Source organism: Microcoleus sp. LAD1_D3, from assembly GCF_036702135.1.
GTDB lineage: Bacteria > Cyanobacteriota > Cyanobacteriia > Cyanobacteriales > Microcoleaceae > Microcoleus.
This window is the reverse complement of sequence record NZ_JAUBSB010000007.1, coordinates 57,672-173,014: the sequence shown is the minus strand read 5'-3', so window position 1 is coordinate 173,014 and position 115,343 is coordinate 57,672. Positions and strand designations below refer to the sequence as shown.

Genomic DNA, 115,343 nt, shown 5'->3' with positions numbered 1-115,343 from the left:
GCACATCCTTAACCCAAATAAAGATGTTTAACCGTTAACGACAGAGCAAGGGACTAGCTAAGCAGCCGCTTGGCGTCATCACTCAAAAAACGTAGACGTCTAAAGTCTTAGGCTAGTCAAGAGTGGTTTAAGTCTTAGGCTAGAAGCCCAGTGTCTTTAGACCTGGGTCGTTGACGTTATTAAGTAAGAAAGGTTTTCTTTTTGGATGTTAGTTTGGGTTGGATTTGCTGTTTCGGTCTGGCGACCCCAGCTAATAATAGTTTGGGATGCGCTGCTGTTGCAGCAGCCCAGATAGAAACCATCGATAACTGCGATCGCAGCCCCTCTCTACTTCCTGCTTTACTCTACCCCGTCGGCGGGGGAAGAGTCCACAGGCATCAATGTAGGTCAAGCCGACCTTACTTTTGATGAAAACATTACACGAAGTTGGTGTGTCAAACTGTATTGAGCTTTATCTTTTAAGATTTAGCTGAACACGGCATTTAACACACAACAGATTAATGGGACTCTCATGTTAACTTATGTTAACACAAGAACGGCGATCGAGGGGGAATCGATCGCCCAAGAATACCGTCCCCCCCGCGGCCAGTTCCGGTTAGCCTAATGTATAGAGATAGTTTTATAGAGAAGTTTGCCTTATGTACACCGAAAACCAAATGCAATGGGTCAGCGCCTTATCAACCCGTCCGTCTTTGGAATCCGCCCTCAAAGAAGTTATAGAACAAGCCGATCGCGACCTAGAAGGCCCGGCTGATTTAGCGCTGATATTTATATCGTCTGCCTTTGCCAGCGAGTATTCTCGGCTGATGCCTTTACTCCGAGAACTGCTGCCAGTACCCGCGATCCTGGGCTGTGGCGGGGGAGGAGTCATCGGCACGAACCGGGGCGGCCTCACCGAAGAAGTCGAGGGATCTCCCGCAGTCAGCCTCAGTCTGGCGCGCTTACCGGGAGTGAATGTCAGAACTTTTCACGTCGGTGCAGAAGAACTGCCGGACTTAGACAGTCCCCCGGATACTTGGGTGGATCTCTTGGGCGTGCCGGCCCAGGAAGAACCGCAGTTCATCATCTTGGCCGACCCCTTTTCCGCAAAAATTAACGATTTGCTCCAAGGGCTAGATTATGCCTATCCGGGTGCGGCGAAGGTAGGGGGACTCGCCGGGGGGGACGGTGCGGGCAGGGGCGCGGCGCTGTTTTGCGACTATCAGCTTTACCGAGAAGGGACTGTTGGGATAGCTTTGAGTGGCAATATAGTTTTGGAAACGATCGTAGCTCAAGGCTGCAGGCCGATCGGGCACCCTTATCGGGTAACGGAAGGAGAACGCAATATTTTGCTGAAACTCGAAGAACAAACCGATGATAGCGGCAGCGGGGGCATCGAACGATCGCCCTTAGAGGCTTTGCGAGAGTTAGTTCAAACTTTGAGCGAAGCAGACCGAGAATTAGCCCAGCACTCGTTATTTGTAGGCTTAGTCAGCGATGAATTCAAGCTGACATTAGAGCCGGGAGATTTTTTAATCCGCAATCTGTTGGGAGTAGATCCGAAAGTGGGGGCAATTGCGATCGGCGATCGAGTCCGTCCCGGACAGCGCATCCAATTTCACCTGCGGGACGCGCGCACCTCCGCAGAAGACCTAGAAATGCTGCTCGATCGCTATCAGCGGGCTGCCGAGTACAGCGGTACATCTAGCGCTGGCGCCTTAATGTTCTCTTGTCTGGGGCGCGGCGAAGGGCTTTACGGCCAATCGAACTTTGACTCCAGACTGTTTGGCCGATACCTCAAAAACATTCCCCTGAGTGGCTTTTTCTGCAATGGCGAAATCGGCCCCGTCGGCGGTAGCACATTTCTGCACGGCTACACCTCGGTATTCGGAATTTGTCGCCAAAATTCATAATTTGTGAACTGTTGACTGTTAACTGTTGACTGATGAGTGTTAGCTGTTGACAATCTAAAATCTAAAATCTAAAATCTAAAATCGATCGACCGATCACCAATAGCTAAAAGCGGCAGTCGCCTGCCGCTTTTACTTGTGAGTAGATATTTGGAAACCTTAGAAACTAAAGGTAGTACGGAGGAGTCCGACCCAGATATCGTCGTTTCTGTGGTTGTGTTCGGGATTTAGAATCACGTAAACGCCCGGTGTCACCGAAATAAAGTCATTGACTTGGAAGCGATAGAAACCTTCTAAGTGATAAGAGGTGTCGCGGTTTCTGGCGACATCACTCTCAGTAACTTTTGGCGGTACACCGAAGACGAAGCCGAGGAGGTTGCCTTGCCGGCCAAAATCTGCCAGGGCCAAAGTGATAGCACCATTCTGGATCGTCGCGTCATTGCCGCCCCCCCGCAGTTGCTCAGCCTTCGTATAACCGTACCAACCGCCAAGCTGAAAGCGACTGCTGGGTTTGAAGTTAACTTGCACGCCATAGTTATCTGCTTGAGTGGTTGCTTGACCGAAGGGCCGGTTAGCCAAGGCACTGCCCGTACCGCCCATGATGCCAACATCGCCTGCGCGATTGTATTTGTGGGTGTAAGTGAAGGCCAAATCAAACGGTTTGCTAAAAAAGCCGATCTGACCCAGAGCGCTGAAAGAACCGTCGGCAACGCCCCTGCCGTTTGCGGGGTCGGGAGCATCGCCGTCGGAGGCAAGATAGCCCCCAGTAGCTCGGAGGGGGCCCAAGTTGAAAGTCAAACTTGCGCCAGCTCCCTGCGGCCCGCGGAATACGGCCGGGTTGCGAACTCCAAATCTGGAAATTGCACCAGTACCCGTAGAGTTAAAGGGTGTTACCGTCTCTGCAATTTCATCCAGGTCAAGTCCTTTAGGACCGACAAAAACTGTAGCGGGACCGACCGGGAAACGATAGTACAGTTCGTCTAGTGTGAATTGGCTGCCCTCCTGGCCGTCAAAGGCCAAGCGAGCCATGTTAGTACCCGTAGCGGTTGACGCTCCGTAGTTGGCGACGTTGACTGCTTGCAAGCGGGTTCTGAGCAAGTCTCGACCGGTGAAGCTTGTCAATAAGTTCAAGCGCACCCGGTAGCCGAAGTTGGTGACAGTTTCGTCATCCTCAAGGCGGATACCATCTCCGACGAAGGTGTCGCTGACGGCAAAAATGGCTTCTCCAGACAATTTGGTGGTGGTGGAGAACTGGTTGGCTTCGAGTTCTGCGGTGCGAGCTTCTAGGCCGTCTACTCGTCCGCGCAGGGTAGCAAGTTCGGCTGCAAATTCTTCTTGCAGGCGTTGCAGGATGGCTAAGTCGTCTCGGGTGACCAAGTTACCTGTTGACCCAATTAGCTGGGTTATCTGGTCTAAGCAAGCGTTGACGCCGGCTGCAAATTCGTAGCGAGTCAGGGCGCGGTTGCCGCGGTAGGTGCCGTCGGGATAACCTACGATACAACTGTAGCGTTCGACTAGGGATTGCAGGGCTTGGAATGCCCAATCTGTCGGGCGCACGTCGGAGAGCTGAGTGACTGATGTCACCTGGGACATGGTTCCGGACGGTTGGGCCGGCAACGCTTGGGGAGCGACAGGGACGATGGGGCCGCCCATTCCGGCGGGTGCTGTCTGAGCAATTTCTACCTTAGTAGCTGGGGTAGTAACTGGGGTAGTAGCTGGGGTGCTGGCGACTGCTGGCACTTCAATTTTCCCAGGGGTGTCTGTCTGGCTGCTTTGCACTGCCAAGTCGGATGCTTGGGGCGAGGGTTCGGCTGTGCCTGCTGCTAGGGGTTCAGTCGCTGCTGCTGCGCTGGTCGGAGCGCTTGGGGCTGCTAACTCGATGCCGCTCCCTGTTGTTTGCAGTGTTGTTTGCACTGCTGCTTTGCTGGTTTCTGGTTCGATTGAGGCGAGTTTTTCAGCGTCTGCTTCCTTGACCGCCGGGGTTTGGGCCGCTTCGTCGCTGCTGTTTAAAGCCAGCTTTTCTGGGGCAGCAGGGGCTGCTGCAACTGGTTCTGCAACTATTTCTCCAACTATTTCTGCAATTTTTGACTCAGATGACTGAGCTGTAGCTAGCTGGTTGGCTTCAGCGGTTGCGGTCGCTTCTGCGGCGATCGCAGTGGCACTCATGACTGATGATAGCCCCAGAATTGCCGGGGATACTAGCAGTAAATTCCAAAAAGTTCTGTTCATTTTCCTCACACCTTCACACTCTATTCAACTCGACGACCAGCAATTCCCAACTGCTAATTTTTGTGGTTGCTTGCCTGTTGACAATAACTGCCAAAATAGAACCTATCCATAACTGTTGATTCACAGTAGGCGTGTCTACTTCTGCTTGAACTTAAGGGGCTGAGCCCTTATACCGCCCAGGCATCAATTCAGGTCAAGCCCACATTACATTACAGTTGATTATACCATCACGTGCTAATTTCATCTCTCGATCGCCAGACTTGCTTGAGTTGCTCTGCGGGCGATCGACAACTGGTTTTATGGGTTCGACCACAATTTACCTCTAACTGACAACTGCCCAGAGTCCTCGGTTACGCCCGACTTAACAGACTGTTATAGGTAGGATTGTGGCTGCTTGTCGCATCCCTTATACAGCTTTATATCCTATAATGTCAAGCTTTTTAACCTAACTTTAAACCGGGCGACCCGGCAGGGGCGATTTTCCCGCTATGAGTGGGGAACTGAGAGCTAAAGGCTGGTAGATTTACCCGATCCCAACCAAAGTTCAGGCTTGAACAATTTTGGTTTTTTGATGGCCGCTGCCGTCGGGACTTGCCAAGACGATCGCCATTTTTGAGACTAACCGTCGGCGGGTTTAATTTTCCGCTATTTTAACACAACTTTTTTGTTGTTTGAGTATGGCGGCAACTGGTGGTGCTTGACCCGCTGTTGGCGCAAGGAAAGCTCAGTGGCTTGGCAGACGCACTATATCCAAGATTCCTAGAGGTTTTAACGATGTTTTTACCTACGGACGATCGCAGGAGTTTAGTGCTAAGCTGGCGAAAACGCAGAAGTCGAAAATAGAGCTGCTGTCAGAACAAAAAACCCAAACGCTGGGGGTAAGCAAGTTATACCATTTTCGCTTAAAGAATTGGGAGTAACTGATGATATAAAGGTTTGGAGCTTGCCTACAGTCGCATTATTTTGGGTAAATGGTATTAGTAAAAGAGTGAGGGTTTATGGAAGATTTTGGTATTATTATTGCCTGCTGCGACCAGGATTATCTGTTTGCTAAGGGTTGCTGTGCTAGCATCCGCTATTTTCTGGGAGATGTGCCGATTTGTCTGTTGATTGACGGTACGTTTTCTGTGAGTGCTTTGGAAAAGTCCTACGGGGTGCGAGTTATCAATCGCACAACTGTTTCTGAAGAAGTTCTCAGAAAAAGAAGTTTTGGTTGGGGCAAAACTAAAATGATTGCTTTCTGGGAAAGTCCTTGGTCAAATTTTATGGTTTTGGATGCCGATACGATTGTCTGGGGCGATGTTCTCAAATTGGCTAATTTTCAAGACTTTGATTTTATTGTAGACAAGCCTTGTTACGATTACCCGGATGCGGATGTTTCGGAATTTTTCTTTGACATTCCGGGCGTTGAAAAGCATTTCCCGAATTTTCGTTGGTCGGAATCGCGATCGAACTATTTCTGCACGGGTACTTTCTTTGCTAAACGCGGCGTTTTTAGCTTGGAAGAATACGTGAAAATTTTAGATTTTACGGCGGCAAACCCAGGGATATTTAAGTACGGAGAAATGGGATTTTTGAACTTTATGATTTTCCGGGCGGCACAAGAAAATCGATTACGGGTCCAGAATGTGGATATGCAGTTGTTGGTGCCGGATTTTGACCAGGATTTGCTGAGAAAGCAGTTTCCGGTGGAAGAAAGCGGGCCTGCGGGCGATCGTACTCAGGCGACGGTGATTCACTGGTGCGGCCCAAAACCGACTTTATCTAGTGGGAAAGTTTACTCAGAACCGATGAATTTTTGCCGTCGCAAGTGTGAGGAGGATGTTTGGAACCGCACCGGTTTGGCGGCCGAGATGTCGCTGCAAGTTGAGGATTTACAGCGATCGATCTACGTGTATAAGAATAAGTTTAAGAAGAAGTTTCGGCAGTTGACTGGTAAGTAGATTAAGACTGGCGCGCGCGGGCGAGAAATCGGGCCTATGCCTCGATTTCTCGCAGCCAAATCCAGATTTTTATAATAGTCTTTTGTCAAGAGGCTTTTTTTTACCGCTGATGTCAGCGGAGCAACGCGGATGCACGCGGATTTTGGCTTACCCATCCAGGGGTAAAGTTGGCCCGGCTGGGGGTAAAACTTGGCGGTGAACGCTTACTTTGTGACTTTCCCGCTGAGTTTGCATTTCGACGGCGATCGCCTCAAATTCGACTTCCATGCAGCCGTAGGGAATCTCTAACTCGACGCTTGCTCGCACGTTTCCCAACCCGTTAGATTTAAATTCGGTAATCCAGCGTGGCCCGTCGAGAATCAGGTAGGTTTGCCGATCGTACACCCAAACTTTCACATAAATCCGGGGCATTAATTCCGGCAGTTGCACTTGCACTTTTACGGGCCCGCCGGCGAGGATTTCGGCCCGCGGCAATTCCAAAATCGGCATCGGTACTAACTCGTCTTCTGGCAAAACGTAGGGGGTCGGGGGAGTGTCTTCTACTGCGACAGTTGTGGTTTTTTGAGCAACTTGTTTCGGCTGCGGGGGCTCGTCAAAAACGACAAATTCTCTGGCTTCCGGGCTAGTAGATTTGGGATCGGAAATTGTTTCGCTGGTTTCGGGTTGCTGTTGGGTTAAGCTGCTTTCTTCCACAACGGCAATAGCGTCGCTGCTATTTGCGGCGGCTGTTGGAGTTGGTGACAGGGTGGTTGCTTTGAGCCAGTCGGGGGATTCGCCGTTGCTGGCTAAGGAACTCAGTCGCGACCAAAATCGACTTTCGACGTTTAAGGTTTGAAATGCCTGTTTTGTGGGTGCTGGCGGGGTTTCTGGGGCGGTTGTTTCTAATTCGGGGCTGTTTTCTGGTTTTTGGTCGATCGCTCCCATTTCCGCTGTGTTAGGGGAAGTTGGGATGTCTGAGGGTTTGGTTTGTGGGTCGATCGACTCTGCGACCGTTCCAGGCGAATTGGAGATTTCCGACAGCAATTGCGATCTGCTGCTGTCGGGCAGTTTGTTACCGAATGCGGGCAATTCTAGGCCGGCTGCACTTGGGGTGTGACGCGAAGTCAGTAGAGGGGGTAAGGCTTCCTTGCTTGGGGTTTCGGCGGGGGATGGAGGGTCTAAGGATTTTTCTACTAGCTTGAGGAAGGATATATTTTTGGCGCTTCCAGACGGCTTTGAGGCTGTTGGGGAGGGTTCGGCTTGATGCTTTTCTTCGATGAAATTGTCTTTAATTTCCTGGAGAAGGTGCTCTAAACGAGCTGTAATTGTGAATAGTTTGGTGGCTAGGGTGACGCCGCCGCTGCTAAGAATTGCTTCTCCTAAAATTAGGCGGCTTTTGCATTCGGTTGGAATGTAGGTGACGCAGGCAAAGATGCAGGGGGGAACTTGTTCTGGCATCGGCTGCTGGATTTCTGCGAGAATTTTTGAGGTTTGGGGGTCGCGCAGGTAAATTTGCAGTTGTGCTGAACCGATGAGTTGTTTGAGTTCTATTGCTTCGGATTCAGGGATGAGAGTTGCTGTTTTTCTGGTTTTTTGGGGGGGTTGGGGAATGTCGATTTTGCCGGAAATGATTAAGGGGCGACCGAGTTGGGTGACGAAGGTTTCTTGATCGAGGACGAGTTCGAGTTGGACGCCCGGTTTGGGTTCGGGGGTTTGGGGAATGGGGAATTGGTAGATTTTGGTCTGCGGCGGTGCTGAATCGGCTGCTGGGATTTGGGTTGGTGCTGGGCGATCGACCGGTGCTGTGATTTGTGGGGCTGGGCGATCGACCGGTGCTGCGATTTGTGGTGCCGCGGGGGAAGTTGCGGGTTCGGTTTGGTCGATCGGCGGTAGGGGTTCGGAGGTTTCAGATTCTGCGGGCAATACTTCCAACTGAACGCCGTACTGCCAAGGTTTTAGTGGTGTTGCTTTGGGATCTGGCAAGCAGGAGAGTTCCCACAGTCCGGGTTTGAGCCTGGTGTAGGGAATGATCACGACTAATCCTTCGGGGTTGGTGCGGGCCGATCTGCTTTGGACTTTCCGCTGCGCCCCTTGGTCGAAGGAAGTATGGGTAACGCGAATTTCGATGTCGGTGTTGGGGTGCTGAATGCGAGCAACGACACGGTATTTACCTTCTAGAATTTCCACGTCGGAGGTTTCTAGGGGCAACCAGGCGCGATCGCCCTCTTTCTGTAGCAAAAATTCTAATTTTTTCATTGTTGTTTCCCCTGGAAGGCTCCCGCTTGATTTGTCACAGGTTGGTGGTGGCTTGTTGAGCGACAGCTACAGATATTAAATTACTTATGTTTTATAGCCTATCACCAGTGTCGGTCAAGAGGCCCACTTACCAAGGACTGCCGATTATGCTGAAAGCTGCCCAATAATACGGATGGGATAAATCTTTGCTGTCGAGTTTGGGGATGGACGGGGGCAAGGGAATGTCGCCTCGCGCACTTCGCAGTTGACCGCGTTCGATCGTCACTTTGCCTTCGATCTCCGCAATTTGTGCTTGCCTGAGAGCTTCAGCTTTAATGATTGGAGGGTCGTTTGGCTTGCGGATTTTTAACTGCTGGTAAAACTCTGTCATCAGGGCGAGAGTCCCCGCATCGCTGACGTACCACAGGCTGGCGAGGGCTGATTTTGCTCCTGATTGCAGCGCTAAACCTGCAAATCCGAGTTCTGCTTCTTTGTCTCCCAAGGCGGTTCTACAGGCGCTTAATACTAACAGTTCAAGAGGCGGATTGTTCCATTTTAATTCTCTCATTTGATCGAGGCGCAGTTGGGTGTCCCAAAATTGAATGTAGGAGTTATTTGGGGTTCCGGGGCGGAATTCGGCGTGGGTGGCAAGGTGGATGATTCCGTATCTTTGTTGCAGTCGCTGGGATTGCAAGTTTACTATGGTGAAATCTTCGTTGAGAAAGGATTGACCGGGCCACTGTCGGGCGATCGCGCCGAGTTCTAACGGCACTGCTGGCAGCGGTTCTTTGTTTGCCGTTTCTGCGAAATCTGATGCTCCCATTCCTAGGACTTGCACGTTTCTGAGGTCAGCGTAATTGATGTCTATGAGGTTGAAGGCGGGGATGCGGGCGAGGCTGTATTTTTGGATCAAAAATTGCTTTCCGTCGTGCATTGCTGCTAGGGGTACGGTTCGTAAACCTGCGCCGGCGCAGAACAGCAATGTTTCAATTTTTGCTGTTTGCAAATCTGTTTCTAGGGGTGCAACTATCCATTTGTAGAGTTGTTGGGCTGGTTCTAGATAGCTGGTGGTGTTGAGTTTTACGGGATTGGTGATTTCGCTCCCCAATTCTTGGACTACTGAGAGGAGTTTCTCTTGTTTGGCTTCCGGGATGCTGCGAAGAATGGGTGGGCGATCGGGTAATATTAAGATTAATTCTAGTTGGTCGGTGCGCGGGATAGCGTAAATTAAAGCAGGTTTTTTCTTTGTTTGAACTGCTAGGCGGGAGAGAGTTTTGGATATTGCTTCGGCGGTTTTCGCACGGGTGTCAAAGTCTTGTTCAAAGTATGTTTGATAGTCTTCTTCCCAGGTTTCTTCGATTCTGGTTACGGCTTCGGTGAGGTTTCCCCGATCGAGCAAATTTCTCATTTCTTGGCCGTTAAGCCCGCCCTGGCCTGTGTTTTGGGCAATTGTAGGGAGGTTCGCGGTGTTCCAGCAGAAAAATATTGCTATCAAGCAGTAAAAAATAGCTTTTTTAATTTTTTTCTGAGTGGTGTGTTTTTGGCGTTGCTGCTGGGATTGGTAGTGCATGATTTTGGGGCGGTTGAGGGCGCCGTTGGCGGCAGCAGTTGGCAAAAGTTGGGATGTGGGTGGGAATTTTGACTGTGCTGGCGATCGCCGCACGATTATAGCCTTCCAGACCAACCGCAAATATCTACCGTAGGGTGTGGACACCGGCACCAACAGAGTCCCTGCACCAATAAATTCGCGATTTATGTAAAAGTTTGTAAATTATGCAGGGGTTTTGCATAAACAGGGCTTACATAAAAACCCGGTTTCTTCACCTAAGTCGTGTTTTCACTCTAGCAGCCAGGTGCATTTAACAGGCATTACCTCTAGGGGCGTCTTTGACTTTTTGCGGCACCTCTGCACTTCTCAGGTTGAATCGGGTTTGGTCTTGGTATTGAGTGAGGAATAGCCTAAATCGAGCGACCATATATTGAGTAATTTCAGTAGATATATTCTCTGTATTGACTTGTTTTAAAACAGTTAAATCTTTTCGCGCCAACTTACTTAAAGATCTACTGGTTAATTGTTTAGCATCGGATATCTACCCGGTTATTTCGTACAATTCGCTGACACTACCTTTGGGATAAGATTTTACCCGCAAATCTCCTACTTTTTTAGCATCATTGGCGGCGGTTGCCAAGAGTTGAGCAATATAAATAAAAACACTTAATTATTTAGAAGATTTTACGCTATGCGGTCGATCGCTTTTTCCTTGTTTACTCTTGGTTATCTCCTAAATAACTAAAGCCTTGTTCCTTCCGCTATACATTGTGTGCGATCGAACTTGGCACGGTGCGATCGCGATCGGACTGGGGAATGTGTCTTAGTATTTCTTCACATATCCTGCTTTCGGTCTATGATATATGCCTTATGGCGTATTTGTGTTTAAAGCCTGTTACCGCGTACCGCTGATGAGTCAATCAACCAATTCACCGCTATCCCAACCAGTTTCTCGAAGAACCGCCCTCAAATTCCTCGGAGTCGGTGCCGCCGGCGGGCTGCTGGGCTACTCTCGATTTTCCAAGCCAGAACCCACCATTTTTGTGCAAGATTCTCTTGACTTGCCGCGAATGCTGAATAACCGCAAAACCGTTGCAGTTGTGGGGGCAGGCTTGGCCGGGCTTGCCTGTGCTTACGAACTCTCCCAGCGGGGTTTCGCCGTAACATTGCTCGACAAATCGCCCCAACTCGGCGGCAAAATTGCTAGTTGGCCGATACAAGTCGGGAACGAAACTTTTATGATGGAACACGGTTTCCACGGTTTTTTTCCACAATACTACAACCTCAAAAGTGTGGTTGAAGAACTAGAAATTACTGATAACTTTGTATCTTTAGAATCCTACGCCGTTCTGTTTCGAGACGGCAAATACAAACCCGAAGTTTTCCGTCCTAACCATTCAGCTTTTCCCTGGAATATAGTTGATTTGGGGATATCTTCTCCCAATCGGCTCAAGTGGGGAATCAATCTTACCAAACCCGCTCACTGGCAAGTATTTCGGGAAATCGGGGGTTTTCAAACTCAAAAAACTTTCGATCGCCTCGACAATATATCAGTTGCCGACTGGGTAAAAGGTGAATTTCCGCGCGGACTTTATGACTTGTATTTTCTGCCTTTTGCCAAGTCCAGCCTCAACGCGCCCGACGAATTGAGCGCGGGAGAATTAATGCAATTTTTCCACTTTTACTTTTTCGGAAATCCAGAGGGTTTGGCCTTCAACGGTACGCGGCAAGATATGGGCACGAGTTTGGTGCAGCCTATTGCCAGAGCGATTGAAAGCAAAGGCGGCAAAGTATTGACAGATGTTGCCGTCAGTGAGATTCGCTGGGAAAACGGCAAGATTGATTCTCTGAGTTACCAGTCTGGAGACGTGCAAAGTAAAATACCTTTTTGGGTGAAGCGAAACGCGCTGTTAACTGACAGCAACTCTACCGAATATTTCGGCGCTGGGGACAGCGTATTTGCCGCCGCACCGTCGGGAAAAGAAGCAATTTCTCTGAGCTGTACTCACCAAGGCTGCACAGTTAAGAAACAGAACGACGGTCAATTTCACTGTCCTTGTCACGGGGCAGTTTTTGATGCTGAAGGGCGAGTTGTGACTGGGCCTGCTCAGCGAGATTTGGCTCGATTTAAGGTAGTCGATGAAAAAGCAGATGAAATACAGTTAGCAGCAGCGGTTAACCAATCGCAGCCGCAAAAATTGGCTGAAACATTGAAGGCTGATTATTATGTTTTGGCGGCCGATGTTCCGGGGATGCAGCATTTGTTTAGTTTGGCCCGGGGTGAGGTGAATCCGCAGGTGCAGAGCCGGATCGAGAGCTTGAAAGTAGCCGATCCGTTTGCCGTGGGGCGTTTTTGGTTCGATCGCGAATTTCCCTGGGAACACAGCAATTTCAGTTCGCTTTCCGGCTACAAACTGACTGACAGCATTACGCTTTACCACCGAATTCAGGATCAGTTCATCGAGTGGAATCAGGAAACTGGCGGTAGTGTAGTGGAACTGCACGCTTATTGTTACAAGGAGAAGGAATTTCCGAATCAGGAAGTTTTGTTGGCGACTTTTGAGCAAGAATTGTACGAAATTGTACCGGAATTAAAAGAGGCAAGTATGCTGCACCGGGAATTGGTAAATCAAAAGAATTTCTCTGGATATCCGCCCGGTAGTTATGCGGAACGCCCGGAGACTTGCTGCGCTGTACCTAATCTTTTGTTTGCGGGAGATTGGGTAAAAATGCCGTTTCCGTGCGGTTTAATGGAAAGGGCAGTGAGCAGCGGTTTGTTGGCAGCTAATGCTATTTTATACCAGGAGGGTTTGCAGAGGCGATCGCTCTTGACGGTGAATCCCGAAGGCGTGTTAAAACTCTAAACTTGGCAGCGGGGGGCGTTTTATAAATCGTCAATTATCGGCTGGTATTGTCGGTGAAACCCGGCCCCTGTCATACCATTTTAGATTTTAGATTTTAGATTTTAGATTTGAATAAATGGTAATGACTGATTCAACAAGGGTTTTGAGCTTTCCTACAGTTGCATTCTTTTTTTAAGATGAGTTATGGTTTGTGGGTGTGGTTTCCCTGAAGAGAAAAGGCAGAGCTTGCGAACAAAAAAAATATCTGCGTTGAGGGGGGTGGATATACGGTTAAAATATTATTGAATGAGTATAAAGCAATAATAGATGCTGAAGAGTAACTGCAAAATTCGCAATAAATCTGTAATGTTTGATGCTTTTGCAACAGAATACGATTTCGCCGCCACCTTGCAAAGCCAGAACGATTTCTTTACTAAAAATTTATCGGCCAGCAAAGGTGCAGTATTAGATATTGGTTGCGGTTCGGGAATTCTTGCTTTTGAATTAGCCCAGTATTACGATAATGTAGTGGCCGTCGATTTATCAGCAAAAATGCTGGACATCGCCCGTCAAAAACGCTCAGCCCCTAATATCGAATACCTCCAAATGGATGCCAGTCAATTAGCGCTCGATCGCAAATTTGATTTAATAGTTAGTGCTGCTACTTTTCACCACCTGCCTAACCTCCCTGCCGCCCTCGCTGCAATTAAAAAATTGTTAAATCCGCACGGAAAAATCGTCTTTTTAGATAATATATCGGAAGTCGAGACACCTGCTACAATAGGCTACATATTAGGGGCAGCGAGAGATTTTAAGGCCGACTGTTCCACCTACGGATTTCGCAATGCTTTAAGATTATTAAGATTTAGAGTGTCGCCAAGCTGGTTGAAACATTTAGCTAGCGACAGGTATTTGTCAGAAGGGAGATTTAGAAAAATTTACGGTCGTTGCTTTCCGGGCTGTTATTTTGTAAAATTGGGTTGTTTTATGGGCGTAATCTGGGAACATTTGTAATGCAAAACAACGCGATAAAATCGGGTTCTGTAAGGGGCGAAAAAACTCACATCCGCGAGTTGGGCATTAATCTCGGTCGGTGGTATGCAATCGCCCGCAGCACCGAGGTGCAAACTCAGCCCGTCGCTGCGAAAATCTGGAATCGGGCGATCGTACTTTTCCGCAACAGTGCCGGCAAAATCAACGCTTTAGAAGATAGATGTCCCCATCGGCAAGTTAAACTCAGCCACGGCCAAGTTAAAGGCGATTTAATCGAATGTGCTTACCACGGATGGCGGTTAAATGCCAGGGGAGAATGCGCCGAAGTCGATTATTTAGCAGAAAATCAAAAGCTACCTAACTGCAAAATTCGCTCCTACCCAGTCCAGGAAAAAAACGGTTTTATCTGGCTGTTTCCCGGCGACGAAACGCAAGCCGAAAAAATAGATTTATTAGATTTATCCGAGTGGGAACATCTCAATTATATTGCCACTGTTTCAGTCATCGACTGTCAGGCACACTATTCATTTTTAATTGAAAATTTGATGGATATGTACCACGGACACTTGCATGATGATTGGCAAGCTTGGGCAAATCCCGTGTTAGATACTTTAGAAGAAAACGAGCATCAAGTAACTGCTCGCTATCAGGCACAAAGTTATTACAAAATAGATAAAATTTGGTCAATTTCTCAGTTATTTTTTAAATCTCTGCGCCGACTGCACCCGGAACCGCTGGAGGTGAGTTATGTTTACCCACACTGGGTTTCAACTTTGGGGAGCGACTTTAAGATTTACTGCTTGGTTTGTCCGGTGAGCGAGACAGCAACTCGCGCTTATTTAATTCATTTTACCTCATTAAATGCGTTTTGGCGACTGCACAAATTGCCTGTTTGGTTTCGCAGGTTTATCAAAGATCGTTGTTTCGGTGCTGCTCAAAAGTTATTAGATGGTTTGGTGCGGCAGGATGTGGTAATGATTGAAGAAGAACAGCAGGCTTTTTTGCAGAATTCAGAAAGAAAAAGTTATGAATTAAATCGGGCTTTAGCCAGCGTGCAAAAGTTGATGAGAAGTCAGGCGGAAAATGGGTAATTCAGCCGCAGATTGAAGCCTACAGCGGGACGAATGAAACCAGCCTGCACAGGCTAAGATGAGAGTTCGCCTTTCCAAGCTTGAGCATGGTATTCTAGCAACAGGGAAAATTGACTTTCGGGAAGCAATTACCAACCACACCTAACACAGGAACCAAGCATGAACCGTGTCAGCATCAAGGGTGAGGAACACCCCATTAGGAAAATCTTTAGCGATGACTTTATGTTTACCATTCCCCTCTACCAGCGTCCCTATGCTTGGACAAATGAGCAAGCTGGAGAACTGCTGGAAGACCTCCTAACATCATTGGGAGATGGTAACGACACGATTGATCAACTCAACCCGTACTTTCTAGGCAGCATTGTTTTGATCAAATCTGGGCCGCCAGATGCTGAAGTTGTAGATGGTCAGCAACGTCTAACAACTCTCACCATACTACTAGCTGCTCTCCGAGCATCATTGCCAACAGAACACGCCAATGACTTGACCACTTATCTATACCAAAGAGGCAGCTTAATCGCGGGTATAGATAATCGTTACCGTCTGACTTTGCGCGAGCGAGATGCAGAATTTTTCAAGGAATATATTCAAAATGAAGGTGGTATTAACAAGCTCCAAAAATTGAACAATGCTGAGCTGATGGATACTCAGAAGCTTATTAAAGAAAATGCACATTTATTCTTGCAACGTTTGCAGACTATCGCGGAATCCCACCGTATACGTCTTGCCCAGTTCCTGATTACCCAGTGCTTCTTGGTAGTGGTTTCTACGCCTGACTTTGACTCTGCATATCGGATATTTTCTGTGTTGAACAACAGGGGATTGGATCTCTCCCTAACTGATATCTTGAAAGCGGACATTATTGGAAAAATACCAGAAGGGCAAAAAGAAAAATATACTAAAAAGTGGGAAGATACCGAGGAGGAGCTGGGACGCGAGTTATTCAAAGACTTGTTTTCTCATATTCGGATGATTAAGGAAAAGAAAAAACTTAGCAAGAGTATCCTTAAAGAGTTTCAGGAAAACATCAATCCTGCCGCAGGGTCTCAGCAATTCATTGATGAAATTTTAGATCCTTATGCTAAGGCTTTTTCCGAAATTCAAAACTTAACCTATGAAAGCGAGCGGCGTGCCGAGGAAATTAATCAACTATTTAAATATTTAGACAGAATTGATAATTTTGACTGGATACCGCCTGCCATTTTCTACCTATCGCGCAACCGTAATAACCCGGATAATTTGGTGCGTTTTTTTACAGATTTAGACCGCCTAGCGGCAGGTTTAATGATTGTCCGCGCCAATATCAATGAACGGATTGAACGTTACAGCAGATTGCTTACTGCTATTGAACAAGAAGAAGATTTATTCAATTCCAATTCACCGCTCCAGTTTACTCCTGAAGAGTCAAACAATATCCTTAGAGTCCTCGATAGTGACCTTTACCTAATTCAAAAAATTCGTGGTTATGTTTTGGTGCGCCTAGATGCTGCTCTATCAGAAGGTGAAGCATCTTACAACTTCTCCAACATTACTGTCGAGCACGTACTTCCCCAAAATCCAGGGGCTAATAGTGAGTGGATGAAGTCGTTTCCTAGTCAGCAAGAGCGCGATCAATATGTGCATCGTCTTGGCAACTTAGTTTTGCTATCTCGTGCGAAAAACAGTCTGGCACAAAATTATGATTTTGATGTGAAAAAGCAGAAGTATTTCACTACTAAAACGGGCGTTTCACCCTTTGTGCTTACTACCCAAGTGCTGCGGGAACAGGAATGGACGCCAGAAGTAATCGCTCGACGACAGAAAGAGCTGATTAATGTTCTCAAGAATCTTTGGCGCTTATAGGATAATTGAATTTGATATCAAATCGCTATTATCTGTCCATCAGCACAAAACCCTCTGCGTCCATCTGCGGTCAAAAAAATCTAAATTCCGCCAGCACAAACTTTACTTTTTAGCCCGCTGCTGCTGGTAAACGTTGACAACTTTATCGGCATAAGTAGCAGTTGCGCCACTTTTACAAGCTGCGGAGTCCCCAGTCATCCACCAGCAAGCTGCGCGGCGTACAGCGGCTGTTTCATTGTTGCTGCTAGCTTTGTATTCGTCGCGCAGCAAATCGCCCACGATACAGGTAACAATTGATTTGGCTTTTGTCGCGTCGGCCTCAAATTGTTGCGGTGTTAAATCTTGTTTGGTACAGAATTTTGCCCAGCGGGAAATATTGTTCGGTAAAACTTGCCACTGACTGTACATTCCGTCATTTGCTGCTTGTGGCGGGGCGGCTTGTCGCAGCGCTTCTACGAGGGCGGAAACTTGCGCGTCGGTGACTGATTGCGCTGCTGCTGGAAGTGCTTGCAATCCGAGGCTAATTATCAGGCTGCCGAATAGTAGATTGGTTTTTGCGATCGATTTAAAATTCATTCACACTCCCCTGTTTGATTTAAACTTTGTTTCCTCAAACAAGGTTTACTATTTTGTCGATCGAATACCTCTGTCTTAAGTATGATTTATTGGCCCACTTAATGCACTGTCATCGCGCTTACGATAGGAATTGTTAATGAATTAGGATAAAATTATGGAAATACAACCCAGGGAAATTAGACGTTACATCCGACCGGATGGCAGAATTCCTTTCTTAGAGTTGTACTACGCCCTACGAGATGGCAAAGCCCAAGTTAAGGTTGATGCAAGGCTTGAGCGAGTTAGTCTCGGCAATCTGGGGGATTATAAGTCAGTCGGAGATGGTGTCTGCGAACTCAGGATTAACTACGGCCCTGGCTACCGGATTTATTTTAGACAAATAGGAGCGACAATTGTGCTTCTGCTCTGTAGTGGGGATAAAAGTACCCAAGAACAAGATATTCTCAAAGCGAAGGAGTATTCGGCAGACTATGAAAGAAATGAAAATGCCTACCAGCGATAGCTACCGCGAGTCCCTAATTGAATCTCTCAAAGATGCCGAACACGCTGGTGGTTTTATCGGGGCTATCTTGGAAGAAAAAGACCCTGAACCCGCACTTTTGAGAAATGCCATCAGAAAGGTGATTGAGGCTAAAATCAGGATGAATGCTCTTTCGGAGTCAGCAAAACAGCATCACGAAAAACTCGACAAGATGCTGACTGAAAGCGGCGGTTCGGAAATTTATAGTTTGGTAGCACTGCTCGAAGCATTAGGATTTAAACTAGAAATTACTGTCGCAGATACTGAGTTGTCGGCTGACTCGGAATCAACGGATTTTGGGGAATCAGAATTATCGTCCGAACCAGTAGTAATTAATCCCAGTTAATGAGTAAATCGCGCCCTCACCCTTCCATCACAAAATCTAACAATCGGTGAGCCATTTCTAGCTTGCTGCAAGGTGCTATTTCTACTTGCTTTCCGGCGGCATTAATTAATATTGCTTGATTGGTATTGCTGCCGAAACCGGCACCTATTCGATCGATCGGGTTTGCGGCAATTACATCCAGTTTCTTCGCCTGCAATTTCTCCAAAGCAGGCTTGACAATATCCCCAGTTTGTGCTGCAAACCCGATTAATTTTTGGTGCGGCTGTTTCAATTTTCCCAACTCTGCCACAATATCCGCTACCGGTGCCAACGGTAAACAATTCGGGAGCGATCGCTTCGGCAATTTCTCACTACTGTACTCAGCCGGCCTCACATCTGCTACCGCCGCAGCCATCACCGTCAAATCCGCATCGTGAAAACATTGCAGCATCGCCTGCCGCATTTCTTGTGCACTGGTAACTGCGATCGCCCGCATACCTGAGAGCGGCAATTCCCCAGTTATAGTGTGTACAAGCGTCACAGTCGCGCCCCGATGCTGTGCAGCTTGCGCTAAAGCTATGCCCATTTTGCCCGTGGAAGGATTGCCGATAAACCGCACTGGATCGAGGTGTTCCCGCGTTCCTCCCGCACTGATCAACACCCGAAGGCCCGCTAAATCTCGATCGCCCTTCGCATACAACAGCGATTCAATATGAAACAAAATCTCACAAGGTTCTGCCATGCGGCCGACACCCGCGCGATCGCAGGCCAGCATTCCCGCCCCCGGATTCGCAGCATGATAGCGCCGATAAGTCAACACTTCCCGCCAATTCCGCTGCACCGTCGGCTGTTCCCACATATCCGTATTCATCGCCGGTGCCAGCAAAATTGGGCAAGTAGAAGCTAAAACAGTATTAGTCAGCAAATTATCCGCAAAACCCCCCGCCAACTTAGCCAAAGTATTAGCTGTCAAAGGAGCAATCACAAAAACTTCCGCCCATTCTCCCAGTTGAATATGCAGGGGGCGCCCGTGACTTGCTTGCCAAAAATCTTTGTCAGTAAAAGCTGGATGCCGGCAAAGAGTAGCAAAAGTCAAAGGCGTTACAAACTCCCCTGCAGCATCAGTAAGAATAACTTTAACTTCCGCTCCAGCTTTTGCTAAAGTTGAAACTACTTCGCAAACTTTATAAGCCGCAATCCCGCCACTAACGCCGATTAAAATTCGTCTGCCATTCATGTCATTTGTTAATAAAAAAGAATCAAGAAAGAAGTTAAGATGAAAATAGATAAAAATCCATAACTCATCTGTTCAATTCACAACAAAATATGCTGCTAACTTCTTCCTCAATTCCGCCCTTAATTTTTGAGCTAGATTTTTAAGCCTATGCTTCGTCGTAGGCTTCCATATCCAGAAGGTGGAGATAAGGTTCAACCAGCTCCGGCCGCTGAAAGGCAAGCGATCGCAACAAATGCCAATCATTCAATCCCTCAAAAGGATCTGTATAATCGTCAACTTCCAAACGGACAGCCAATTCTGCCACGTCCTGAGAAGTAAGTACAGCAATATCGCGCGATGCTTTGGTTAAAGTTTTCATTTTTTTCCCCTGCCCGAGACTTCCGCCATACTATATCCTAAACCTTTAATCAGATTTCGACACAGTTTCTACAACAAAACTTCGCATTACATCTATAACTTCCGGCAGAATCTCGTGTCCCATCTTAAATTCTTGATACTGCACCGCAGCTCCCCAAGCCGTCAAACTCTCGCGCGATCGCACAGCAGCACTAACAGGCACAATAGTATCTTGAGTACCGTGCACGATTAAAACAGGTGGCAAAGCACTCCCAGCAACTGGCGAAATCGGGTGCAAATAACCGCTCAGACAAATTAAACCCGCTACGGGCAAAGTCAATCCCACATCTAGAGTCATCGCTCCACCTTGAGAAAAACCGCCTAAAATTGTGCGAGACAAAGGCACACCCGTGCTGCCTTCCAAAGACAGCAAAAATTCCCTCAGCAATTGCCGACTTTCTACCAATCCCTGAGCGTCTTTGCTTTGAAGGTTATACCACGCTTTGCCACCCCTTACTTGCGGATGGGGAAATGGGGCATCGGGAAACACAAACTGATAATCCGGCAAATTGAAAGCCGGTGCTAAGGAAGTCAAATCCCGAGCATTAGCACCCCATCCGTGCAAAGCGACAATCAAAGCAACAGGTTTGCGATCGGTTGTTGGCGGAATGCTAATAGATTGTAAAGACATCGTAGTTAATAATTGGTAATCTGGCATCGCTACAATTATAAATTGTCACGACGGGTAAAACCCCAATACGGTTCAGTTAAGGAAAATTGTAGCGAAAATGTTGGGCGGAGTGAAACGGATGGTTCGTTCCACTCCGCCCAACCTACGCACTACGCACAATCTGTTTTTTTAGCACTAACTGAACCGTAGTGGGTAAAACCCAAGATATTTGTTTTCGGCAATATTCGACTGAAATTAGCACGCACTTATAAGTATAACAGTTGACCGTTAACTGTTAACAGTAGAGTGCGAAATCCGCACCTTTCCCAAGTAGAGTGCGGATAGTTCACCTTTTCTAAACAGGAATTATGGAGCCTCTTATATTTGTAAAAACACTTCTTCTGGCTCCTGCTTCCTGGCTCATTTCTTCTGACTCATTCCTCCTGGCTCCTGTCTCCTGGCTCCAAACTCCAATTTCTCGCTTGGCTGCTTTCATTGACATGCTCCCAGTAAGACTCCGCTAGAAGTGAGATGTGTTCCGCTAATTCCAACTGGCACCTACCGCAGGTGAAACCTTAGAAACAGATTGCTTAGACTGTTGCCGCACCGGCACCTCAATCCAGAATTCAGTTCCCTCTCCCGGAGCCGAGAGGCACCTGAGTGAACCTTGATGTTTGTCCACTATTTGATAGCCAATAGACAATCCCAAGCCAGTACCTTTGCCTACAGGCTTGGTAGTAAAAAACGGATCAAACAAACGTTTTTTGACATTCTCCGTCATGCCCGTTCCATTGTCAGCGATTCGCACGCATACACAATTAGAACTTAAAAGTTCAGTGCGAATCCTAATCTTAGGTAAAAAAGCCGAATCATAGGAAGTTTTACCATTAGGTAAAAATTTACTTGTTTCTTCATATAAAACATCAATTGCATTGCTCAAAACATTCATAAATACCTGGTTTAATTGTCCCGCCCAGCACTCCACCAAGGGCAAGTCCCCGTATTCTTTGATGACTTGAATGCCAGGAAAACCAGATTGGGGTTTCAGTCGAATATCTAAAATCATCAAGGTGCTGTCGATGCCTTGGTGAATGTCAACACACTTCATTTCAGCTTCATCCAAACGTGAAAAATTCCGCAGAGAAAGGACGATTTGGCGGATGCGTTCTGCTCCCATATTCATAGATTTTAAGATTTTAGGCAAGTCTTCACTGATAAACTCCCAATCAATCTCTTGTAGTTTCGCTTGCACTTCGGCCGTTGGGTTCGGATATTGCTGCTGGTATATTTCCACAAGTTCCAGCAAGTTTCGCGTATATGCGCCTGTATGGATCAGATTGCCAGAGATGAAGTTGACAGGGTTGTTAATTTCGTGGGCCACTCCAGCCACCAACTGCCCCAAGCTGGACATCTTTTCAGTTTGGATTAGTTTAAATTGAGCTTCCTGCAAATTTTTTAGTGCTGTTTCTAGTTCAGCGGTGCGCTGTTTTAGTTGAATGGTGCGATCGTACACTTGCTGTTCTACTTTTGCGGTACGTTCTAGAGACATCAACAGGTAAATCGTCAAGCTGCCAGTCATCAATAGCCCGATCGCGCAAATTGCCAGCGAACCCTGATGCGTCCTCATACCGTTGTACCCCTTCCCTGGCAAAACTAGCAGCCTCCACTGGCGGTCTGCTACGTTAAATAAGCGAGTGCAATCACTAGAAATTTGACAGATTTGTCCGAGATTAGTTAACTCGGGCTTTTCGTGTTTTGGGTTATCTATCAACTGCTTAGCTTGTGAGTCGTAGCGCACCAGAAAGCGTTCTTTCTCTGTAGCGGAGTTGTCGTATAGGTAAAAATTAATCTTGTCTAAATTTAGCGATTCTAAAGAGAAATCGACCATATTGGTAATCTGAAACAGACCCGCAATAACTCCCATGAAGTTTTGGCGGCCGTTGACCGAGTTATCAGCAGAAGTTGAGCGGCGGGGTACTGGCAGAAATACTTGCAATCCCGGTTGATTGTTGCTGACTAATCTAATCCGCGCCGAAGCAGCTATTTTCCCGGTATTCACCGACTTCTCTAAAGCTGCTTTGCGATCGGGGCTGGAGGCAACATCAAAACCGATCACTTTGTTATCTTCTTCTAGTGCTTCTCTGTAAATAATTGGAAAATATTCCGATCGCACTTTTGCTTTGACCTGCTTTTTGTCAGGAGTTCGCTCGTAAATTTGAAATGCCGGAAAATCTTCGGCTCGAATTGCGGCTTCGTAAGCTGCTTTTTGGGCAGCCGGCACGCGCCGAATCCAGTTAACAGAATGTATAGCCGCATTTCGGGCAAGTGCAGGTTGAACGAATTGCTTAAAATCTTCTCTGGTAACTTCAGTAGATGCCCTGTAGAATCCTTCAAGTGAGTACAGAAATTCTAAATTTTTGTTAATGCTTTGCTGCAATGCCACACTCAGGCGATCGGCTTGCTGATGAAATTGAGCTTGCAGTCGTTGGTTTTCCCCATGCCACACAACGGCTGCGGCTGCCAATGACAAACTCGTACCTGTGCAAAGAGTCAGGGCTGCTGGAATGTAGCGACGGTGCGACAGTAAACTTTCGGTCAGCGAATTAAACCAATTGCCCGCAACATTCATATTCCCCAACCTTCTGCTATCCGAGTGTAATTCGTTTAAAGACTTGTGAAATTCCTTGATAGCACGATCCACAGCGTACAAACCAGATTGTCTAAAAACTTATGATTGCAGGAATAGGACTTACCCCGATCAACCGAATTTCTACGAAAATATTGATTTGGGAACGAGAAACCTGGGAAGAAACGGGGTTTTTCAGAAATAGTGCATCCACGACTGAGGAATTGAAACCAATTGTAACTAAGTGTAACGAAGCGAGTTCCAATCTGGGTGCTCTCCAACTTCCTTCCCCGGAAGAACCCGGAAACGAGAAAAAGCCTTGATCTTGTGGGGCGGGTATTGAGTACCCGCCCCACAAAGCCAACTTAAATTTGGAACAGCTTACAAAACAGTCCCTATTTCTTTCAAATAAACCCGTGTAAACGGTTCATCATCCCCCAGAGTATACTGTTCGATCAACCCCTGGCGACGAATAGAAATACTACTTCCTTCCCTCACCACAACAGTGTCATCATCAGTGCTTTCTCTGGCCAACATCATCTCCGTTTCCCCCGGATTGTCCAGCACCACCATATTGCTGCCCCGATAAAACATTCCCTCAGCTTCCAAAATATTTTCGGGATATTCAGCAATTAACAAATCGAGCTTGGGATTCCGCAGCAAACTTTGCACGTTAAGATGGTAATTCTTATTCAAAACTTTTTCAGAACGGTTAACAAAAAGTCCACCGCGACAAACAGCACCGATCGTCCAATCAGGATGCTGCAACAGAATGTGATCGATTATTTCTTGCAGTTCATGCACCGAAATTCTGTTGAAAGTAATAATCGGAATTCTGGCTGATTTTCCCGAGTCAAAGAAAGTTTCGATAATATGCGAAGGCACATCAACCCCTTCGCCGACAGCCGGGTTTAGGTGCATAAAAATTCCCGGCGCCGCATTGATTTCGAGAATCCCAAAATTGCCTGTTTTCCAAGATTTGGCGAGAGTTTCTGTTACCACATCAACCCCCAAACAAGTTAACCGAAAATGTAGGGCGATATCTTGAGCCAAAACAATGTTATCCGGGTGAATAGTGCGGGTAGCGTCGATGCTGACGCCGCCTGCGGAAAGATTGGCGACTTTACGCAGAGCCACTGTGCGATCGCCCTCTAGCACACTATCCAATGACAGCCCTTGTTCTGCCAGATACATTTCCATAGCTTCGTCGGACTGAATTTTGCTCAGGGCCGAAGTTGGCGTATCCAAACGTTCGGATTTGCGGTTTTCACGGCGGATCAATTCGCGAATTGTTGAGTTGCCATCACCTGTTACCCAAGCGGGTCGGCGTTCAGTTGCCGAAACAAATTTGCCGTCAACACACAGCAGCCTAAAATCCGATCCTTTGATGCTATTTTCTACAATTACTCGCACCGGTTCTGTTTCAGGAATTGCCTTAACTGCTCTTTTAAAAGCCGCCTGCAATTCCTCAGCATCTCGGACATCTGCTGTGACGCCAATTCCTTTATGACCGACTACTGGTTTGATAGCAACTGGGTAGCCAATTTCTTTAGCAACTGCAACAGCTCCGTTTTCTGTAGAGACGATATCGCCTTTGGGAACAGGAAAGCCTAATGTAGCGAGAAAAGCTTTACAATCGTCTTTGCGCGTGGTAAAATCGGAGTCTAAGTGGCTGTCTGAATCAAAAGTAGTTGCAGAGCCGCGAACCAGTTTTTTGCCGTACCCGTATTGCATCAATCCTTCATCCCACAGATAAAATACGGGAATGCCTTTTTGGGATGCCGATCGCATTAACGAATAAACTGTCGGGCCTCCGTAAACTGACTGCCGGAACATACTTTGCAGCGCGCCCATTTGTGCTTCCAAGGGAAAATCTTGATTTTGATTGATGGCTTCAAACCAATCCCAAACAGCGTAAACTACAGCTCTGGCGCTGCGGGCGTGAAGTGCTTCTATGCTGATTCTGTTAAAGTGAGAAAACGGCTTGACGTTCCAGTGTTGGAAGTGCAAACCCATGTCAAGTTTTGCTACTTCTGAGGTGGTACGGCCGAACAGTTGGGCGTGGTTCGAGAAAGTTTCGTGCAGCAGTTGCGGGTACCGATCGCCAATAATTTTCTGGTAATGGGCGATCGGCAAAGGTTCGCTCGCGCCCGTCACCGCTAAATCGAAAACTAAAGCGGCTGTGTCTAAATAAGGGTTGGGCCCGATATAGTGTTTGAAATTGAAAACATCAAAAATATCGGTTTTCCGAGCATTGATGCGTGCTGTTTCTGTGCTTTTTTCTTGCAGCATTTTCTAACCTCCTTTGAGCTAATTTTTTACGTTAACTTTATAGTCGGTGCAGGGGATACTACCTGGGGGCATAGATATTATTGCACTGCTCAGTTGAGACAAATACTCCGACCAATTCTGCCTCAGCATTGCGAGAGTGGGGGGAGTGGGGGAGTGGGGGAGTGGGAAAGTAGGGGAGATGGGAGAGGGGGAGAGTGGGAAAATATTCCTTCTTCCTTCAACATCTGACTAAGCATTCATGACTAAGCATTCATGACTAAGCATTCATAACTAAGCACTTATAACTAATGACGACTTCCTGCCATCCAAAAAAAAGTTCTAACTTTTGAGAGGTACATTGTGCACTTATAATTGTTTATGACAGTGAAAGAAAATTTAAGAGGCAGCAAATTATGAAGATCGCACAAACTGCTCTCAGGGACCAAGTTCATCACTTAGCTGAGGAAGCTTTTCACCGGAAGCTAATTTCTGGCTACGGCGATGGTCAAAACAGCAACGAATATCAGATTGTCTGGAACGGCAAACCCAGACACCTACCTTTAGAACGGGCGAGTACCATATTGAGCAATTTGATCGAGCGATCGCACTAAATGGCGATCGGACTAATCTAGGACTGATGCTCATCAATCCGATTTCTACGAGCAATAAGAGGAGGATTAGCAAAGGATCGGGTCAGAAACCGGATTGATCACCGCGCGCGCGTCAGCCCTGTAATTTAAGCTCATTTCTTAACCCCTCCTATCTCGCTGTTAGGGGGGGCAAGTTTGTTGTGTCGCTCATCGAGGATGAGTTAAATAGATAGTTCTAGACGCAGAAACCGGTTTTTTTTACCCGTCCCGGACACAAAAGCTCTCTCAGAAACCGGGGTTTCTCAGTTAAATTTTTCCGTTCACACGCAGAATTTTCCTTCCTATTACCGGTTTCTTTAATCTAGTGTCTCCAAGACTGTTTAACAAAAACATTGTTACAGCCATGGCAAGAGTAAACATCTACCCGAATGCTTGAGCTGTGTGCGTCCTGGAGTGGTAGAAGTATGAGAGTTTTGTGTATCTATATATACCTTTTGGCAGTTTTCGGACAAAGGAATTTTGTGTTTTAGTGAAATTTAATAAATTAAAAGTGGAGATAATATGGCGAGCCAGGAAACTCAGGGAAAGTTGCTAATTATTGGTGGCGCGGAAGACAAAGAGGGGGACTGCAAAATTCTGCGGGAATTCTTGCGGTGCGCCGGAGGCACTAAAGCGCACATTGTTGTCATGACTGCTGCAACAAGCTTGCCGGGAGAAGTAGGAGATAATTACATCCGAGTGTTTGAGCGACTCGGCGCTCAAGATGTGCAAGTTATTGACACCCAGAGACCGGAAGATGCCAACAATCCAGATTATTTAGAAGCGATCGAACAAGCCACTGGCATATTCTTTACCGGCGGAGATCAAGCGCGGATTATTAGCTGCTTGAAAGACACAAAACTCGACGCAGCTATGCACAAACGCTTTTCTGAAGGGATAATCATTGGCGGCACCAGTGCCGGCGCGGCGATGATGCCAGACATGATGATTATTGAAGGAGACTCCGAGACAAATCCCCGCGTTGATGTGGTAGCAATGGGCCCGGGAATGGGTTTCCTTCCCGATGTTGTCATCGACCAGCATTTCGCCCAACGAGGTCGTCTGGGACGCTTAGTTACGGCACTTTTGCTGCAACCAGCTGTGTTGGGATTTGGTATTGACGAAAATACAGCTATTTTAGTCCACGGTGACGAGTTGGAAGTCATTGGCGAAAGCGCTGTAACTGTCATCGACGAGTCGGAAAAACTCCACGACAATATTGAGGGACGCTTGAAGGATGAGGGTTTGGCGATTTGCGGGGCCAAGTTGCACATCCTCCCCCACGGATATCGGTTTAACTTGAAAACTCGCCAGCCGGTGTTTGATAGCGCAGCAACAACAGCAGAGAGACAAAGGCAGCTCGCCTAATTTACTTGCAACTGGCAAACATCTCAAAAGAAAGTATGTAGGGTGTACAGTGCCCACCTTACCGCTGCAACCAAGTAGGATGGTTAAAAACCCAGTTTCTGTGTCCTGCAGCAATAAAAGAAGAGGTAAAATCCTCTTCTTTTATTGTTGCGGTTTCTGATTTTTTAAGCACTTTTCTGTTCGCCAAAAATCGACTGCTGCCCTTCGGCAGTCGATATTAAATTCCACCCTTGAACTCTCAGCTTCTGATAAGTTGCCCATCCCTTAGAACCGCCCGGTTCCCGGTAGTCGGGTACAGCGAACTGCGGAAAAGCTGTATAAGGCCGCCATCCCTGACGGGCATCGGTGCGTAAGTGCAATATCTTTTCTCCCTTGCCTCCGAGTCTGGGCAACCAACACATTTGTTTTAGCATTTTTAACACTCCAGAGTTTTACAGTAACGGTAATTCGCCAACATCCCACATTAAACTTTTAGAGCTTTAGAGCCACTGCTCGGAATATCTAACGGGTAACAGGGACGAATGAGATTTTCACCAATTACCAATTACTGAGGTAGCAGCAGTCGTTAAAGCTGATTTTGGTTCTACAAAGTTTACCGGTCAACAACTATAAAACAAGTGCTGCCCAGACATAAGCAAAAATAATCATTGCTATTCTCGGCTCAAACTTGGCTTAAAGTCGCAGGAAAACCCAGTTGAATAAAGGATTTATGTTTCTGGTTTCCCTTGCCTTACAATTACAAGCTGATCCTCGCTGTTTCCGCATAAAATGACATCTTTCTACGGTATTATTCCTGTCCGCTAAAAAATGTTTCTTTAGTTACAAATCTTAAATATTCACCACGATTTATCTACTTATCAAAAGTTAAATTACTTTTCATAAAATACTTCGCACAGTTTTTGATAGCCAACGGTAGAATAAGGGTTCAAGGCTCCAAGGCAAGTTCGCTACCAACGGAAAATCCTGGCTTTCAGACTATGAACTAAAAACAGTCCCGACTATTTTTCATAAACAGCGCTGAATAATTTTTAGTTACTTTAACTACATTTTTGATTTAAATCAGGTTTCCGGTTGCTTAGGCGCGCACCTTACTCAATCGGTAGGTTTCGCACTACTAAATCCTCCGGGTGCGCCCCCAAGTACCTGACAACATAAGAGGTAAAGGTTTAACTCTTAAGAACGATGGCGACAGATTTGCAAAATGGTAAAAATGAATACTAATTACAGTTATAGCAATCCTAAATCATTTGTGAATTTCTTACTCCCTCCCCGAACCCGCGGGCAGGGTTGGGGCGGGGTAAAAAATTTACGACTCCTGCAAGGATTGCTATATAAGTTCTGCAAACAAGGTATTCATGACCGCTGCAATTGAATTCAAGAATATCATATCGACGGGATTCGCTACGATGCTGGGCGGCAGTTGGACAATCGAGATTTCCTACACTGGATAACTGGCGAAGCGAAAAAAAACGCCAGCAACAAGCCATTTTATAACATAGCAGAACACTTTCCCGAACTTCCCGAACTCGTCACTGCGGACGGGCCGATGGACTGGTGCTGGCACGAAATTTTTCGCATTTTTGCCATAGAAAATCTGGGGGCGAAGACTTTCGATATCGAAAAGCTTAAGCAAGTTCTGGATGCCAAACAACAAGGCTATTAAACCACAACTAATGTGATCAATTCTTTAGCCAGTCACGACCTTGAGCACTTGCTGGCCGAAGGCAGCTTTCGGGATATCGATCAAGAAGCGGCTTTTAAACGCGCTAAATTGGGAGCGGTTTTGTTCGTCACAGCAGCAGGAATACCGATGCTGTGGATGGGCGAAGAGTTTGGACAATCTACTCGGCAAACTCCGAACCAGCCGATTAAATTGCAATGGTCTTTGTTGGAAAATCAGCCAAATCATGAGTTGTTGGAATACTACAAAAACGTGATTCGGCGGGAACATTTGCCGACAGTTTATACCGAAAATATTGAATTCATCCACGAAAATTCAGAAGCCAAAATGCTGGCTTACTACCGTTGGAGCGATGAGGGAACGCGAGCAGTAGTTGTCGCTAATTTTTCGGATACTTATCTATCTGGTAACAGCCTTCCTAAGTTTCCGGCTGCGGGAACTTGGCCCGAGTGGATGTATAACAAAATAGTAGAAGTTGGGGAAGAAGGGTTTGAGTTTGATTTGCCGGAATGGTCAGCGCAAGTATTTGTTTGAGAGCGGGAGAATTATGTCTCCAGGCAGATGATCGGCGTAGTTGTACAACAGTAAATTGTATTTAGGATGGGCGCACCAAACTCAACAAACCGGGTTTTTATACCTAGGTGGATGGCTGTAACGATACTTTTTTGTAAAAAAACTCGGTTTCTGCATCCAAGAGTGCGATCGTAATTCCTGGTATTGAGAATAACAATTACAGGGCGACTTGCCAACCGTGAATTAACACGTCAATTAACACAAACTTTGTCGGAGGACAAACTCTATGGGCTGGCTAAAAAGATTGTTTGGTTTAGAAAAACTTGAAAATCAAGAAACTGTTGACGCTCCTGCTTACCAAGCACCTGTAGCTCAAGCTCAAGCTCAAGCTCAACCTGCTGCGAGCGCTCAGACAATCCCGCCGGAACGCATGGGCTTGAATGGAGAATACGATCAAAGCGGCTTAGCTAAACGGGTGGCTCAGGCTTTCGATGCAAATCCAGATGTTGCGGATATTGAGACTGTTTATGTGGCTCAACTTGGCACTACGGTGGTTCTCAAAGGTACAGTTCCCAGTCAGGAAATTGTCAACAAGTTGGTGACAATTGCTAAAGGTGTTAAGGGTGCCACTGGGGTGGAAACTAATGAAGTTACTGTCGGCTAACACGACGGTTATTTTAACAGTTAGCAGTGAGCAGTTAATAGTTAACTTAACTGCTCACTGTTAACTGCTAACAGTCTTTTTTATCTATCATGGTTTCAATAAAAAATATGACAGGGGAAATCTTAGAACCTACTCGTGGGAAATTAGAACGGACTCTTTCGCAGGGAATTCAAGCGTTGTACCGCTCTCAACTCGGACACCCAACGAGTCAGGCGCTCTGCAATCTTTTGGATAACAAATTGATAATTGTTATCGAAAACGGGCTTACTCAACCCGAAAAACTGCTGGCTCAGAACGGTCAGCAAGATTTGGCTTTGCAGGTGCGGACACAATTAGAATCAGTTCTGGAACTGTCACTGAAAGATTTAATCAAAGAGGTTTTGGGCGTGGGAGTCACTGATTTGCTCCGCGACGCGACCTTGGAGACTGGCCGCACGGGAACGATCGCCATTTTGGAGTCTGCACCTAAAATTCGCGATTCTCCTTATCAATCTAAAACTAAACTAAAAACGCCTGACACTTGAGGTGCTGGCCGATAATTATTTCTAAATCCTTGATATTAAAAGGTTTGGAAAGGTATTCCACGCAGCCTGCTTGGAGTATCCGATCGCGGTCTTCTGCTTTTGCTAGTGCTGTGATAGCAACAATCGGAATATGTCTGATAGCGGGGTTTTGTTGAATGCGTTTTACTACTTCCATACCGTCTATATCCGGCAGGCAAATGTCGAGTACGATTAGGTCGGGGACTCGATCGACTGCTGCTGAAAGAGCTGCGTACCCGTCAACGGCTCCCATGCACTCGCAGCCGAATAAATCGAGTATTTGTGTCAGCAGCTCTAAGTTGTCCTGATTGTCGTCTACAGCCAACACTAAAGGACGCTTGTCAACCCTGGGTTGACCGCGATTTAAAGACGAGGATTCCAATTTATTGTTCCAATGAGGGTAGTTCATAAATGCCGCTCTAATTGCGATCAAAAAAGTTGTCCCCGAGGCATTCCTCAAGTGGCGTTCCGGCACTTGAAACAGATTGGCTCGTATTTGTAGCTCTCCGAGGGCCAGTTTCTGGTATAAGCCGATTGTACAATATAGCTGCAAGCAGCAGGCAAAACGACCGCCGTTGATTGAGCTCATCACATACTGCTTAATTCTACCTGTCCCAGCGCCAATTACCAACTTAGGCACTCTTGGTGCGTCAGCTTTGGTAAAAACACCCACTAAATACCGAAAATCTTACTAATAAAGCATCTTCGCTTAATAGCATTGAAGAGTGGCGACAGCTTTTAATGATACTAACAACATTAGACGTGGGTTCCCCTACATGGATCTACCTAAAGGAAGATTCTAACTGCAACTTAAATTTAATAACTTCCACCTGCTGAGAGATACTTGTTACTCGCGTTTAGACTTCAATGTTTTTAAGTAGTAATTATCGCAAGTTTAGCAAGTAAGCAAATCAGTTTTTACTTGGGTTTAAGCGGATATTAACCTAGGAGGTTTTAATGACAATTCCAATCAGAGACGACCTGACTTACATTTTGCTCAAAAAGATTGGCAGCGGCAACGGCAGGGGAGAGTCGGAAATTAGGAACGCAGCCGAAGAATATGTCGGTCACCAGGTGGCGGAAGCGGAATTGCTCGGTCATCTGGACTACCTCAATCAAAGAGAATTTATCAAGGCGGAGTTTAGTGGAGAACCTTACGGAGGAGCTGAGTTATTGCCGCCTTTAGTGGCATTTCAACAAGCTGAGTTAACAGAAAAAGGCCGCAAACTGTTACACAAAATGGAGACGAATCCTCCGACCTCGCTCCACCAAGAAGGATCCGCAGTTCCTATCGCTTCAAAGGATATGCCGTTTTTGGAAAAAGTGATGGTAAACGGTCACTTGGAGGATATTTTTGATGCGCGCGACATTACCGAAGTAGTGTACCGGATCATGCGCGATGTGATGACAACAGAAGCAATCGATCACGTGGAATCTGAATTGCACAAAGAAGTTTTGCCTACGGATGACAAAACCCTGCAACAAGAAATAGCAGACCTCTGGAAAGATACCAATCCGCTGGTGAGATTCCTCAGCCGGGTGCGTCAACCTTTGACCGGCGAGCCTGCACCTTTGGGGATCGATGGCAATTTGTTTGCACGAAGGGTGGAACTAGAAGGCGCACTTCCTTCAGGAGTAAAAGCGGAAACTGCGATCGCGGCTGTATTTTCGGCAACAAAGGATGAGCTGTCCGAGGAGCGAATTCAGGAAATAGCTGGCTTTTTGCCGGACAGAATTCGCGGAATTTGGGAGTCGGCTTAACGCCATATTTCCGAGTATAAATACTTACCAACCGGGTTGACGAACCAGTATTTTCCCTCCAGAGGGTACAATAGTGCTTGGTCAACCCGGTTTCTCTGTACCTTTTGTCCTGTAGCTCTGCAATGGTTTTGTAGTGAGGACTTGAGTCCTGATCAAACTCGATCGAACTTTCGTCCTCACTAATTGTCAGAGCGCTCTTTCCTTGCCTTGTAAGTGCGGTGAAAAACCCGGTTTATTACCGAAATTTGTCGAAAAAGCCGAAATATCCCCAGAAACCGAGTTTCTCGCTCCAGAGTTGGGTCAAGACCCTAGACAGAGCGAAAGTGTTGTAATGTATAATACAGGGCGAGTGAAGACTGTGGCTCGTAAAAATGCTGTCAACAGCTCGGGAGATCAAAAGGGATGGCCCGCACAAAAGTTAGACAAATGTCACGATCGACTTTAGAACAAGAGATTTTACTCAATCGAATTACCAATCGCATTCGCAACTCTTTAGAACTTCAAGAGATTTTGACGACAACTGCGCGAGAAATCCGCAGCTTTTTAGAGAGCGATCGAGTAAAAGTTTATCGCTTTGAGACCGACGGTAGCGGTGAGGTCATTGCTGAGTCCATCAACGGCGACAATTTGCCCTCTATGCTGGGCTTGCGCTTTCCAGCAGGCGACATTCCCCATAGTGCTCGGGAAATGTTTCTCAAAGCGCGGCAGCGAGTGATTGTAGATGTGGAATTGAAGCATCAAACAATTAATCGGTTAGATTGTCCCGAAACCGGCAAAACTTTAGCAGTTGAAGATATTACCTATCGTCCTGTAGACCCCTGTCACGCTGAATATCTGAAGGCTATGGGGGCACGTTCTTCTCTGACGGTGCCGATTTTGCATCACAATCACCTTTGGGGGCTGTTGGTGTCTCACCACAGCCAACCGAAAAGGTTTAGCGATCGAGAATTGAAAATGGTGCAGTTGCTTGTCGATCAACTTTCAATTGCGATCGCCCAATCTTTTCTACTCAGTCAAGCTAGACAGCAAGCGCGCGACGAAGCCGTTATCAACCAAATTACCAGTTTGCTGCATTCTCCTCTGGAACTCAACGAAATTCGGAAAGCACTTCTCGAACAAACAGTCAAGCATTTGCATGGTTCGGGAGGGCGACTCTACATTGCAGCCGAGTTTGGCGATATGCCGGCTTTGCTTTATACCTGTGGCCAGCAGCCCACGGACATCGACCTTGAACTCAGCCCGTTTTGGCAGCAGATCATGGGGTTTGACAACCAAGGCGATCGATCACAAACTGCTAATCATCCCAGCCACTTAGGTATTTTTGAAAATCTATATTCCCAGCATTATAGTTCAATTGACAGCAATGTTTCCAGTTTTCTCGTACCGCACTTGTACGCAATTTCCGATATTTCTAAAGAACCTCAACTTAAATCTGTATCTGCCAATTTAGTCGCAGCTTCCATTCGATCATTTTTGGCAGTACCGCTGCAATACCGCCAACAGTGCATCGGCTGTCTCACCGTTTTTCGCAGCCCTATACAAACCGAAATTTTGTGGGCGGGCCGTTGCAGTTCGGACGCCCGGAACGATCGTCCCCGACAATCCTTTGCAGCTTGGAAAGAAATCAAAACAGGCGAAGCTCAAAAGTGGACCAGCGAGGAACAGAAGCTAGCACAATCTTTAGGAACTCACCTGTACATGGCTGCAATGCAGAGGCGCGTCGAGGCGATGATTCGACATCAAGCTTCTCACGACCCATTAACTGGTTTACCTAATAGATTACTGTTTAATGAAAGGCTGTCTTTAGCTTTAGCTAGCGCTCACCAAAAGGGAGAAATGCTGGCGGTAATTTTTCTAGATTTGGACAGATTTAAAAATGTTAACGATACTCTCGGTCACCCAGTGGGCGATTTATTGCTGCAAAGTGTATCTCGGCGTTTGACTAACTGTTTGCGCGTGGGGGATTCGATGGCCCGTTGGGGCGGGGATGAATTTACTGTGCTGCTGTACAATATCAACACCCCTGAGGAAGCAACTAAGATTTGCCAGCTAATCATCCAGAGTTTAAGCACTCCTTTTGATTTTGATGGTCTGGAACTTTATATTAAGGCTAGCTTGGGAATTGCGTTGGCTCCTTATGACGGAGAAGATGCAGAAACTTTACTGAAAAATGCTGATGCTGCGATGTACAAAGCTAAACAGAAAGGTCGCAATAATTATCAGTTTTACACGCAGGCGATCGGCAGTAAAGTCTCCGAGGATCTTAACTTAGAAAATCATCTTTACAAAGCTCTAAAACAATCTGAGTTTGTGCTGTACTATCAACCACAAATAAACTTAAATACTGGCAAAATAGTGGGCATGGAAGCTCTGATTCGCTGGCAGCATCCCGAACGCGGTTTGATTTCTCCCGATCGATTTATTCCCTTAGCTGAGGAAACAGGATTAATCTGCCAAATTGACGAATGGGTGATGCGGACTGCTTGCTTGCAAAATCGAGCGTGGCAGTTACTGGGATTGCCGCCGATGCGGATAGCGGTGAATTTATCAGCCCGCCAGTTTCTGCAACCTCACACGGTACAAACCATCGCTGAAATTTTATCAGAAACCAAGTTAAATCCCGAGTATTTAGAAATAGAAATTACCGAGAGCATTGCCATGACAGATGTGAGCTTTACGGTGTCGGTATTGCAGCAGTTGCAGGATATGGGAATTCACATTTCTCTGGACGATTTTGGCACAGGTTATTCTTCGCTGTGGTCTCTGAAAAACTTTCCCCTCAATAATTTAAAAATAGACAAATCTTTCGTGGCTGATTTGGTGAACGGCAGCAGCGGTGCTACTATTGTGAAACTGGCGATCGCCTTGGGACAAGGTCTGAATTTACAGGTGATTGCTGAGGGAGTGGAAACAGCAGAACAGTTGGCCTTTTTGCAGTCGCATCAGTGTGATATGGGTCAGGGTTACTTCTTTAGCAAACCAATACCGGCGGCGGCTATAACCCAATTGTGCTTAGAAAATCAATCGGGGGAAATAAGGAGTTTAAATTAACAATCGGGAAGTGGAACACAAAAGAGTTTGTGTTTTGAGTTGTGAATGGGATCAGAGCCTGTCAAATAACCATTATAGGTCAATACGGTTCAGTTAAGCTCGATCCCCCTAGCCCCCCTTAAAAAGAGGGGGAAAAGAACTTACTCAAAGTCAACCCCTACTCCCCTTCTTAAGGGGAATGCGAGGGGGATCTCCGAGGAATAAATAGTTTTAACCCAAGCGTATTGCCTTATAAGTTTGTAGTCAGGAAATCCGTTCTCGGACTTTGGGGGAATTAAGAAAAAACTTAAGTCCTTACTACCAACATTTTTTTCTGGTTGGTAGTAAGAACTTCAGCCCTGATATTTTTGAATGGGGAATCAGTGCTTTGGAGGTCTGATAACTTACTGCCAAACAAACACTTTCGCTTCGTATTCCGGCAAGTCAATCATAATATTATGATCGCCAGATTCAATATCATAATTCCCTGTCCATTCGTGCCAAGTTCCGTTTGCTGGGAAGTGGGGCACGCTGTAACCTGCTAGATAATTTTCCGACATATTCGCCACTACTACAACTCTCGAACCTTCATCGTTCCAGCGAGTATAAGCAAAAACTTTTGAGTCGGGGTCTTCGTGGAAAAACTCGATGTTTTCTGTGTACAGTGCTTGGTTATTTTTACGCAGGTGAATTAAGCCTTTGTAGTATTCCCACAAACCTTTATTCAGGTCATTTCCTAGCAGCGTCCAGTCAATTTTAGCTTGCTCAATTGTTTTGCCTTTGTATTCGCCAAATTCTTCGCCCATCCAAATCAGCGGCACGCCAACTGCTGTCATTAACAACACGGTTCCCAACTTCGCCCGCTTGAAGGCGGCTTCATCCAAAATTCCGCGATCGCCCAATTCGGCAAAAACGCGATGGTGGTCGTGATTACTCAAATAATTGACTACATTCGTAGAACCCAAGAAACCTTGCCGCTTGCAGTCGATTACTTCTTTGAGACGTTCTAAATCAAAATTGTCCCCGCAGAGTTGTGGAATTATGGAGTGATAGAAACTGTCGTGCCAGCAGCCGTCCATCGGCCCGTCTAGATTGGTGATGCTGGGATTTTCGGGAATGTATTCGGCAACGGTATAAAACGGTTTGGGGCCGGCGACATTTTTGGCTTCTTGAACTATCCAGTGCATGAAATCGTAGTTAGCAATTTGTCGCGCCGCGTCGAAACGAATGCCGTCGAGATGATATTCTTGAACCCAATAGCGGACTGTATCGCCAGCAAATCTGCGCGCCGGGAAAGTTCCTAAGTTTTCGTCGTAAAATTCGTAGTTAAATTCCGGGCCCCAATTGTTGTCTGGATCGCGGGGTTCGTGGTGATACCAATAATCGTGATCGATTTGAGTCAGGGGGCCCGATGATTCCGAGTGGTTGTAAATCCCGTCGATGATGACGCGAATGCCGCGGCCGTGACACTCGTCTATCAGGTTTTTGAGTTCTTCTGTGGTTCCGTAGCTGGACTCGGCAGCGAAGAAGTAGCGGGGGTTGTAGCCCCAACTGTAGTCGCCTGGGTATTCTTTGAGGGGCATGAGTTCGATCGCGTTGATGCCGAGTTCGACTAGGTAATCGAGTTTTTCGACGACATGCTTGTACTTGCCGCGGGCGAGGGGGTCTGCTTCGCCACCGGAAAAGTCAGCAACGTGCATTTCATAAATCACTAATTCCCGATCGGCCGGTAGCGGTTTGTCATCGTGTTTCCAGACGTAGGTATCGACAATGCGATCGCCGTCTTTGATCCGAACAAGGCCGTTTTGAGTAGGATCGTCGATGTCAGTCGCGTAGGGATCGACCACATCTACCCACTGATCTGCTTCCAGAAACCAGCTTTTCGACTGAACGCGAAATTTGTATTGATAAACGCCATCCTCCAACTCAAATCGGGTGCGGAAATAACCCTCTTCGTCCTTTTCCATCGGAATCTCTTCCCAATTAGAAAAAGAGCCAATCAAAGCAGCTCCTTTATTGTAGGGAGCAAATAACTTAAATTCAATTGGAGCGGCCATAATACCTCTTTCTAAAATATTTTAGTAGCAGTTGATACTTTTAATTTCGCAAATTTAAGCGAACTCAGGCATCATTCTGCGGGTATAATTTCTTTAAGGCTTAACTATTCCTAAAAGTATGATAATCTTGCTTCTACTGCGCTTTTTATGAATTGATCTCGCGTAATATTGGCAGTGCGAGCGAAATTTATCTAACTTGCGATCGCTCAACAATAAGTATTAGTAATATGAAATTTTTTAAGCATCTATCTTAAGGTAGATTTAATTCTAAAATGTTTTTTTTAATATCTGCACTGGGATAGATGTGTAGTGAAACTATGCTATTATTCTAACAATAAACAATTCGTCGGCTGGTGCTGATGGCGCACCCTATTTTTTCGCCAACAATTAGTCAATTGGTGCTGATGGCGCACCTACTTTTTCGGTGGTAAGGTGCGCCATCAGCACCCTACTTTTAACTTGGTTTTGCCAGATGATAAGGCTTCATCCAACCAAGCCAGAACGCAGGGCGAGAACGGCTGCCTGAGTGCGGTCATCAGCGCACAACTTGTTCAAAATATTGCGGACGTGAGTCTTGACTGTACCGACAGTAATGTACAGCTTTTCGGCGATTGCAGCATTGCTGTAACCCTGCACGATCAGTTCCAAAACCTCTAATTCCCGCTCGGTTAAAGGGTAAGTCTCAATGATGTGACTGAACTCAGGTTCGGCAGCCTTAATTGTGACTCTTTTGCCCTCAGCCTTCGGTTCTTCCGGCGCGGACTCCTGAGTGCGAGCTTGTTTCAGGACGATGCGGGCGATCGCCGGATCGATCCAAGAGTTACCTTCGTGAGTTACTTTTACTACATCCAACAACTGATCGAAGCTGATATCTTTCATGCAGTAAGAGTCAGCTCCGGCGGCAAAAGCTGCCAGAACTTCTTCTTCATTGTCCTGAAAAGTCAGAATCAAAATTTTTGTATCGGGATCGGACTCCGCTACCGATTTTTTGAACTTTTGTGTAAGTTCAATGCCATCAAAATCCGGCAAGCCAATGTCTACAATTGCCACGTCAGGTTTTGAAGACTGAAGCAGTTTCAATCCCTCTGTAGCGTTAGCTGCATCGCCGACAACTTCTATAGTGTCACGCTGTTGTAAAGCTGTGCGGATGCCGACTCTTGTCAGGTCATGGTCTTCTATCAAAGCAACGCGAATTTTACTCATCTTTCTTCCAATAGTCCGCTAAACATTTAAAATATCGTCAACTGACCCAGCCAAACTGAGTAAATTTGAGAATGTGTCCCGATTTATGGTTTGACAGGCCGCACATCATTTTCAAGCATACTCATGCAGCCGCCAAGAAAGCAAGTTAATTTTTAAGTTCTTTGGCGGCGATGCCTGCACGACCCTTCATCGGGACAGGTAAGCTCTCAATGTTTCAACAGTTTAACTGAATTATCTCATTGTCCGCCCCTTGATAGAGGTAAAGATACCACTACCCGGATAAGTTTAAAGTATAAAAAATTTTGAGGCACTTGGGCCGTCAAAATAAATAAAGCTAGCAGTACGAGTCTTTAGCCGGTGTTAGGGCTCAAGTTCTATGGTTATTTATAAAACCTGTTATGACTCACTATCACGGCAAGAACTCTTTTCCCTCAGAGTTTTCCGACGGGGAAATATTACACAAAGTATCTGAAATAACATCCCCCCAACAGCAAGTTTGCGACCGCGAAACTCAGGACGATCGCCTGTGGGAGGCAACTCCTCACATAATTTGGAAAGCATATGCCGATGGCTGGGTGACTTATTTAGGTCAGTGCTGGGAGGAATATACGGGGGTACCAGCAGCAGCAGCTTTGGGTTTCGGCTATCTGGCGCAGATCCACCCAGAAGACCGTCCTCGTCTGTTGGCGAAGTCGCGCATTGGTGAGTTCCCGCCGCCAAGTTACGAAATTATATTTCGTCTGCGGACGCGACAGGGCACTTACCGCTGGAATCTGGCCAGAGCAACGCCCGCTAATCCAGAGAGTCAGGAAGTTTTAGAATGGGTGGGAACCTACACAGATATGGACGCGGTGCAACAAACTCAAGTGGATCCCCAAGCAGGATCAGAATTTTTGCCCCCTCAAGCGCGCTCGGAAGCCAACTTCAAAGCAGAAAAGTTGTGCGAAGCCGGGACGCTAAGGGACGGGGGGCGGGATTTGCACGCGATTGATCGGTTTACAAATCTGTTGAGCCAGCGCGCGGGTAACTTGGGTCAGTTGTTGCAAGCCATCGCGGACGCGACTGTAGAGGCGATCGCAGGAGCGGAATTTTGCCTAGTTGCTCTCCTGGAGTCCGATTGCAGCGGCCTCAAACTCAGCGCTGTCGGGGGCACGGAAAACTTTGGTGGGGGCAAAACCCCGCACGTGCAAAACAAGCTGCTGTGGAAAGCATTTGCGACGGGAGAGTCTGTACTGTGCCGGTCGGAGTCTAGCGACGGCTTGCTGCCGGCGGCGGCTTGTGCAGCGGCGATCGATTCGGGGCCAAGCGGGCGTTTGGGTGTGTTAGCCATCGGCAACGGGAAAGACAGCACGGCGATTGACCGGCATACTCAGCAACTGCTGGCGGTGATGGGAAAACAAGCTGCGATCGCAATTAACAACGCGCTGGCGATCGAAAAATTAAAAAAGCAGGAACAGCTTTTAGACTTGCAAAACGAGCTGCTAATTCGCCAGCAGGAAGAACTGGAAAATCAGGGCCGACGCCTTCAACAGCAAAAATTGCAACTGCTAGAAGCAGCCAAGTTAAAATCGCAATTTTTGGGCATCATGTCCCACGAATTGCGAACTCCCATGAATTCGATTATCGGCTTTTCCCAATTGCTGCTGCGCCAGCACAAACAACTGCTGACCGCCCAGCAAAAAGAAATGGTGGGGCGCATTTTACATAACGGCAAAAATCTGCTACTGCTGATTAACGATATCCTCGACCTCTCCAAAATCGAGAGTGGTCACCTAGAATTACAAATTGAAGAATTTGATTTAGCGCATTTAGTAATGGATGTCGCCCTGGAATTCAGAAATCAAGCCACCGAAAAGAATGTGGTAATGTCCGTCAGCGTGTGCTTGCAGGATCAGTTGATAGTTAATGACAAGTTGCGCCTGCGGCAAGTTTTGGTCAATCTCGTTTCCAACGCGGTTAAATTCACGCCTGGGGGCAGCATTGGCATTGAAGTGCGGGAATTAAATAGCGATCGGCTAATTATCAGTGTTCAGGATACAGGAATCGGCATCTATGAAACCGATCTTCCCCACATTTTCGACAAATTCCACCAAGCCGACCAAACCACAACCCGTCACTATTCAGGCACCGGTTTAGGACTAGCTATTTGTGCCTCTTTAGTAAAGATGATCCACGGCACAATTACTGCCGAAAGTCAACCCCAAAAAGGTTCGACATTTCGGATGGAATTCCCGCGAAAAATTTACCCTAAAAAACTCACTTGCTGAGTGAAAACATTATATAGAACCCATTTGACATCTAAGAAGAGGGTGCAAGCCTTTTAAGCATCAGTCGAATAAAACAAAGGTTGAGCTTGGCAGTCGCATTATCCAAAGTTCTCTCAAAGTTCTTGACTAAAATTTTGCATCTTTCCACCCAAGCATTTGACCGTTCTCTTCCCCACCTGGCTCTAACCAGTACAAATCCGGATTTTCTTTGTACTTTTTTGTCTGGTTTTGATGGTTTGTTCGAGAGTTCAAACTTGATTTTCGTCATGATTTGTGGATAAATCTTTTTTAATTCTTCTGTGAGATGTTCAGGGTGATAGCCGTGATCAAGTAAAATCGTAATCTTGGGAATATTTACAGGTTTAGACTTGAAATAATCGATGTTTTTACTCAACATCTCCATCTAACCAGCATCATCTCATACGCTAGCTTTAGTTCCGTGGGTAAAGAAGGGAAACCCAAGCCTATCAACCGCTAAGTGTCTTTTAATACCATTTATAGATTTGTAGAAACACAAACATGAATGATTCAATATTGGCATTACAAGTATTTTTAACTGAAGAGTGAGTTTATCATGATCAAAGTCGTCCATTTGGCTTTTTTTTGACCACGAATTTCTTGATGGTACCCGCCACGTGATTTATCCGTGGAATCAATCCCAAATCGAAAATCGAAAATCCTCAAGCCCCCGCATTTATCCGTGGGGTCAATCTAAAATCTAAAATCTAAAATCTAAAATCGATTGACCTGCTCACGCACTTGCGAATGTAATACTCTCATCAGCTCTTCTATCACTCACGGAGACCGCCACTGCTTGTAATGCCTATATAAGGTTGAGTACGGGGGCAAGTCACGCAGGTAAGTCTTGCCAATTGCAGCCATTCTTTAATTGATAAAAGATTCCATCCAAGATTTCTCTCTTTGTCCAGTTGGATGGTAAGCGTCTGCTTCTTCGTAGGCAATAGCTAATGTAGTATGGGTTCAATTAATTCCCATTCTGACTCCGTTAGGCTGCTACAGTAAGGCATGGCTGATGGTTTGTGCTTTTATGGTGACGTTAGCACAAGACCGTAAAAGATGATGTCAAATAGACTCTATACTCAAACAAAAGCTGATCAAAACCTACTCGATCATAATTCAGATAAGTCAATGCGTATTCTCTGGAATTACCTAAAGCCCTATCAATGGCTTGCCGTTCTATCGTTATTACTAGCCGGTATCAGCCAGGTTCTAGCACTGGTAGACCCGATTATTTTTGGGAAAATCATTGACGATTACGCCACCCAACGGGGAACCAAAACGGATGCAGAGCTAGTCTCTGGGGTGCTGGTGCTATTAGCGATCGCAGTCGCAGTTGCAGTATTATCACGACTCACCAAAGCTATACAAGAATACATGACCAGGCTGGTAGTGCAAAAATTTGGCACGCAGATATTTAACGACGGGTTACGACAAACACTAAGGCTTACTTATCAGGAATTTGAAAACCAGCAAAGCGGTGAAACGCTAGCCCTTTTGTTAAAGGTTCGCAGTGACACAGAACGCTTTATAAATTCGTTTATTAATACCCTATTTTCGTCAATCGTCGGAGTGGGTTTTCTGGTTTGGTATGCTGTGACCAAACATTGGGCACTGGTACCCGTATTTGTAGTTGGCGTGTTGGGTTTAGGGGGATTAACCGGACTTTTGAGCCAAAAAATCAAAGGACAACAACGCTCAATTATGCGCGAAACTTCTAAAAGCTCTGGGTTTATTACCGAGTCGCTGCATAACATTGAGCTGATCAAAAGTTTGGGGCTAACTTTCCCAGAGATTCGGCGTTTACAAGGACAAACCGTCCAAATCTTTGCCCTGGAAATGGAGAAAGTAAAACAAATCCGGCTCTTATCGTTTTTGCAGGGAACGACGCTTAGCTTGCTAAAGCTCTCCATTTTATTCACACTACTGTGGCTCATTTTTCGAGATGTGTTGAGCACAGGCGAGTTAATTGCCATGCAATTTATTTCTGTTTCTATTTTTGCGCCGCTGCAAGAACTGGGCAACATTATTCTGACCTATCGTGAAGCCGAAGCATCGTTGCAGCACTTCGATCAACTGATGCAAAAACCGATTGAACGCCGACCTGAATCACCCATTGAGATTGGACAGGTGAATCGTTTGAGCTTCTCAAACGTTGTCTTTCGACATCAGGGAGCATCTCAAAATTCTCTGGATGGAATTTCTTTTGCGGCAAATCTGGGGGATACAATCGCCTTTGTTGGGCCTTCAGGGTCGGGGAAATCAACATTGGTAAAATTGCTAGTGGGCTTATATCAACCTAGTACCGGAGAAGTATTTTACAACGACATTTCCACCAAAGATATTCGGTACAACCAGGTACGGCGACAAATTGGATTCGTCACCCAGTCCACCCATTTATTTGCAGGCACAATTAAGGAAAACCTGCAATTTGTCCAACCGGATGCTACCGATGCAGAAATTATTGCAGCACTCAAACAAGCATCCTGTGACAATTTACTAGCCCAATCGGAACAAGGTATCAATACAATAATTGGTGAAAGCGGTGTCAAATTATCGGGCGGTGAAAGGCAGCGGATTTCCATTGCCCGCGCCTTGATTCGTCAACCACGGCTGTTGATTTTCGATGAGGCAACATCTGCGTTAGATTCTCTGACCGAAGAGCAGATTACTGAAACAATTAAAGAAATTTCAGCCCTGAAAGAGCAAATTACAATCTTGATTGCCCATCGATTGTCTACGATTATGCACGCCGATCCGATTTTTGTTTTGGAAAAAGGTCGAATCGTGGAGAGTGGAAACCATGATGAACTGGTGACTCAGAAGGGGCTTTACTACGCCATGTGGCGACAGCAAATCGGAGAACGCTAACCGGAATGTCATTAATCAAGTTTGACTTACATTTAACCTCCAGCTTTAACCTCAAGGCAGGTTTCGTAGATACACCCGCTAGATTAAGAATTGTCAGCAAACCAAATTGTCTCACCTTTTCTAACAGCGTTGCCAAGATGGGGGGCATTTCGCCATTCAAGACATCCCCATCCCCTTGCAGCCGCGTTACCTGTCCCAAGTAGAACTCAGCCAGTTTGCACCCGGCTTCTACGCGGCTTACAGGAATGGACGAAACAACATCAACTTCCCCGGTGGCCGTTTCCCAAAGAATATCGAGTAAACCGATTAGTTGCCCTGCTTGACCAGGTATCTTGGCGATCGCGGCCTGTAAACCGGGATGAGTTACGTGGCGCTTGTGCTCATCCTTCTCGTCATGCCAATCATCAAAATAGTTCTGACCTTTTATTTTTTAAGAAAAGATGTCAAATCGGTTCTATAGCAGTAAGGTGCGCCGAAGAGCACCCTACTTATACAGGACTAAGGCAAAAAAAGGTTTGACCTGCAAATTGTCACGGTAAGGTAGGCAATTTAGTCCACAGAGACGAACTTCGTTTGACTCTCAGCAGCGGTTTGAACTGTCGAGTCTTATCTAAAGACTAGAAGTTTTCCCTACTTCGGCCTGAGTAGCAATTGGTTTAACATCGGTGTAGCCCATATTATTAGCTACGTCACGCAGCACCGAAATTTGCTGTTCAAAATCAAGACCTTCAATGTGACCCAACACGCCATTGACAGCCTCAGTTGCCTCATATCCTTCAGGGATATCGACAATTGTTTCCCCCATACCAATAGCCCAAGCATACCAAACCACCAACTGATTGTTAGCAGTTAAAGCTCCGTAAGCGTGAGAATACGGCGTGTCGTCGCGGTTGACAATACCGCGCATTATATTCAGTTGTTGGTCATGGGAAAGCTTGTAAAAATCATCGAGCAGCATGGGAGCTAATTGTGGGTCGGCGGCGGCGGGAGCGGCTGGTGTAACTGAATCTCCCATTTTTTCATAAACAAAGTAGAGCAGCGCCAGTTTTTCATCTGTACCCAACCCGTTGATTGCCTGAACGATGTTTTGAGTGTCGTTGGAGAGAGAGTGAGGATTGGTCGCGGCGGGTGAGTTCATAAATAAAATTCCTTAAAAATGTTTCCAGAATATATAAGTATCAAGATTTGTAAGTGCAAGTCACCATCCCCGAGAGGTAATACGATTTTAGATTTTAAATTTTAGATTTTAGATTAAACAATGGGGAAGGGCTGAGTATGTATGGGTTGGGAGCTTGCCTAAAGCTGCATTCTTTTCGGAAAGTGGTGTAATGTTAAGGCACTACCCTAGAATAAATCATTCTTAAGATAGAAGCCAACGATACATCTCCGGGTAGATGAAAAAGCCTGGGATTCAAGTGATAATTGATACAGTGAATTGTTAAATAAAACTAGCAAGGAGTCGGCTATGTCTGAAATCAATACAGAACCCAATAACACTGAAAACTTTGACGCTGCTCAGATCACTGAAAGCGCGCAAGCTGGAGAACAAAAGTTGCCGACCGTTGATGTATCAGCAGACTACGAAGCTTCAAAAGAATTCAGCGTTAGTGAAATCGATCGCACGGGTGCCGGCGCCGAAGCTGCAGCCGCTGCAACTGCACCTAAATTTGCTATTCCCGCTCCTAAAGATATCCCCCTTCCGGCAGATTCAAGCGGTAATCCCGCTGATTTTCGTTCGATGGCTCAGGACATTACGCCCGCAGGTATCCCGGGCAATGTTACCGACGATTTGATCCAGAAAGCGATCGATCTTGGGACTCCCGGCAGTTAATTTAGAAATTCTCCATCCTCGATGCAAAACCTCTGTATTGTAGGGTGCTTATGGCCCGCCTTACCCCTCTAATTCGCGCGTCAAATCACTTTTTTCATAAGTCCTGAATTGTCAAGTGAGTGCACGATAAGCTGCAATACAGTATGGACACAACATTGTTGTGTCCTTAAAGGCTGCAATAGGGTAGGGACACAACATTGTTGTGTCCTTAAGGGGTTAATTTTAACTGTTCCTAATCACTTAGTTGTAAGTCGATCGCCCGACAAATTTGGCCGACAGTGCGATCACCCAAAACTTCAATTACTAAATCCACCCGATCGCCCTCCAGCATCGACTTAATAAATAACTCGGGATGCAGCGCTTTCCAGAAATATTCGACAAACCGATTAATTTCAGCTTCTGACATTCCCGACTTCCCCGCCGCCATCATTTCCCGTTCCGCCTGATTGCGCCAGACTTGAGAAATGCGATAATCTTGGGGATACAAAACCATCAACCGATCTAATCGGTTCCACAGCGGCAGATAGTCGTGCAGCTTCGCATTCATATCGCGCGCAAACTGACAGTCGCCCTCTGTGGAAATCGGAAACGGTGCACCCGCCAAAAACTCATTTAATTTGGCATCAACCACCGGATTCACACCGACAAACCAACCTTCAAACAGTACAATATCCACAGCGGAAATAATTTCGGGTTGACTTCTATCTCCTGCACCTCCATAGGCAGATTTGTCAAACCTGGGAATTGCTATATTTTTAATTATATCCGGTTTGAGGGCATCAGATTTGGGATTCTCAACTGCTGCTAAATTGTGAGTTAGAGAACCGCGTAAATTGTCTAAAACTGCGATTCCCAAGTCAAGATCGTGAGTGCCGGGGGGGCCGCGCCAAATTAAACGCGGGTCGGCTTTTTGGAGTAGTTGGCGATCGGCATAAGTCTTGTAAAGATCGTCTAAAGAAAGGCTGACTGTAGAATATCCCAATTTTCCCAAAATCAGCCTCAAAACTTGGCATAAAGTAGTTTTTCCCGTTCCTTGCCCTCCTAAAATTCCTTGAATTAAAGGACGGTTTAAACTTTGTTTGGCAGTCGATAATTGCATTGCCAGCGGCAGCCAAAGATGCCACAAAGTTTCGAGAAAAACAGTTGACTTGAGGGGGAAAGTATACAATTCGTCAAGCAGAGAAAAGAACAAATCGGTTTTGCAGCGGACAACATCGGCTGCATTGTCGGGAGTAATGCCAAAAGCGCGCGATCGGAAATTATCCGCAAGTTCCCAAGCGGTTAGCAATTCTAACTCGCGGGCGATCGCCCGATCGCCGATTCTCCATCTTTCTAAAATTTCTAGAGGATTTAAGTTCGATCGATCCATCTTTTTCAATCTCGCGATCGGACGCGGGGGCAGTTCCCTACAAATTTTTAAGTGTACCTCAACCATGTCAGAAAAGCTATACTTACTTGCAACTCGGGGCGTTGCTTAATCAGGGTATGAAAAAAAATCAGTTGAAAATCCCGAAGCGTTATGAATACTGGTTTCTATGATTTGCATATTTAGCCTTTCCTACCGTAAATCAGCAACGCCCAACTCTGAATGGCTAATGCTTTCTATGCTCTCAATACTCATTATATTTATATTGTAATTGAAAATCATCGTCGATCGCGGCTCGCTCGGTTGCCGAATGCCGATCGGATTTATCGTATAATTTTCAAACGCCCATCGATTCGATTACTCTTCACAAAATATGCTGGAAATCGATTCATTGTTCAACGAATCCTATTATATTAGAACCTACCCAGAAGCCAAAGCGCAGGCGATCGGCGGACTGACTCACTTTTTGAGTGTTGGTAACCAGAAAGGTTACAATCCGAGCCCATTGTTTGATACGCAATTTTATCTCTCAGCCTATCCAGGTGTGGCAGAGGCGGTTCAGGCAGGCAAGATAACGGCGATCGATCATTTCATCAGTTACGGTCAGTACGAAGGGCGCGATCCGATTACTGAATTTAACACTACTGAATATCTTCAGAAAAATCCCGATGTGAGGGTGGCGATCACCACCAGCGCCGCACAGCCTGACCCTTTGACAGCATATTCCCATTTCGTCAAATTCGGTCAGTTTGAAGGGCGCGAGATCGGTGCTAAATTCAATGCTACATACTACTTACAAGCGAATCCTGACGTAGCAGTGGCGATCGCGACAAACCCCGGAAAACAACTCAGTCCCCTTCAGCATTATCTGGAATACGGTATGCAGGAAGGTCGCGCCGCAATCCCGCCGCTCCTGCAGCCATTGCCAACCCCCTCGATCGCAGCAAAATCTGTTTTCTCGACAGACGCAGACGGGTTTAGCTTTGCTAACTATAAGTCATCACCGCAGTATGCCACCCTCAGTCCGGTGGAAATGCGCCGGATGTTTGGCGATGTCGTCTTGGCGAGTCCAGTCCGCAGTGACGGTAGTTTTTCCTTGACTCCAACCGCCGAGAAGTGGATGGAGTGGGCGAACAGCACGATGGAAGATGGCTTTTGTGAAGGGCTTTCGGTGCTGAGTTTGTTGATGTACCAAGGAAAGATTCGTCCCCAAGATTTTGGAGCGGAACGGGCGGCGGATTTGACTGTGGAGGGGAACGCGAAGTTGCAGCGCGAGATTGCTTATTGGTATGCCACCGCTTTGGTCGATCGGGACACCACGGTCAAAAGTTCCCCTAATGATGTTTTAGCAGCTCTGCGGAATAGTTTTAACACTCCAGGCTCGGCGGTGGGGACGTTGCGGTTCGCTAATCCCGATGGTTCCGGGGGGCATTCCGTCGCGCCGATTAGCTTAACTGAGTTGCCCAATAATCAGGTATCCATCAAGGTTTACGATGGCAATTATCCCAAAGAACACCGGGAAATTATCATCAATACAGCAGCGAATACGTGGTTTTATTCGCCGGATGCAACGTTAACGGAGGATGACTATCGCGGCGATGCTCAGAGCCAAACCCTGGGTTTTGAGCCGATAGATCCCCGCCTCGGAACGCAACCCTGGGCTTTCTCGGCTGCGACTGCATCGAGCGCACCACCAGATCGATCGGCCGCACAGGCCAACAGCACACCGTTTAACTTGCCACTAACCGAAAACGCAATCCCGATATCAGTGCCCCCCATAGCAACGTTCAACAACCTCAATCTATTGATTGGAGATATAAGAATATTACCTACTAATATTCAAACAAACATCGATAGCTCGTATACATCCTATCAGGGTGCTTTGGGAACACAAGGGAATGAAGCTAGTAGGTTTTTTCCTAACGCGCCCAAGATCGAGATAACATTTCCTAGCAGTCTGCGTTCTTGGGAGAACCCAGCTCAGACTTACTACACTTTCTCCAATGATGGGTTCGTGAGCTTCGATCTCAAAGCCCCCAGCCAACCCACAGACTCTGAGTTTGTCAGCTACCTCGGCTCTGGCTATGTGTTTGAGGTCGATGGTTTGGATTTGGAACCCAATCAAACCGATAAAATTTTCATTGTTCCCACCGACTCGGAAATTTACTACACTACGCAAACTGGGAAAGTTCCAGAGCTATTCCTGGGGTTTGAAACACCCGAGGCGGATTTTAGTTTTTTCCTCAATGATTTTGAGCTAGAACCGAATGATACGGTTGTGCTGGATATTGATGCAGAGTCGCGTTTAGTGCGGATGCGAGTGGTCACGTCATCACCGACAGGGGATACAATTTTCAGCCTCGCGATGGAGCGGATTAGGGATGAAAGCATTGAGATATTCGACTCGGCGGATAATGGCATCACCTTGGCGGATAACGAAACCTTGCTGATTGACTACAGTAGCTGGGATGGCAATGGCAAGCCGCTTCGTTTGGGCTATGACGAGAACCAGAACGGTTTGCTAGAGCCTGAAGAGGAATTTGTGGTCTCGGATGTGGGCGACACGATCGAGGATTAGGTCGGGGAGTATCAATTGAGATCCACCCTCTTTGCCCGCCTAGAATGACGGGCATTTTTGTTAGGAACCCAGTTTGAAAGCCTCCACAAATAAATTGTAAGTCAGGCCAATTTTCAGAGCATTGAGCATCTCCACCCAAAAAGAACGGGCTACAGGCCGCGGGCCGCCGTAAACCAGCCAGCTCGCGAACTCAGTCAATAACACCAACAGCCCGGCTGCGATAATATCCCAATCCGCAGACTGTCCGGCGATCGTCGAAATAGCTGTTCCCAAAAAAGTGCCGAATAGCAGACTAATTAGCAGGAGGGAAATCCGCCGCCAAGGATTGCTCAGCCAGCCTCGGAATCGCTCGCCGAGAACATCAATTAATCTGTTAATTCGGGTATTCTGCATAAAAGTTATACCATTTGAGATGAGATATTAGAGATTTGAGATGGGGAATCACTGATAAATACTGGGGTTTGGAGCAATGGCTTATAGTGGCATTGTTTTTTTCAACTGGTATTAAAAGTTATACCGATGAGTAAACAAATGCCCCTCCCGACCAACTTCAAATCCTTACCGGGGTCAGTATGTCGCAATCTAAAATCTAAAATTTAACATCTAAAATGGTATTGAGCGATCGGCGACTTATAGCCGAGAACGCTCAAGTAATTAAGTGTAACTGTATCTTGTGACACAGCAGACCCTGGTTTTACATTAAAAATAGTTAAGACTAATTTCGGGTGCAGCCTATCCTTTAAGCCTAAAATTTATGAATCTTAAAATTTACCAGATCGTAATTGGAGTGTCGATCGTCCTAGTTACAGGAATGTTTCTAGGCCGTTTTGAAATCACTATCTCCAACGGTTCAAATCCTTCCAGCGATTGGCCCTCACAAGCCACCGCACATCCCCGCACACCCCCGGTTCCGACAGCTTCTGCAGGCACCGCCAGCGAGCCCAAGCCCGACTCAACACCAACCCCCCCAGATCCAGAGGAGGAATTGCTTTCCTCAATCCCTATAAATGTTAAGGCCTCCGGCCGTCTGCGCGTTAGCAATCGCAGCGAACACCCAGTGCGAGTGGCCCTGCTGTCGAAACGGCAAGCCAAGGAATCCTACGGCAAACCCGCGCACTGGGATTTTGCGCCGGGGGAAGGCGGCGGCAAGGGCCTGATGCTATCGCTGCCGGAGGGGAATTTACAAGTCAAACGGGGAGACATTCTGGTGGTTTTTGCTCAGGATGGTTCTCGCCGCTACTGGGGGCCTTTTGTCGCTGGGGAGACACCCTCGCCGGCTTGGAACAGCACAGCCGGAGAATGGCAATTAATTTTGCAGCCGTGAACGCTTAGCAGCAGGTGCCGAGATTTTGGTCGAGAAAGCCGGTTGATACGGTCTTATTGAGAATGGTGCAAGATGTGAGTTAACCTCACATAGCGGCATCATTATATAGAACAGGCAAGATGCCTGTTCCACAAAGAGTGAATTTTCTTGTGGGGAGTAGGGGGTTGGGCAGGAGATCCCGCCCATGAAAGCCTTGTTGAGAATGGTGCAACATCTCTGTTGAACCGCATTCGATCAAATTGGGAGTTTCGAGAATGCGAATCTTTCGATAGACTCTCTAAGCGAGCTAAAATTTAAAATCTAAAATCGCAGGAAGTTTGGGTGAAGGAAGTTATTAAAAATTTGTCAGAGTTGAGGAATCGCCCGTTAGCGAAGCCCGCCCCTACGGGGGCTACGCCAACGAAGAGGATCGCACCTTTGCTGCTATCGATTTTATGGCTGTGCGCGATCGCCTGGGTGGGTTTCTTGTGGAATCTCGGCAACATCGGTTTAGTTGACGAAACGGAACCCTTGTTTGCCGAAGCCGCCCGTCAAATGACGGTGACAGGGGATTTCATTACTCCTTATTTCAACGGCGAAACCAGGTTTGACAAGCCACCGTTGATTTACTGGCTGATGGCGGTGGCTTACCGCACTCTGGGCGTTAACGAATTGGCCGTGCGTCTTCCCTCGGCTTTGTGCGCGATCGGTCTGACTTGCCTCGGATTTTATACCCTCTCCAAGGAAGAAGGAAGAAGGAAGGAGGAAGAAGGAAGAAGGAAGGAGCAAGAAGGAAGAAGGAAGGAGCAAGAAGGAAGAAGGAAGGAGGAAGAAGAAGGAAAATTCTTCCCCACTCAAAACTCAAAACTCAAAACTCGCCGTCTCCCACTCTTTTTTTCTACTCCTTGGATTGGTGCTGCCCTAATAGCTTTAAATCCCCAAACTATTGCCTGGGGACGGACTGGCGTTTCAGATATGCTATTAGTTAGTTGTATGTGTGCGGCACTGCTCGCATTTTTTCTCGGTTACACCCTCGAAGAACAGAGAGAAAAAGCAGAATTTTCCCCTGTTTCCGCTTCCCGATTTCCCAATAAGTGGTATCTGACTTTTTACGTACTAATTGCCTTAGCAATTCTGGCTAAGGGGCCTGTGGGAATTGTCGTCCCAGCGCTGATTGTTGGCAGCTTCGGGCTTTATTTGGGAAATTTTCGGCAACTTTGGCGTGAAATGCGTCCGGTGTCGGGAATCTTGATTATTCTGGCGATCGCCCTACCTTGGTACATTTTCGTTATTTTAGCCAATGGTCAAACTTATATTGACAGCTTTTTTGGCTATCACAATTTCCAGCGTTTTACTGGAGTAGTCAACAAGCACTCTGCCCCTTGGTATTTTTACTTTTTTGTAGTGCTAGTTGGTTTTGCACCGTGGTCGATTTATTTGCCTGTGGCGATCGCCCGTACCCGTTTTTGGCAGCGCAGTTACTGGCGTCGTCAACCGCGATCGGCTCAGTTGAGTTTATTTGCCCTATTTTGGTTCGGCTGCATCTTTGGCTTTTTCACGATCGCCGTGACCAAATTGCCCAGTTATGTATTGCCTTTAATCCCCGCCGCTGCGATTTTGGTAACGCTGCTGTGGAGCGATATTATTGCAAGCAACGAACCAGAAAACAGGCGGGCAAAGTTAGAAAAAAAACCTAATTCTTTACCGCGAGGGCTGTTAGTTACATACATTTTCAATGTCATATTTTTATTAATTATAGCCGGAGCAACTTTCTACTGCTACAACTGGCTCGGAGACGACCCGGCTATGCCCAATTTTCCCCAAGCAATTCAGCAGTCGGGGTTGCTGATTGTCGGCGGTGCGATTTGGATAATTACAGCAGTGGCGATCGCACTTTTACTCTGGAAGCGGCAACAGCGCTGGATTTTGGTTGCTAACCTTATCGGGTTAGTAGCATTTATCATCTTCGGTCTTACTCCGGCCTACAAAGTGGTCGATATCAACCGCCAGTTACCCCTGAGACAGCTAGCGCAGGTTGCGGTTCAACAAAAACTGCCTGGGGAAGAGTTTATTATGGTTGGTTTCTGGAAACCAAGTCTAGTTTTTTATACCCAAGGGCAGGTGACTTACTACCGAGCTGTCACAAAGGCGATCGACTACATTAAGGAATCTAAAAACCCAACTTCTCCCTCTATTTTGGTGCTGGGATATCCAGAGAAATTTGTGCAATTAGGATTGCAGCCCAATCAATATCAATTGGTGGACAGTCGGGGGGCTTACCAACTCGCTAGGGTTCCGAGAACTGCGTTTCGATAGCGTCTATAGTGTTATTTCATAATGGGTTAAACAAGGTAGAAAAATGATTAAAACTAACAATCTTCAACTACTTCCCGTCGAAAGGATTCACGTAGAAGCTTTCTTGCGCAATAAAAGCGAGCTTGCAGCAATTTTAAATGTCATAGTGCCTAATAGCTGGCCTCATTTCCCGGAAGCATTTTCCCTCCCTGCTGACGAATCTTGCGAATCCAATCCGCCTCCAACTGACTGGGGCAACTACTTCTTTATTCATCCCAAAAATGAAGTGCTTGTCGGCAATGGAGGTTTCAAAGGCTCACCTGATGAGTCGGGGACTATAGAGATAGGTTATGAAATTGCTTCCGAATATGGGAATCGTGGATTTGCAACTGAGGTGGCACAGGGAATGATCGATTATGCTTTCGCTCACGAGGAGGTGAAAGCAGTCATCGCTCACACTTTAGCTGAAAAAAATGCCTCGAATAGCGTGTTGCAAAAAGTGGGAATGAAGTTCATTGCAGAGGTGGACGATCCTGAAGAAGGCAAGATATGGCGATGGCAAATAAGCAGGGATGAATATCATCCGACTTGAACTGTAACGCCGTTTGGCTGTTTAAGTCACTGGTTTTGGCGGTAATTTGAAGGTTCTCGGTTGGAGCATTAAATCTGGCAGATTGAATAAAAGCTATAATCTAGTCACTACCTAAAACCCGAAGAGCTGAGCATACAATGGTTTCAATTCTCAACAAACCCTCCTCGTTAATCCATGAGATTTGCATTGAAAAAGTCGATCGGTGGAAGTTGTTCAAATTTAGTGAATCGCTCCAACAGCGCATGGAACAATTGTTAGAGAAGAAGAAAGCAGACCAACTAATGGCAGATGAGGCAGCGGAACTCGACGCCATTGGGGAATTAGATCGCATCTTTACCCATATCAATGCAATGAGGGTGGCTCAAGATGTCAATCAGTGAGCCGACGAGACAGACGGTTCGAGAAAGAGCGAGCTATTGCTGCGGCAATTGATACTCTGATAAGGTATGATGTTAGAGTTGCGGTACGATTTACTCGACTTAGAAACATAACTTTGATGATTGCGCGGTATGCTCTCTCAATGAGAGTGTTATATTTAAGTGGCGGTAAATTAATAGTTATATGGCAAGTTCATACTTTAATCGTAAGAAGTCAAATGTCATACTCATCTCTCGCCAACATGGTATTTGCGGTCGGACGAAACGGAGCAAATGGGGTATCGCTGCTTGGTACAGCAACTCTACTAAATAGTCCCGGAAAGTTTGTTACGGCTGCCCATGTTACTAATAAAGATGAGCAAAATCTGGTCGTGGTTGTAAAACCTTATAATTCGAGCATCAATGACTATCAAGATACTTCTGATTCTCAAGTTCAGATGATTCCGGTTCGCATTGAAGCTATTGATCCTTTCACAGATTTGTGTATTTTGTCTGCCGATATTGATGCGTTCTCTAATATATCCATGGGTAGCACCGATCTTCTTAATTTTGGCACTGTTGTTGATATTTTTGGTTATCCTCACGCAGATCATGGAAGATTGGTACTCACTCATCAACGAACTGAGATAGGTGCAAGAATCTTAATTAAAAATGGAATAGTCAAAACCAAGCAAGTCGTACTGAACACTCAAGCTCGCCCAGGTCAATCTGGCAGCCCTATATTCTCTGCACAAACTACAGTGCTTGTTGCTATCCTGATTGGGTCATATGCTCCGGGTGGTGGAGGTGGTATTTCATTGGGTGGAGTAGATCCGCATACCCTCCATCAGACTACTCATGCGGTCTCTGTTGAGTACGTTAGGGAAATGTTGTAGATATGGAAAATAAATTAGAACAATTATTTCAGGTTGATAATGAAGAGTGGCTCACAACGCTGCCTACATACCAACAAAAAATGATAAAGCAGTTAGTGGATTCCACTAACTCTTACGAAGAGGCAGCGAAACAGTGGCTCAATGCAATGCCAGAGAACACATTCCCATTTGGAGCCGAACAACCGAGAAATATATTTATTGAAAAAGTCCGGGATGAAATTGAAAAATTCTTAAGCGGCGATGAAAAATACGCTGATGAACACAAACAGCTACTTTCTTCGTCAGAGGTACTACAAAAAACTCTTGTGAGTTCTGTTTCAGCAGCAATCGCCCCAGTAATAGGTAAAGCAGCCGCCTACATCATGCCTGTTGTTGTTCTTGTATTCATGACAATGACTAAGATGGCGGATCAACCCATGGTTATGGCAGGACAGAGTAGTAATACAGTGTTATTGTCTGAAGCTGACTCGGCAGACGATATGCGTTGGGATCAAGCATTCTCCCGTTCCCCCGATGCTCTTGCTAAACTCGCAGCGGCCGCAATGGCTGAGTATCATGCAGGCAAAACCCAAGAACTCGATCCAGAAAAATTGTGAATTCACGCACTACAATCGAGTTCCGTAAATTATTTGCTGATTTACCTCAACAAGTTAAAGAGCAGACGCGCGCGGCCTATCGCCAGTTCAAAGAAAACCCAAGTCATCCCAGCCTGCGTTTCAAGAAGGTGCATCCAGAGTTACCAATCTATTCTGCCCGAATTAGCCAAAACTATCGAGCAGTTGGTCAGTTGGATGGAGACACTGCGATCTGGTTTTGGGTTGGTTCACACGCAGATTACGATAAGTTGCTGGGGCAGTTGTAGCACCATACGTGGAATCGATTCGGGAAGGAATGGCAACGCCGATCGCAATCCTAGATCGCCATTTAGACTGGTAACTTGGCCGACCATACGTGCCATAATCAGCCATATTATCTGGTACGCGATCGCCTGAACCTATGGATGCGCTAATCGGCAAAACTTTACAGGGTGGAAAGTACACCCTCGAACAAGAATTGGGCCGCGGCGGCTTTGGAATTACTTTCAGGGCAAATCACCGCTATTTAGGACAGCCTGTAGTCATTAAAACCCTCAACGAATCTCTGCGGCAGCAACCCAATTTTGCTGAGTTCGATCGCAAGTTTCAAGACGAAGCGAGGCGGTTGGCTTCCTGCGTCCATCCCAATATTGTGCGCGTCAGCGATTTTTTTGTCGAAGACGGGCAGCCTTACATGGTGATGGATTACATAGCCGGTCAGAATTTGGGCGATGTAGTCGGTTCAAATAATCCGCTGCCAGAAAATATTGCAATTCTCTACATCACTCAAATTGGGGCTGCGTTGAAGGCAGTTCATCAAAAGGGTTTGCTGCACCGAGATATCAAACCACAAAACATTATTTTGCGCCAAGGTACTCAGGAAGTCGTGCTGATTGATTTTGGAATTGCCCGCGAGTTTACTCCTGGTGCAACCCAAAGTCATACTAATATGGTGTCCGACGGCTACGCGCCCCCAGAACAGTATTTCGCCCAAGGAAAATATACGCCCGCCACAGATGTTTACGGTATGGCGGCGACGCTTTACACTTTACTGACAGCACAGGTGCCGGTAGCTGCAATTTTGCGTACCAGTCAGCCGATGCCTTCACCCCGCGACTTGCGGCCTCAGCTAAGTGCGACTGTCAGCTCTGCGGTGATGCGGGGGATGACCGTAGAAGCTCAAAATCGCCCTGCTACCGTGGATGAGTGGCTGTCGCTGCTGCATGGGCAGCCTCTTGGTGCAGCGTCGCCGAGCACCGGGCCGACGGTGGCGGTGATTCCGGGACACGGGCCTCAGTCGCCTGCGGGTTCCAGAACAGCGCCTGCAGTGGTGCCTTCAGGGAACAACAACCGCAAGGTTTGGTGGATTTTGGGGTTCGTGGCGATCGCACTTATTGTTGCAGGTTTTGTCGGTATTGCTAGGGTTTTCCTCAACCGGCCGTCTTCGGAACCCGCACCCGTAGCCCAGGACGATCGCACTTCGGCCCCGGCCGATCCACAGGCGCGCTCAAGCCCCGCACCAATTCCCGCGCCGACACCAACGCCTTTCTCGCCGACTCGCAGAGAAACTCCAGCCCCTGCTGCTGAAACTCCAGCGCCCGCTGCTGAAACTCCAGCGCCTGCTGCTGAAACTCCAGCGCCTGCTGCTGAAACTCCAACACCAGCGCCAACACCAGCGCCTTCTCCCGAGGCAGCCGAACCCACACCAACAGAAAAACTTGTTGACAAAGAGTTGCCACCAGATCGATCGCCCGCACCCAGCGAACAACCGGGAACCAATTATCAGAAGACTCCCACAATCCCTGGGTATGCCGTTGGTACGGCGGAAAGTCAGATTTTATCCGAATTGGGAGAACCGACTGACTCTCAAGCGCGGGGCTATTGGCCAAATACTCGCACCGCACTTTACGAAGTGCTGCCGAACCGGATTACTCTCGGCTACATTTACGATCGCGATTCGGGCGAGCTAGTACAAACAGAGGGTTCTTTTGCCCAGTCGGTGGACGATTTGGTGGTGCGAACCGCCTTAAACGGGATGGTGGGCGGCGCCAGCGGGGAGATTTTGCAAGGCTTGGGCGACGTGCAGCAGCGCCGGAGTAATCGGTTTACGTTTAGGAAGGGTTCGCTCGAAGGGATGATCGAACGCAATGAGCGCGATCGGATTTACATCGGCGTCTGGGACGACAACTTGCATTAAACTTGGCATGGCTGACATTTTGTACCCTTGTCAAGAAACCTGGGCGGGCTCTTCGGCCCACCCCACAGGAAAACTTAACTCTTGTGCAAAAGGCCGGAAAGCCTGTTCAAGAAAATGGTACACGATGTAAATATTCCCGACTCAGCTTTGTGCCAAAATCGAAAATCCAAAATCGAAAATCCAAAATCGACTTGACGCAACACGAAATATTGTCTATCATAAAAGAACACACGAGGGGCTGTAATGGTTTCGACAGGGTGGCGAAAGCTGCTCCGTGATGCAGGTCGAGAGGGAGTCTACTCTCGTTAATATCGGCTCAAAAAAAATAGTAAATGCGAACAACATCGTTCCTTTCGCTCGCAAAGCCGTAGCTGTAGCCTAAAAACTTCTTGAGCTTGGTTTAGAGTGTATGCCACCTCACTCCGTTAACGGTAGCATAACAACCCCCAACGGATGCCCTAGCTAAACGTTTCTAGTCGGCTAGCTGGGAAAGCAATCACTAGAAAATCCCCCCATTTGGGATAAAGATGGTTCCCGCCCTGAGGATTAGAAGGGATAAACCTGTGAACGATCGGAAGGTAAATACCCGCTTTGGACGGCAGTTCGATTCTGCCCAGTTCCATAAAAAAAGTGACGTAAAATCAATGGTTTAAACCATTTGAAAGCCACTTTAAAGCATTAAAAGGGCCCAGAGTTAACTCTGGGCCCTTTTGTTTGGCCTATATCTGGCTTATAGCTGAGTCTAGATCCCCCTCGCATCCCAGGGCTGTTTCATTCTCAGGAAAATCAGGGTTTTGTAGGGGTAGTGCCCCCGTGCCTACCCCCCACGACCATCGAATGGCCGTTTCAGGCATCGGGGCAACCACGGGGGGTTTGCCCCTACAGATATTGTTTCCCCCTGTTATTAAGGGGGGCTAGGAGGGATCGAGGTTTGAGACACGAGAGTGCATAAATCCAGATTGATTTCTTACTCAAAATCGATCGGGCACTCAACAGCCAACAGCCAACAGTCAACAGTCAACAGTCAACCATCAAACATAAATTACCAACCTATTAGCTACGCTGCAGGCTCATATAATTAGAACTTCACCCTGTCTGTGCGTTCTTGGAGCCTGTCGGGCGATATACTATTAGGCGGTAAAGCATTAAAAATCTTTACAAAGACCCCGATTTCTAAGCCTACTCCTACGAAGGACGGGTGAAAAATTATATGCTGATCGCTCAAAAGCTGGACAAATGAACCCAGGAATTGACTTACAAGGAAGTTTCGTAGAAGCCCTCATGAATTGGGGCTTACCGGCGGACATCGCCCAAGTGCTTTGGCTACCGCTGCCAATGGTGCTGATGATTGTCGCTGCCGTTTTCGGGGTACTCACTAGCGTCTGGCTGGAACGGAAAATTTCCGCCGCCGCTCAACAGCGGATCGGCCCGGAATTCATCGGCCCTCTGGGAGTGCTAGCACCCGTTGCTGACGGGCTGAAGTTGGTATTCAAGGAAGACATTGTACCGGCAAAAGCTGACGCGCTGCTGTTTACCCTAGGCCCGGTAATTGTGGTGATTCCAGTTTTTCTCTCCTACTTAATCGTGCCCTTCGGAGAGCATATGCTGATCGCCGATATGGGGACAGCGATATTTCTGTGGATTGCCCTGTCTAGCATTCAGCCGATCGGCTTGCTTATGTCCGGCTATGCTTCAAACAACAAATACGCCCTCCTCGGCGGACTCAGAGCCGCGGCTCAATCCCTCAGCTACGAAATTCCCCTAGCTTTGGCAGTATTGGCAGTTGTGATGATGTCCAATAGTCTCAGTACGATCGACATCGTACATCAACAAGCAGGCTACGGCATTGTCGGCTGGAACGTTTGGCGGCAACCTGCGGGTTTCCTGATTTTTTGGATCGCAGCACTCGCAGAATGCGAACGTTTACCATTTGACCTTCCAGAAGCAGAAGAAGAATTGGTAGCAGGATATCAGACTGAGTACACAGGCATGAAATTTGCTTTGTACTATATCGCTTCCTACGTTAACCTCGTCCTTTCTTGCCTGCTAGTAGCAGTTTTGTACCTCGGCGGCTGGGAATGCCCGATTCCGGTCGGAGTCATCACAAATGCCCTGGGATTGAGCGAGACGACTCCTTGGTTGCAGGTAATTACCGGCACGCTGGGCATTACGATGACCATGCTGAAAGCCTACTTTTTCCTGTTTCTGGCAGTTCTGCTCCGCTGGACTCTGCCACGAGTTCGGATCGACCAATTGCTAGATTTGGGATGGAAGTTTTTACTTCCTGTTTCTCTAGTTAATTTGCTATTGACCGCAGCTTTGAAACTTGCCTTTCCCTTTGCTTTTGGCGGTTAATTAATAATAGGTAAAGGGCAACAGCTCAACAAAAATAGCTGTTAACCAATTACCTATTATTAATTAGCAATTACCCAAAACTCAAGTACAGAGAGAGAACACCATGCTAAAATTCCTCAATCAAGTAGGCGAATACGCCAAAGAGACTCTTCAAGCTGCTAAGTATATCGGTCAAGGGCTATCTGTTACTTTTGACCACATGAGACGCCGCCCGATTACGGTGCAGTATCCTTACGAAAAATTAATTCCGTCCGAACGTTTTAGGGGCAGAATTCACTTTGAATTTGACAAGTGCATCTCCTGCGAAGTTTGCGTTCGGGTATGTCCGATCAACTTACCTGTAGTGGATTGGGAATTTAACAAAGAAAGTAAGAAGAAACAACTCAAGCACTACAGTATCGATTTCGGTGTTTGTATCTTCTGCGGCAACTGCGTAGAATATTGTCCGACTAATTGTTTGTCCATGACAGAAGAATACGAGTTAGCTGCCTACGAACGTCACGAATTGAATTTTGACAACGTGGCCCTCGGACGTTTGCCCTACAAGGTTACAGATGACCCGATGGTGACACCGCTGCGGGAATTCGCTTATTTGCCGAAAGGTGTGATCAACCCTCATGAAGTTCCCAGCAGCGATCGGCGCGCAGGTCTCCCTTCAGAGGAAATTCTCGAAAAATAGGTAATTACTCATTAGTCAGCAGTCATCAGTCATTAGTGAAATAACAATTATGAATGGCTGCTAACTAATGAGTAAAAACGAACAATAGAAAACTAATGATTGAGGATTAAAAATTGTGAATCTAGCCGAAGGGGTTCAAATTGTTTCGTTTGGCATACTCTCCGTAATGATGATTGCAGGAGCATTAGGAGTAGTGCTGTTCTCCAACATCGTTTACTCAGCTTTTTTGCTGTGCGGCGTATTTACCAGCATTGCCGGCTTGTACTTGTTGCTGAATGCCGACTTTGTAGCAGCAGCGCAGGTATTGATTTATGTTGGCGCTGTTAACGTCTTGATTTTGTTTGCGATTATGTTGGTGAACAAGCGAGAAGATTTCCGCACTATTCCCAACGCTTGGGTGCGTCAAGTAGCAACAGCAGTAGTTTGCGTAGGCTTGTTTGCGCTTTTGGGTACGATGGTAGTGTCTACTCCTTGGACTATTGTCGCGACGACAGGAGCACCGGCCGAAAGTTCGATCGTGACGATCGCCAAACATTTCTTCACTGACTTTTTGCTACCTTTTGAGTTAGCATCAGTGTTTTTGTTGATGGCAATGGTAGGAGCAATTGTGCTAGCACGCCGCGATTTCTTGCCCGATGAATTGTCGTCGAACAAGCTATCTGAAACACCAGCTTTTAGTTTGCAAGAAAGACCTCGCGAATTAGTTTCTGCCGGAGATGTTTCTTCGCCCGAATCTAAGTAACAGTAGGGTGCGCGCGGCGCACCTATCTGTCTGTTTGGTAGTAATATTGATTGAGAGAAAATCGCCAACAAAATTTATGCAACTGCAACTCCAGTATTTCCTGTTATTAGCCGCGGCACTTTTCTGTATTGGTATTTACGGTTTGATTACCAGCAGAAATGCAGTGCGCGTGTTGATGTCGATCGAGTTGATGCTGAATGCTGTCAATCTCAATTTGATGGGTTTCTCCAATTATCTCGACCCTGTACAAATTAAGGGCCAAGTATTTACCGTGTTTGTAGTTACGGTAGCGGCGGCTGAAGCTGCGGTGGGTTTGGCAATTGTATTGGCGATTTATCGCAACCGCAATACCGTAGACATGGAAGAATTTAATTTGCTGAAGTGGTAATTAGTCAGTTAGTCATAGGCAGTAGGCATTGGTGTCAACTTAAGACTGAAAACCTCTGTAAATCTCGCTTGTAGTCGAGTCTAGAGCCCCCTAAATCCACGTCGCACCGCGATACTTGGGATACCCCTCTGGCAACAGCGACTCCCCTTAATAAGGGGGACTTTGAGAAATACTCTTGTCCCCCCCGATGTTTTGGGGGGCTTAGCGATTTTTGGGTTATTTGCCTCTTGGAAGGACTTTCTTAGCCCGATAGCGATCGAGTAAACAAACAAACATTTCGCTCTTCCTCTATACAAATATGCGTTGGAATCCGATCCAATTTACCATCACTTCTTTAGCTGTTTGTTTGCTGTGCGTTTTACCTTTCGGTAGCTACTTTGGAGTTGCTTCTGGGGCTACCAATGGGCGACAAGGTTATTCTCAGCATCAAGTTATTCTGCCTCTCCTAACCTCTACTAACCATATTCCCTCCCAACTCCCAACTGCCCAACGTTGGTTGAATCATGTGCAGAATGAACTTCTTCCCTTCTGGACGATGCCGACTGCCTTAGGAGATCCAATCGGCAATTTCCCTTCTGTTCGTTGTAACGATGGAACACTGCTTGACCGTAGCAATCCCTGCCCGGAAATTAAAGGCAACAGTTGGCTGATAATGAATCGCAACTATGTTGTTTCTATATCTCGGCAAATCTATGGCTATGGAGTAGCCTTCCACTTAACGGGTGACCCCAAGTATTTGCAGTATGCGAAAGCAGGTGTAGATTATCTACGTCAGAATAGTTTCGATCGCAAACATGGCGGAACCTATGCCTTCTGGGATGGTGAAACAAAGTCCTGGCAACCATCGGTTGAGTACCGCAATCCTCAAGAATTGGCTTATTCTCTTCTGGGCATTAGCTTTTATTACTACTTGACCCGTGATCCAGAAGTCTTGCCCGACATTCTAGCCGTCAAAGATTATATTCTCAAAAAATACTATAACCCAAAACTGAAGGCGCTACAGTGGCAGTTAAAAGACGGAGACGATGGGAAAGCTCTTGATAAGCGTTTGACTGCTCAACTAGACCAGATGAACGCATACATGGTTCTGATTACTCCAATCCTGCCTGAACCATACCAAGCGGAATGGAAACAGGATTTGGTAGATATTTCAAATATTATGCTTGACCAATTCTATTCTCCTAATGATAATTTGTTTTTTTATGCCGCCAATTCACCCTTAGATAGGGATATCCAAAACATAAAAGTTGATTTTGGACACACTATCAAAGCGATGTGGATGATCCGTATGGCTGGTTTACTTAGTGGCAACCAGACACTGGTCAAGTTTGCCGAAAAAAATGGGCCGAAGGTTCTAGAACGAGCCTATCTCCCTAAATCGGGTTCCTGGGCATCCGAAATCAATCAAGGGGGTAAAGTTAACATAAATAAAGATTGGTGGATATATGCAGAACTAGACCAATTTACTGCCTCACTGGCTCTAGAAAACCACTCTTTAGCAATTTACCTTCCACAAACTTACGATTACTGGTTTAACTATTTTGTTGATCGGAAGTACGGTGAAGTTTGGACTGGCGTTGATGGTTCAACGAACAAAAATCTTCAGGAGCTACCCAAACAGTGGCCTTGGAAAAATGCTTACCATTCTTTTGAACACGCTCTAGTTGGCTATATTACGACCGGTCAGTTTCATCAGGAACCAGTGGTACTGTACTATGCCTTCAAGCACATCCCATCCGTTAATACAATCCGACCCTATTTCTATAAAGGCAAGATTGATAAAATCGAACCTGTGACTAATCAAGAAACAGACAGTGTATACAGAATCAAATTCTCAGATATTCATTAATAGCTGTACAGAGATTAATCAAGTGCGCTCGCGGAGATTGGTTTTGACTGTGCCTAGGAACTAGGGCGTGTTTTCAAAGCCTTATATTCCTCCCAGCCCCCCTTCAAAAAGGGGAAGCAAAGGCCTCAAATTGGATATTTTTAAGGGGAATTTAGCGGAATCTTCGAGCCGTGAAGTTCACGTTCAGTAGTTTGAAAACACGCCTTAGCGGGGCTTGGGAAGACAGTAGACTGACTAAATATTAATGACTGATGGCTGATCGCTAATGACTACTGACTAATGACTTCTAGTAATTTCTAGAGTAATTCGGCCCCCGAAATCAGGGATGGGGGCAGCAGGTTTGGAGAGTTGTAGTTTAACTTTCTCCACTAAGGGTAGTTGTAAAAGCGCTTGAGCAATAGTATCTGCTAGGCGCTCGATTAATAAAAACTTCGAGTCTTTGACTAGCTGTTGAATCAGAGTAATTGCGCTGCGGTAATCAAGAGTATGTTCGATATCATCACTTTTTCCAGCTTGCGATAAATCCAGCCAGAGAGTAACATCCACTTCAAACCACTGCCCCAAAACTTGCTCTTCAGGCAGATAGCCCGTATATCCGTAACAGCGAATTCCTGTAAGTTGAATAGAATCCATTTTGCAATAAACTAAAAGTGCGTTGCCTATACCAAGTTGTATTAAACCAGATAAAGTTATCTTTCTCTTCCCTCTCTTTGTTTGCCCTTTTCCTTCTCCCTCTGCGCCCTCTGCGGTTAAATCACTCTTATACTATCTTAAATTTTACAACTCTCCTCCTTTCTCCAACTTGTCCAGTAAATCCTCAGCAACTTCATACCATTTCTGCCTAATTTCAGCATCTTCTGGCTTTTCTGTCAAGGTACGACCTTGGAATTCGGGATATTTATTGTAATATAATTTATCAACTTTTTGATAGAATATATCTTGATTAATGTTGAGATTTTTGCGTCGTTTCCCAATCTTTTCTTGACGAATTATTTCGGCTTCCTCTAAGGATGTATCGGGAGGTTGCTGGCGCGAAGAAAATTTAGGTAAATCCGGCAACTTGGGCAACGTGAAACCAGATTTGACTACACTAAAAGCTAAAATTCCTGGCACCAAAATCACACTTAAACTCCCTAGGGTTTTCCAAGGAATTAACTTGAATGTGCTGTTGTTGTTAACAATTTGAGGATTTTGGTGAACAGGAGTATGATTACTGGTAGCAGTTTGAGTGGTGTTTTTGAAAGGCCGGCCGACAAAGTTCATTGTCACCATTTGGGAAATTATACTGCTAATTTGAGAGAGTTTGGGATCTTTGAGTGCTTCGCGGACTGCTTTTGCAGATGGGTAGCGATCGCCCGGCTGGTCTGCTAACATCTTATCCAACACAGTACCGAGATTTTGACTGACACTGACGTGCGATCGCCAATCCCAAGTTTTATTATTGATATCGTACAATTTTTGAGGCTTTTTACCGCTTAGCAGTACCAAAGCCGTGACGGCTAAAGCGTACAAATCGCTAGCTGCAGAAACTTTACCCAGCCGCATTTGTTCGGCTGGCGAATAACCCTGTTTGCCGATCGCCGTATCCGATTGTCCGTTAAACTGAAGTACGGCATTTGCTGCGATTTGCTTAACAGAACCGAAATCAATTAAAAAGGGTAGTTTGTCAGCATCATGCTGAATAATATTATCCGGGGAAATATCGCGGTGAATTAAATTTTTTGAGTGGATGTATTCTAAAACTGGTAAAAGCTGAAATAGCAGTTGAGTAACTTCGGCTTCGGTAAAATTTTTACCTTGTTGCTGGCGGGATATCAATATTTCTTCGTAGGTTTGACCCTTGATATAATCTTGCACTAAAAATAAAGATGGATTCCCACCCAAATCCGTTCGCAGGAGTTCTCGAAACCGGGGGATTTGCGGGTGTTGGAGGTTGTAAAGCATACTCGCTTCGCGATCGAACAATTCGGCAGCTTTCGGGCTGTGAACTACCGGAGAAAACTCTTTGAGTACGCAATGTTCGTTGTAGCGGTTGATATCTTCGGCGAGGTAAGTGCGGCCGAAGCCACCGCGGCCTAATTCGCGGAGGATGCGGTAGCGTTTTTCGAGAGTTGAACCGGGGGCGAGGAGGGAGGAGTTAGACATAAACAACGGAAAATTGTTCGAGTTGGGGAGTCGCCGAGCACAGTATAGCTTATTGTAGCTAAGTTTGTTTGAATGCGAGGGCGATCGCTTTTTTTGGGATGGATGAAGGAGAAGGGACACTTTGGTTAAGATTCAGTATCTACAGGCTTTTTCAGTGTCTGGTTTTATCGCCTATCGAGGATTTACAAATCCCGATGAGTAAACCCCTTCGCATCCTTCCCTACATAACTAGCGGCAACATGGCCATCTCCAACAACTCGATACTTATAGGTAATCAATCCCTCTAAACCAACTGGCCCGCGAGGCGGCATTTGCTGCGTGCTAATCCCCACTTCAGCACCGAAACCGTAGCGGAAACCGTCGGCAAATCGAGTCGAACAATTGTGATAAACTCCGGCCGCATCGACTCCATTTAAAAATGTTTTGGCGGCTTCGCTGTCTTCGGTAACAATAACATCTGTGTGTCTGGAACCGTAAGTATTGATATGGCTAATTGCCTCTTCCACAGAATCTACTATTTTGATTGACAAAATTAAATCGCTGTATTCTGTAGACCAATCCGCTTCATTTGCTTCGGCAATATTTTCGAGGATGGCGCGAGTTTTTTCGTCTCCCCGCAATTCGACTTTTTTCTGCTGCAAAGCTTCGGCAATAGCGGGCAGGAATTTCGGGGCAATCGCACTGTGAACTAACAAAGTTTCAATGGCATTGCAGGCGGCTGGATACTGAGTTTTTGCATCGACAGAAATCTCTACTGCTTTCTGAATATCCGCCGCTTTGTCTGCGTACAAATGACAAATGCCGTCTGCGTGCCCCAACACGGGAATCCGCGTATTTTCCTGTACAAACCGCACGAAGGAATTAGAACCTCTGGGAATAATCAAATCTACATATTCATCCATTTTCAGCAGTTCGATTGTTTCTTCCCGCGTGGTTAGCAACTGCACGACTTCTGGATTAACCGCTGTTTCTGCTAATGCTTGATGTATCAGTTTTGTCAATATTTCGCAGGAACGGACTGCTTCTTTACCGCCTTTGAGGATGACGCCATTTCCTGATTTGATTGCCAAGGATACTATCTGAATTAACGCCTCTGGGCGCGCTTCAAAAATAATGCCTAAAACGCCCAAAGGACAGGTGATGCGCTTCAGAATTAATCCTGTATCCAATTCACGGTGAATTTGCACGGAACCTACGGGATCTGGGAGTTTGGCAACGTCGCGCACGCCCGCGATCGCACTTTTCAACTTGCTCTCATCCAACTTTAGGCGATCGTACAGCGGTTTCGCAATTCCATCCGCCTCAGCCGCCTTGCAGTCAGCAGCATTCGCCGCCACAATATCCGGCGCAGCAGCTTCTAAAGCTTTCGCAATAGCTTCAATAGCTTGATTTTTGGACTCAGCGGACAAAACTGCCAATTTTCTAGCAGATACGCGCGTTTTTTGGGCAATTTCAATAATAGACATGGCAGTAACTTTTAAATAGTTTTGATTGTTGGGTTTTGAATTTTGAGTGTGGAATTGAATCCGCACAAATAAATTTCGGGGCGGTTTTCAGTCTTAACAATTCTAGAGGAAATTCTATATTTTTGTTGAGACTCCTTACAGCAATCCGCATTAACAGGCTAAAACAGTGAAGTATAGATAAAATCCCACGGTCATTTCCATTTGTCAATAACCTTTGGAGATTATTATGTCATCTCATGCCCCTTTACGCAAGGCAGGGCGAGCCGCCAAAGCCGGCGTTAAACTGATACAGAAAACTGGCGGGAATCTCGTTTTAGCTTCCGGCGTCACCATCACCATGCTGTTTGGTATGGTGTTAGCGCTATCTTTAGCCTCTGTTTTGATTCTCAACAGCCCCGATCCAGTCGCCGGATTGGCGATCGCACTTCCCATAACTCTGATTTTTAACATCGCTGCTTTTTTCCTATCCCCTTACTTGATGGACTTAAGCCAAAATTGGCTATACAATACTCGCTGGGTTTCCCTAACAGAAATTGAAAGCCTAAGTCCCGAAACAGCGAAAGTTATTCAGAAGGTTTGCAAGCAGAAAAAACTCCAGCAGCCGCGTTTAGGAATTATCGACGACCAAAACCCTACTGCTTTTACTTACGGTTCATTTCCCAACAGCGCTCGCTTAGTCGTCAGTCAAGGTCTTTTCACCTATTTAGACGACGAGGAAATTGCCACTGTTTACGCCCACGAACTCGGTCACATCGTCCACTGGGACTTTGCAGTAATGACTTTAGCTTCGACTTTGGTGCAGATTACTTATTTAATTTACACTACAGCTCAAAGGATGGGTCGAAGTGGTGGCAACAAAGCTAAAGATGCGGCGGGTAGTGTAGCTGCTGTTGCTTATTTGTTTTACATCGCCGGCACTTATTTATTGCTGTATTTGTCGCGGACGCGAGAATATTTTGCCGATCATTTTGCCGCCGAAACAACCGGAAATCCCAACGCTTTGTCTCGCGCTTTGGTAAAAATTGCTTACGGTATTTTGGAAGAAGGACAAAGAGCCACCGAACCCAGCCGCTTATTAGAAGGAACTCGCGCTTTAGGCATTTACGATGCCAAAGCTGCCACATCTACTGGCACTGCTTACAGGATTTCTTCGGAACCGGAAAAAATTGGGCGAGTGTTTCTGTGGGATATGTTTAATCCGTGGGGTTGGTGGATGGAGTTGAATTCGACTCACCCGCTGACTGGTAAGCGAGTTCGCGCTTTGAGCACTTATGCCGAACAATTAGGCTTGGATGTTGAGTTTGACATGGGCCGAATTATCGGCGAAGGCAACGATTTGAGCAAGCGGAGATTGTACGGCAATTTTGTGTTCGATTTACTGCTGTACAGTGCAGAGACTCTTGGCTTAGCGGTGGGTTTTGCGATCGGCATTTCTTTATATGCTGTAAACCCGATGATGATGGTTGCTTGTCCTTTAATCGCTTTGGGCGCGGGAATTTTGCTCAAGACTTTGGTGATGTTCCCGAATTACGAAGAAGCAGAACACTTGGATGTTTTAACCTTAATGTCTGACCCTTACGCAAGTCCCTTGCGGGGTCAACCGGCGCAACTACAAGGCGAATTAATTGGTCGTGGCGATGCAGGTTATACTTTCGGTTCTGATTTGAAATTGCAAGACAGAACGGGAATGATTTATCTGCGCTATGCTTCTCGTTTTGGACCAATTGGTAATTTTTTGTTTGGCATGAAACGGGTTGAAAGTTTGATTGGAATGGATGTTAGTGCTTTGGGTTGGTTCCGTCGGGGTGTTGCACCTTGGATGGATTTGATTCAGCTTGAAAGCGATAGCGGTACGGTGGTTAACAGTTATCACCGCTTCTGGTCTTTTGTGATGGGTATAGGTGCGATCGTTCTTGGTATTGCGGCGCTATTTGTTTCATTTCCCGCTTAACTGTTGACCGGTAAAACGTTTTAAGTTAAATATAATTAAGCTCGCATTTTCGAGCTTATTTTTTTGTTACATACGGTACTATCGAATTGAAGAGTGCTCTCAATTATCTTTTTTTCTGACCAAAATAGTGAGTTTACGAACCGCTTGAGATTTGTTAGCGAAGGGGCGCGATAGCGCTTTTGTAGAAAAGAAAGAAGGAAGGAAGAAGTAAAGAGGGAGATAGGTGATCTTATGGTGAGAAAGAAGTAATTCATTGAGGAGCAAATATGACAATCAAAATTGCTACAATTAGTTTGTTGTTGATAGTATTAACTTTAGCAGTCAGCAACCCTAGCCAAAAAGTTAGGGGTAACTTAACAAAATTGACCGCCCAAACGGAAAACCCGGACAAAAAAAATACCATGCAACGTATTCTCGATGACAGCGCTAAATTAGAAAAACTAGCTAGCGATTTCCAATTTATAGAAGGCCCGATTTGGCATCCAGACGGCTTTTTGCTGTTTAGCGATATTCCCGCCAATATTATCTATAAATTCGGCTCAAATCAGCAAGTTGAGGTATTTCGCAGCCCTTCGGGAAAAGCCAACGGGAATACTTTAGACAAAGAAAACCGCCTACTTACTGGCGAACACGAAAATCGCCGCGTATCCCGCACAGAAAAAGACGGCAAAGTTATCACCTTGGCGGATAGATATGACGGAAAAAGGCTCAACAGTCCGAACGATTTGGTTGTTAAATCCGACGGCAGCATTTATTTCACAGATCCGTCCTACGGTGTTAGTAAAGAGCAGGAAGAATTGGGCTTTTACGGTGTTTACAGGCTGGCACCCGACGGAAAATTAACTCTGCTGGTTAAGGATTTGGTGCTGCCCAATGGCATCGCTTTTTCACCAGACGAGCAAAAACTTTATGTCAACAATTCGGAAGCGGGATACATTGCCGTTTTTGATGTAAAACCAGACGGAACTGTTACCAACCAGCAGCTTTTTGCGGAGTTAAAAGACGCTAGTCAAGGCGGAGTTCCCGACGGTTTAAAAGTTGATGTAGAGGGGAATGTTTACAGCACCGGGCCGGGGGGAGTGTGGATTTTCTCGCCGGATGGTAAGCTTTTGGGGAAGATTTCTGTACCTGAGACGGCGACTAATGTGGCTTGGGGAGAAAGCGATCGCAAAACGCTTTACATTACTGCAAGTAAAAGTCTTTATCGGATTCGGCTTAAAATTGCGGGCGTGCGGGCTGGAAAATAATCTAAAATAAGGCGAAGTTGAAAGTAAAGCGGTTTGTAGTGATGACTTTAGTCCTGACTACAAACACTTTTTATTAGAGGTAATTGAGCGGGCATGATATAATCTCAGTTTTGAGAATCAGTCCTGCTCAATTCTTTAATCTAAAATCTCAAATCTCAAATGGTATTAATAGCTCGGTTGCACAAATTTCTCACTGCTACAGTCGATCGCAAATCCCGATCGCACACAATATTTTGGTTGACTCTGAGCTTGACATTGGCCGCACTTTATGCTATTTTAGGAATCAAACAAGCCTTTAGCGCCGAGTATATGGTGCAAGACGATGCGAGGCAGCACGTTTTCTGGATGATGCGGTTTGTCGATCCTGAATTATTCCCCAACGATTTCATTGCTAATTACTTTCAATCAGTCGCCCCCGCAGGATACAGCACGCTCTACAAATTAGCCGCAACAATTGGCATTCACCCGCTATTTTTTCACAAAATACTGCCGCTATTTCTCGGCTTAATCTCCACTTATTACTGTTTTGGCCTTTGCCTAGAAATGCTGCCAGTGCCGATGACTGGATTTATTGCATCTTTGCTGCTAAATCAGCATATGTGGATGACCGACGATTTGGCTTCCGCAACGGCAAGAGCTTTTATATATCCGATATTTCTGGCTTTTTTATATTATTTGTCCCGCAGTTCCTTGCTGCCTTGTTTGGGAGCGATCGCACTTATCGGACTATTCTATCCTCCTTACGCCTTGGTTGCTGCCGGCATTTTAGTTTTGCGGCTGCTATGCTGGAAAAACGGCGGTTTGCGCTTGTCGGGCGATCGAACTAATTACCTATTTTGCACTACAGGTTTGGGAGTAATCTTTTTAGTAATGCTGCCCTACGCCTTAGATAACTCTGAATTTGGCCCAACTTATACCGCAGCAGAAGCGAAGCAAATGGCTGAATTTGCACCAAACGGCAGAAATGCTTTTTTTCGTCCAAACCCCAAAGATTATTGGTTGACAGGGCGGGGTAGCGGGATGTTTCCCAAGTCGCTGTTTACGCCTGTAACTCACTGTGTCGGATTGCTATTTCCGTTGCTGCTGTTTTTGCGATCGGCTTTTCCCTTAGCAAATCAGATTCAAAGCAAAATCTGGCTTTTGCTTCAGCTATTTTTAGCATCCTCGGCGATGTTTCTTGCGGCTCACGCTACCATTTTTAAGCTGTATCAACCAGGCCGCTATACTGCCTACAGCTTGCGATTTATTGTTGTGTTGATAAGTGCGATCACTCTCACTTTAATTATCGATGGAGTCGGTCATTGGGCATCAAAAACCGCAACAACATTTCATTTTAAAAGTCTAGTTGCACTAATTACGACAGCGACAATCGCTATCGCCGTTGTCCTTTATCCCTGCTTGGTCGAAAAATTTCCCACAGTTGGGTATGTAGAAGGTAAAATGCCGAGTTTGTACAAGTTTTTTGAGCAACAACCTAAAGATATCTTGATTGCTTCAATCGCGGCAGAGACTGACCATCTGCCAACATTTAGTCAGCGTTCGGTTCTGGTGGCAAAGGAATATGCAGTGCCGTACCAGAAAGGCTACTACAGCAGATATCGGCAGCGACTTAACGATTTAATTCGCGCTCAATACACTCCCGATCGAGCTGTATTACAAAATTTTATTAATCAATATGGAGTTGATTTTTGGATGATCGATCGCAAGGCGTTGACTCTTCAGTATGTAAAGGATGATGGCTGGCTAAATCAATTTAATTCTACACCGCAGGCGCTGCTTTCTCTAAAACAAGGGAAAATTCCCGCCTTAGCTTCAGCAATGACCAGTTGTGCTGTTTTTCAGAATGAAATTGTAGTGGTTTTGGATGCCTCTTGTATTGTGAAATTGACCGGGAATTAAGGCGAGGCAGAGCCCAAGCATCTGCGTTCTCAGGAAGAGCCTGGGAACTAGAAAGCACTGTTCGGATTCTGAAGCTACATTTGCTGCACGGATCTTCTGTAGGAGCGATCGCACAATGCGCTATAATGCCGATAGGAGATAATGGTGCGGGTCAATGACACAAGTTCTCGATCGGGAAACTCTCGATGGGCGAGTGGTGCTCAACGGCACTTGGGAGCAATTCAAGTTAATCCAGAAGGTTTCGGAAGATTCCCCTGGCATAAAGTTGTCTTTTTTTGCAGGGGCGATCGAGATTCTGATGCCGGGATTCCAACACGAAAATTTTTCTGAAATCATCGGTTATTTGGTGACCACTTTTCTGCTGCAACAAGGTATTAAGTTTTACCCTTCTGGTTCAATGACGCAGGAGAAGACGCCAGAAGCTTCAACTCAAGCAGACAAATCGTTTTGCTTGGGAGAACCTAAGTTGATTCCCGATTTGTCGATCGAGGTGATTTATACTAGCGGTGGACTGAGCAAGTTGCCAAAATATCGCGCTTTGGGCGTGCCTGAAATCTGGTTTTGGGAAGATGGCACGCTGCGGCTGTATCATCTTGGGGAAGATGGCTACGAGCAAGTAATTCAGAGTCAACTGTCAGGATTGGAAACGCTAGATATCGATTTGCTAAGACGCTGCATTTTAATGGGTGAAACTGATTTAGCTGAAGCGGTTAAGGTTTTTGGGCAGGGAATCTCGCTCGATCGTACATGACAGCAAAACGTTCGATTTTCCTAATTCGCGATCGAAATTTTAGTGGTTTTGGCAACATCTGGAAAAAATAGCCTCCCTATATCCGGGACTTCTTAAATAAGTCTGGTTATGCTGTTGCTGGGAACGAGAAATACAGTCTTTTGTAGGGGAAATCCCCCTGTGGTTGCAACTCCTAATTGGTAATGTTGCAGATATCGTGCAATTAAATAATCTCCGCAATCAAAGCTGAATATGTATCCGGGGTCAAGTTCACAGACAATGAAAATTCCACAAAAGCTCGATCGCCAATTATCTCTTGGGCAAAAACATGACAACACTTTACGTCAACCCGCAAACAGGCAGCGATTCCGCAGTCGGCAGCCAATCAGCCCCATTCAAAACTATAGCCCGTGCGATCGCCCGCGCTGCATCAGGAACTACGATTCAACTAGCACCGGGAACTTACAGCGCAGCTAGTGGCGAACAATTCCCCTTGGAAATTCCCTCAGTAGTAAAAGTTATTGGCAATGAAACTAACAAAGGTAGAGGCACTCTAATTCAAGGAAGCGGCAAATTTGTCAGTCCCAGCGCTGCGGGTCAAAATATCACCATACTGCTAGCAACTAATTCCCAATTGCGCGGAGTAACTGTTACTAATCTCGATAGTCGCGGCACGGGAGTCTGGATTGAGTCCACTTCTCCGACTGTGGCTAACTGCACTTTCACTCAATGCAAGCGCGAAGGCATTTTTGCCACGGGAACCGCTAATCTTGCGATTCTCGACAACATATTTGTAGAAAACTCAGCGGCTGGCATAATTACGGCGGGAACTGCTAAAGGAGCAATACGGCGCAATATTTTTCAAAAGACGGGTTTCGGCATTTCTCTGCAAGCTCAGTCGGCTCCTTTGATTGCTGATAACCAAATTTTGGAAAATCGCTCCGGTATAGTTTTAGCGGGGGAATCTCAGCCGATTTTACGCAAGAATCGCATCGAAAAAAATACTGAAGATGGTTTGACTGCGGTGGGGAAGTCGCTGCCAGATATTGGTACGGCTCAAGATTTGGGCGGCAATATTTTTATGAATAACGGTGAGTTAGACTTGCAAAACGCGACTGGGGTTAAGATTTCTGCGGTGGGAAATCAGCTCAATTCTTCGCGGGTGAAAGGTTTATTTGATTTGGGCAATGTGACGCCAAATCCGACTCCTGGCGGGCTAAAGTTCAGCGACATCAGCACACATTGGGCTCAGGATTTTATCGATCGCTTGGCAAAGATGAATATTGTTAGCGGGTTTCCCAACGGCACTTTTCAACCTTACGACAATGTAACTAGAGCTCAGTATGCAGCTATGTTGGCGAAGGCGTTTGAATTGGTGCCGCGCCGTGAGGCGACGGTTTTTAAGGATGTGGCGGGGGATTTTTGGGCCAAGGGAGCGATCGACCAAGCTAATCGATCTGGCTTTTTGGTGGGATACCCCGACAGCACGTTTCGCCCGGAGCAGAATTTGACTAGAGTTCAGGCGATCGTATCTTTGGTAAACGGCTTGCAGTTGGGCGGCGGCAACCCCAATTCTTTGAGCGTTTATGTCGATCGAGCTCAGATTCCCAGTTTTGCCACCGACGAGATAGCAACCGCCACAGAGCGCAAAATCGTGGTCAACTATCCCGCGCGCGAAAAGCTTTCCCCCGCCCACGACATCACCCGTGGCGAGATATCCGCCCTCATCTACCAAACTCTGGTAGCCACAAAGCGGGCCGATCCTATTAACTCTCCTTACATCGTCTAAGGGAATTGGGAGACAACGGAGAGGAGAACTTGGGGTACAAAGAACCAACCCATATCCCCTCGCCCTTGTCTCCGATTGCCTCACTCTCACCCACTCTCACCCACTCTCACCCACTTCCACTCTCCCAAGTCTTGATTTGCGAGTACCCGAATCGTTTTATGATTAAACATTAAGAAATTAAGCAATCCTTAAGGTTCGACTGTCAAATTATGGCTAAAATTCAATTCTCTCGGGGTATAGACGAAGATGCTGTGCCCGAAGTGCGCCTAACCCGTTCTAAAACGGGAGCTCAAGGCACTGCCACGTTTATCTTTGAAAATCCCAAAGCTCTCAGCAGCACCAGTACCGAAGACATTACTGGAATGTACATGATCGACGAAGAAGGCGAACTCCTCACTCGCGAGGTTAAGGCTAAGTTTATCAACGGTCAGCCTGCGGGTTTGGAAGCTCTTTATCTAATGAGAAGTCCCGAAGAATGGGATCGATTTATGCGTTTTATGGAACGCTACTCGGAATCAAACGGCTTAGGATTTAGCAAGGCATAATGGGTAGTTGGTAATTGGTAATTGGTAATTGGTAGTTAGCCGATCGCCCTTTGCCGATTGCCGATTACTTAGAAGAAGAAACTATGACGACGCAAATTCCTCACCCCGACTTATCTAAAATAACCGTCAATTGCGCTATCATTACTGTTAGCGACACGCGCTCGGCAGAAACAGACAATAGTGGCTTGTTAACTAAGAAGCTGCTAAAAGATGCGGGTCACTCTGTGGTAGCTTACACTGTTGTTAAAGATGATGCGGCCAAAATTGTATTGCAAATGCAGGCTTTTTCCCAGCGTGAAGATGTGGATGCAATCATTTTTAACGGCGGCACGGGCATCGCTCCCCGAGATACGACTTATGATGTGATGGAGAGTTTGCTTGACAGGATTTTACCGGGATTTGGGGAGATATTTCGCTTTTTGAGCTATCAAGAAATTGGTTCGAGGGCGATCGCCTCTCGCGCAGTTGCAGGGGTGTATCAAGGCAAGTTAGTCTTTTCTCTTCCGGGCTCTAGCAATGGTGTGAAACTAGCTGTGGAAAAGCTAATTTTACCCGAATTAGTTCACTTGGTGACGCAGTTGCGCGGAGGGTGAGAGCGAAAGTTCGGTTAATGGATTGACAATCAAGAAATTTGGTTACAAATCGCCCGAGGAATCCGTGGAGTGAGAAAAAAGCTTTGAATCCTCATCGCAAGCCCCCGGGTTTAGCAGTGAAGTCGCTTTCTTCAATCTAAAATCTCAAATCTCAAATCTCAAATCGACTGACTGCATTCACCGCAAGAAACGGGTGGCTTTGAGCCTACTCTATGACTAAAGTAAGGAAACATCAACATTCCCTTGACTTAGACTAGATGATTTCGATGCAGAATGCGAGTGTCTATGCTAGCGAAGATTATCACCGGATTGCTCGGGCGATCGCCTTTATGCGACAACACCACCTAAACCAGCCCAATCTGGCAACTGTGGCCCAACACATAGGACTGAGTGAATATCATTTTCAACGGCTATTTACTCAATGGGCCGGCATTAGCCCCAAGCGGTTTTTGCAATATCTGACAGTTGAATATGCCAAGTCAAAAATCACTCAGACTAAAAGCCTTCTCGACCTAACATTGGACGTGAGGCTATCGAGTCCAGGACGATTACACGATTTATTTGTGAACTTAGAAGCAATGTCACCAGGGGAGTTCAAAACAAGCGGAGCTGGTTTACAAATTCGCTATGGCATTCATGATACCCCGTTTGGCACATCTCTAATCGCGACAACTGCCCGTGGTATTTGTAATCTTTATTTCTTGGATACAACAGACGAACAAACCGCCGCACAAAGACTGCGATTGACCTGGAAAAATGCTGAAATCATTCGTGATGAGCAAGCCACTCAATCATTGCGTGACCTGATTTTCAATTCAGAAACTCTCAGCGAGCAAAAACCACTAACGCTCTTGGTAAAAGGCACTAACTTTCAGATTCAAGTTTGGCGAGCACTTTTGCAATTGCCATTTGGTGCGATCGCGACCTATCAAACTATAGCTCAAATGGTAGCTCGCCCAACTGCTGCTAGAGCTGTAGGAAATGCGATCGGTAAAAATCCGATCGGCTATTTAATTCCATGTCACCGAGTCATTCGAGAATCTGGAGAACTCGGTGGCTATGGCTGGGGAGTAGAGCGTAAAACAGTCATGTTAGGTTGGGAAGCTAGCCGTACAATCTGCGATCGATCCCGATAGCATTACTATTTTTGCTACTTGCCGAAGCAATCGATCGCAGATAAATTTCAGGGTGTAAGGTCGATCGATATACACTAGGAATATTGTGTATCGCCAGTTTTGCAATGACGCTGCCTCCCGGATCTCGTTCTCCTGCTCTGTTTCAAACGCTTTCGCTGGTAGCTGACCCGATCGCATTTTTCGATCGCTACTCTGCCAAATACGGCGATACATTTACCGCCCGCGTGTTGGGGCCCTCTTCGCCCCCCGTCGTGTTTCTGGGCAGTCCAGAAGCCATTCAGGCGGTGTTTACGACGTTAGCCGATGCCTTTGAGTTTGGCAAAGTGACCAACGTATTTCGCCCGCTGGTGGGAAATGAATCCCTAATTATGAATGAAGGGGCGCGACATCTGCGACAGCGACAGCTATTAATGCCCGCCCTGCATCGGGAACAGTTGCACAGTCAAGGGCATTTGATTGTTGATTTGACGAAAAAGCAGACGATCGACTGGAAAGCCCCAGATGCGATCGCAGTCCGCCAAGAAATGTCAGAAATTTCGCTGCAAGTAATCTTGCAAGTCGTGTTTGGATTAGTGCCGGGAGAGCGCTACGAACGCCTGAAACAATTGCTCAGCAAGCTTTTAGAGGCGATTACCTCTGAACTGTACTCGATACAATTTTTCTTTGAACCGTTGCAGCAAAATTTGGGGCCTTGGAGTCCGTGGGGGCAGTTTTTGCAGCAGATGGCGCAGATTGACTCGCTGATTTATGCGGAAATTGCCGAGAGGCGATCGCATTCTCTCGATTCGTCTCGCACGGATATTCTGTCGGTGTTGATGATGGCCCGCGACGACACCGGCGAATCCATCGGCGATCGAGAATTGCGCGATCAGTTGATGACGCTGTTGTTATTGGGACATGAAACGACTGGATCGGCGTTGACTTGGGCGTTTTACTGGCTGCATCAGTTTCCCGAATGCCTTGCTAGGTTGCGGCAGGAATTGGATGAATTGGGCGAGAATCCCGATCCGATCGCGCTTTCGCAGTCGCCCTACTTAACAGCAGTTTGCAAGGAAGCGCTGCGGGTTTATCCAATTGCCTTAATTTCGCAGCCGCGCAAGGTGAAACGGACGATCGAACTCGAAGGCTATACATATCAACCGGGAACGATTTTAATCCCCTGTGTCTATTTGGCCCACCGTCGCCCTGAAACCTACGAAAATCCGGCCGGGTTCAATCCCGATCGCTTTTTAGATCGCAAGTTTTCCGCCTCTGAATTTTTACCGTTTGGAGGCGGGAGTCGAAGCTGCATCGGGATGGCGTTATCGATGTTTGAAATGAAGCTGGTTTTAGCAACGGTGCTGTCTTCCCGTGAGTTTGTATCGAATCTCGATCGGCCAATTCGTCCGGCGCGCCGGGGAATCACCTTTGTGCCTCCCGATCGGTTTCGATTAACGGTTGTGGGCGATCGGCGTTAGATTCAGTGAAACACCGTGTCAAGCAAGATATGTTATTCGATGAAAATCCCAGCAACTTTGTCTTCATTCATAGTCATGTGTGCCACAAATTCATCTCCACCATCTTCAAAACTCAGCTTCCACAAATAAATCGGAAAATTACCTTGTTTTATCTCACCAAAATAATTAATTGAGTATCCCTTTTGCAGGCGGGAAGCAAGCTGCTCGCTAACATCGTCAAACATTTTTTGTGTAATGCTCGCTTTGTAGCCTGCATCACCGACTGTAGTAAAAAGCTCGTAATTCTTCGATGCAGTGGCATCCAAGATAACCTGCAAACAATCGATGATGTTTTGAGAGGGGGCTGTCGGGTTCATGAAGATGTCCTACTTTTAGGGTTTTATTAAAATGTTCTAGCTCAGACTGCTGTCTAACGCTTAATTGTACCGCAGTTGCGATCGAATTAGGTAAATTGATGTCGATATCACGGAATGAATAACCGACCAACTCCCATATAATTGTAAACGTCTAGAACAATCTCAACAAGACGCTCAACACATCGCTCTCGGTAGTCAAATTCGTCAAGGCGATCGATATCTGTAATTGTCAATACCGGAAACGAATCTGCTGTATTTTCCGGCGCAGCATCACCTGTTCAAGTGAATCATCACCCTTCATGTTTCGGTTGGCTGTGAGTATCATCATTTGATTTTCTTGAGCATAACGCCAAACCAAACGATCGCTAGCGTCCATCGATAGTCCAGCTTCCCTAAAAGTGACAAATCGGATCGATACGAGTTCAAGCCAACCGAGTTTTGTCAAGATTCCCAGCAAAAGAAGAGCATAGCCGTCAAGATTAAAGTCAACTAGAAAAGTCATCATTGCTGTGCGGCACGTCTCGCTTTTTGCTCCTCAAGTTTTGCCCAGAGAGCTTCTTGTCTGGGCTTGTGTGGCATCATTGCAATGCGAGCGAACCGTTCGCGGTTGCGATTTTCCCAATAGGAGCGAATTTCTGCTCTTGTTTGTAATACCTGTTGATATTCAGTTTCGATTTGAGCGCGATTTGCTTCAATGTAAGACAGAGCAGCGTTAATTTGATCGTCTGTCAGGTTAAATTTATTCCGAATCAACTTTGGTGAATACTCAGCTTTCAAAAAATCTATGACATCGTATAGAGTCAGTCGAGTGCCTGAAATCGTCAGTCCTCGCTCTGTACGGATAATAGTCGCTTGTTTGTCGGATACCGGAGTCATACCTATAACCTTCTAGGCTTTGTTTCCATTATATCTGATACTAACTAATACTGAATGAAAATTAGGCGACACCCAGCGCATCCAGCAATCTCCTTTGATTTGATTCGAGCCACATTTCAAATCTAAGCGTCTCCACAACTGCATCTACTATTTTCTGACGACTTCCCTTCCCTTCAATTAACCACCCTGTCCAATAGACGAGCGAACTGGCGCGTTGCAACTTCCACACCGAAATTGCAGCTTCCATTTCTGCCACAGTCAGAGAAGAGCAGGTTCGATAACCGGTACTGAATGCTTGCACAATTTCCTCGAATCGAACTTCCTTCCAAGGAAAGGACGCAAACTGATCGAGGCTACTTAAATAATCAAATACCCGTAAATCGCGCGTGGCGAACTCAAAATCTAAAATTCCAACGACTCGATCGTTTTCAATAAGAATATTCGGTGTAATGTAATCCGCATGAATGGTTTGAATTGGAAGTGTTGCGTATAAATTAGGTGCGGCTTCGATCGCCTCATTCAACAGTAGACCAAAGCGCCTCTGTTCTTCCAATCCCAGACTCAAGATTTGTGGAACATTTAAGGGAACGCTCACTTGTGGATGAATCCGATCTAGCGCTCCCCAAAACGGCAATCTCGCGAATTTACCCTGCGGATCAAAGTTGGCAAGCCGATCGTGCAACTTCGCTAAGGCAAAGCCAGCAGCTTGAATTTGAGCGAGGTTTCGCCGATCCATAGCTTGTCCGACTATTCGAGGAAATAAAGCGGCATTGAGCGATCGCCCATCAGCCTCAATCGCAATGAAAGTCTCACCAGAAGATGCACAGATTGGCACTGGAATAGCGAAAGGGAGATCGGTGGATTGCAGGAACGCGAGCAATGAATGTTCGTAGTGAATCTGAGCGGTCTCAGTTGTTGCTGCGTAAAGTTTCAAAACAAACTGATTGTATGATGTGTCAACAAAATAGGTTGCATAACTTGAACCGGGCGCTGTTGGTTCAAACGTCGCCTCAACCAGAAATGACCACTGATCGGAAATAACTTGTTTCACCGATTCTGATAGGCTCATCATTCTTCCTAAGTTGCGGTCGAATACACTTAAAAGTGTATTCGACCGCAAACATTTTTCAAACATCAAACCTGACTGTTTATCGCCTCAGCAACAATAGTCCGGTGTCGGACTGTATTGCAAGTAATTGTCGGCTGTGCAAAACCGGAATCTACCAAAGCTTGCTCAATATCCAACCCAAAATACTGATCCAAATAAGGCTCCGTACTCTTGAGCAAAGTCAAAATATAAGGAGGCATTTTGGCATAAACTTCCGACTGAGGATTCATATCCATAATTGTCAAATGTCCGCCAACACGTAGCAAACGCCTCGCTTCCCGGAATATTTCTCTAGTAGCTTTCTGCGGCAATTCGTGACAAACTAAACACATAGAAACTAAATCAAAAGCAGCCGCAGGCAAACCAGTAGATTCAGCAGCAGCGTGAACCAAAGTCGGATATTTTTGATTTAAAGATTGGGATTTTCGCTGTTGGGAACGGTATTTAGCAACTGCTAAGAAATAAGGCGACAACTCCACCCCAGTCATCTTCGCTTCCGGGTAAACATCCCCAAGAGCAAAGGTACTCATTCCCACACTGCATCCCAAATCAACAATATTCTGCGGTGAAGAAGCAATTTGAGATTTGATAATTTCGTGATAGCTGGCGCGGAGTTTAGCATCGCCTTCTGCACCCGCTTCCGGCCAAATTCCCGCGTGAACTGTACGGGCGGCAACTTCAACTTCTGTTGCAGCTTCCCAACTCATATTACCTTTTTCGTAAGCGTGAAATGAAGTTAGATAATATTTCGGGTAAACAAGACCGGGATTTTGGACGCTGAGCAATTCTGCATCCCAATTTCGAGCTAAAAGTGCTTGGGCTTCTTGTCGCCAATGCACTCCGATATTTTCTGCTCTTTTTATCATCATTTCCCGCGCTTGGTGCTTGGCTAGATTAGCCAAAGGCTTGATGGAGAGTACGCCATTTACTAAACGCGAGGCTAATCCGGGAGTTTTGTTAACTGCAACAGTCATTTTTTAGGTTTTTCTATTTTGCGCCCTCTATTTTAACACGTTTGGGCGATTTTGAGTTGGTCAATATAAAGACTTTTTTTAATGAACCGCAGAGGGCGCAGAGAACGCAGAGTTAGAAAAGAGAGAAAAGATCGGAGTAGGGCAAAAGTGGCTCTGGTGGTATAATATTTATTTGTGCTTACCTATTTAGTGCTGGGGAATTTACCCGCAATCGGGAATGGGATTTTCCGATGCTGGAGTATTTGGAAGAACACTTTAAATCTGGCTATTCAGGAGTTTGTGATGAGCAAATCTATTGTGGAATTGGTTGATAATTTGCCGTCTGGTGGCGTCACTGTGATGATGTTAAAATCTCTCGATTTTGTGGTTCCGGGGGAGTGGAACAATCTAACGGGTTTTGATAATACTATTCAAGCGGTGACAGGGGAAACAAAGCGCAAATTAGTTGGAAAAATTCGCGATCGCGCGATCGAGCTTTACGCTAACCCCAACGAGCCATATCAAGGCGTACTCAGGCTTTACCAGTTAGCAGACAGCGCCGACAGTGCGTTAGGTGCAACGGCTATGGCGAATAAAATCGGCGAAAATATCGGCTTTCTTTCCTTTCTCAACCGCCTCACTCCCAAAGCTGACACAACTCAAACCATCGACCTGTGCGTCAAAGTGGCGATCGAGCTAATTGCCTACTGCAAACTTAACAATATTTCCCTTGACAATGTGGGAAGCTTTGGTAATTATTTATCTCATTACAAAGGCGAATCTCTGATGCGGATGGCTGCTTTAGTTTGTGCTGACGGTTTAATTCCCCTTGGCCCGGACTTCATTCGAGTAGCACAAAATACCCTAGGCGGATTGAATCCTTCAACCTTGCAGCAAAACTCAACATTCCAAAATATCAGCAACCTAATTCCCGGTGCAAATAATTCACAAAAGTTCGGATTTGTGACAACAACTTTCGCTTCAGCCCAAGGTTGGATGAACAATTTAGTACAGTCTCGCGGCTTAACTCCCGCCATAGTTTTAGGCCATCTTAAGCAATACGTTGATGTTACCGATGACAAATTGGATTATGTGGCCGCGTTTTTAGACATGACTACCAATTATTACGAACATACGGGAATTCAGACGGTTGCTCGCCGATTGATCGATCGAGCTTATGCTGAAATAGCCTCTGGCAGATCCTAGAAAACTCGTTCTCAGGTGAGGGAAAACAGCGAGGCAGAGCATGGTAACGAGGGAACTTGTTAGGTTCGCGTTTGCCATGCTGTTGAGTCTCTGCAACGCCAGAAAAATGGCGGTCACTATCACTCGGCTTGATACAATGCGATAATACACAGCATAGGGAAAGCGACGCACCACCGATCGCCGAACATCACGATAGACAACTGGATAGGACTCCGGCATCTGGCAAATTCGATCGAGCATTTCGTCAATACAGTCTAAAAACTCGTCACCAAGTCCTAGTTGCTGACTTTCATACCAAGTGTATGCTTCATCAACTTCTTCACGAAGTTCTGGGCGGAATACTAACGCATAATTCATAGTTTATTTTCGTGCTTTGACTGAAGCTTTAACTTCTTCCCAAGTCAGCACATTATCAGGATTTGCTTCAGAATCATCAATTCGGCGATCGAGTTCCTGCTTTTGAAAGTCTGTGAGGTCTGGGTGAACCTGTTCTGCCGCTATACTGTCTAAGATTGCTTGTACAAGACCAATCCGATCTTGAACGCTGAGGGCGACGATCTGATTTAAAGTGCCTGTGAAATCCATAAATTTAAGTTAAGCGCCAAGGACTTAGTAGATTATTATAACTCAAAACCCAGATCGAGGCAGAGCCAAAGCATCTGCGTTCCCATGCTCTTCCTGGGAACGAGGGAATAAACCTTGCAATGTAAGTTAAAATAAGCAAATTATGTTTAGCAAACCTCTTTTAATCGCACTGTGAAAAACAAATCGCTTCCTTCATCCGTAACAGTCAAGCTAGGCAAATTTGTCTGGACATCAATGTGGCAATTAATGATGTCAAAACTAGCGCCGCCCGATCGCACGGGAGCATACATTCGCCCCAGCAGCAGTTTCCGCAATTTTGTCAGCACAGAAGCAGACAACCCTTACCAACCCGCCACAGCACGATATCGCCTCTTTGTGGGTACGGGATGCCCTTGGGCGCACCGCACTCTGGTGACGAGAGCGCTCAAAGGGCTGGAAGATGCGATATCCGTGTCTATTGTCTATCCCTCTGAAGGGGGAATGTGGGTGCTGGAGTCGGAGACTTTTGGCTGCAACACGATGCCCGAACTTTACCAGTTGGCTTTACCGGGCTATCAGGGGCGGTGTACAGTGCCGGTGCTGTGGGATGACTCGAAAAAGGCGATCGTCAATAACGAAAGTTCGGAAATTATTGTAATGCTAAACTCGGAGTTTAACGAGTTTGCTAGCAATCCTGAAATGGATCTTTATCCTCTGGATTTGCGAGAACAAATTGACGAGTGGAATGAGAAGATTTACCAATCGGTGAATAATGGCGTTTATCGCTGCGGTTTCGCGCAATCTCAAGCTGCTTATGACTCGGCTGGTAGTGAATTGTTTGCTGTTTTAGACGAGATCGATCGATCGCTCTTGAGGAGTCGTTACCTTTGTGGCGATCGGGTGACGTTAGCAGACGTGCGGCTATTTACTACTCTATTCCGTTTTGATGCAGTTTACTACAGCTTGTTCAAATGCAATGTGCGCCGCATTCAGGATTACGAGCATTTGGGAGCTTATCTGCGCGACTTGTATCAGTTACCGGGAGTTGCTGGCACTTGCGATTTAGAGGCTGTGAAGCGTGATTATTACGGCAATTTATTCCCGCTGAATCCAGGCTGCATTATCCCCGCAGGGCCCGATCCGGCGAGCTTGCTCAAACCTCACGATCGAGAAAAAGTCCCACACAAACCAGGTGTTTGAACAAGTTGGCGCGGACTCGATCTTATGCTTGAATTTCACTTGTTGGCTGGTTGACTTCTTCGTCTTTAACATCAAAATCAATTCGTGCGTAAATCTCTCTCAGCGACATATGAAATTCTACGGATTCTAGGATTAATACAGATTCCTCTGAATCATATTCTGTTAATACCCATTTTCCATTAGAATTTTTAGCAAATTGTTCAATGTGATAGCTGTATTGGTCAATTAAAATGTATTCTCGAAATTCCGGGATTGAGCGATAGGCGAGAAATTTACCACCTCGATCGTAGTCTTTGGTTGAATTGGATAAAACCTCGACGATTAGCCGAGGATTTGTGACAATTGTTTTGTTACTTCCTTGATAGACTGGTTCTCCTTGAATGACGATGATATCGGGATAGACGTAGCGGCGAGTTTGGGGTATCCACAGGCGCACATCATTGATAAATGTCTCGTAATCTTGACCATTCACAGTCAAGGGGAATTTTTTGTAAAAGTTCCCAGCGATTTTGTTGTGGTTTGCTGTTCCGCCTGACATTGGTACTATCTCCCCATCAAGGTATTCACTTTTGTCGATCGCACTTTCTTCTAATGCGAGATATTCCTCTGGCGTGTAGTAGCGTTTCTCTGTTTGTGGTTGCTTTTCGATTGCTGGTTTTTCTTGGGTTTGCATTGCCATTCCCTTCTGCTCTCAAGTGATTTTATGATAACATGAAATAAGTTATTAAGTAGACCCACCTCAAAAAAACACTCACCAGCCCGACTGCTTCTTAAATAAATCGGGGATGTTACAGCCATCGCGTTTTACTTTTACACTATTTTAGGCTAAAATTTAATTACAATAAGTTTTTATAGGGGGTGTAAATAGGGCTGATTTACATCAGGAACCAGTGAAATTATCACTCAAATAAAACAGCAGGGTTTAGATATTGTCAATGAAGCTTTAGCCTTGGAATTAACCATTTTTGAACTATGTGGAGAGACAGAGGCAACGATTACCGCACTGGATGAAATGAAAAGTGCAGCCGAAGATGCTGAATCCTCTTACTCTCAACTATCTACTATCCAGCTTCAAATTGCCCAATCTCAACCTGTTGCGTCTCCTGATATGCTACAATTACTAGAACGAGCTATAGCACGAACCCAAGCAAAGATTCCGGCACTGGAGCGTAGTATTGAAGAAGTTAAGATGGAATATAATTTGCCATGAATAAACAACCGCGCATCCCCGCTCCCGAAACATCTAAACGTTTGCTATCTAACCTCCGCCGAACTCGGATGGAGGTTCAAGAAGTCAATTTAGAATTAGGAGAAATTAACGCCATGCTGGCCGAACAGCTTCGTCAGCAAAGATTGAATCGAGTCAGGCGATCGCTCCATAGCTCAACAGCAGAATTGTAAATTAGCCAAAGCCACAAAAAGTTTAAGGAACGCGATCGCTTTTTTTGAACCGATCCCTCGCACAGGCGGGACGATGGAGGCGGATGGATGAAAGGGCGGGCGGGACACCACACAAGATTTTTATTGGTTTTGTTTGTGCAAATTAAATGTGTTTTAGCTTATTAAGAAACCTTCAAAACTTGATTAAAAACCCGGTTTTTTCAAAAAACCGGGTTTTTAGATCGCTGCTTACAGACTAGCTTTTTGATTCACTTTGAATTTCCGCGCTCTAGAGAAATGGGGGGTATACATCTATCCGGCAAAATTTTATTTTTATGCAAATTTCGGCTAAAGTCGGCGCAGAGCCTGGAAACGAAGGATTGTCAAGATCATTTATAGTCTCGCTAAATGTCCTGACTGTTATTTCGCCGCCTAAATCCTGAGCGAGTAAATCTATACCGTTAATAACTTTATTTGGCTCTGCGATACTCAAAACCTCATAGCATTTTTCCCGATAATCAGGACGATCTTGAAAATACTGAATCGCTCGATCGAGCGGTTCCATAACTGGATAAGCTGCTTCCGCTTTGTCGATCGCCTCTTGGGGAATCGGAGTCGCTAACCTTTGAATAGCCAAGTCGATTAAATCTCTAGAATTTACCCGATCGCTCGACTGTCATCGGCCTTTGCCAACAAATTTTCTGCTATACTATCAATTTGATTCAAACAAGGAACAGGCGACCAATTGGGATAATACAGTTTTATTGTTTGGCATCAATTAACTGGGGGACTGAGACGACGATGAACCAAGGAACCATTAGAGACATTTAGTGAGGCCTTAGAAGCTTTCTTTGAGAAGAGCTATATCTTATAGATTTGTGCGCGGGCTGCAAGAAAACATGGACGCCCAAGCTGCATATAAAGATCGTTTAGGCTTGGTTTGGGCTTAAAATTTGTTTAAGTCCCGCTAGCTGTTGTTTCACTCACATCAAATTGTATTCCTAACATTTTAAATATCGAAAGTTGATGCAAGTTAAATAAAGTTAATAGAATTTCAGTAGCATCTGTTAACTTACGATGGCGGCCCCATGCCGCCTTAATAAGTCTCGTTTTTTTGCTCTATTTCTGCTTGTTTTTGAGCGTGTAAACCCTCAGCGTGAACAATTAATTAAATTTATCTAGTTGTTCGTAGTTCATACCTAGCAACCTTTGAGTTTCAGATGGAGGCTTATCAATATATTCCTGAAGCTGACTCATATTTTTGGTAACGGTAAAATCCTATTTTATACTATCGGCGATCGCACTAGCAATTTTTATTTCGGAGAGGTCTAATGAGGCAAGAGCTGTGGAATTCTTGCCTATACAAACAGGCCGTTAAATTATTAGCCAATTAGCTCAAAACCCTTAGCAGGAGAGGAAACACTATTCTTAATCCGCGCCGCCACTACCATCAGTAGCAAGGCCAAACTGTCGTCAGAGAGTCCATCAACCAATATCTGCATATCTAACAAAGACTCTAGTTGCTTTGGCACTGACATCTGGCTGCTGTTGCCAAATCCCTCTCCACCCGTCAGCCGATTACAGAAGTAAACGCGGGCTCCCGGCTTAATCTGGTCCATTGCCTCGATTAATTTCCACAGCACCTCCGTAGAGATGCCTGTCTTGTCCCGCCGAAACTCAGAAATATGATTCTCGCTAACGCCTGAAAACTTGGATAACTGTTTTCCAGATATCCCGTAGCGTTCAATAGTCATCCTAAAAATTTCGGAAATCATTGTAACGTTTTGTGACAAAAATCTATGATTAGCCTTGAGCGGTGGTATTGTCCTGAAGTTATCGGTCAATAGCCCCAGTAACAGCTTAACAGCTTTAATAACTCAATCAATTATAACTCTGCCCGCATAATGTAGTGTCGGCGCAGTTTTATTTTGCCCTGAGCACAATAGACGCCAACCGAATTTAAGCTTCCAGCCTTAACGCAATAAGGCTTGTAGACTCCTCATCGGTGATGTCTAATGGCTGCGGCTTGTTTTACGAAACGAAAGGCAAGATTTGAATACTAATGGCAGAGTATGGTATCTAGTCATATTTCTCTGTCATTTAATTCAAAGTAACATCCCGGTTTCGAGTGTGCTGTGACTAGAGTCACATTTGAGTGGCATCTATCTATAAATTTAGGATCTAAGAAGTGTCAAGAAACTTAACAGAGCCGATTTCTCTACAATTACCCAAATGGCCGGAGCCTAATTTGAGTAACGTAACTGTGGGGAACCGACGGCTGAGTGTAGAAGAAGTTGCCAGGGTTGCCCGTTGTGGAACCAGAGTTCGGTTAAATGATGAAAGCGATGTTGCGGAACGAGTACAAGCATCCTGCGACTACATTGCGAATGCTGTCGAGTCGGGAAAGCCGATTTACGGAGTCACAACTGGCTTTGGTGGGATGGCCAATACAGCGATCGCACCGGAAGAAGCCGCGAGTTTACAAAACAATTTGATTTGGTTTCTCAAAGCTGGTGCCGGGCCAAGGCTGCCCACAGCTTGCGTCCGCGCCGCCATGCTCTTGCGAATTAACTCCCACCTCCAGGGCGCTTCAGGAATTCGGCTGGAGTTAATTGAGCGGACGATCGCATTTCTAAACGCAGGAGTCACGCCTCACGTGTGTGAATTGGGTTCCATCGGCGCTTCCGGCGATTTAGTTCCCCTAGCGCACATCACAGGTGCATTAATAGGTCTAGATGACAGTTTCACTGTTGATTTTAACGGCAGAGAAATGTCAGCAATTCAAGCGTTAGAAATATTAGGTTTACCAAGAATTGATCTGCTTCCCAAAGAAGGGTTAGCAATGGTTAATGGTACGTCTGTAATGACCGGCATTGCTGCCAACTGCGTCCGGGATTCGCAAGTAATACTTGCCTTGGCAATGGGTACTCATGCCTTGACAATCCAAGGATTAGGCGGGACAAATCAATCGTTCCACCCCTTCATTCACAAGCTCAAGCCTCATTTTGGTCAAGTGTGGGCAGCTTCCAAAATGGTCGAACTCCTCGCAGGTTCCTGCTTGAATCGAGATGAGTTAGATGGTTCCCACGAGTCTCGCGGCGCTCATCCGATACAAGACCGTTATTCGCTGCGTTGTTTGCCTCAGTACATGGGGCCGATTGTGGATGGAATCGCAGAAATTGCCCAACAGATTGAAGTTGAAATTAACTCGGTTACTGACAACCCCTTAATCGATACTGAGAATCAAGCTAGCTATCACGGCGGCAATTTTTTAGGGCAATATATTGGCGTTGGGATGGATCGATTGCGCTATCTTTTAGGTCTGCTGGCTAAGCATTTAGATGTGCAAATTGCGCTGTTAGCTGCACCTGAATTTAATAATGGTTTGTCACCTTCTCTGGTTGGCAACACCAGCCGTAAGGTCAACATGGGATTAAAAGGTCTGCAAATAGCTGGAAATTCCATTATGCCACTATTGAGTTTTTACGGAAACTCAATTGCTGACCGCTTTCCCACTCACGCCGAACAATTCAATCAGAATATCAATAGCCAAGGATTCGCTTCAGCTAATTTAGCTCGTCGCTCAATTGAATTATTCCAGCAATATATGGCAATTTCCCTAATGTTTGCCGTCCAAGCCGTTGATTTGCGAACCCATCAAGTAGCCGGTCACTATGACGCGCGGGAGTGTTTGTCCCCACTTAGCTTACCGCTATATGAGGCTGTGCGCGAAGTTGTGGGACAGCACCCGAATGTTGATAAATCTTACATCTGGAACGACAACGAGCAATCTTTAGATATACACATTGCCATGATTGCTGCTGACATTGCACAGGAAGGACGAATTGTGCAAGCTGTGAACCGGATTTTATCAAGTTTGAAGTAGGAAGAGGAAAGGGAAGGAGTTTTGAAAAAAACTCACATTATTTCATCCCCTTTTTTCCTCGGATGGCCTGTGTAAAACAGGTCATTTGTAGCTAAGAATAGCCTGCCTAATGGCGTAAAAAATAAGTTAAAAATTTAACTTATCAAGAGCTGCTTGTCCCTTACACAAACAGTCATAAATTTTCGGGTGCAAAAGATTGTTGAACATTACTAGAAAGGCACAACAATGGTTACTCACAATATTTCAGCTAACATCTCGAAAACTGCTTTTCAGCTAGATATTTACCGAAGTAAAAAAGCAGAGAAATTGTCAAATCAGCCACACTTTTTGGCGGATGCTGTTCGCCAATGCGTCAAAGTATATCAACTTGAACCGAGGGATTGGCAACAATTTTCTCAGACAATTCATCCGAGTTGCGTGGGGGATATTTCCTCAGAAAAAAAAGAGCGATCGAAAGCTTTACGTCGTGGTTTCCGATTTGTCTTAACGACGGTGCACCAGTGCATCCAAATCTTGAACACGAAACCTATGGTTTGGCGGCAATTTTACGGAGAACTAAGATAGGGATGAACATTGCAGAGCATATCGAGAGAGGGTGTAGATTTTTCCCTCAGAAAACTGCCTTAATTTTTGAAGGTAAATCTTTTACTTACAAGCAGCTAAATCAATTAGCAAACTGCGCTGCGAATGGTTTGCAAGGATTGGGGATTAAACGGGGAGATTGCGTTGCTCTCTTCCTGCCTAATATTCCCGAATTTGTCATTTCTTATCTGGGCATTTTAAAGATTGGGGCTGTCGCAGTTTCTATCAATGCAATGCTCAAAAGCGATGAAGTTCGGTTTATTCTCAATGACTGTGCTGCTAAGATAGTAATTGCCACAGAATCATTGCGAAGGCAAGTGCCTGATGATGATTTAGCTTACCTTCAATACATTCTGATTGCTGAAGATGGAGTTATTAAACCGCCGAGTGTGGTTGGTAGCCATTCTTCTCATGTTTCTGGGAGCGAGCTGAGTTTAAACTGTAAAGAAATCAGTTTGTTACAACTGATAGCAAACGCTTCTGCTGAAGCTAAAGCTATTGAAATGGAACCTACAGAACCCGCTGCAATTATCTATACATCGGGGACGACGGGTTTTCCTAAAGGTGCAGTGCTTTCTCATGGGAATGTGACTTCAAATATGCACTCTGTCAAGCATTGCTGTGGTATGAGGGCTGAGGATCGGTTACTTTTGTATTTACCCTTGTTCCACTGTTTCGGTCAGAATTTTATTCTGAATGCGGGATTGAATGCTTGTGCGACTATCATTTTGCAGCGCAGGTTTTATCCGGCCGAAGTGTTGCAAGTAACGGCGGCGGAGCAGATTACCATGTTTTTTGGAGTGCCGACAGCCTTTGCCAAGCTGTTAGAAATGTCGCCTGATGAATGCAACTTTAACTCAGTGCGCTATTATTTTAGCGCTGCTGCCAGAATGCCCTTGGAAGTTGTAGATCAGTGGCAAGAACAGTATGGTCTGGTGATCCATGAAGGGTACGGTTTGACGGAAACTTCACCTTTTTCTTGTTACAACCATTACTTGAAATATAAGCCTGGTTCGATTGGGATGCCAATTGATAATGTGGAAATGAAAGTGGTGGATAGTGAGGGTTCAGAAGTTGATGTCGGGGAAGTTGGCGAGATTATTATTCGCGGGCCTAATGTGATGTCGAGCTATTGGAACCGTCCCGCTGAAACTGCCGAAGTTATGTCAAATGGTTGGTTTCATACTGGAGATTTGGGCCGGATGGATGAAGAGGGCTATTTCTATATTGTTGACCGCTTGAAGGACATGATTAATGTTTCTGGATTTAAGGTTTATCCGAGTGAATTGGAGCGGGTAATTTCTCAACATCCAGCGGTGGCGGAAGTGGCTATTTATGGTGTTCCTGACAGAGTGAAAGGTGAGAGAATTTTGGCGAATATTGTCCTTAACAATGGGCAAGTTGTCGCGCCAGAGGATGTGATTTCTTTCTGCTCTAAGCAGATAGCTGCTTATAAGGTTCCTCACCTTGTCCGGTTTGTTGATTCGCTGCCCAAGAATGCGACGGGTAAGGTTTTGAGGCGGGTTTTGCGCGAGGCGCATAGTTAAGTTGCTCATTGTTAAGAGATAATTCTTAGCTAATGAGCATTAAATTTGCTAGCTCTAGGAGTTAGAGCCTAGAGCTGGCAAGGTCCAAAATTTCATGTTGTTTATTTCTGTTCAAATGAGTTTTGTCAAGATGAATCAAGCTGTAGGAATCCGAGCAATTGCAGTTAATTTTCCAGAGCGTGTACGTACTAACGATTACTGGAAAAAGAATTATCCAGGGTTCTTAGCTGAGCTTGAGCAAAAAAATAAAAAAGTGCGACTGTTTGATAATGATTCCCAAGAAAATGCTAATTGGGTACAGGCAGTAAAACCTTATCGAGAAGATATATTCAGGGGAGCGTTAGAAAGAAGAGTTTTGGCTGAAGGCGAAACTTCTATTTCTCTTGAATGTGGAGCAATTGAAAAAGTTTTGCAAGCCAATAAAGTAGAAATCAATGATATTGATTTGCTGATTTCTTGCGCGATGTTTCCAGAAAAATTAGTGATTGGGAATGCTACTCACATAGCACAAAAGTTAGGCTTTCGAGGTGTCGCTTGGAATTTAAATGCTACCTGTGGAGGAGCTCTTTTAGCCTTGGAAAATGCTGTTGCGTTAATCAGAGACAAAAGATTTAAAAGGGTATTAGTCTCCTTATCCTGCAATTATTCCAAGCACATAGAGTATACCAATTCTTTCTCATTCACGCTTGGAGATGGAGCAGCCGCTTTTATTGTTGAGAAACTAGAAGAAGGACAAGGTTTACTCCATTCCTATTCAACAAACACTCATGATACCTGCGGAGTAATTTATCCCAGGTTTACGGTAGATCAGATGGGAAATCCAAGAGTGTTAATTACTTTGAATAAAGATTTAGTGAAATACGCGACTTCTTTATTCATTAAATACTTCCAGCAATGCTGCCAAAAAATCTTGTTTGAATCTGGAATTGCAGTGGAGGATATAGACTACTTCATTTTTTACCCACCAGCAGCAGGTTATGTCGATTTTTGTGCTTTAGAACTGAATGTACCTAAAGATAAAATCATCGACATTTTTCCCAAGTATGGCAACATTTCCGTAGTGTCTGCTATGGCTGCTTTACATCATGCAGCCGCCGTGAAAAAAATCAGAAAAGACGATTTAGTGATGATTTATTCTCACGGTTTTTCTGGCAGCTCCGCCGCCAGTATTATCCGATGGGGCGATGTGGCTCTAGGGCCTGCTCCGACCCCCTCAGAAAATTTAATAGCCACACTTGTAGGCGCACGCTAAGGAAATAGGGAACTCCGGCAGTCTGGTTGTCTTCCGATAAAGCTTCGACTTTTTATCTAATAACTAGATTTTTGTCAATACTTAAGATTTAATTAATTAAATCTTAAGTTTTTGTTTTATATCGAAAATAATCTTCGATACAAAGGTAAAATGTTAAAAACTGATAACATGATATATCAACTCAGGGTTCATCAGTATCATGCTCTTTCACTACTGTACTCCTTTAAAGATATATAATGAGAACCCCTCTACCTGGATACCAACTGATTGCCCCGCTCCACGAAGGTACAAAAACCGTTATTTATCAAGGTCGCTACGAATTAGAACACACTGCTGTCATCATTAAAACCCTCAAAGCCGAGTATCCCACCCTAGAAGAAATCGCCCGAATCAGACACGAGTATCAAATCCTCCACTCTTTAAACATCCCAGGCATTATCAAGCCCATCGAATTAAAACCTTATGAACACGGACTTGCCCTAATCTTAGAAGATTTTGGCGGACAACCCCTCAAACAATATATTACCGCCCAAAAAACTTCCTTAATAAACTTTCTTCAAATCGCCAGTCAACTCGCGCAAATTCTCGGCGAACTGCATCAAAATCAAATTATCCACAAAGACATTAAACCCCAAAATATCCTCATAAAACCCGAAATTAGAGAAATAAAACTCATCGACTTTAGCATCTCCACCCGCCTCGAAAAAGAAATTCCTACCATCAGTAACCCCAACTACATCGAAGGCACACTCGCCTATATGTCTCCCGAACAAACCGGGAGAATGAACCGCTCAATAGACTATCGCACCGACTTTTACTCCCTGGGTATTACCTTCTATGAAATGCTGACGGGTCAACTACCATTTAATTCTAACGACCCAATGGAATTGGTGCATTCTCACATCGCAAAACAACCCGCGCCGCTAAATCAGCTAAATCCAGAAATTCCCCAGGCCGTAGTTGATATCGTAATGAAATTATTAGCAAAAACTGCTGAAGAGAGATATCAAAGCACTCGCGGACTTTTAGCCGATTTAGAAGAAAGTCTCAAACAACTAGAAAAATCAGGAGAAATTAAAGATTTCATAGCCGGAAAAGTAGATCGATTCGGTGAATTTCTTATTCCTCAAAAACTATATGGACGAGAAACAGAAGTTGCAACCCTAATGGCAGCCTTTGAACGAGTTGCAGTTGGCTCAACAGAAATGATGCTCGTCAGCGGTTATTCAGGCATTGGAAAAACCTGCGTTGTGCAAGAAATTCATAAACCAATAGTCCGCCAGCGTGGTTATTTTATCGCCGGTAAATTTGACCAATTTAAAAAGAACATTCCCTACGCCGCCTTAATTCAAGCTTTTCAAGAATTAATTCGACAACTGTTAACAGAAAACGCAGAAAATATAGGAATTTGGAAAGAGCAACTTGTACAAGCTTTGGGACAAAATGGACGGGTAATTATCGACGTAATTCCCGAAGTAGAACTGATTATGGGCGAACAGCCAGAAGTTCCCCAGCTAGGTCCAACAGAATCTCAAAATCGCTTCAACCGAGTTTATAAACAATTTATTCATGTATTCACTAAACCAGAACATCCGCTTGTTCTATTCCTAGATGATTTGCAGTGGGCTGATTCAGCCTCTCTGAAGTTGCTGCAACTCTTGATCACAGACACGGATAGCGAATATCTATTACTAATTGGAGCTTATCGAGATAACGAAGTTAGCCCCACTCATCCCACAATTCAAACCATTGAAGAGATTGAAAAAACAGGTGCGGTTGTAAATAACATCGTCCTCCAGGCTTTAGATATTAGCAACGTCCGTCAATTAGTAGCCGATACTCTTCAGGGAGATAACAATTCAATAAAATTAGCAGACTTACTCTTCAATAAAACTCAGGGGAATCCTTTCTTCCTAACACAACTTTTCAAGACTCTGCACTGTGAACAACTGTTAAACTTTGAATTTATCAAAAGTTGCTGGAAATGGGACATTAAGCAGATTCAAACCCTGGGAATTGCTGATTATAACGTTGTCGAACTGGTAGCCAGAAATATTCAAAAACTGCCAGAATCTACGCAGCAAATCTTACAATTAGCCGCTTGTATCGGCAACCGCTTTAACTTAGATGTCTGCGCGATTGTTAATGAAAAATCACCGCTAGAAACAGCCGATGATTTGTGGTCAGCACTTCAAGCAGGTCTAATTTTACCCCTAAGTAACGACTACAAAATTCCTCTGGCTTTTCAGTCAGAAGAACAAGGAACGCTACTTTTTGAACAATCCAAAGTTAGCTATAGATTTTTACATGACAGGGTGCAACAAGCAGCCTATTCAATAATTCCTGAAAATCAGAAAAAAGCCACCCACTTGAAAATTGGTAAGTTATTGTTGCAGCAATACGCAGACAACGCCTTGGAAGAGAATATATTTGATATTGTTAATCAGTTGAATATTGGGTTGGAATTCATCACGCAAGAGTCAGAAAAAAATGAACTTGCCAATTTTAATTTGATAGCTGGACGAAAAGCAAAAGCAGCGACAGCTTATGAAGCCGCTGTCAGATATTTGAATGTAGGTTTAGAACTGCTGCCAGAATCTAGCTGGCAAGTTCACTATGAATTGATGCGAGATATCCACTTAGAAACATTGGAAGTAGAATACCTTAATATTAATTTTGAACAGGCACAAAAGCTATCTGATATTGTTCTTTTACAAACAAAAACTGTCCTTGAAAAAATCAAGGTATATGAATTAAAAATTCCATTTTATTTATCCCAAAATCAGCCTCAAAAAGCTTTAGACACAGCACTGCAACTGCTAAAAAAATTAGGAATTTCTTTGCCTAAACATCCAAACAAGCTCAGTATAATGCTTGGATTATTTCGTACCAAATTTATAGTAGGGAGAAAACAAATTCGAGATTTAGCAAACTTGCCAGAGATGACTAACCCCGATCATTTGGCAACTATAAGGATTTTGATGAATATTATTCCGGCAGCATTTGCTGCTAGTCCCGCTCTTTTTCCACTTGTTGTCTTTAAAATTGTCTATCTTTCTGTCAAATATGGGAATACAGCTTTATCTGCTCAGGGTTATTGTATGTATGGTATGTTGCTTTGTGGAGTGCTGGGAGATATCGATTCTGGATATCAATTTGGACAACTTGCTTTAACTTTATTGGAGCAGTTTAATGCTAGAGAAATAAAAGCTAAGGTTTACCATTCATTTAACCATTTTATTCGAGAGTGTAAAGAGCCAATAAAAAATACAATAACTCCTCTAAGTGAAGCTTTTAACAGTGGAGTGGAAACGGGAGATTTAGAATATGCAGGTTATGGAGCTTTATATCAATCTATTAATCTTTTTTGGAGTGGCGAGCACCTAGAATCTGTTGCTAATGTTCAGCAACGATATCTAAAAGCACTTGAAAATTACAAGCAAGAATTTACGGTCGATCTTTTGGCTATCTGGCATCAATTTGTCTTGAACATAAAAAATGAATCTCCTAATACTACACTTATAGGAGAAAGCTTTGATGATTCACAAAGATTATCTATTTTAAAAGAAGCTAATAATAATACGGCAGTTGCTTATTTTTATTTAGCTAAACTTATGCTATTTTATTTATTTAAACATTTTTACCAAGGTCTTGAAATAGCTATATTACTAGAAAAATACAAGCAAAACTTGAGTGGTGCTATGCTGCCAAGTACATGCAACTTCTACTATTCCCTAGCCCTCCTCGCTCACTACCCAGTCACCACCAAAACCGAACAAAAAGAATACCTCAAGAAAGTCGCCACCCATCAAAAACAAATGAAAACCTGGGCGCACCACGCCCCAATGAACTTCCAACATAAATACGAACTCGTAGAAGCAGAAAAAGCGCGAGTATTAGGACAAAACGAGACAGCAATAACCTACTACGAACGAGCCATCAACGGAGCCAAAGAACAAGGATTCATCCAAGAAGAAGCCCTCGCTAACGAACGTGCTGCCGAATTTTATCTAGCCCTCGGTAGAGAAAAAGTCGCCAAAACCTACATGACCGAAGCCTATTACTGCTACATTCGCTGGGGAGCCATCGCCAAAGTCAGAGACTTAGAAGAAACATATCCCCATCTCATCTCCCGCACGCAGCAGTCTGAAACTATCAGCCTCGACCCCACTAGCACAACCACCTCAAACTGGACGACAACCTCTACTTGCAGCCATTCAACAGCACTTGACCTCGGTACAATTATGAAAGCAGCACAGGCGTTATCGGGGGAAATTGTTCTCAGCGAACTGCTAGGTAAATTAATGACCATTCTCATAGAAAATGCCGGAGCTACTCGTGGTTCATTGCTCACAAAACCCCCTTTTTCATCTAACCAAAGCGAGAATCAGTGGGTGATTTCAGCCACCGGAATCGTGGAAGGTAACGACCTCACCGTATTGACCACTCCTCAACAACCTGAAGAGGAAAATATTTCCGTTCCTCTCCTAAAAAATGCAGTTCCAGCCGCAATTATTAACTACGTTGCTCGCACTAAAGAAACAGTCGTTTTAAACGATGCCAGCCACGAAGGAATTTTTAAAAAAGACCCCTATATCCAACAAAATCAGCCCAAATCAATCTTGTGTAGACCCCTGCTCAATCAAGGTCAACTTACAGGGATTATCTATCTCGAAAATAACTTGACCACCGTTGCATTTACCGCTGACAGACTCACAGTCTTACAAATGCTATCGGGACAAGCTGCCATCGCTATTACTAATGCCAAACTCTACGCAGAAGTCAATCACCTCAACCAAAATTTAGAACAAGCCAACCAACAACTTGCAGCATATTCGGAAACCCTAGAACAAAAAGTTGAAGAACGAACCGCAGAATTAAAAATAGCTCAAAAACAAATAGTAGCCTCAGAAAAACTCGCCTCCCTCGGAGCCCTCACCGCAGGTGTTGCCCACGAAATCCGCAACCCCCTCAACTTCGTCACTTCTCTTGCTACACTCTCAGAAGACTTAACATCTGAAATCGCAGAAGAAATAGACCGCCAATCCCAAAACTTAGACTCCGAATCTCTGGAATTAATTAACGAAAACCTCACTTATCTTAAGCGCAATGTATCAGAAATTAACGAACAAGGACAACGTGCCAACAGCATTATTCAAAGTATGCTAATGCACGCTCGCAGCGAGGGCAGCAGCCGCCAAAAAACCGACATCAACGCCCTCGTCGCTCAATCCCTACAATTAGCTTACCACAGCATCCGTGCTAAAGATAAAACCTTCAACCTTACCATTGAAACCGACTATGACAAATCAATTGAAGAACTAGATGTCGCTTTTTCTGACCTCAGCCGCGCTTTAATTAATATCATTGATAATGCTTGCTATGCCTCTTATATTAAACAATCTAAAATGACCGCCGATTTCAATCCCACAGTTTCTGTTACCACTAAAAATCTAGGCACTGCAATAGAAATTCGCATTCATGATAATGGCATCGGCATTCCTAAAGAAAATCAACAAAAAATATTCCTCCCTTTCTTCACTACCAAGCCTCCCGGACAGGGAACAGGTTTAGGTTTATCCATCACTCACGATATCATTGTTGGACAACATCGAGGCAATTTGGAAGTGCAAACCGAAACCGGAAATTACACCGAATTCATCATTACTTTGCCCAAAAGTTAAATAGCTTTGGCGCACGTTCGAGGCGTTAAAACACTACATCAGTAACTTTACTCGCAGGTTGAAAGTGCTTCTACACAAACCCACCTGCACGGCTTAAAATTATACAGTGAATCTTAAGTAGATCCACTTAATTAAACGTAAAACACGGATGACTAAAAAGCTGATTGCATAAGTCTTCTTCCTTCTTCCTGACTACATTCTCATTAAGGAATTTAATCTTTTACAAAATTAAAACAACGTGCTATAGTAAGCAATCACCCTAGTTATTTCTACCATAGGATACAGAATAGCTCCCCATGACAGCCAAAATCCTAGTCGTCGATGATGAACAACTATTAGAATACGTCATTCAACAAAAATTTAGGCAAAAAATTCGGATCAAAGAAATTGAATTTGTCTTTGCTCACAATGGCAGAGAAGCCTTAGAAAAAATTGCAGAATCTCCACCATTTGATTTAGTGCTAACAGATATTAATATGCCCGAAATGGACGGGTTAACTTTACTAGAAAAACTCTCAGAAATCGACAATACATTAAAAGCAGTCGTCATCTCCGCCTATGGAGATATGCAAAACATTAGAACTGCCATGAACCGGGGAGCTTTTGACTTTTTGACAAAACCCATTGATTTTCAGGACATGGAAATCACCATCCAAAGAGCCTTAGAAACTGTTAAACAAGTCAGACAAAATTTAACAGAACTTCAAGAGGTGCAAACTCAACTCATTCAAAACGAAAAAATGGCTTCCGTCGGCCAGTTAGTGGCCGGAGTTGCCCACGAAATTTACAATCCCATCAGCTTCATTATAGGAAACATTGAACACGCCGAAAGCTACTTTCAAGAATTGATGACTGCTCTCAATATTTATCAACAACACAGCTCCCTAAATAATCCAGAAGTACAAACTCAAATTGAAGCTCTTGACCTCCCTTTTCTCTTAGAAGACTTGCCACAACTGCTCAGTTCTATGAAAGAAGGAACTGAGCGCATTCGGGGCATCAGCATTTCTCTGAGGACTTTTTCGCGGGCAGATACTAAATCCAAAGTTCGTTTCAATATTCATGAAGGAATTGATAGTAGCTTATTAATTTTGAGACATCGGCTCAAAGCGAATGAGGGTAAACCCGAAATTCAAGTGCTAAAAAACTACGGAGAATTACCCCCAGTAGAGTGTTATCCCGGACAGTTAAATCAGGTGTTTTTAAATATCATTGCTAATGCCATTGACGCATTGGAAGAGTGGGATTCAGCGCGAAGCCGCGATGAAATTAAGGCGAATCCTAATAAAATTAAGATTCGCACTTTCCTTACCGATGAGAGTGAAAAAAATATCAAGGATAATTCCACTTCTCATGTTATAATTTCTATTGCGGACAACGGGATGGGGATGACAGAAGAAGTGAAACAGCGGGTATTTAACCACTTATTTACTACAAAATCTGTGGGTAAAGGGACGGGATTGGGTTTATCAATTTCGCGGTCTATTGTTGAAGAAAAACACGGGGGATGGCTCAGTTGTAACTCTACACCTGGCAAGGGAACGGAATTTATTATTGCAATTCCCACTTAATGGTTGGGAACTGATAAAATCAACACTTACGCACCTCTAGGCTAGAAACCGGGTTTCTTAGTAGATTTCTAGTGAGAATCTTCAATTTTTTAGATAAACCCGGTTTAGGAGCGTAAGTCCTGAAAATGATGAGTTTTCTGTAGGAGCAGTGCTTTCCTGCCTGCCCCAAACTTACTTACGGTGCAACCCCAGGGGGCAATCACAGGGGGATTGTCCTTACAAGAGAATTAAATAAACTCCTGGCTACTTGCTAACAAGAGCAATTCCATGACAGCTAAAATCTTAGTAATTGATGACGAACCACTTTTAGAATATGTAATCCTTCAGCTATTTCGGCATCAAATCAGCACTCAAGAATTTGAGTTTGATTTTGCACTTAATGGAGTTCAAGCTTTGGATAAACTGCAAGCTGATGGCTCCTTTGACTTGGTGCTAACTGATATTAGTATGCCCGAAATGGACGGTTTAACTTTGCTAGAGAATCTGCCAGCTATTGATCCGACGCTCAAAGCTGTAGTGGTTTCAGCTTACGGGGATATGCCAAATATTAGGACAGCTATGAATCGGGGTGCTTTTGATTTTTTAACGAAGCCTATTGATTTGGATGACTTAAAAATTACAATTAATAAAACTTTAGAGTTTGTGCGACTTGCTAGGGAAAAAGAGCAGGAACTTGCTACAGCGACTGCACAAATCTGTTACCAAGCATTTTACGACGATCTGACAGGTTTACCTAACCGTAATTTGCTCTTAAAGGAGATGCGTAGTGGCAGGAATTCTATAATAGAACTGGGTCATTTAGAAGCTATTTTATTGCTGACTCTTAACCGTTATCAAGTTGTTAAATATAGCTTAGGTCATTCTAGAGGAGAGCAGTTGCTAGTAGAAGTAGCACGGCGGTTAGAGGCTTGGGCTTTGAATATGAATCTTATAGCAAGAGTGGGAGAAGATGCGTTTGCGATTTGGCTGGCAAATATTACTAATTCTCAGTTAGCTTTAGATGCAGCAGAACACATTCGTCAAGCATTAGAAATGCCGTCTAACTTAAATGGAACTGCTGTTTTTTCTAGCGTTAGTATTGGCATTGCTTTAGGTGCAATTGGCACAGAAGAGCCGGAAGATTTGCTGCGGGCGGCTGACGCGGCTAGACATGAGGCTTTTGTTCGGGGTGCTGGTAGCACTGTTGTATTTGATGCTGGTATGCAGTCAAGAGCTTTAGAGCAACTCCAGTTAGAAAATGACTTGCAAAATGCAATTAATTTACAACAGTTTTACCTGAACTATCAGCCAATTGTATCTTTTATAACTGGTCAAATAGTGGGGTTTGAAGCGTTGGTAAGATGGCGGCATCCGACCCGCGGCTTGGTTTCTCCGAGCGTGTTTATTCCAGTGGCGGAAAGAACGGGTTTGATTGTGGCACTAGGGGAGTGGGTACTGTCGGAAGCAGTGGCTTGTTTAAGTAAATGGCAGTTGCAATTCCCTGACTATTTACCTTTAAATATGAGTGTTAATTTATCGGGACTTCAGCTATTTGCTCCTAATTTGTTACCGCTTTTAGACTCACTGCTGCGAGTGCATAACTTAAAGGGCGAATTTTTGAAGTTAGAGATTACCGAGAGTGTTTTAATGGAGAATGCTGAGGAGGCTGCTGGGGTGCTAGAGCTATTGAAAGCTCGGCAGGTTAAGGTGTGTTTGGATGATTTTGGCACGGGTTATTCAAATTTATCTTACTTACAATTGCTGCCGATTGATACTCTCAAAATTGACCGCTCTTTTGTTTGCTGCCTGGAGGAAGGAGGGAAAAATTTGACTTTGCTGGAGGCGATTTTAAATCTGGCCCGTTCTTTGGAATTAGAGGCAATCGCAGAAGGGGTGGAGACGCAAGAGCAACTAATTATACTCCGTTCTTTGGGATGCAGTTCCTATCAAGGGTACTTTTTTTCGCGACCTTTGGAGGAGGAAGGGGCTGTTGCTCTGTTGAGTGCTGCAACGCTCTTGGGCGATGGTTAAACGGCGGATATTTCAGGGCAAACTTATATCAAAAACAGTCGCTATCGTCATGAATGCTCCGACCGGTTCCACCGCAACAGAAGTTGATTATTTAGTGACTAATGCTGCCACGCTCGCGGGCAACAGCATCATGGATAGTAATACCAATTCTCCAAAATCATGCAACAGTTATGAGTTTTTGGTTTGTTTCCTGAAAGACTGTATGCACCCTACAGCTACTGTTGCATGATTTTTTAGAATTAGTATAACAACTTACTCCCAACGTAAGTGGGTGGAAGTGTTTTACCGTGAGGCTCTCATGCTGGCTAGGGCTAAAAGAATATCAAGTGAGCAGCAGGAAAAGCCTGAATCGACTTTTGATATTAGTATTTGGTGCTTATACTTTTATCATTTGGCATCAGTTAACAGGAGGGTTACGTCGGCAGTGGGCTAACCAACCTTTCACGACATTTATGCTCTGCCTTATTAGCTTTTAGAACCGCTATATCTTACAGATTTTTTGGCTGGCTGCAAGAAAATACGGACGTACTTGCTTCATATAAAGCCAGTTTGGGCTTTATTTGGGCTTAAAACTTGTTTAAGTCCCGTTAAGTCAACAGCGAGGAGAACCCAGAAGAAGACTTTTAAACTTATTAGTCCTCCTCGCTGTTGACTTAAGCTATTAGCCAGGGACTTAAGTCTAAGAGCGGACTGGAGGCTTAAGTTGTCACCAATGAGCAGAGCCTGGAAACGAGGGTAACGAGGGAATTTAACTTGCCGATAAAATCTCTTCGAGTGCTAATTTTAGCGTCGGATATTGATATTGAAAACCGCTAGCTAAAGTTTGTTTAGGCAACACTTTCTGCCCTTCCAGAACAAGTTTTGCCCCGTCTCCCAACAGCATTTCTAAAGCAAAACTTGGCACCGGCAACCAAGAAGGTCGCTGCAAAACTTCTCCTAAAGTTTGACACAATTCATTCATCCGCACGGGATTCGGTGCTGTCGCATTCAAAACACCTTCAACTTGCGGATTTTGCAAAGCGTACAAAATTAAATCAACCACATCCTCGCGATGAACCCAAGAAAACCACTGTTTTCCTGTCCCAATCGGCCCGCCTGCAAATAGTTTAAAAGGGGGTAGCATTTTTGCCAGCGCGCCTCCCATTCCCAAAACTATCCCCAGCCGCAAAATTGCTAGCCGCGTTCCCGCATTTTTTGCAGGTTGGGCTGCTGCTTCCCAGTCTTTGCAAACTGCTGCTAAAAAATCATCCCCAGCAGGGCTAGTTTCGTCAAATTCAGCGGTTTCGCTGGTTCCGTAATAGCCGATCGCCGATGCGCTAACAAACACCGATGGTCTAGGATTAGCATTGACGATCGCCTCGACCAATTTTGCCGTCGTCAGTCTGCGACTGTCCAGAATTGCTTGCTGGCGCGCCTGGGTCCACCTTTCCTCCGCAATCGGCACTCCTGCTAAATTGACAACAGCGTCGCAGCCCGTGATCGACTTTTGCCAATCACCAGACTCCGCTGGAGTGTAGGCGACAACTTCCAAATTCGGATAAGCTGAAGCCGGAAAAACTCGGCCAGCCTTCGCCGCATCCCTGCTTAAAACCACCACTTGATGTCCTGCAGCTTGCAGCTTCTCCACCAGCCTGCTACCTACAAATCCCGTTGCTCCCGCGATCGCTACTTTCATCTTTTACCCGCAATGCACATTTTTAGTAGTTTAGACGATCGTCCAAACTTGTTGTGAATTATACAAAACTAGAGCGCCGGCCCGATCGCCTCCCCACAAGCTTTCTGTATTTTGATTAAACTGATATGGGACGCGAGGAACACAAACCATGCCTGCAAAAAAATCAAAGCTTCTAATTGCTGCCTCCATCGCCGCAGCAGGTAGCGCTGCGGTCTACTTTTACTTCCAGGGTTTGAGCCAACAAGTATCCAACCCTCAAGACAGCGCCAAAGTTGTGCCCGACGAAGCAATGATGGCCGCGTTTATCTCCCCCAATCCCCAAGCGTTGTCACAATTGCAGCGATTTGGCACGCCAGGGGCTCAAAAGTTAATCGGTCAGGGTTTGAAGGCCTTTCAAGAACAAAGCTTGGCAGGCACTCAAATCGACTTTGACAGAGACTTAAAGCCTTGGTTAGGGGGGGTGATGGTCGCTTTGCTGCCCCCTGATGCTGTGACGAATACAGAGCCTCCAAAACTGCTGGTAGTAGTCAGCGTGAAAAATAAAATTAGCGCTTGGAATTTTGCTAATAAATTAAAATCTCAGCCCGGTGCAACTACTCAAGAAACCGAGTATAAAGGAGTTAAAATTTTTGAGATTGCAGAGCCAACTGGCAAGCGCTACAGTGTGGCTTTGCTGAACGACCAATTAGTGATGGCTCCTTTGAAAAAGCCTGTGGAATTGGCGATCGATACTTTTAAAGGAGAACCCTCCCTCGCTACGCAGCAGAGCACAACTAAGTTTTTTGCAGAGAGTGCTGGTGTCAAGAATCCGATCGCAACTGTTTATATTGCTGACTATCGGGCGGCAATTGAGCAATTGAAAGCTAATTTGCCCGCAGATATCCAGTTGCCTTGGACAGTGTTTTCGCAGTTCAAACAAGTTAAGTCTTTGGTTGCGGGAATTGGGGCGGATAGTGCGGGATTGAGGGTAAAAACTATTGCTCAGTTAGACCCTAAATTCGTGCAGCAAACTCCACAATTCGCATCGAAATTGTTGCCCAGATTTCCGGATGAAACTATTGCTTTAGTTGGCGGCAAGGGAATCGATCAAATTTGGTCGCAAGCAACCGCTGAGGCACAAGATAGCCCGGAGGTTGACAGGGGAGTTCAGCAGGTGAGGGATAGTTTTAAGCGGTTGGATTTGGATGCCGATCGTGATGTTTTTGGTTGGATGAATGGGGAATTTGCGATCGGGGCGATCGGTTCCAATCAAGGCATTTTGTCTCAGTTGGGCATGGGGGCGGCGATGATTTTTGAAACGAGCGATCGCCCTGCTGCAGAAGCAACCCTGAAAAAACTCGATGCGATCGCCAAAAGCAATCCTACAGTCAGCGTCGCCCCTAGAACCGTTGAGGGCAAAGAGGTTACGGAGTGGCAAATACCCCAGCAAGGCACTTTATTCGGGCACGGTTGGCTGAATGAAAATTCTGTGTTTGTAGCTTTCGGCGGGCCTTTAGTTGATGTGATTACTTCGACGCCACCACAACCCCTAAGCAGTAGTCCGAGTTTTCAGGCGATCGCCACTTCTTTACCGCGGGCCAATCAAGGTTACTTTTACATAGATATGGAAAAAACCATGTCTTGGGCTAACCAATATTTGCTTGCAGTACAGCCAAATTTAGTTTCGCCGCCCGCTGCTGAATTGCTCAATTCTCTCCGAGGAGTTAGCGTAGCCACAGCTTCTATACAACCGACAACTGCTGAGTTGGAGATGCTTTTTGCCTTCAAATCTAACAATTAGGGAATTTGTAATCGCTAATTTGTAATCGGTAATTCTTCCTTCTATCCTTCTATCCCTTAAATCCCGATTCACTGCGCGTTGCCGGAGTTTTTCCTGACAAAAAAAAAGATGCTGCCCTCCATAGAGGGCAGCTACTCAAATAAAGCATCTTAAAGTCTCTCAAAACTTCAGAATTAACCTTCAGACATTCCCGATTTATTCGGCAATTGCAAATCATCAGGATCTACATAGTGACAAACTGCTTTGTCCATGCAAATCAATGCCCAGCCGGATTTATCGATGCTCATCAACTTGTAAGAAGCTGGCTGAATAAAGAAACCTTTGTGGTTGCGGGTTGCTGGTTTGATGTTAACGTGGCTGTCAGTGCTCATGTTTTTACAACTCCTAGTATTATCCTAATAAAATCTGAAAACCGCTGAGCGGATTTGGCAATCGTCTAAGTTTTCAAATACTAGCACTGACTTCCTGAGTTTTCCATAAAGTTATTTATTGATTTATTACGATGTCGTAATAAACCGCAAAGCCGATTTCCTCGATCCCCGCTCCAAAATCGACTTTTTTGCGGGGTTACGGCTCCAGAAGCCACTGTTTAACGCGGGCGAGACTCTTCCAGTCGGGTTTTCTGTTTAATCCTTCTTCAAAATTTTTCTTAACTTCGTCTAGCAACTCTTCCGAAGCCATCAGGAGTTGCTGAGCCACTTCTACATGGGGCCGCACTCCTTTTTCTTTGAGATCGAGGATGGCTACTGCTAGGTTGATGCGAGCTTGGGGGTCGTGAGGGTTCAATTTAACGGCTGTTTTTGCTGCCTTTTGAGCCGGTGCAGGTTTATTTTCCAACAGGTAGAGCCACGCGAGGCTAGCCCAGGCATTGCCATTTTTGGGAGCTTTTTCGCACACTTCTTTAAACACGGGGATCAGATTAGCCGGGGCTTCGCCAGCTTGGTAGCGATCGAAACCGTCTTTAAACAATTCTTCAGGGGTCATTCGATTTTAGATTTTAGATTTGGGATGTTGCACGCAAAAGAGCATGGGGCAGTTAACAACTTTCTGCCCCATGCCCTTTTTTCCAATTTATGTAGAAAAAGAACTGCCACAACCGCAAGTTTGAGTTGCGTTGGGGTTAGTAAACTGAAAGCCGCCCCCGATCATAGCATCGCTGAAGTCGAGAACCAAACCGTAGAGATAAAGAATGCTCTTGCGATCGCAAACTACCTGAAAACCGTCGTAGTCGAATACTTCATCGTCGGATTTCACAGTGCTGGGATCGGCGAAATCCATCACGTAGGACATACCAGAGCAGCCACCCTGGCGCACCCCTACCCGCAAGCAGAGGTCTTTACCTTGTTTCTCTCTCAGAGCTAAAACTTGACGGACAGCAGAGTCCGTCATTTGAATTCCACGCTTTTCAGAAATGGCTTGAGTCATAATTTGCCGAACTCCTGAGATTGTCTAATGGTAAGAGTTTAATCTTATCCCTCCATTGTACAGGCATTCGCCAGAAGGCCTTCGGTTAGATGCTGAAGGCAGAATTTTTACCTTCTAATTTTTAATTCCCGTGGAGCCTCGTTCCCAAGCTCGATGTCCTCTCCCCCTATAGGGTTTATGATTGAGAAGCAGCGGTTGACCGGCTACCGGCACCGCAACAATGCTTCACCCAACGGGCTTACTCTATGGCAGCGCTGAATCGCTCTACTCTTCGTCGGCTACAAAACTTACCTCAAATTCCCAGCGTGTGGGAGGGCGATCGCCGACCCTTATCTAATGCTGACTCGCACATGATGCTAGATGACGATGACGTTCTAGAAGCTGGTGGCGAGTGCATTCTCTGGGTCGATGGCTCCGAAGGAGTCGTGAGGGCTATGGACATGGTAGGCCCAGATGCCGGCCCAGAGGCGATCGTCCGGGCCCTGCTACGGGCCATGGAACATCCCCAAAGTCCGGCTCCCGCAGTCCGCCCCCAAAAAATAGTAGTCAAAAACCGAGAAATTCAATTTTATCTGCGGGGCGTACTTCAAGATTTAGGCATTTCCATTGACTACGTGCCGGAATTGCCCCTAATTGACGAAATATTTCGCGGCATGGAAGAGGTCGCAATCAACAGACCTCCTGAGTTGCCCCCTCAGTATGCTGAAGTTTTAATGGAAAAAGCTGCTCAAATTTGGCAAGATGCTCCGTGGCGGACTTTGAGCGAACACCAAATTATATCTATTGAAATCAATCAGTGGGATGTCGCCAGCCTCTACGTGTCCGTATTGGGGCAAGGCAGAATGGATTACGGAGTTTTACTTTACCGTTCTCTAGAATCCTTGAAGCGGTTTCGAGAACGAGTCGTCAATAATGATGAATCTTTTGAAGATTTAGAACAGGCTTTTTTAGGGCAAGACTGTTTGTTTCTTACCTTTGAAAGTGCAGCAGATATTGATGAGGACGACGAGGAAGAAATTGATTTAGCCGAGTTGCCTCCATCGGAAATTGAACCAAATTTCGGCAACCTACATCCTTTAGAAGGATTGCGATCGATTCTTTACGAAGAAGAAGCCCTCACGATGTTAGTTGCTCTGGAAGCATTTCACCGCTTTTTCCGCAACGGCCGCCGGAAATTGGGAGCAGAGACGTTTCCCAGTCTTAGCAGCCGCTACCGCATCCCAGTTCCGCAGGCTGACGGAGAAATTCAACAGGTATCCGTTAAAGTTTCGACGATGCCCGAAGTGTCAGACGAATTATTCCAGATGCTCGGTGATGACGATGATGACGATGATGATGATGAATTTGACAAGCCACTGCTGCGGGACGATTTGGTGCCGCAAAATTCATTTTTGAGTCTCGGCGCCGTACCTTGGGAAACGGTAGAGTTCCTGCGCGAAAGTGTCCAGTTCCACCAAGGTGCAGAAAGTGATATTAATACCGCCGGGGATGGTTTGCCAGTGGTGATGATCCAAACTTCTCATCCGAAGGCAAAAACTATGATTCAGGATTTGAAAGAAGCTGGAGGCGTGAAGGGGATTGGTTTTAATCCGGGCGAAAATCCTTTTCAGGATGAGCAATACGACTTGGGTATTTTGCAAACTAAAAATGGGGAGCTGTATTTGTTTGGGGAGTTTAATGAAGACGATCCGGTGCATCAGGAAGCTCGCAAGAAGTGGGATCGCCGCTGTAAATTAACCAACGGTTGGTGCGGTTTAATTATTGCTAAAGGGTTGATGGGTGCTTCTCGCGGTCAGCCTCAGTTTAAGGATATGATCGCTTTGCTTGAGGTGCGTTGGGTGTCTGCTAAAGAGTTGGGAATCGGGCCACTTCAGTTGATGCCGATGTTTTGAAGTTAGTTGACTGTTGGCAGTTGGCAGTTGGCAGTTGGCAGTTGGCAGTTGTTAATTGCTTGGGACTGCTAATAACCAATAACCACATTAGTCAGCAGTCAACCGTCATCAGTCATTTTTTTTTATTTGAATGAGCAAGGAAAATGATTATGTCCAATTCTACTCAAAAGCGAGAAGTGTTAGTCGCCCTTGATGCTGAATTCGCGGAAAAAATAGACCAGCTTACTGATGATTGGACGGAGGCGATCGAACAAGCTCTCCGTCTCTGGTACGCTAAGCAAATAGAAGATAAGTTGCGGAAGTTTTATCAAAACCGTAGCCAAGAAGATATTGAGGATGAAAAAGAATGGTTTAATTTGGTAGAGGAACAGATAGAAGAAACATGGAGCAGCGATGGACTCTAACTCAACAGCAAAAACTTATCCTCGCCAAGGTGAGATTTACCTTTCAAGAGCTTTGCGTCAGTTAGGAGATACCAAAAAAAGGCCTGTAGTTGTGGTTTCTCCCGATATCCGCAACGAGTTTACGGATTCTGTCATTGTTGTTCCTTTCACCAGTAACCTTGCAGGAGTAGAAAATCCTACTCGCGTCTTGATTCCTGCGGGTGAGGGAGGATTGCAAGCTGATTCTCTAGCTGTATGTGAAAACGTTTCTGCTTTGCGGCAGACATTCCTAGAACAAGGCCCTTACGGTCAAATTAGTGCCGATGTCCTAGCAAGAATTCAGAGGGCTGTACAAGTGTCGATCGGCATTTATGAACTTTGAATGTTTCTGATATTCTAAATTTTGTTACAATTTGTAAAAATACTGTAAAGGATAGGTAAAATGCGGGTTGCGATCGCAGGTGCGGGACTGGCTGGAATGACCACAGCAGTCGATTTAGTGGATGCTGGCCACGAAGTAGAAATTTTTGAATCCCGCCCCTTTGTCGGCGGCAAAGTCGGCAGTTGGGTAGATCCCGACGGCAATCACGTTGAAATGGGTTTGCACGTCTTCTTCGGCTGCTATTATAACTTATTTGCGTTGATGAAAAAAGTGGGAGCATTTGACGATTTGCTCCTCAAAGAACACGTCCACACTTTTATTAATCGAGGTGGCGAAACCGGTTCTTTAGATTTTCGCTTTCCGGTGGGTGCTCCTTTGCACGGATTGAAGGCGTTTTTCACGACATCTCAGCTATCCGTACAAGACAAAATTCAAAATGCGATCGCCCTGGGAACTAGCCCGATCGTCCGAGGTTTGATAGACTTTGACGGGGCAATGAAAACTATCCGCGATTTGGATAAAATTAGCTTCGCTGACTGGTTCCGCAGTCAAGGTGGCAACCAAAATTCGCTCAAAAGAATGTGGAATCCGATCGCCTACGCACTGGGTTTTATCGACACTGAAAATATTTCTGCCCGGTGTATGTTGACAATCTTTCAATTCTTTGCATCAAAAACCGAAGCCTCTGTCATGCGGATGCTGGCTGGTTCTCCCAACGAATATTTGCACAAACCAATTGTGGAATATTTGGAAAGCAAAGGAACGAAAATCCACACGCGGCGCCGAGTTCGAGAAATTCAGTTTCAAGAAGGTGCAGAAACTCACGTAACTGGTTTGGCAATAGCTAGCGGCGAAACGGAAGAAACTATTACCGCCGATGCTTATGTGTTTGCATTAGATGTGCCAGGAATTCAGAAAATATTGCCCCCAGCTTGGCGCAAATGGTCAGAATTTGACAACATTTATAAATTAGATGCGGTGCCAGTTGCTACAGTACAATTGCGGTTCGACGGTTGGGTAACGGAACTGGAAGACGAAGCCAAGCGCAAACAGTTGAGCCATGCTGTAGGAATCGATAATTTGCTATATTCAGCAGATGCAGATTTTTCTTGTTTTGCAGATTTGGCGCTGACAAGTCCCAAGGATTATTATAAGGAAGGACAAGGTTCTCTGTTGCAGTTGGTGTTGACTCCGGGAGATCCGTTTATTAAACAAAGCAATGAGGCGATCGCCCAACACGTACTTAAGCAAGTTCAGGATTTATTCCCCTCAGCGCGGGAATTAAACATGACTTGGTACAGTGTAGTTAAGCTCGCTCAATCTTTGTATCGCGAAGCGCCGGGAATGGATGTTTTTCGCCCTGCTCAAAAAACTCCGATCGCCAATTTCTTCCTAGCAGGAAGTTACACTCAGCAAGACTACATTGATAGTATGGAAGGAGCGACACTTTCAGGCCATCAAGCGGCTAAGGCAATTCTCGAAGCTTACAGTCATTAGTCCATTGTTTCTCTGGATTCGATCCCCCCTAACCCCCCTTAATAAGGGGAGTAGGGGGTGGGACAAGAGTGTTCTCAAAGTCTTCCTTAATAAGTGGGGGGGCAACAGTGTTCTCAAAGTCAACCCCTACTCCCCTTTTTAAGGGGGATTTAGGGGGATCTAGATTCGACAATAAACGAGAAAATCCACAATCTAAAATCTAAAATCTAAAATCTAAAATCGCATGACTGATTGGTTAGAACACAGTGTCCAAGTAGAAGTAGCAGTTCCCATCGAATTAGCGTGGCAACTCTGGTCAGACTTAGAGCAAATGCCGCGCTGGATGAAGTGGATCGAATCAGTTCGCATTCTCGAAGAAAACCCGGAATTGTCGCGCTGGAAACTCGCAACTGGCGGGTTAGAATTTAGCTGGCTTTCTCGGATTCTCAAAGTAGTGCCGAATCAGATAATTCAGTGGGAATCGGTAGACGGTTTGCCAAATCGGGGTGCGATCAGATTTTACGATCGCAAAAACAGCAGCATTGTCAAACTGACGGTAGCTTATGGAGTTCCCGGCTGGCTGGCAAAATTGATGGACAATTCATTTCTAGCGCGAGTAGTTGAATCGACTCTTATGGCTGACTTGGAAAGGTTTAAAGAGTATGCTCTGGAAGTGAAAGCGACATCTTAAATTATGAGGACTAAAGTCATAACTACTAACCAGTTTGTAGTAAGGACTTCAGTCCTTTAATTTCTAATACCAATTCTCGCCTCGTCTTGCAACAATGATGAGTGTGGGTTTGTTTGCTGAAATATTGTGTAAGGTGCGTCGCTCAAAGATTGTGGATATTATTTAAGATTTAAGGGTGGCGACGCACCCTACAGATACTATTGCATGAGTTTTGAGAATTAGTATAATTTAGGACTTATGCACCCGAACAAAGAAACCGGGTTTTTGAACCGAGATTGAAAGTTTTAAGCAAATATTTTGGTTAAAAACCAGGTTTCAGGGCGCCCGTGCGTTCAAGATTATAATTGGAACGCGAGAGTCGATCGCCCTTGTGCCTCAGTATCATAGAGATGTGCTGCTGATTCCTTCTCGGTTCAGTTATGAGTTACTGCCTAAACCCCGCCTGTCAAAAGCCGCAAAATGCCGATCGTACCCAATTCTGCCTGAATTGCGGCTCCAAACTGTTGCTCAGAGAGCGTTACCGCGCCATCAAACCCCTCGGGCGCGGTGGTTTCGGTCGCACTTTTTTAGCAATAGACCAAGACAAACCCTCAAAACCGCGCTGTGCAATTAAACAGTTTTTCCCCCTATCCCAAGGTACCAGCAGCAGCGAAAAAGCAGCAGAATTATTCAACCGAGAAGCGGTGCGGCTGGACGAGTTGGGGAAACACCCGCAAATTCCCGAACTGTTGGCGCACTTTCAGCAGGAACGCTATCAGTATTTGGTACAGGAATTTATAGAAGGTCAGAATTTACAGGAAGAGTTGGCGCGGACTGGGCCTTTCAGCGAAAGTCAGATTCTCAGTCTCCTGAAGGATTTATTGCCAGTATTGCAGTTCGTGCACGATCGCAGTGTAATTCACCGAGATATTAAACCGCCCAATATTATCCGCCGCCGCCTTTCTCAAACTCCCATCATTTATACTTACCCAACATTAACCGGGGAATTAGTTTTAGTTGATTTTGGCGCGGCAAAAGTTGTGGAGGGTTTGAGAGAAACCGGTACAGTCATCGGTTCTCCCGAATTCGTGGCGCCGGAACAAATTAGAGGTCAAGCGGTTTATGCCAGCGATTTGTACAGTTTGGGAGTAACTTGCATTTATTTGCTGACTCAAATATCTCCTTTTGATTTGTTCGATATCAATCGAGATGCTTGGGTTTGGCGAGACTTTTTGAAGGTTCAAATTGATCCGAAATTAAGTCGCATCCTCGACAAAATGATCGAACCAAGTCTCAGCCGCCGCTACAAATCTGTAGCTGAGGTATTAAAAGATTTGCAGCCGCAGCAGTCGGCGGCGGCGGGCACGGGGACACCGCCCCTACCAGCGCCTAAAATTCCCGTGCCGCAGAGGACGCCTGTGGTGCAGAATGCAGTGCCACCAACGGTTGCAGGCACTATTTTACCTGTGCCGCCGATGCAGCGGGTTGTACCCGCACGCGCGCCTACTTGGAGGTGTGTTCATACTTTGGTAGGACATTCTAATGCTGTCATGTCGGTAGCTTTCAGTCCTGATGGCGCGACTTTAGCTAGCGGCAGTGAGGACAAGACGATTGAGATGTGGAAGTTGGATGCGGGTAAGCGGTGGTACACTCTTACGGGTCATTCTGACTGGGTGACTTGTGTGGCGTTTAGTCCTGATGGCGCGACTTTGGCTAGTGGCGGCCGGGACAAAATGATTCATATTTGGGATTTGAATAAGGGTAAGTGGTGGTACGCTTTGGCTGGTCATTCTGACAGGGTTGCTGCTGTGGCGTTTAGTCGGGATGGCCAGATTTTGGCTAGCGGCAGTCGGGACAAAACTGTGCAGTTGTGGAATTTGAATAAGGGAAGGCGGATGTCGGCTTTGACTGGTCACGCTGGCGGGGTGGAGGCGGTGGCTTTTAGTGCTGGCGGGGAGTTTTTGGCGAGTGGCAGTCGGGACAAGACTGTGCAGTTGTGGGATTGGCAAAATAATCGATCGATTTGTACTCTGGCCGAACACGGGGATTGGGTGCGGGCGATCGTTTTTGCTGCCAACTCCCCCAACTCCCTTGCCGGCCCGACCCCCCCCAGCCCCCCCTTGGTAAGGGGGGGAGTAGGAGAAGGATTGATTTTGGCTACCGGCAGTCGGGACGGTACGGCGAAGCTGTGGCGGGTGGATGCACAGGGGCGAGGGACGCTGCTGCGGAGTATGAGGGACAATTCTGGGGATGTTTTGTGTGTGGCGTTCAGTCCCGATGGTCGGGTTTTGGCGACGGGGAGTCGGGATGGCACGATTTATTTGTGGGATGCGGGTACGGGGGGTTTGCTGGAAATTCTGACGGGCCACGGGGGTGAGGTTTTGTCGGTGGCGTTTAGTGCTGATGGGGGGAGTTTGGCTAGCGGTGCGGGCGATCGAACTGTGAAGATTTGGCGGGGGATTGGGCATTAGGGGCGATGTCAAGAGTGCCGGCTTAAAAAATCTCATATTTATGCTTGACAGGCGATCGTATGTTCTGCTACATTAGGAATTCGTGAGGACGCATAGCTCAGTTGGTTAGAGCACTACGTTGACATCGTAGGGGTCACTGGTTCGAGTCCAGTTGTGTCCATGAATTTCAATCATTTATAAATCAAGGGTTTTAGGTTTGCCCTCCTACCGAGAGTTTGGTCTTTCGCTAGACAATTAACCTATTAGTTAGATAATGAACTTAAAAATCTGACGCACCCTACTGAATCAGAATCAAA

96 protein-coding genes, 1 tRNA gene, 1 other RNA gene and 2 pseudogenes are annotated in these 115,343 nt (G+C 45.6%); 65 read left to right on the top strand and 35 right to left on the bottom strand.

The genetic code is table 11. The annotated features are described in order from the left end of the window. Nucleotides 1–638: 638 nt before the first annotated feature. Nucleotides 639–1,892: an FIST N-terminal domain-containing protein gene (locus QUA74_RS06535; protein WP_333326261.1), complete on the top strand. Its 1,254-nt coding sequence runs from the start codon at nt 639–641 to the stop codon at nt 1,890–1,892. A 156-nt stretch (nt 1,893–2,048) separates the two neighbouring features. On the opposite strand, the gene QUA74_RS06530 is transcribed toward QUA74_RS06535, so the two are convergent. Further along, complete coding sequence (locus QUA74_RS06530; RefSeq protein ID WP_333326259.1) at nt 2,049–4,118, bottom strand: iron uptake porin; 2,070 nt, start codon at nt 4,116–4,118, stop codon at nt 2,049–2,051. Nucleotides 4,119–5,116: 998 nt separating this feature from the next. On the opposite strand from QUA74_RS06530, the gene QUA74_RS06525 reads away from it, so the two are divergent. After that, nucleotides 5,117–6,061 (top strand): hypothetical protein, encoded by a 945-nt coding sequence (locus QUA74_RS06525; protein WP_333326257.1) that lies wholly within the window; start codon nt 5,117–5,119, stop codon nt 6,059–6,061. A 147-nt stretch (nt 6,062–6,208) separates the two neighbouring features. On the opposite strand, the gene QUA74_RS06520 is transcribed toward QUA74_RS06525, so the two are convergent. Together QUA74_RS06520 and QUA74_RS06515 are read right to left on the bottom strand one after the other, a co-directional pair. Then, the gene (locus QUA74_RS06520; protein ID WP_333326255.1) at nt 6,209–8,296 is read right to left on the bottom strand and encodes a hypothetical protein; all 2,088 of its coding nucleotides are present in this window, start codon (nt 8,294–8,296) and stop codon (nt 6,209–6,211) included. 127 nt (nt 8,297–8,423) lie between these two features. Beyond that, nucleotides 8,424–9,995, bottom strand: a complete 1,572-nt coding sequence (locus QUA74_RS06515; protein ID WP_333326253.1) for a CHAT domain-containing protein — start codon at nt 9,993–9,995, stop codon at nt 8,424–8,426. A gap of 740 nt (nt 9,996–10,735) precedes the next feature. On the opposite strand from QUA74_RS06515, the gene QUA74_RS06510 reads away from it, so the two are divergent. The 4 genes from QUA74_RS06510 (at nt 10,736) to QUA74_RS06495 (ending at nt 16,593) form a co-directional block, all read left to right on the top strand. After that, a complete protein-coding gene (locus QUA74_RS06510; protein ID WP_333326251.1) occupies nt 10,736–12,688 on the top strand; it encodes an FAD-dependent oxidoreductase in 1,953 nt (650 codons plus the stop codon). A gap of 306 nt (nt 12,689–12,994) precedes the next feature. Then, nucleotides 12,995–13,681, top strand: coding sequence for a class I SAM-dependent methyltransferase (locus tag QUA74_RS06505; RefSeq protein WP_333326249.1), 687 nt, complete (start codon nt 12,995–12,997; stop codon nt 13,679–13,681). Then, nucleotides 13,681–14,751: an aromatic ring-hydroxylating dioxygenase subunit alpha gene (locus tag QUA74_RS06500; protein ID WP_333326247.1), complete on the top strand. Its 1,071-nt coding sequence runs from the start codon at nt 13,681–13,683 to the stop codon at nt 14,749–14,751. Before QUA74_RS06505 ends, QUA74_RS06500 begins: the two co-directional genes overlap by 1 nt. A gap of 159 nt (nt 14,752–14,910) precedes the next feature. Then, nucleotides 14,911–16,593 (top strand): DUF262 domain-containing HNH endonuclease family protein, encoded by a 1,683-nt coding sequence (locus tag QUA74_RS06495; RefSeq protein WP_333326246.1) that lies wholly within the window; start codon nt 14,911–14,913, stop codon nt 16,591–16,593. 102 nt (nt 16,594–16,695) lie between these two features. Here QUA74_RS06495 and QUA74_RS06490 read toward each other — a convergent pair whose 3' ends face one another. Beyond that, on the bottom strand, nt 16,696–17,169 hold the full coding sequence (locus QUA74_RS06490; protein ID WP_333326244.1) for a hypothetical protein: 474 nt from the start codon (nt 17,167–17,169) through the stop codon (nt 16,696–16,698). A 154-nt stretch (nt 17,170–17,323) separates the two neighbouring features. Here QUA74_RS06490 and QUA74_RS06485 point away from each other — a divergent pair, with 154 nt between their 5' ends. Next, a complete protein-coding gene (locus QUA74_RS06485; protein ID WP_333326242.1) occupies nt 17,324–17,671 on the top strand; it encodes a type II toxin-antitoxin system RelE/ParE family toxin in 348 nt (115 codons plus the stop codon). Then, on the top strand, nt 17,640–18,035 hold the full coding sequence (locus QUA74_RS06480; protein ID WP_333326240.1) for a transcriptional regulator: 396 nt from the start codon (nt 17,640–17,642) through the stop codon (nt 18,033–18,035). The genes QUA74_RS06485 and QUA74_RS06480 overlap by 32 nt, the downstream gene beginning before the upstream one ends. 16 nt (nt 18,036–18,051) lie before the next feature. On the opposite strand, the gene coaBC is transcribed toward QUA74_RS06480, so the two are convergent. The 4 genes from coaBC to QUA74_RS06460 form a co-directional block, all read right to left on the bottom strand. Beyond that, entirely contained in the window at nt 18,052–19,251 is a 1,200-nt protein-coding gene (gene coaBC / locus QUA74_RS06475) for a bifunctional phosphopantothenoylcysteine decarboxylase/phosphopantothenate--cysteine ligase CoaBC (protein ID WP_333326238.1), read from the bottom strand. Between the two features lie 145 nt (nt 19,252–19,396). Further along, nucleotides 19,397–19,609: a protein IsiD gene (gene isiD / locus QUA74_RS06470; RefSeq protein ID WP_006632739.1), complete on the bottom strand. Its 213-nt coding sequence runs from the start codon at nt 19,607–19,609 to the stop codon at nt 19,397–19,399. A 45-nt stretch (nt 19,610–19,654) separates the two neighbouring features. Continuing rightward, complete coding sequence (locus QUA74_RS06465; RefSeq protein WP_333326236.1) at nt 19,655–20,278, bottom strand: alpha/beta hydrolase; 624 nt, start codon at nt 20,276–20,278, stop codon at nt 19,655–19,657. A gap of 520 nt (nt 20,279–20,798) precedes the next feature. Continuing rightward, nucleotides 20,799–22,958 carry a CHASE domain-containing protein gene (locus QUA74_RS06460; protein WP_445302125.1) on the bottom strand — a complete coding sequence of 720 codons (2,160 nt, stop codon included), beginning with the start codon at nt 22,956–22,958 and terminating at the stop codon, nt 20,799–20,801. A 29-nt stretch (nt 22,959–22,987) separates the two neighbouring features. Between QUA74_RS06460 and QUA74_RS06455 the strand changes: the two genes are divergently transcribed. Beyond that, entirely contained in the window at nt 22,988–23,206 is a 219-nt protein-coding gene (locus QUA74_RS06455) for a hypothetical protein (protein WP_333326234.1), read from the top strand. Nucleotides 23,207–23,264: 58 nt separating this feature from the next. On the opposite strand, the gene QUA74_RS06450 is transcribed toward QUA74_RS06455, so the two are convergent. Further along, a complete protein-coding gene (locus QUA74_RS06450) occupies nt 23,265–25,175 on the bottom strand; it encodes an acetate--CoA ligase family protein (protein ID WP_333326232.1) in 1,911 nt (636 codons plus the stop codon). A 392-nt stretch (nt 25,176–25,567) separates the two neighbouring features. Between QUA74_RS06450 and QUA74_RS06445 the strand changes: the two genes are divergently transcribed. After that, entirely contained in the window at nt 25,568–25,765 is a 198-nt protein-coding gene (locus tag QUA74_RS06445) for a hypothetical protein (RefSeq protein ID WP_333326231.1), read from the top strand. A gap of 540 nt (nt 25,766–26,305) precedes the next feature. Then, nucleotides 26,306–27,151, top strand: coding sequence for a cyanophycinase (locus QUA74_RS06440; RefSeq protein WP_333326229.1), 846 nt, complete (start codon nt 26,306–26,308; stop codon nt 27,149–27,151). 164 nt (nt 27,152–27,315) lie between these two features. Here QUA74_RS06440 and QUA74_RS06435 read toward each other — a convergent pair whose 3' ends face one another. Then, complete coding sequence (locus QUA74_RS06435; protein ID WP_333326227.1) at nt 27,316–27,564, bottom strand: hypothetical protein; 249 nt, start codon at nt 27,562–27,564, stop codon at nt 27,316–27,318. A gap of 1,007 nt (nt 27,565–28,571) precedes the next feature. Here QUA74_RS06435 and QUA74_RS06430 point away from each other — a divergent pair. From QUA74_RS06430 to QUA74_RS06415, 4 genes are all read left to right on the top strand, one after another. Further along, nucleotides 28,572–28,814 (top strand): hypothetical protein, encoded by a 243-nt coding sequence (locus QUA74_RS06430; protein ID WP_333326225.1) that lies wholly within the window; start codon nt 28,572–28,574, stop codon nt 28,812–28,814. Between the two features lie 12 nt (nt 28,815–28,826). Further along, nucleotides 28,827–29,366: an alpha amylase C-terminal domain-containing protein gene (locus QUA74_RS06425; protein ID WP_333326223.1), complete on the top strand. Its 540-nt coding sequence runs from the start codon at nt 28,827–28,829 to the stop codon at nt 29,364–29,366. A gap of 265 nt (nt 29,367–29,631) precedes the next feature. Next, a complete protein-coding gene (locus QUA74_RS06420; protein WP_333160649.1) occupies nt 29,632–30,009 on the top strand; it encodes a BON domain-containing protein in 378 nt (125 codons plus the stop codon). An 89-nt stretch (nt 30,010–30,098) separates the two neighbouring features. Next, nucleotides 30,099–30,533 carry a DUF2294 domain-containing protein gene (locus tag QUA74_RS06415; RefSeq protein ID WP_333326221.1) on the top strand — a complete coding sequence of 145 codons (435 nt, stop codon included), beginning with the start codon at nt 30,099–30,101 and terminating at the stop codon, nt 30,531–30,533. Here QUA74_RS06415 and QUA74_RS06410 read toward each other — a convergent pair. Continuing rightward, nucleotides 30,508–31,224: a response regulator gene (locus QUA74_RS06410; RefSeq protein WP_333326219.1), complete on the bottom strand. Its 717-nt coding sequence runs from the start codon at nt 31,222–31,224 to the stop codon at nt 30,508–30,510. The two genes, QUA74_RS06415 and QUA74_RS06410, sit on opposite strands and share 26 nt — an antisense overlap. Before the next feature lie 284 nt (nt 31,225–31,508). On the opposite strand from QUA74_RS06410, the gene QUA74_RS06405 reads away from it, so the two are divergent. Together QUA74_RS06405 and QUA74_RS06400 are read left to right on the top strand one after the other, a co-directional pair. Then, nucleotides 31,509–32,312: a DUF2267 domain-containing protein gene (locus QUA74_RS06405; RefSeq protein ID WP_333326217.1), complete on the top strand. Its 804-nt coding sequence runs from the start codon at nt 31,509–31,511 to the stop codon at nt 32,310–32,312. Between the two features lie 402 nt (nt 32,313–32,714). Then, a complete protein-coding gene (locus QUA74_RS06400) occupies nt 32,715–35,363 on the top strand; it encodes an EAL domain-containing protein (protein WP_445251643.1) in 2,649 nt (882 codons plus the stop codon). A 383-nt stretch (nt 35,364–35,746) separates the two neighbouring features. Here QUA74_RS06400 and QUA74_RS06395 read toward each other — a convergent pair whose 3' ends face one another. Both QUA74_RS06395 and QUA74_RS06390 read right to left on the bottom strand, forming a co-directional pair. Further along, nucleotides 35,747–37,399: an alpha-amylase family glycosyl hydrolase gene (locus QUA74_RS06395; RefSeq protein WP_333326213.1), complete on the bottom strand. Its 1,653-nt coding sequence runs from the start codon at nt 37,397–37,399 to the stop codon at nt 35,747–35,749. Between the two features lie 483 nt (nt 37,400–37,882). Further along, on the bottom strand, nt 37,883–38,602 hold the full coding sequence (locus QUA74_RS06390; protein ID WP_006632725.1) for a response regulator: 720 nt from the start codon (nt 38,600–38,602) through the stop codon (nt 37,883–37,885). 398 nt (nt 38,603–39,000) lie between these two features. Between QUA74_RS06390 and QUA74_RS06385 the strand changes: the two genes are divergently transcribed. Then, a complete protein-coding gene (locus QUA74_RS06385) occupies nt 39,001–40,869 on the top strand; it encodes a PAS domain-containing sensor histidine kinase (RefSeq protein ID WP_333326210.1) in 1,869 nt (622 codons plus the stop codon). Between the two features lie 31 nt (nt 40,870–40,900). On the opposite strand, the gene QUA74_RS06380 is transcribed toward QUA74_RS06385, so the two are convergent. Together QUA74_RS06380 and QUA74_RS29815 are read right to left on the bottom strand one after the other, a co-directional pair. Further along, entirely contained in the window at nt 40,901–41,266 is a 366-nt protein-coding gene (locus tag QUA74_RS06380; protein WP_333326208.1) for a hypothetical protein, read from the bottom strand. 453 nt (nt 41,267–41,719) lie between these two features. Then, complete coding sequence (locus QUA74_RS29815; RefSeq protein WP_445251642.1) at nt 41,720–41,854, bottom strand: transposase; 135 nt, start codon at nt 41,852–41,854, stop codon at nt 41,720–41,722. Nucleotides 41,855–42,018: 164 nt separating this feature from the next. Here QUA74_RS29815 and QUA74_RS06375 point away from each other — a divergent pair, with 164 nt between their 5' ends. After that, on the top strand, nt 42,019–43,758 hold the full coding sequence (locus QUA74_RS06375; protein ID WP_333326206.1) for an ABC transporter ATP-binding protein: 1,740 nt from the start codon (nt 42,019–42,021) through the stop codon (nt 43,756–43,758). A gap of 610 nt (nt 43,759–44,368) precedes the next feature. Here QUA74_RS06375 and QUA74_RS06370 read toward each other — a convergent pair. Further along, entirely contained in the window at nt 44,369–44,896 is a 528-nt protein-coding gene (locus tag QUA74_RS06370; protein WP_333326204.1) for an orange carotenoid protein N-terminal domain-containing protein, read from the bottom strand. A gap of 327 nt (nt 44,897–45,223) precedes the next feature. Between QUA74_RS06370 and QUA74_RS06365 the strand changes: the two genes are divergently transcribed. Continuing rightward, nucleotides 45,224–45,589, top strand: a complete 366-nt coding sequence (locus tag QUA74_RS06365; protein ID WP_333326202.1) for a hypothetical protein — start codon at nt 45,224–45,226, stop codon at nt 45,587–45,589. 232 nt (nt 45,590–45,821) lie between these two features. On the opposite strand, the gene QUA74_RS06360 is transcribed toward QUA74_RS06365, so the two are convergent. Further along, on the bottom strand, nt 45,822–46,958 hold the full coding sequence (locus QUA74_RS06360) for a glycerate kinase (protein WP_333326201.1): 1,137 nt from the start codon (nt 46,956–46,958) through the stop codon (nt 45,822–45,824). Between the two features lie 370 nt (nt 46,959–47,328). On the opposite strand from QUA74_RS06360, the gene QUA74_RS06355 reads away from it, so the two are divergent. After that, on the top strand, nt 47,329–49,533 hold the full coding sequence (locus QUA74_RS06355; protein ID WP_333326199.1) for a hypothetical protein: 2,205 nt from the start codon (nt 47,329–47,331) through the stop codon (nt 49,531–49,533). Nucleotides 49,534–49,593: 60 nt separating this feature from the next. Here the strand turns inward: QUA74_RS06355 and QUA74_RS06350 are convergent, their stop codons facing one another. Continuing rightward, nucleotides 49,594–49,926, bottom strand: coding sequence for a DUF565 domain-containing protein (locus tag QUA74_RS06350; RefSeq protein WP_333326197.1), 333 nt, complete (start codon nt 49,924–49,926; stop codon nt 49,594–49,596). A 361-nt stretch (nt 49,927–50,287) separates the two neighbouring features. Between QUA74_RS06350 and QUA74_RS06345 the strand changes: the two genes are divergently transcribed. From QUA74_RS06345 to QUA74_RS06280, 14 genes are all read left to right on the top strand, one after another. Beyond that, on the top strand, nt 50,288–50,857 hold the full coding sequence (locus tag QUA74_RS06345) for a hypothetical protein (RefSeq protein WP_333326195.1): 570 nt from the start codon (nt 50,288–50,290) through the stop codon (nt 50,855–50,857). Between the two features lie 321 nt (nt 50,858–51,178). Next, nucleotides 51,179–53,152: a glycosyltransferase family 39 protein gene (locus QUA74_RS06340; RefSeq protein WP_333326193.1), complete on the top strand. Its 1,974-nt coding sequence runs from the start codon at nt 51,179–51,181 to the stop codon at nt 53,150–53,152. Nucleotides 53,153–53,195: 43 nt separating this feature from the next. Beyond that, nucleotides 53,196–53,723: a GNAT family N-acetyltransferase gene (locus QUA74_RS06335; RefSeq protein ID WP_333326191.1), complete on the top strand. Its 528-nt coding sequence runs from the start codon at nt 53,196–53,198 to the stop codon at nt 53,721–53,723. A gap of 137 nt (nt 53,724–53,860) precedes the next feature. Further along, entirely contained in the window at nt 53,861–54,103 is a 243-nt protein-coding gene (locus QUA74_RS06330) for a hypothetical protein (RefSeq protein ID WP_333326189.1), read from the top strand. Between the two features lie 215 nt (nt 54,104–54,318). Next, nucleotides 54,319–54,975: a serine protease gene (locus tag QUA74_RS06325; RefSeq protein WP_333326187.1), complete on the top strand. Its 657-nt coding sequence runs from the start codon at nt 54,319–54,321 to the stop codon at nt 54,973–54,975. 2 nt (nt 54,976–54,977) lie between these two features. Further along, the gene (locus QUA74_RS06320) at nt 54,978–55,571 is read left to right on the top strand and encodes a hypothetical protein (RefSeq protein WP_333326186.1); all 594 of its coding nucleotides are present in this window, start codon (nt 54,978–54,980) and stop codon (nt 55,569–55,571) included. After that, nucleotides 55,568–55,837, top strand: a complete 270-nt coding sequence (locus QUA74_RS06315) for a ParE family toxin-like protein (RefSeq protein ID WP_333326184.1) — start codon at nt 55,568–55,570, stop codon at nt 55,835–55,837. The genes QUA74_RS06320 and QUA74_RS06315 overlap by 4 nt, the downstream gene beginning before the upstream one ends. Nucleotides 55,838–55,971: 134 nt before the next feature. Then, nucleotides 55,972–57,747, top strand: a complete 1,776-nt coding sequence (locus QUA74_RS06310) for a serine/threonine-protein kinase (protein WP_333326182.1) — start codon at nt 55,972–55,974, stop codon at nt 57,745–57,747. A gap of 234 nt (nt 57,748–57,981) precedes the next feature. Further along, nucleotides 57,982–58,372, top strand: a transfer-messenger RNA (tmRNA) gene (gene ssrA / locus QUA74_RS06305). Nucleotides 58,373–58,983: 611 nt separating this feature from the next. Further along, nucleotides 58,984–60,102, top strand: a complete 1,119-nt coding sequence (nuoH, locus tag QUA74_RS06300) for an NADH-quinone oxidoreductase subunit NuoH (protein ID WP_333326180.1) — start codon at nt 58,984–58,986, stop codon at nt 60,100–60,102. Nucleotides 60,103–60,205: 103 nt separating this feature from the next. Continuing rightward, nucleotides 60,206–60,781 carry an NAD(P)H-quinone oxidoreductase subunit I gene (ndhI, locus tag QUA74_RS06295; protein WP_333326178.1) on the top strand — a complete coding sequence of 192 codons (576 nt, stop codon included), beginning with the start codon at nt 60,206–60,208 and terminating at the stop codon, nt 60,779–60,781. Nucleotides 60,782–60,896: 115 nt separating this feature from the next. Then, nucleotides 60,897–61,523, top strand: a complete 627-nt coding sequence (locus QUA74_RS06290) for an NADH-quinone oxidoreductase subunit J (protein ID WP_333326175.1) — start codon at nt 60,897–60,899, stop codon at nt 61,521–61,523. Between the two features lie 82 nt (nt 61,524–61,605). Continuing rightward, on the top strand, nt 61,606–61,911 hold the full coding sequence (gene nuoK / locus QUA74_RS06285) for an NADH-quinone oxidoreductase subunit NuoK (RefSeq protein ID WP_228042566.1): 306 nt from the start codon (nt 61,606–61,608) through the stop codon (nt 61,909–61,911). Between the two features lie 298 nt (nt 61,912–62,209). Further along, on the top strand, nt 62,210–63,760 hold the full coding sequence (locus QUA74_RS06280) for an AGE family epimerase/isomerase (protein ID WP_333326174.1): 1,551 nt from the start codon (nt 62,210–62,212) through the stop codon (nt 63,758–63,760). 276 nt (nt 63,761–64,036) lie between these two features. Here QUA74_RS06280 and folB read toward each other — a convergent pair whose 3' ends face one another. The 3 genes from folB to QUA74_RS06265 form a co-directional block, all read right to left on the bottom strand. Then, a complete protein-coding gene (gene folB / locus QUA74_RS06275; RefSeq protein WP_333326172.1) occupies nt 64,037–64,393 on the bottom strand; it encodes a dihydroneopterin aldolase in 357 nt (118 codons plus the stop codon). Nucleotides 64,394–64,537: 144 nt separating this feature from the next. Next, nucleotides 64,538–65,905, bottom strand: a complete 1,368-nt coding sequence (locus QUA74_RS06270) for a serine/threonine-protein kinase (protein WP_333326170.1) — start codon at nt 65,903–65,905, stop codon at nt 64,538–64,540. A gap of 182 nt (nt 65,906–66,087) precedes the next feature. Further along, a complete protein-coding gene (locus tag QUA74_RS06265) occupies nt 66,088–67,371 on the bottom strand; it encodes a glutamate-5-semialdehyde dehydrogenase (protein WP_333326168.1) in 1,284 nt (427 codons plus the stop codon). A 226-nt stretch (nt 67,372–67,597) separates the two neighbouring features. Here QUA74_RS06265 and QUA74_RS06260 point away from each other — a divergent pair, with 226 nt between their 5' ends. The 9 genes from QUA74_RS06260 to QUA74_RS06220 all read left to right on the top strand — a co-directional run bounded on the left by QUA74_RS06260 (nt 67,598) and on the right by QUA74_RS06220 (nt 78,718). Beyond that, nucleotides 67,598–69,322 carry a zinc metalloprotease HtpX gene (locus QUA74_RS06260; protein ID WP_333326166.1) on the top strand — a complete coding sequence of 575 codons (1,725 nt, stop codon included), beginning with the start codon at nt 67,598–67,600 and terminating at the stop codon, nt 69,320–69,322. 266 nt (nt 69,323–69,588) lie between these two features. Beyond that, a complete protein-coding gene (locus QUA74_RS06255; protein ID WP_333326164.1) occupies nt 69,589–70,569 on the top strand; it encodes an SMP-30/gluconolactonase/LRE family protein in 981 nt (326 codons plus the stop codon). A gap of 159 nt (nt 70,570–70,728) precedes the next feature. Next, complete coding sequence (locus QUA74_RS06250) at nt 70,729–72,468, top strand: hypothetical protein (RefSeq protein WP_333326163.1); 1,740 nt, start codon at nt 70,729–70,731, stop codon at nt 72,466–72,468. A 154-nt stretch (nt 72,469–72,622) separates the two neighbouring features. Next, complete coding sequence (locus QUA74_RS06245) at nt 72,623–73,219, top strand: Uma2 family endonuclease (protein ID WP_333326161.1); 597 nt, start codon at nt 72,623–72,625, stop codon at nt 73,217–73,219. 307 nt (nt 73,220–73,526) lie between these two features. Further along, entirely contained in the window at nt 73,527–74,987 is a 1,461-nt protein-coding gene (locus tag QUA74_RS06240) for a DUF1565 domain-containing protein (RefSeq protein WP_333326159.1), read from the top strand. Nucleotides 74,988–75,196: 209 nt separating this feature from the next. Further along, nucleotides 75,197–75,532 carry a photosystem II reaction center protein Psb28 gene (gene psb28 / locus QUA74_RS06235; protein WP_333057059.1) on the top strand — a complete coding sequence of 112 codons (336 nt, stop codon included), beginning with the start codon at nt 75,197–75,199 and terminating at the stop codon, nt 75,530–75,532. 83 nt (nt 75,533–75,615) lie between these two features. Beyond that, nucleotides 75,616–76,125 (top strand): MogA/MoaB family molybdenum cofactor biosynthesis protein, encoded by a 510-nt coding sequence (locus QUA74_RS06230; RefSeq protein ID WP_190733295.1) that lies wholly within the window; start codon nt 75,616–75,618, stop codon nt 76,123–76,125. Between the two features lie 266 nt (nt 76,126–76,391). Further along, complete coding sequence (locus tag QUA74_RS06225) at nt 76,392–77,261, top strand: methylated-DNA--[protein]-cysteine S-methyltransferase (RefSeq protein ID WP_333326156.1); 870 nt, start codon at nt 76,392–76,394, stop codon at nt 77,259–77,261. A 104-nt stretch (nt 77,262–77,365) separates the two neighbouring features. Then, nucleotides 77,366–78,718, top strand: coding sequence for a cytochrome P450 (locus QUA74_RS06220; protein WP_333326154.1), 1,353 nt, complete (start codon nt 77,366–77,368; stop codon nt 78,716–78,718). Between the two features lie 32 nt (nt 78,719–78,750). Here the strand turns inward: QUA74_RS06220 and QUA74_RS06215 are convergent, their stop codons facing one another. From QUA74_RS06215 to QUA74_RS06195, 5 genes are all read right to left on the bottom strand, one after another. Next, nucleotides 78,751–79,074: a hypothetical protein gene (locus QUA74_RS06215; RefSeq protein WP_333201476.1), complete on the bottom strand. Its 324-nt coding sequence runs from the start codon at nt 79,072–79,074 to the stop codon at nt 78,751–78,753. Nucleotides 79,075–79,303: 229 nt separating this feature from the next. Then, entirely contained in the window at nt 79,304–79,579 is a 276-nt protein-coding gene (locus QUA74_RS06210) for a DUF5615 family PIN-like protein (protein ID WP_333326152.1), read from the bottom strand. Then, nucleotides 79,576–79,950 (bottom strand): DUF433 domain-containing protein, encoded by a 375-nt coding sequence (locus tag QUA74_RS06205; protein ID WP_333326150.1) that lies wholly within the window; start codon nt 79,948–79,950, stop codon nt 79,576–79,578. Before QUA74_RS06205 ends, QUA74_RS06210 begins: the two co-directional genes overlap by 4 nt. A gap of 61 nt (nt 79,951–80,011) precedes the next feature. Then, nucleotides 80,012–81,022 (bottom strand): phosphotransferase, encoded by a 1,011-nt coding sequence (locus tag QUA74_RS06200; RefSeq protein ID WP_333326148.1) that lies wholly within the window; start codon nt 81,020–81,022, stop codon nt 80,012–80,014. 62 nt (nt 81,023–81,084) lie between these two features. Then, the gene (locus tag QUA74_RS06195) at nt 81,085–82,032 is read right to left on the bottom strand and encodes a class I SAM-dependent methyltransferase (protein ID WP_333326146.1); all 948 of its coding nucleotides are present in this window, start codon (nt 82,030–82,032) and stop codon (nt 81,085–81,087) included. A gap of 282 nt (nt 82,033–82,314) precedes the next feature. Between QUA74_RS06195 and QUA74_RS06190 the strand changes: the two genes are divergently transcribed. Beyond that, nucleotides 82,315–83,217 (top strand): hypothetical protein, encoded by a 903-nt coding sequence (locus QUA74_RS06190; protein ID WP_333326144.1) that lies wholly within the window; start codon nt 82,315–82,317, stop codon nt 83,215–83,217. Here QUA74_RS06190 and QUA74_RS06185 read toward each other — a convergent pair. Together QUA74_RS06185 and QUA74_RS06180 are read right to left on the bottom strand one after the other, a co-directional pair. Continuing rightward, on the bottom strand, nt 83,116–83,574 hold the full coding sequence (locus QUA74_RS06185; RefSeq protein ID WP_333326142.1) for a type II toxin-antitoxin system RelE/ParE family toxin: 459 nt from the start codon (nt 83,572–83,574) through the stop codon (nt 83,116–83,118). The two genes, QUA74_RS06190 and QUA74_RS06185, sit on opposite strands and share 102 nt — an antisense overlap. Nucleotides 83,575–83,577: 3 nt before the next feature. Further along, on the bottom strand, nt 83,578–83,802 hold the full coding sequence (locus QUA74_RS06180) for an addiction module protein (protein ID WP_333326140.1): 225 nt from the start codon (nt 83,800–83,802) through the stop codon (nt 83,578–83,580). 234 nt (nt 83,803–84,036) lie between these two features. Between QUA74_RS06180 and QUA74_RS06175 the strand changes: the two genes are divergently transcribed. Further along, nucleotides 84,037–84,981 (top strand): glutathione S-transferase C-terminal domain-containing protein, encoded by a 945-nt coding sequence (locus QUA74_RS06175; protein ID WP_333326289.1) that lies wholly within the window; start codon nt 84,037–84,039, stop codon nt 84,979–84,981. Nucleotides 84,982–85,003: 22 nt separating this feature from the next. Here the strand turns inward: QUA74_RS06175 and QUA74_RS06170 are convergent, their stop codons facing one another. Then, on the bottom strand, nt 85,004–85,654 hold the full coding sequence (locus QUA74_RS06170; RefSeq protein ID WP_333326287.1) for a Uma2 family endonuclease: 651 nt from the start codon (nt 85,652–85,654) through the stop codon (nt 85,004–85,006). Nucleotides 85,655–85,930: 276 nt separating this feature from the next. Between QUA74_RS06170 and QUA74_RS06165 the strand changes: the two genes are divergently transcribed. Together QUA74_RS06165 and QUA74_RS06160 are read left to right on the top strand one after the other, a co-directional pair. Next, nucleotides 85,931–86,191: a hypothetical protein gene (locus QUA74_RS06165; RefSeq protein ID WP_333326138.1), complete on the top strand. Its 261-nt coding sequence runs from the start codon at nt 85,931–85,933 to the stop codon at nt 86,189–86,191. Further along, nucleotides 86,188–86,382 carry a hypothetical protein gene (locus tag QUA74_RS06160; protein WP_333326136.1) on the top strand — a complete coding sequence of 65 codons (195 nt, stop codon included), beginning with the start codon at nt 86,188–86,190 and terminating at the stop codon, nt 86,380–86,382. Before QUA74_RS06165 ends, QUA74_RS06160 begins: the two co-directional genes overlap by 4 nt. A gap of 268 nt (nt 86,383–86,650) precedes the next feature. Here QUA74_RS06160 and QUA74_RS06155 read toward each other — a convergent pair whose 3' ends face one another. Continuing rightward, complete coding sequence (locus tag QUA74_RS06155; RefSeq protein WP_333326134.1) at nt 86,651–86,998, bottom strand: hypothetical protein; 348 nt, start codon at nt 86,996–86,998, stop codon at nt 86,651–86,653. A gap of 117 nt (nt 86,999–87,115) precedes the next feature. Between QUA74_RS06155 and QUA74_RS06150 the strand changes: the two are divergent. After that, nucleotides 87,116–87,311: pseudogene (locus QUA74_RS06150) on the top strand (IS701 family transposase); the annotation flags it as partial. Between the two features lie 432 nt (nt 87,312–87,743). Here QUA74_RS06150 and QUA74_RS06145 read toward each other — a convergent pair. Beyond that, on the bottom strand, nt 87,744–88,115 hold the full coding sequence (locus QUA74_RS06145) for a helix-turn-helix transcriptional regulator (protein ID WP_333326132.1): 372 nt from the start codon (nt 88,113–88,115) through the stop codon (nt 87,744–87,746). Between the two features lie 494 nt (nt 88,116–88,609). On the opposite strand from QUA74_RS06145, the gene QUA74_RS06140 reads away from it, so the two are divergent. From QUA74_RS06140 to QUA74_RS29810, 8 genes and pseudogenes are all read left to right on the top strand, one after another. Then, nucleotides 88,610–90,247: an aromatic amino acid ammonia-lyase gene (locus QUA74_RS06140; RefSeq protein ID WP_333326130.1), complete on the top strand. Its 1,638-nt coding sequence runs from the start codon at nt 88,610–88,612 to the stop codon at nt 90,245–90,247. Between the two features lie 225 nt (nt 90,248–90,472). After that, nucleotides 90,473–90,811 carry a hypothetical protein gene (locus QUA74_RS06135; protein WP_333326129.1) on the top strand — a complete coding sequence of 113 codons (339 nt, stop codon included), beginning with the start codon at nt 90,473–90,475 and terminating at the stop codon, nt 90,809–90,811. Between the two features lie 2 nt (nt 90,812–90,813). Beyond that, complete coding sequence (locus QUA74_RS06130; protein WP_333326127.1) at nt 90,814–92,376, top strand: long-chain fatty acid--CoA ligase; 1,563 nt, start codon at nt 90,814–90,816, stop codon at nt 92,374–92,376. A 94-nt stretch (nt 92,377–92,470) separates the two neighbouring features. Further along, nucleotides 92,471–93,628, top strand: a complete 1,158-nt coding sequence (locus tag QUA74_RS06125; protein ID WP_333326125.1) for a 3-oxoacyl-[acyl-carrier-protein] synthase III C-terminal domain-containing protein — start codon at nt 92,471–92,473, stop codon at nt 93,626–93,628. Nucleotides 93,629–93,864: 236 nt separating this feature from the next. Beyond that, on the top strand, nt 93,865–99,312 hold the full coding sequence (locus QUA74_RS06120) for an AAA family ATPase (protein WP_333326124.1): 5,448 nt from the start codon (nt 93,865–93,867) through the stop codon (nt 99,310–99,312). Between the two features lie 296 nt (nt 99,313–99,608). Continuing rightward, nucleotides 99,609–100,883 (top strand): response regulator, encoded by a 1,275-nt coding sequence (locus QUA74_RS06115; protein ID WP_333326122.1) that lies wholly within the window; start codon nt 99,609–99,611, stop codon nt 100,881–100,883. Nucleotides 100,884–101,150: 267 nt separating this feature from the next. Continuing rightward, nucleotides 101,151–102,893, top strand: a complete 1,743-nt coding sequence (locus tag QUA74_RS06110) for an EAL domain-containing protein (RefSeq protein WP_333326120.1) — start codon at nt 101,151–101,153, stop codon at nt 102,891–102,893. Nucleotides 102,894–102,924: 31 nt separating this feature from the next. Then, a pseudogene (locus QUA74_RS29810) lies at nt 102,925–103,463 on the top strand (hypothetical protein); the annotation flags it as partial. 178 nt (nt 103,464–103,641) lie between these two features. Here QUA74_RS29810 and thyD read toward each other — a convergent pair. Continuing rightward, complete coding sequence (gene thyD / locus QUA74_RS06100; protein WP_333326119.1) at nt 103,642–104,568, bottom strand: thylakoid membrane protein ThyD; 927 nt, start codon at nt 104,566–104,568, stop codon at nt 103,642–103,644. 148 nt (nt 104,569–104,716) lie between these two features. On the opposite strand from thyD, the gene QUA74_RS06095 reads away from it, so the two are divergent. Then, nucleotides 104,717–106,348, top strand: coding sequence for a DUF3352 domain-containing protein (locus QUA74_RS06095; protein WP_333326117.1), 1,632 nt, complete (start codon nt 104,717–104,719; stop codon nt 106,346–106,348). 173 nt (nt 106,349–106,521) lie between these two features. Here the strand turns inward: QUA74_RS06095 and QUA74_RS06090 are convergent, their stop codons facing one another. From QUA74_RS06090 to QUA74_RS06080, 3 genes are all read right to left on the bottom strand, one after another. Then, a complete protein-coding gene (locus QUA74_RS06090; RefSeq protein ID WP_006632682.1) occupies nt 106,522–106,719 on the bottom strand; it encodes a hypothetical protein in 198 nt (65 codons plus the stop codon). 196 nt (nt 106,720–106,915) lie between these two features. Continuing rightward, on the bottom strand, nt 106,916–107,332 hold the full coding sequence (locus QUA74_RS06085; protein ID WP_242716671.1) for a tetratricopeptide repeat protein: 417 nt from the start codon (nt 107,330–107,332) through the stop codon (nt 106,916–106,918). 87 nt (nt 107,333–107,419) lie between these two features. Continuing rightward, nucleotides 107,420–107,773: a HesB/IscA family protein gene (locus tag QUA74_RS06080; RefSeq protein WP_006632680.1), complete on the bottom strand. Its 354-nt coding sequence runs from the start codon at nt 107,771–107,773 to the stop codon at nt 107,420–107,422. 245 nt (nt 107,774–108,018) lie between these two features. Between QUA74_RS06080 and QUA74_RS06075 the strand changes: the two genes are divergently transcribed. From QUA74_RS06075 to QUA74_RS06045, 7 genes are all read left to right on the top strand, one after another. Continuing rightward, nucleotides 108,019–109,665 (top strand): DUF6930 domain-containing protein, encoded by a 1,647-nt coding sequence (locus tag QUA74_RS06075; protein WP_333326115.1) that lies wholly within the window; start codon nt 108,019–108,021, stop codon nt 109,663–109,665. Between the two features lie 149 nt (nt 109,666–109,814). Further along, a complete protein-coding gene (locus QUA74_RS06070; protein ID WP_333173316.1) occupies nt 109,815–110,069 on the top strand; it encodes a hypothetical protein in 255 nt (84 codons plus the stop codon). Continuing rightward, nucleotides 110,059–110,430: a type II toxin-antitoxin system PemK/MazF family toxin gene (locus tag QUA74_RS06065; protein ID WP_190735159.1), complete on the top strand. Its 372-nt coding sequence runs from the start codon at nt 110,059–110,061 to the stop codon at nt 110,428–110,430. The genes QUA74_RS06070 and QUA74_RS06065 overlap by 11 nt, the downstream gene beginning before the upstream one ends. Before the next feature lie 60 nt (nt 110,431–110,490). Continuing rightward, nucleotides 110,491–111,927, top strand: coding sequence for a 9,9'-di-cis-zeta-carotene desaturase (gene zds / locus QUA74_RS06060; protein WP_333326112.1), 1,437 nt, complete (start codon nt 110,491–110,493; stop codon nt 111,925–111,927). 223 nt (nt 111,928–112,150) lie between these two features. After that, the gene (locus tag QUA74_RS06055) at nt 112,151–112,597 is read left to right on the top strand and encodes an SRPBCC family protein (protein WP_333326110.1); all 447 of its coding nucleotides are present in this window, start codon (nt 112,151–112,153) and stop codon (nt 112,595–112,597) included. 419 nt (nt 112,598–113,016) lie between these two features. Continuing rightward, entirely contained in the window at nt 113,017–115,047 is a 2,031-nt protein-coding gene (locus tag QUA74_RS06050) for a serine/threonine-protein kinase (RefSeq protein ID WP_333326108.1), read from the top strand. Nucleotides 115,048–115,133: 86 nt separating this feature from the next. After that, nucleotides 115,134–115,207 (top strand) — tRNA-Val (locus QUA74_RS06045). Nucleotides 115,208–115,343 lie beyond the last annotated feature (136 nt).

Bases quoted from the DNA above. Each gene is read 5' to 3' on its own strand.
- QUA74_RS06535 (WP_333326261.1), top strand. From the start codon at position 639: ATGTACACCGAAAACCAAATGCAATGGGTCAGCGCCTTATCAACCCGT.
- QUA74_RS06530 (WP_333326259.1), bottom strand. From the start codon at position 4,118: ATGAACAGAACTTTTTGGAATTTACTGCTAGTATCCCCGGCAATTCTG.
- QUA74_RS06525 (WP_333326257.1), top strand. From the start codon at position 5,117: ATGGAAGATTTTGGTATTATTATTGCCTGCTGCGACCAGGATTATCTG.
- QUA74_RS06520 (WP_333326255.1), bottom strand. From the start codon at position 8,296: ATGAAAAAATTAGAATTTTTGCTACAGAAAGAGGGCGATCGCGCCTGG.
- QUA74_RS06510 (WP_333326251.1), top strand. From the start codon at position 10,736: ATGAGTCAATCAACCAATTCACCGCTATCCCAACCAGTTTCTCGAAGA.
- QUA74_RS06505 (WP_333326249.1), top strand. From the start codon at position 12,995: ATGCTGAAGAGTAACTGCAAAATTCGCAATAAATCTGTAATGTTTGAT.
- QUA74_RS06500 (WP_333326247.1), top strand. From the start codon at position 13,681: ATGCAAAACAACGCGATAAAATCGGGTTCTGTAAGGGGCGAAAAAACT.
- QUA74_RS06495 (WP_333326246.1), top strand. From the start codon at position 14,911: ATGAACCGTGTCAGCATCAAGGGTGAGGAACACCCCATTAGGAAAATC.
- QUA74_RS06490 (WP_333326244.1), bottom strand. From the start codon at position 17,169: ATGAATTTTAAATCGATCGCAAAAACCAATCTACTATTCGGCAGCCTG.
- QUA74_RS06485 (WP_333326242.1), top strand. From the start codon at position 17,324: ATGGAAATACAACCCAGGGAAATTAGACGTTACATCCGACCGGATGGC.
- QUA74_RS06480 (WP_333326240.1), top strand. From the start codon at position 17,640: ATGAAAGAAATGAAAATGCCTACCAGCGATAGCTACCGCGAGTCCCTA.
- coaBC (WP_333326238.1), bottom strand. From the start codon at position 19,251: ATGAATGGCAGACGAATTTTAATCGGCGTTAGTGGCGGGATTGCGGCT.
- isiD (WP_006632739.1), bottom strand. From the start codon at position 19,609: ATGAAAACTTTAACCAAAGCATCGCGCGATATTGCTGTACTTACTTCT.
- QUA74_RS06465 (WP_333326236.1), bottom strand. From the start codon at position 20,278: ATGTCTTTACAATCTATTAGCATTCCGCCAACAACCGATCGCAAACCT.
- QUA74_RS06455 (WP_333326234.1), top strand. From the start codon at position 22,988: ATGATTGCAGGAATAGGACTTACCCCGATCAACCGAATTTCTACGAAA.
- QUA74_RS06450 (WP_333326232.1), bottom strand. From the start codon at position 25,175: ATGCTGCAAGAAAAAAGCACAGAAACAGCACGCATCAATGCTCGGAAA.
- QUA74_RS06445 (WP_333326231.1), top strand. From the start codon at position 25,568: ATGAAGATCGCACAAACTGCTCTCAGGGACCAAGTTCATCACTTAGCT.
- QUA74_RS06440 (WP_333326229.1), top strand. From the start codon at position 26,306: ATGGCGAGCCAGGAAACTCAGGGAAAGTTGCTAATTATTGGTGGCGCG.
- QUA74_RS06435 (WP_333326227.1), bottom strand. From the start codon at position 27,564: ATGCTAAAACAAATGTGTTGGTTGCCCAGACTCGGAGGCAAGGGAGAA.
- QUA74_RS06420 (WP_333160649.1), top strand. From the start codon at position 29,632: ATGGGCTGGCTAAAAAGATTGTTTGGTTTAGAAAAACTTGAAAATCAA.
- QUA74_RS06415 (WP_333326221.1), top strand. From the start codon at position 30,099: ATGGTTTCAATAAAAAATATGACAGGGGAAATCTTAGAACCTACTCGT.
- QUA74_RS06405 (WP_333326217.1), top strand. From the start codon at position 31,509: ATGACAATTCCAATCAGAGACGACCTGACTTACATTTTGCTCAAAAAG.
- QUA74_RS06400 (WP_445251643.1), top strand. From the start codon at position 32,715: ATGGCCCGCACAAAAGTTAGACAAATGTCACGATCGACTTTAGAACAA.
- QUA74_RS06395 (WP_333326213.1), bottom strand. From the start codon at position 37,399: ATGGCCGCTCCAATTGAATTTAAGTTATTTGCTCCCTACAATAAAGGA.
- QUA74_RS06390 (WP_006632725.1), bottom strand. From the start codon at position 38,602: ATGAGTAAAATTCGCGTTGCTTTGATAGAAGACCATGACCTGACAAGA.
- QUA74_RS06385 (WP_333326210.1), top strand. From the start codon at position 39,001: ATGACTCACTATCACGGCAAGAACTCTTTTCCCTCAGAGTTTTCCGAC.
- QUA74_RS06380 (WP_333326208.1), bottom strand. From the start codon at position 41,266: ATGTTGAGTAAAAACATCGATTATTTCAAGTCTAAACCTGTAAATATT.
- QUA74_RS06375 (WP_333326206.1), top strand. From the start codon at position 42,019: ATGCGTATTCTCTGGAATTACCTAAAGCCCTATCAATGGCTTGCCGTT.
- QUA74_RS06370 (WP_333326204.1), bottom strand. From the start codon at position 44,896: ATGAACTCACCCGCCGCGACCAATCCTCACTCTCTCTCCAACGACACT.
- QUA74_RS06365 (WP_333326202.1), top strand. From the start codon at position 45,224: ATGTCTGAAATCAATACAGAACCCAATAACACTGAAAACTTTGACGCT.
- QUA74_RS06360 (WP_333326201.1), bottom strand. From the start codon at position 46,958: ATGGATCGATCGAACTTAAATCCTCTAGAAATTTTAGAAAGATGGAGA.
- QUA74_RS06355 (WP_333326199.1), top strand. From the start codon at position 47,329: ATGCTGGAAATCGATTCATTGTTCAACGAATCCTATTATATTAGAACC.
- QUA74_RS06350 (WP_333326197.1), bottom strand. From the start codon at position 49,926: ATGCAGAATACCCGAATTAACAGATTAATTGATGTTCTCGGCGAGCGA.
- QUA74_RS06345 (WP_333326195.1), top strand. From the start codon at position 50,288: ATGAATCTTAAAATTTACCAGATCGTAATTGGAGTGTCGATCGTCCTA.
- QUA74_RS06335 (WP_333326191.1), top strand. From the start codon at position 53,196: ATGATTAAAACTAACAATCTTCAACTACTTCCCGTCGAAAGGATTCAC.
- QUA74_RS06330 (WP_333326189.1), top strand. From the start codon at position 53,861: ATGGTTTCAATTCTCAACAAACCCTCCTCGTTAATCCATGAGATTTGC.
- QUA74_RS06325 (WP_333326187.1), top strand. From the start codon at position 54,319: ATGTCATACTCATCTCTCGCCAACATGGTATTTGCGGTCGGACGAAAC.
- QUA74_RS06320 (WP_333326186.1), top strand. From the start codon at position 54,978: ATGGAAAATAAATTAGAACAATTATTTCAGGTTGATAATGAAGAGTGG.
- QUA74_RS06310 (WP_333326182.1), top strand. From the start codon at position 55,972: ATGGATGCGCTAATCGGCAAAACTTTACAGGGTGGAAAGTACACCCTC.
- nuoH (WP_333326180.1), top strand. From the start codon at position 58,984: ATGAACCCAGGAATTGACTTACAAGGAAGTTTCGTAGAAGCCCTCATG.
- ndhI (WP_333326178.1), top strand. From the start codon at position 60,206: ATGCTAAAATTCCTCAATCAAGTAGGCGAATACGCCAAAGAGACTCTT.
- QUA74_RS06280 (WP_333326174.1), top strand. From the start codon at position 62,210: ATGCGTTGGAATCCGATCCAATTTACCATCACTTCTTTAGCTGTTTGT.
- folB (WP_333326172.1), bottom strand. From the start codon at position 64,393: ATGGATTCTATTCAACTTACAGGAATTCGCTGTTACGGATATACGGGC.
- QUA74_RS06270 (WP_333326170.1), bottom strand. From the start codon at position 65,905: ATGTCTAACTCCTCCCTCCTCGCCCCCGGTTCAACTCTCGAAAAACGC.
- QUA74_RS06265 (WP_333326168.1), bottom strand. From the start codon at position 67,371: ATGTCTATTATTGAAATTGCCCAAAAAACGCGCGTATCTGCTAGAAAA.
- QUA74_RS06260 (WP_333326166.1), top strand. From the start codon at position 67,598: ATGTCATCTCATGCCCCTTTACGCAAGGCAGGGCGAGCCGCCAAAGCC.
- QUA74_RS06255 (WP_333326164.1), top strand. From the start codon at position 69,589: ATGACAATCAAAATTGCTACAATTAGTTTGTTGTTGATAGTATTAACT.
- QUA74_RS06250 (WP_333326163.1), top strand. From the start codon at position 70,729: ATGGTATTAATAGCTCGGTTGCACAAATTTCTCACTGCTACAGTCGAT.
- QUA74_RS06245 (WP_333326161.1), top strand. From the start codon at position 72,623: ATGACACAAGTTCTCGATCGGGAAACTCTCGATGGGCGAGTGGTGCTC.
- QUA74_RS06240 (WP_333326159.1), top strand. From the start codon at position 73,527: ATGACAACACTTTACGTCAACCCGCAAACAGGCAGCGATTCCGCAGTC.
- psb28 (WP_333057059.1), top strand. From the start codon at position 75,197: ATGGCTAAAATTCAATTCTCTCGGGGTATAGACGAAGATGCTGTGCCC.
- QUA74_RS06230 (WP_190733295.1), top strand. From the start codon at position 75,616: ATGACGACGCAAATTCCTCACCCCGACTTATCTAAAATAACCGTCAAT.
- QUA74_RS06225 (WP_333326156.1), top strand. From the start codon at position 76,392: ATGCAGAATGCGAGTGTCTATGCTAGCGAAGATTATCACCGGATTGCT.
- QUA74_RS06220 (WP_333326154.1), top strand. From the start codon at position 77,366: ATGACGCTGCCTCCCGGATCTCGTTCTCCTGCTCTGTTTCAAACGCTT.
- QUA74_RS06215 (WP_333201476.1), bottom strand. From the start codon at position 79,074: ATGAACCCGACAGCCCCCTCTCAAAACATCATCGATTGTTTGCAGGTT.
- QUA74_RS06210 (WP_333326152.1), bottom strand. From the start codon at position 79,579: ATGATGACTTTTCTAGTTGACTTTAATCTTGACGGCTATGCTCTTCTT.
- QUA74_RS06205 (WP_333326150.1), bottom strand. From the start codon at position 79,950: ATGACTCCGGTATCCGACAAACAAGCGACTATTATCCGTACAGAGCGA.
- QUA74_RS06200 (WP_333326148.1), bottom strand. From the start codon at position 81,022: ATGATGAGCCTATCAGAATCGGTGAAACAAGTTATTTCCGATCAGTGG.
- QUA74_RS06195 (WP_333326146.1), bottom strand. From the start codon at position 82,032: ATGACTGTTGCAGTTAACAAAACTCCCGGATTAGCCTCGCGTTTAGTA.
- QUA74_RS06190 (WP_333326144.1), top strand. From the start codon at position 82,315: ATGAGCAAATCTATTGTGGAATTGGTTGATAATTTGCCGTCTGGTGGC.
- QUA74_RS06185 (WP_333326142.1), bottom strand. From the start codon at position 83,574: ATGAATTATGCGTTAGTATTCCGCCCAGAACTTCGTGAAGAAGTTGAT.
- QUA74_RS06180 (WP_333326140.1), bottom strand. From the start codon at position 83,802: ATGGATTTCACAGGCACTTTAAATCAGATCGTCGCCCTCAGCGTTCAA.
- QUA74_RS06175 (WP_333326289.1), top strand. From the start codon at position 84,037: ATGTGGCAATTAATGATGTCAAAACTAGCGCCGCCCGATCGCACGGGA.
- QUA74_RS06170 (WP_333326287.1), bottom strand. From the start codon at position 85,654: ATGCAAACCCAAGAAAAACCAGCAATCGAAAAGCAACCACAAACAGAG.
- QUA74_RS06160 (WP_333326136.1), top strand. From the start codon at position 86,188: ATGAATAAACAACCGCGCATCCCCGCTCCCGAAACATCTAAACGTTTG.
- QUA74_RS06145 (WP_333326132.1), bottom strand. From the start codon at position 88,115: ATGACTATTGAACGCTACGGGATATCTGGAAAACAGTTATCCAAGTTT.
- QUA74_RS06135 (WP_333326129.1), top strand. From the start codon at position 90,473: ATGGTTACTCACAATATTTCAGCTAACATCTCGAAAACTGCTTTTCAG.
- QUA74_RS06130 (WP_333326127.1), top strand. From the start codon at position 90,814: ATGAACATTGCAGAGCATATCGAGAGAGGGTGTAGATTTTTCCCTCAG.
- QUA74_RS06125 (WP_333326125.1), top strand. From the start codon at position 92,471: ATGTTGTTTATTTCTGTTCAAATGAGTTTTGTCAAGATGAATCAAGCT.
- QUA74_RS06120 (WP_333326124.1), top strand. From the start codon at position 93,865: ATGAGAACCCCTCTACCTGGATACCAACTGATTGCCCCGCTCCACGAA.
- QUA74_RS06115 (WP_333326122.1), top strand. From the start codon at position 99,609: ATGACAGCCAAAATCCTAGTCGTCGATGATGAACAACTATTAGAATAC.
- QUA74_RS06110 (WP_333326120.1), top strand. From the start codon at position 101,151: ATGACAGCTAAAATCTTAGTAATTGATGACGAACCACTTTTAGAATAT.
- thyD (WP_333326119.1), bottom strand. From the start codon at position 104,568: ATGAAAGTAGCGATCGCGGGAGCAACGGGATTTGTAGGTAGCAGGCTG.
- QUA74_RS06095 (WP_333326117.1), top strand. From the start codon at position 104,717: ATGCCTGCAAAAAAATCAAAGCTTCTAATTGCTGCCTCCATCGCCGCA.
- QUA74_RS06090 (WP_006632682.1), bottom strand. From the start codon at position 106,719: ATGAGCACTGACAGCCACGTTAACATCAAACCAGCAACCCGCAACCAC.
- QUA74_RS06085 (WP_242716671.1), bottom strand. From the start codon at position 107,332: ATGACCCCTGAAGAATTGTTTAAAGACGGTTTCGATCGCTACCAAGCT.
- QUA74_RS06080 (WP_006632680.1), bottom strand. From the start codon at position 107,773: ATGACTCAAGCCATTTCTGAAAAGCGTGGAATTCAAATGACGGACTCT.
- QUA74_RS06075 (WP_333326115.1), top strand. From the start codon at position 108,019: ATGGCAGCGCTGAATCGCTCTACTCTTCGTCGGCTACAAAACTTACCT.
- QUA74_RS06070 (WP_333173316.1), top strand. From the start codon at position 109,815: ATGTCCAATTCTACTCAAAAGCGAGAAGTGTTAGTCGCCCTTGATGCT.
- QUA74_RS06065 (WP_190735159.1), top strand. From the start codon at position 110,059: ATGGACTCTAACTCAACAGCAAAAACTTATCCTCGCCAAGGTGAGATT.
- zds (WP_333326112.1), top strand. From the start codon at position 110,491: ATGCGGGTTGCGATCGCAGGTGCGGGACTGGCTGGAATGACCACAGCA.
- QUA74_RS06055 (WP_333326110.1), top strand. From the start codon at position 112,151: ATGACTGATTGGTTAGAACACAGTGTCCAAGTAGAAGTAGCAGTTCCC.
- QUA74_RS06050 (WP_333326108.1), top strand. From the start codon at position 113,017: ATGAGTTACTGCCTAAACCCCGCCTGTCAAAAGCCGCAAAATGCCGAT.